Source organism: Ralstonia sp. SA306 (genome assembly GCF_054792405.1).
This window is the reverse complement of record NZ_CP096451.1, coordinates 2963298-3078640: the sequence shown is the minus strand read 5'-3', so window position 1 is coordinate 3078640 and position 115343 is coordinate 2963298. Positions and strand designations below refer to the sequence as shown.

Below are 115343 nucleotides of genomic sequence, written 5' to 3'. Positions count from 1 at the left end.
CAGATTGCGGCGTACCTTGACGCCCTGAAGTTCGAGCGGCAGCTCTCGCCGCACACGCTGGAGAGCTATACCCGCGAGCTGGCCGTGCTGCAGCGCCTGGGTGCGCAGCACGCTGCCAACGTCGATCTCACGCAGCTGCAGTCGCACCATATTCGCCGCATGATGGCGCAGCTGCATGGCGATGGCTTGTCCGGCCGCAGCATTGCGCGGGCGCTGTCGGCGTGGCGCGGCTGGTTCAAGTGGATGGCGTTGCGCGATGCCGCCGTCACCGCCAACCCGGTCGACGGCGTGCGCGCGCCCAAGAGCCCGAAGCGCTTGCCGAAAGCGCTGTCCGTCGAGCAAGCCGTCGCGCTGATGGAGCAACTGCCCGGCGACGATGCCGAGACGGTTCGCGACCGCGCTGTCAACGAGCTGTTCTATTCGTGCGGGCTGCGGCTCTCCGAGCTGGTCAGCCTGGATATGCGGCACGTGAAGGCCGGCGAGTATGAATCTTCGAGCTGGCTCGACCTGGAAGCGCGCGAGGTGCAGGTGCTTGGCAAGGGCAGCAAGCGGCGCACCGTGCCGGTGGGCACCAAGGCGGCGGAGGCCCTGACCGCATGGCTGGCGGTGCGCGAGCAACTGGCCAAGCCGGACGCGGTGCCTGAAGACGCGCACGCGCTGTTTCTCTCGCCGCGCGGCAAGCGGTTGGCGCAGCGGCAGATTCAATTGCGCATGAAGCGCAACGCCATCGCGGCAGGTGTGCCGGCGGATGTGCACCCGCACGTGCTGCGGCATTCGTTTGCCACGCACATGCTGCAGTCGTCGGGCGATTTGCGTGCGGTGCAGGAACTGCTCGGCCACGCCAGCATCGCCAGCACGCAGGTTTATACTTCGCTCGATTTTCAGCACCTGGCCAAGATCTACGATCAGGCGCATCCCCGCGCGAAGAAGAAGTAGCGCTGCCCGCTTTGCCGGGCGAACCATCCCAGTCGTATGCAAACCCTGATTCTCAAGTCCGGCAAGGAGCGCTCGCTGCTGCGCCGGCACCCGTGGATTTTCGCCAACGCCATCGATCGCGTGGAGGGCAAGCCTGTCTCCGGCGCGACCGTCATCGTACGTGCGCATAACGGCCAGTTTCTGGCGCGCGCGGCGTTCAGCCCCGTCTCGCAGATCCGCGCGCGCGTGTGGTCGTTCGACGAAGCCGAGCCCGTCGACCACGCGTTCTTCAAGCGCCGCATTGCCGCCGCCGTGGCGTACCGTCGCGCGTGGGTGCACGACACCGACGCCGTGCGCCTCGTCATGGGCGAAGCCGACGGCCTGCCCGGCTTGATCGTCGACCAGTACGGCACCGGTGAGACTGGCCAGCTCGTCTGCCAGTTCAGCGCCGCTGGCGCCGAGCACTGGAAGCAGGCGATCGTCGCCGCGCTCATCAAAGAGACGGGTTGCCCCAACGTCTACGAACGCTCCGATGTGAGCGTGCGCGAGCGCGAAGGCCTGGAGCAGATGACCGGCGTGCTGGCTGGCGCCGAGCCTGCCGCAGATCTGTCTGCCACCGAGCACGGCGTGCGCTACTACGTGGATGTGCGCGAAGGTCATAAGACCGGGTTCTACGTCGACCAGCGTGACAACCGCGCACTGGTCGGCGCGCTGGCCAAGGATCGCGACGTCCTCAACTGCTTTTGCTACACCGGCGGCTTCTCGCTGGCGGCGCTCAAGGGCGGGGCGCGCTCGGTGGTGTCGATCGACTCGTCGGGCGAGGCATTGGCGGTGGCCGAGCGCAACGTTGCGCTCAACGGCTTCGATCCGGCGCGCGCCGAGTGGTTGGATGCGGACGTCTTCAAGTCACTGCGCAGCTTCCGCGCAGAAGGTCGTCAATTCGACCTGATCGTGCTGGACCCGCCCAAATTTGCGGCGTCGGCGCAGCAAGTCGATCGCGCGGCACGGGCGTACAAAGAGATCAACCTGGTCGGCATGCAGTTGCTGCGCCCGGGCGGTCTGCTGTTTACGTATTCGTGCTCGGGTGCAATCGACGCAGACCTGTTTCAAAAGATCGTCGCGGGCGCGGCCGCCGATGCCAAGGTGACGGCACGCATCCAGCGCCGGCTTGCTGGCGGTGTGGACCACCCGCTGCTGACGAGCTTCCCGGAAGGCGAATACCTGAAGGGGCTGCTGCTCCAGATCGGCTAGCAATTTGTCGCAATTTTTGGCTTGTCCCGGCAAGCCTCCATTGCGAAGATGCGGTCCTTCGTCTTCCGCATCACGTGCATGGCTTCCAATGCTGCCCATCACGCAACGGGCTGGGCGGCAGGTCTGATTGCCGCCACCGCCGTCGCACAGGCTTCCCATACGTCTCTCGAACATCTCGGCAGCATCCTGGCGTTTTGCGCGGCGGTTGCCGGCAGCACTGCGCCTGACTGGATGGAGGTCGCCTGGTGGACGCGTGCACGCCGCCTCTGGATCACACACCGCACCGCCACCCACTGGGGCATTGGCTGGGTGGCCGTGCTTGTTCTGTCGTACCAGGCGCTGGGCCACGGCCATCTGTGGGCACCGCTGCTGTTCGGCTTCGCCTGCGGCGGGCTGATGCACCTGCTGGCGGACTGGCCCAATCCGTTGGGCGTGCCCTGGATCTGGGGGCGCCATTCCCTGAACTTGTGGAAGAGCGGCCGCTGCGATCTGATCGTGGTGATCCTGGCGTGGGCCGCGGCATGCTGGCTAGTGCGGCCGCTATGGGCCGCGACGGCAACCCGGGTGGTTGAATGGCTCGCCCACCAGGCGCGATGAGCCGGTCGACCGGCATTGTCTGATGGAAGCCGGGCCCGCGAACGACTAAGTTGGAACCGCCGGACGCCGTGCGTCCGAACCCAACTTCGTTTGCGCAACGCTTGCGCAAACGCCCTCACCGGGAGTCGTCGATGACACTGGATGTGACGCGCCAAGACCCTCGCTACAACACGCTCAAACATGGCTTCAACCTGCGCTGGCCGGCGACGGATGCGCAGGCCGCCAGCCGCATCGCCCTCATTGAAAAGGCCGACGATGTGGTGCCCGCCGTGCAGCGCATCATCAACGCGGGTCAGCGCCCGACGGTGCGCAGTGGCGGGCATTGCTATGAGGATTTCGTCTCCAACAACCCGGACGGCACGATCGTCGATTTGAGCTTGCTCGCCACGCCCGAGGTGCACGCCGATGGCACGGTGCGCATTCCGGCCGGCACGCAGAACTGGAACGGTTACCTGGAGCTGTACAAGCGCCACAACGTGACGCTGCCTGGTGGCTCGTGCTATTCGGTGGGTGCTGGCGGGCATATCTGCGGCGGCGGCTATGGGTTGCTCTCACGGCTGCAAGGGCTGACGGTGGATTGGCTCTCGGCCGTTGACATCGTCACGGTGGACAAGACCGGCAAGGCGGCTGCCCGCACGGTGGATGCAGCGCACGATCCCGATCTGTTCCGTGCCTGCCGTGGCGCTGGCGGCGGCAACTTCGGCGTCATCACCGGCTACACGTTCGCCAAGCTGCCCGCGGCACCGCAGGAAGTTGCGCTCGCAACCGTGGCCTTCGACTGGGCCACCATGACGCCGCAGCGCTTTGCAGAACTGCTGCGCATCTACGGCGAATACTGGGAGACGCGCGGCAAGGATCCGGACACGTGGGGCATGTTTTCGCTGCTCAAGCTCACGCACAAATCGTCGGGGCAGATCGTCCTGCTCACGCAGTTCTGCAACCCCGACGGCACGTGCCGCGATCTCTCTGTCCTCAATGATTTTCTGAACCGCTTCCAGGCCTGCGCGCCCACGCCGGTCAAAGGGCGGCCGCCCGGCTACGGCCCCGCGCACAAGCAGGGCGTGGGGCAGCTGCTCTGCTCCAAGCCGCACACCATCGTGCAGTACGACTGGCTGACGGCCACGCAGTATCTGAACGGCTCGGGCGCCAATCAGCGCGGCAAGTACAAGTCGGCTTATATGAAACGCGGCTTCACGGCGCGCGAGGCGCAGCGCATCTATACGCACCTCACGCGGACGATGCCGGGCGTCGATCTGAGCCAGTCGCTGCTGCAAGTCGATTCGTACGGGGGCGCCGTCAACAAGGCCGAGCGCATTGGCGATACGGCTGTGCCGCAGCGGGCGTCGATCATGAAGCTGCAGTACCAGACGTATTGGACGTCTGCCGCCGATGACGCCGGTCACCTGCGCTGGATCAGCGATTTCTACCGCGACGTCTACGGCGCGCCCGATGTGCCCGCGCCGCACAGCGGCACGCCGTACCCCGGCGACCGGTACGAGGGCTGCTATATCAACTACCCCGACGTCGACATGCTGGCCTACCCGTTTTGGCCGCAGCTCTACTACGGCAGCGGCGACCTGTACGCGTTTCTGCAGGATGTGAAGCACCGGTATGATCCGAACAACATCTTCCACCACGCGATGTCCGTGCGTGTTTGATGGAGCCATCCCATGACCAATCGTCTTCGTCGAACTTTCATGCAGTGGACTGGTAGCTTGCCTTTGCTGGGCGCTCTTCCCAAAACCGTCATGGCCCAGGCGGGCGAGCAACCGGCTGCGTCAGGTGTGCAGCCTGTGGGCAATGCGCGCCCTCCCCGTTTCGCCTATGTCGGCACCTACACGTTCAACGCACCGGGCGGCACTGCCGGCGGCCCGGCTGCTCGCGGCATCTACGTGCTGGCGCCGCGCGGCGATGCGTGGACGCAGGTGCAGGTGGTCGAAAGTGCCAATCCGTCGTTCCTGGCCGTGCACCCGAATCAGCGGTTCCTGTACGCCATCAATGAACTGGAGGTCTACGAGGGCCGCCCAAACGGCAGCGCCGAGGCCTATGCAATTGACCCGCACGACGGCAAGCTGACGCTGTTGAATCGTCAGCCGCTGTCGCTATCGGGCACCAACCCCGCGCATGTGGTCGTGTCGCCGGACGGGAAGCACCTGTGCGTGTCGATCTACAGCGGTGGCGCGTACAACCTCCTGCCGATCGGCGAGGACGGCAAGCTTGGCACCGTATCGGGCATCTTCAAGGACACCGGCTCCGGCCCCCGCCCCGAACAGGAAGCGCCGCATGCGCACATGATGTTGTTCGACACCACCGGCCAGCACGTGATCGGCACCGACCTGGGCACCGATCGCATCAACGTGTTCGCCATCGAGGGCGGCAAGCTCGCCCCACGGGATCGCGCGCAGCTCAAGCCCGGCAGCGGCCCGCGGCACCTGGCGCTGCATCCGCAAGGCAAGCTGCTCTACGTCATCAACGAACTTGAGGGCTCGGTCGCCTGCCACGGTTACGACCCCGCCACCGGCCACGTGCAGGAAGAGCGCCAACGCATCTCGACCACCCCTGCCGACTACACCGGCCAGAAGAGCGGCGCCGAGCTGCTGATGCATCCGTCGGGGCGTTTCCTCTACGCCAGCAACCGGAAGCTGAAGTCCGACCACCCGCTGGCCGACAGCGTGGCCGCATTCAGCATTGACGCCTCCGGCAAGCTCGCGCCGCTTCAGTACTGGAGCGAAGGTGTGCACTTCCCGCGCGCGATGACGATGGCGCCCGACGGCAGCTACGTCTACGTGCTCAACCAGAAGGGCGACACCATCCTGCGGCTGCGCATCGACGGTCAGACCGGCAAGCTGGACCAGCCCGTGGTGGTGGCGAAGGTGCCGACGCCCGTGTGTCTGATGTTTGCGGCGTAAGCGGCAACGAAGCGCGAAAAGAAACCCTGGGCGGCGCAAGGCCGCCCAATTGCAACTCAATTGCAGCAACCCGCGCCCCGTGGGACAATCCCGCGCATGAACAGCCGGACCCCGCGCGACGATCTCGTCACTCCGCAATCCCATTCGCCTGAAGAGGCTGCCCGCGCACGCCTGCGCGGCCTGGGTAGCCGTGTGACCGAGCCCCGCGTGCGCGTGCTGGCCGTGCTGATGCAGGGCGCCGATCCGCTCTCGCACCAGGCCGTGTGCGACGCGCTGCCGGACGACTCGGGCATCGACCGCGTGACGGTCTACCGCGTGCTCGACTGGCTCGTGGCCGGCGGCATCGTCCACAAGACGGCGGGGGCGGATCGTGTCTTCCGCTTCAGCCTGGCCGAGCACGACGCCGCGCGCGAAGCGGCGCACCGCTCGCACAGCCACTTCCACTGCACGCAATGTGGGCGCGACTTCTGCCTGGAGGGCGCCGAGCCGCCGGCCATGCCGAAGGCTGGCCTGCCCGCCGGCTTCGCGGCCGACCATGCTGAACTCACCATCAAGGGCGCTTGCGCGGATTGCGCGCATCTGGCGGCCCATCACAAGACAGGAAACGCACCATGTCCAAAATGATCCCGGTCACCATCCTGACGGGCTTTCTCGGCAGCGGTAAGACCACGCTGCTCAAGCGCATCCTGACCGAACAGCACGGCATGAAGATCGCCGTGATCGAAAACGAGTTCGGCGAAGAAAACATCGACAACGACATCCTCGTGCAGGAGGGCAACGAGCAGATCGTGCAGATGAGCAACGGCTGCATTTGCTGCACGATCCGTGGTGACCTGGTGAAGGGGTTGTCCGACCTGCTCACGCGCCGCGACAACGGCCAGATCCAGTTTGACCGCGTGGTCATCGAGACCACCGGTGTTGCCAACCCCGGCCCCGTCGCGCAGACGTTCTTCATGGACGATGAGATCGCCAGCCGCTATCTGCTGGACGCGGTCATCACGCTGGTCGACGCCAAGCACGGCAACATGCAGCTCGACAAGCAGGAAGAGGCGCAGCGCCAGGTGGGCTTTGCCGACGCCATCTTCATCACCAAGAGCGATCTGGTATCCGCCGCCGATGTGGACGCACTGCGCCACCGCCTGCTGCACATGAACCCGCGCGCCCCGATCCGCACCGCCAATTTTGGTGAGACGCCGATCGACACCATTTTCGACCTGCGCGGCTTCAACCTGAACGCCAAGCTGGAGATCGATCCCGATTTCCTGCGCGAAGACGATCATGACCACCAGCACGATCATGATCACGACCACGCTTGCTCGGCAGACTGCGATCACGATCATGGCCATCACCATAGCCACGGTCATCACCATCACCACGGCCATGCTCACCACACGGACCGCATCGCCTCGTTCGTCTTCCGCAGCGAACGGCCGTTCAATTACACCAAGCTGGAGGAATTCCTCTCGGGCGTGCTGAATATCTACGGCGAGAAGCTGCTGCGCTACAAGGGCGTGCTGTATATGGAAGGCGTCGACCGCAAGGTCGTGTTTCAGGGCGTGCACCAGCTCATGGGCAGCGACGTGGGGGGGAAATGGGACGGCGAGACCCCTTCCAACCGGATGGTGTTCATCGGCGTAGACCTGCCGCGCGAAACGATTCTGAAAGGATTGGAGAACTGCCTGGCCTGATTCGGGCGCTTTTCGCCTCCATTTGGGTGGCCCCGCCGCGCGCTTTCAGGCAGAATCCGGGCCGGATTTCCTGTCCGTGTTTCTCCGATAGTTCAGTTAATATCGTTCAGCTACAATAGGTCGATTTAGAAGCACGTCGTCCGAAGCACGTCCGGTAGGAGAGCAGGCGATGGTGACTAAGACCAAGGAAGGACACGGCGCCAACGGTGGTGCCGGGCGGTCCGTAATGGAGTCGGCAGCAGCCCAGGCTGCGCCAGCCACCCGTAGAAAAGCGGCAGGGGGCGCCGCTGCGGGAGAGGCAAAAGGAGGCGCGCGGGGCGGCAAGTCCGCCGCCAGCCAGAACAAGTCCGGTGCATCCCCGCGCAAGGACGACGCGATAGCCGAGACGGCGCGCGATTTACCAGGATCATCTGCAGCAACCATGAGCAGCAAGAAACTACTCACCGAAGCCGAAATCCTGAAGATGAGCGACAAGGATTACATGAACGAGGCGCAGCTCGCCTTCTTCAAGGACCGGCTTGTAAAAATGCGCGATGAAATTCTCGCGAACGCCAACCAGACCACCGAGCACCTGCGCGAGACTGTGATCGTGCCGGACCCGGCTGACCGTGCCACCATCGAGGAAGAGCACGCGCTGGAGCTGCGCACGCGCGATCGTGAGCGCAAGCTGCTCAAGAAGGTCGAACAGTCGATTGCGCGCATCGATGCCAACGACTACGGCTACTGCGACGAAACCGGCGAGCCGATCGGCATTCCGCGCTTGCTTGCTCGCCCGACGGCCACCCTGACGCTGGAGGCGCAAGAGCGCCGCGAAAAGCGCCAGAAGCTGATGGGTGACTGACGCGCGCGTCGCATTCGGTTGAATTTGCAGCCCGGTAACTCACCGGGCTGTTTGCTTTGTTGGGCCACAAACTGAGGCCACTGATCATGTCCCGTCCGCTTCCCGTTACCGTGCTGTCTGGCTTCCTGGGCGCCGGCAAGACCACGCTGCTCAATCACGTGCTCGCCAACCGCGAGGGCAAGCGTGTGGCCGTGATCGTCAACGACCTGTCGGACGTCAACATCGACGCGCAGCTCGTGGGCGATGGCACGGCCACCAGTGCGCAGCTCTCTCGCACCGACGAGCGCATGGTGGAGCTGTCCAACGGCTGCATCTGCTGCACGCTGCGCGAAGACCTGCTCGACGAGATCGCGCGCCTGGCCCGTGAAGACCGCTTCGACTACCTGCTGATCGAGTCGACCGGCGTGGCCGAGCCGCTGCCGATTGCCGAGACCTTTACGTTTGAAGACGAGCAAGGCGACGTGCTGTCCGACCTCGCGCGTCTGGACACCATGGTCACCGTGGTCGATGCCCAGCACTTCCTGGCCGATTACGATGCCGCCGATTTCCTGTCAGACCGCGGCCAGGCACGTGACGAAGACGACGACCGCACCGTCGTCGACTTGCTGATCGAACAGGTCGAGTTCTGCGACGTGATCGTGCTCAACAAGATCGACCTCGTGAGCGATGCCGAGCGCGTGCGTCTGGCCGGCATCCTGCACTCGCTGAACCCGCGCGCGCGCATCGTGCCGGCATCGTTCGGCAAGGTGCCGCTGGACGAGATCCTCAACACCCATCGTTTCGATTTCGATGCCGCATCTGCCGCGCCGGCGTGGCTGGCGGAGCTGCGCGGTGAACACGTTCCGGAGACTGAAGCGCTCGGCATCCGCAGCTTCGTTTATCGGCGCCGCGTGCCATTCCACCCGCAGCGCCTGTGGGATCTGATGCATACCGAATGGCTGCGCGAACACGGCCGCGTGCTGCGCTCGAAGGGTTATTTCTGGCTGGCCTCGCGCATGGACACGGCGGGCAGCTGGGGTCAGGCTGGCGGCGTGATGCGTCATGGCGGTGCCGGCGCGTGGTGGGCTGCGGTGGATGAAGCCGAATGGCCCGACGAGGAAGAAGCCCGCGCAGACATTTCCGACAAGATGCACGACAACGGTGCGCCCGCGCGCTGGGGCGACCGTCGCCAGGAACTGGTCTTCATCGGCACGGATCTGGATGAAGCCGCGCTCATTGCGCAGCTCGATGCCTGCCTGCTGACCGATGCGGAGATGGCTGCCGGGCCAGAAGCCTGGGTCGGGCTGGCCGATCCCTTCCCCGCCTGGGCCTACGACGATCACGACGATGCCGGCTGGGACGAGGACCACGATCACCAACACGGTGACGACTGCGACTGCGGGCACCACCACTGAGCACGCAGACCCCCTGCTTCATCGACGTTGACACCGGCGTCGTCCGGTCCCGACAATCCCCGAACGTTTCGTTTTCGTCATGAACCATCGGGGAGTCGTCATGCCGGTCCTGCGTCTGCTGCGCGCCGCGAACCTGGTCGCTGCGCTGTCTTTTGCCACGGCGCTCTCGGCGCTCACACCGATTGCGGCGCATGCCCAGCCGGCCTCCACGCTGGTGATTGGGCTGTCGAGCGACATCACTTCGCTCGATCCGCACTTCCACAACGTCACGCCCAATTCGAACGTTGCCGAGCATATGTTCGAGGCGCTGATCGCCAAGGACGAGAAGATGCGCCTCAAGCCGGGCCTCGCCACGTCGTGGAAGGCCCTGAGCGATACGGTATGGGAGATCAAGCTGCGCCCTGGCGTGCATTTCCATGACGGCAGCGAATTCACCTCGGCCGATGTCGTCTATTCGCTGGCGCGCCCGGCCACCATCAAGAACAGCCCATCGCCGTTCACGATCTACACGCGTGGTTTCAAGGACGTGACGGCGGTCGACAAGCTGACCGTGCGCATCACCACGAACGGCCCGTACCCGCTGGTGCCGAACGACTTGTCGACCATCTACATGGTGTCGAAGAAGGCCGTCGAAAAAGCGGGCGCGGACGACTTCAACAACGGCCGCGCCATGATCGGCACCGGGCCGTACAAGTTCGTCTCCTTCAACCGCGGCGATCGCGTGGAACTCACGCGCTTTGACGGCTACTGGGGCAAGAAGCCGCAATGGCAGCACGTGACGCTGCGCATCCTGACGGCCGACGCGCCGCGCGTGGCGGCGCTGCTGGCGGGCGACGTGCAGGTCATCGAAAACGTGCCGAGCTCAGACATCAAGAAGCTGTCGACCAACCGGGCTGTGACGGTGTTCAAGATGCCGGTGTTCCGCATGATGTATCTGCACATGGATTCGAACCGCGATGTGTCGCCGTTCGTGACCGACAAGGCCGGCAAGCCGCTGCCGAAGAACCCGCTCAAGGATGCACGCGTGCGCGAGGCGATCTCACTGGCGATCTCGCGCCAAGCCATCGTTGATCGCGTGATGGAAGGCGCTGCCGAGCCGACCGGCCAACTCGTCAACAGCGCGCTGTTCGGCCACGTACCAGGCCTGAAGGCACCTGTGGCGGACCCGGCCGCAGCGAAGAAACTGCTCGCCCAGGCCGGCTACCCCGATGGTTTTGCCATCACGCTGCACGCCACCAACAACCGTTACCCGAACGATGACCGCGTCGCACAGGTGATCGCTTCGATGCTTTCGCGGGTGGGCATTGCCACCAAGGTCGAGACGCTGCCATCAGCGTCGTTCTTCACGCGGGCGAACAAGTTGGACTTTTCGTTTCTGCAAGCCGGCTGGGGTGCGGATACCGGCGAAGTCAGTTCGAGCCTGAAGGCGCTGCTTGCGACCTACGACCCAGCGCGCGGCTGGGGGGCGTCCAATCGCGGACGCTATTCGAACCCGGCGCTTGATGCCAAGCTGGCGGAAGCTCTGCAGACATTGGATGACAGCAAGCGCGAGAGGCTGCTGCAGGAAGCCACGGAGATCGGCATACGCGATTACGGTGTGATTCCGCTCTACTTCAACATCAACGTGTGGGCTGCGCGCAAGGGTTACACGGTGGTGCCGCGTCTGGATGAGCGCACCTATGCGTTCGATGTGACCCACTGAAACGGTAAGAAGCCCAGCAAGAAGCGATTTCCGGCGCACAAAAAGTGTGCGCTGTGACGGAAATCAGGCTTGAAATCCTCGGGGCTGGCGTCAAGTATGAAGTTCTTTGGCCGGCCCGCTGGGGGTCGCGCCAAGCCGGACCCCTAGGAACAAGCGCATGGAACAGTATCACGGCACCACCATCGTCAGCGTGCGGCGCGGCAACCACGTCGCGCTCGGCGGCGACGGCCAGGTCACGCTGGGCAATATCGTGATGAAAGGCTCGGCTCGCAAAGTGCGCGCCATCCATGATGGCAAGGTGCTGGTCGGCTTTGCCGGCGCCACCGCCGACGCCTTCTCCCTGCTCGACCGTTTTGAAGCCAAGTTGCAGAAGCACCAGGGCAACCTGCTGCGCTCCGCCGTCGACCTGGCCAAGGACTGGCGCACCGATCGCGCCCTGCGCCACCTTGAAGCCATGCTGATCGTCGCCGACCGCGAAGCCACGCTCGTCATCACCGGCAACGGCGATGTGCTTGACCCGGAAGGCGGTATCGCTGCCATCGGCTCGGGCGGCTCGTATGCACAATCGGCCGCCAAGGCGCTCATGGAGAACACCGACCTCGCTCCGCGCGATGTGGTGGAAAAAGCGCTGCGCATCGCTGGCGAACTCTGCATCTACACCAACACCAATTTCGTGATCGAGACGCTCGAATAATCGAACGCCTTCATCGACAGGATTCCCATGTCTGAAACCATGACGCCGTCAGAAATCGTCTCCGAACTCGACAAGCACATCATCGGCCAGCACAAGGCCAAGAAGGCCGTCGCCGTGGCGCTGCGCAACCGTTGGCGCCGCCAACAGGTGGGAGACCCGCTGCGCCAGGAAATCACGCCCAAGAACATCCTGATGATCGGACCGACCGGCGTGGGCAAGACCGAGATCGCTCGCCGCCTGGCCAAGCTGGCCGACGCACCGTTCATCAAGATCGAGGCGACCAAGTTCACCGAGGTCGGCTACGTCGGCCGCGATGTCGACACCATCGTGCGCGATCTGGCCGAGATGGCCGTCAAGCAGACGCGCGAATCCGAGATGAAGAAGGTGCGCGCCAAGGCCGAAGATGCGGCCGAGGATCGCATTCTCGACGTCCTGATCCCGCCGCCGCGCGACATCGGTTTTGCGCAGCCCGAAGAGAAGGACTCGACCGCGCGCCAGACCTTCCGCAAGAAGCTGCGCGAAGGCCAGCTCGACGACAAGGAAATCGAACTGGAAGTGTCGGCCGGCACGCCGAGCATGGACATCATGGGGCCGCCCGGCATGGAAGACATGACCGAGCAGATCCGCTCGATGTTCGCCGGCCTGGGCCAGGGCAAGAAGAACCGTCGCAAGATGAAGGTGAAGGAAGCCTTCAAGCTGCTGATCGACGAAGAGGCCGCGAAGCTCGTGAACGAGGATGAGCTCAAGCAGAAGGCGGTGGCCAACGTCGAGCAGAACGGCATCGTGTTCCTGGACGAGATCGACAAGATCGCCAGCCGCAGCGAATACGGCGGCGGCGAGGTGTCGCGCCAGGGCGTGCAGCGCGACTTGCTGCCGCTGGTGGAAGGCACGACCGTGAACACCAAGTACGGGATGATCAAGACCGATCACATCCTGTTCATCGCGTCGGGCGCGTTCCATCTGTCCAAGCCGAGCGACCTGATTCCCGAACTGCAGGGCCGATTCCCGATTCGCGTGGAGCTGGATTCGCTGTCGGTGGAGGATTTCCGCGCGATTCTCACGCAGACCGACGCGAGCCTCACCAAGCAATATCAGGCGCTGCTGAAGACCGAAGGTGTCGACCTCGTGTTTGCCGAAGATGGTATTCGCCGCCTGGCCGAGATCGCATGTTCTGTCAACGAGAAGGTCGAGAACATTGGCGCACGCCGTTTGTACACGGTGATGGAGCGACTGCTTGAAGACCTGTCCTTCCACGCACACAAATCGTCGGGCGAGACCGTGACCATCGACGCCGCGTACGTCGACGAGCGTTTGAACGAGCTGTCGGGTAACGAAGACCTGTCCCGCTACGTGCTGTAAGCGTGTAAGCAACGCATTCAATATGCCCTGCGGGCCGCATCGGAGACGATGCGGCCCGTTTTGTTTGGGCGCCCGCCAAGCCAAGCCTGGCAAGGGTTTCATCAGGATCGTGCGTGGTCAGGTCCGTTATCTGCTGAAGAAGGTGGTGCCGCACAGACAATGCGCGCCGCGCACCTGGCGTGCGCGATTCCCACCACGACAAGGAGAGAAGCGTATGAAACCGATCCAACGCCTGGCCCTGTGTTGCGTACTTGCCTGCGCCCCGTTGGGCATCGCCCACGCCCAGCTCACGCCCGCGCCAACCGGCCCCGCCGGCGCCTCGGCACCGAACGATGCCAAGCGCGCCGCTTACGACAGTGCCGTCAAGCAAGCCGATGCCAATTACAAAGCCGCCAAGGACAAGTGCGATGCGATGAAGGGCAATGACCGCGACGTCTGCCGTGCGCAGGCCAAGGGCGATTACAACGTCGCCAAGGCCAATGCGATGGTGGAGCGCGACGGCACTGAAGCCGCCCGCAACCGCGCCGCCAAGGAAAAGGCCGAGGCCGACTACGACGTCGCCAAGACCAAGTGCGATGCCATGAAGGGCAACGATAAAGACACCTGCGTGAAGGATGCCAAGGCCGCCTACACGCGTGCCAAGGGCGGTGACGAGGTGAGCCATGCCAAGGCCACGGGCACTGCCAAGGACGTCAGCGAAGCGCGCCGCGATGCCGTCAAGGACACCAACGACGCCAACTACAAGGCCGCCAAGGAACGCTGCGATGCGATGTCGGGCGACGCCAAGACGAAGTGTCAGAACGACGTGGCCGCCAAGTTCAAGAAGTAAGCCGTACGGAAGTGTGTACACGGGCGGCCTGCGGGTCGCCCCTGCTTTTGTCTCAATCTCAATCGCAACGGAGGACGTATGAACTGGGACCAGATCGAAGGTAAATGGGATCAGGCCAAGGGCAAGGTCAAGGAAAAGTGGGGCCAGCTCACCGACGATGACCTCACCGTGATCCGCGGCAAGCGCGACCAGCTTGCCGGCAAGATCCAGGAACGCTACGGCTATACGAAGGAACGCGCCGAAGACGAGCTCAAGGCGTGGGAGCGCGATACCCGCTGGTGATGCCCCCGGTGATGTAGCGTCACGCGGCCGGCGCTTACTTGGCGACCGGCCGTTTGCCCAGCTTGCGTTGCAGCGTGCGCCGATGCATGTTGAGCGCCCGCGCGGTGGCGGAGATATTGCCGCCGTGCTCGGCCAGCACGCGCTGGATGTGTTCCCACTCCAGTCGCGCGACAGAAAGCGGCGCCGGGTTCTCCATCGTCTGCTCCGCCACGGCTTCAGACACGCCAACCTGCAACGCCAGCAGAATCGAATCGACGTTGGCCGGTTTGGCCAAGTATTCGTCGGCCCCCAGTTTGACCGCCTGCACGGCGGTGGCAATGCTCGCGTAGCCCGTGAGGATCAGCATGCGCGCGTCGGGCAGGGCTTGGCGCAATGGGGCAATCCAGTGCAGACCGGAATCCGTCCCGCCATGGGGCATCAGGCCCTTGTCGCTCGCGGCCAAGTGCAGATCGACAGTGACATACGAAAAGCGTGTCTGGCGTGCCAGTGCCAGCGCTTCGCCGCCGGTGTGCGCGATCTGCGGAGCAAAGCCGCGACGCGTGAGCGCGCGCGCCAGCGTCTGCGCAAAGACGTCGTCGTCATCGAGGATCAAAAAGGGGGCGGGCTGCTGCATGGTGTTCTCCGGGGCCGTACGTGCGCGGGGGCTGTGTCAGGCCGTCTCGTTATGTGAAGAGGGTGGGCGCGCCAATGATGGGGGCGGCCGCGTGTTCCATCGGACCGCCAACCGGCAGTCGGAGTTCGGCAATGGCGCCTTGGGGCGGGTTCGGACGTAGCACCACGGTACCACCCAAGCGACGAGCCGTGGTGGAGGCCAGATACAGCCCGATGCCGTGACCGCCGTGCCGGCTCGGTACCGGCGTACGGCCCAGGGACGTGCGCAAGTCTTCCGGCAAGCCCAACCCCGTATCGACGATGGACAGTACGATCTGCGGCGGCATATCGCGGAGCACATCCGGATTGGCGTCGATCTTGGCCGTCAGCAGCAGCGGCACCAGATCGCGCCCGGCGTGCTGCTGGCTGCGGGCGGCGTTGTCCAGCAGGATGGTGAGGATCTGGCCGACGTTCACTGCATCCAATTCCACTGCTTGCGCTGCGGGCGATGTCTCCGTGTGGAGGCGGATGTCCGGATGCCGCAACTGCCACGTCTGCGTGAAATCGGGCAACCATTGGCCGAGCGGCTCGGGCGCGCCGTCGTTGGGTTTGCGCTGCAGGCGGGCCAGCGCAGCGCGGCACAGTTCGAGTTGCTGCTCGATGGCGCGCAGGTCTTCGCGGTACGGGCCGAGCGGGGAATCGGGCTGCTTCGCGTCGTGCTGCAGCTCGCCGGTGATGACGGCCACGGTAGACAGCGGTGTGCCCATTTCGTGCGCTACGCTCGCGCCTTGCGACATCAGGGCTTCGATGCGTTGCTCGCGCAGCAGTCGCTCGCGCGCTTCGGTCAGTTGCGCATCGCTCTCGCGCAGCGCGGCGGACAGGCGCGCCGTAAAACCGGCGATCATCGCGCTGCTGGCCACGAAATCGATCCACATGCCCGCCAGGTGATACGCCACCGCATCGGCCTGGTTCGCCAGCTTCAGCGGGATGTAGTTGCCCAGCATCATGCTGTAGGCGGCCAGCGCGTAAAGCGTCAGGCCCACCACGTGTGCGATCGGCAGCATGGCCGCCGCAATTGCCAGCGCCGGCAGGTAGAACGAGACGAACGGATTGGTCGCGCCACCTGTGAAATACAGCAGAGCAGACAGCGCGGTCAGGTCCACCAGAAGTTGAACGGTGATCTCAATATGCTGCACGGGCCGGTTGCGCCGCACGCGCCATCCGGTGAGCAGGTTGAACAGCGCATGCAGGCCCATCACGCTCAGCAGCGGCACCACCGGCAGTTGCACGCCAAATACCAGCGGCGCGAGCAGCATCAGGACCAGTTGAGTGGCCAGCAGACTCCATCGCAGCCAGAAGAGGCGGCGTAGACTGGACGCGTCCAGCAGTGGCGCGGCAAGAGACAGGGTGAAAAGCATGGTGGACAAGTGTAAACGTGCGCACCGCGCGGTTATCCGCGCGGCGATGCGTCAATCAGCCGCACAATTGTGCACCCAACCTATCTCCCCACAGACGCTGTGCTTTAATGCGCAGCACGTTTGTCCCCGACAGGAGCCCTTGATGATGACGTCCCGATCGATCCGTTCTTCCGCTTGCCTGGCTGTGCTCACGGCTGGCTTGCTCGCCAGCGCCGCTGCTTTCGCACAGGTCACGGTGCAGGACGCCTGGGTGCGCGGCACCGTGCCGGGTCAGACGTCCAGCGGCGCGTTCATGACGCTGCAATCGGCCGACGGTGCCAAGGTGGTTGGCGTATCGACGCCCGTGGCCGGCACGGCTGAGATCCACGAGATGAAGATGGAAGGCGACGTAATGCGCATGCGCGCGATGCCCTCGCTGGATCTGCCGAAGGGCCAGACCGTGCAGCTCAAGCCGGGCGGCTACCACGTGATGTTGATGAACCTGAAACAGCCGCTGGTGAAGGACACCACCGTGCCGATCACGCTCAAGGTGGAACTGGCCGACAAGCGCGTCGTCGAGCAGAAGGTGGATGCCCGCGTACGCGACCTGACCGCCGGCAACATGCCCGCCATGAACCACGGCGGCGAACACAAACATTGATGGCTTGCGGCGAGTGTCGCTTCAAGCCACGTAAGGGAGCATTCCCATGGCTAACAAGACACTGGGCACTCGCCAGAAACTGACGTTCCGCATCGAACCTTCAACGAAGGCCGGCACTGCGCGCCCGCGCAACGTTCTCGTGCCGCTCGCTCGCGGCCGCAAGGCCGGTGCCCATACCGAAGGCGGCCACGCTGAACGCCAGCGCGGCCGAGCCGCCGTCCGCCGTGCGCTGCGCACGCTGGACGACGACAGCAAAGACAAGGACTGATCGCTCAGTCGGATTCAGACGCTGCCAGCGTTGCCTGCGCAATCGCTTCGCGCAGGCAACGCTGGCAGCGGCAGCCCTGTCCCGGGCGCCGCGCGTTGGCAGGCAGCGTTTTTTCGGACATGCACCAGCATGTCGCGTCGGGCTGCTTGCCGTCGCCGATGGCTCCGCAGTGCAATTCCGCGCCGCAGATCGCACATACGGTGTTGGCGACCGACGAGGTCACGCTTGGCTGCTCCCGTCGTCGTCTTGTCCGAGCTTGTGCATCGCCTGACGCAGAAACCCCATCTGGTGCGAGAACCGCGTACACGCATCGCAGGCAAACAGATGCACGCGCAGCCGTAGCCGCTCGCCTGTGGACAGGTCGCGGTCCATCTTCGACACCAGCATGCGGTGGGCTTCCTTGCAGGTGGGCAGTCCCCAACGGTTCGGCATGGTTGTTCTCTGTGATGCGGCTCAGGTGCGCCTATGGGCGATTCAGGCGGCGGCGGGCTGATTGCCAAACCAGTGCAGGTCAAGGCACTCGCGCAGGCGCATGCGGGCACGGTAGAGCAGTGCCCATGCATTGGTCGCCGTGATCTGCAATTCCTGACAGATTTCCTCGGTTTCCAATTCCAGCCATTCGCGCATCATGAAGACGCGGCCCACGCGCGGCGGCAGGCGATCGACGCACATTTGCAGCACGTCGAAGAACTCGCGCCGTGACAGCGCGGCATCGGGGTCTCCCCAGTCGGACGGCGGGCTGGTGTAGTGGCCGTCGGCGGCGAACAAGCTGTCGAAGACGGCCTCGTCGGAACGCATGCCTGCCTCGTCGGATTCACCACCCGAAAGCAGTGAGACGCGCACTTCGCGCCGCCCCGAGCGGATCGCATCGACGATCTTGTGCTTGAGGATGCCGATCACGTACGTCTTGAGCGAGGCATTGCCGGCAAAGCGCTCGGGGTGTTCGAGCACCGCCAGGATGGTGTCAGCCACCGTGTCTTCAGCCAAGGCCGTGTCACGCAATTGCAGTTGCGCAAAGCGCAGCAGGTGAGGGCGCAGCGCGTCGAGTTGGTCGGGTGCGATGGCCATGTTTCCCCAGGGTGTTCTTTCGTGGCAACGGTATGGCAGGCACGTAAGGTGCGCCATCAGACCGTAGCGCCTTTTCTTGTAAAATCGCGCCTGCCGAAAATGGGCTGCTTCGTTTTTGTAGCACGCGACATTCGGCGTTCCATCATACCCGCCCAACCGGATGTCACCGTCATGACCGCTTCTGCTGCCCCCGACCCTGCTGGCCTCGCGCACGTTGCGCCGGCGTTGAAGGCTGAAATTCTCGCGCAGGCCCTGCCTTACATTCGCAAGTTTCACGGCAAAACCATCGTCGTCAAGTACGGCGGCAACGCCATGACGGAGGAAAAGCTCAAGCACGGCTTCGCGCGCGACGTGATCCTGCTCAAGCTGGTCGGCATGAACCCGGTGGTGGTGCACGGCGGCGGTCCGCAAATCGACGAAGCCCTGAAGAAGGTCGGCAAGCAAGGCACCTTCATCCAGGGCATGCGTGTGACCGATGAAGAGACCATGGAAGTGGTCGAGTGGGTGCTCGGCGGCGAAGTTCAGCAGGACATCGTCATGCTGATCAACCAGTACGGCGGCCAAGCGGTCGGCCTGACCGGCAAGGACGGTGGCCTGATCCGCGCCAAGAAGCTGAAGATGCCGGACCGCGAGCATCCGGGCGAGTTCATCGACATCGGTTTCGTGGGCGACATCGAAGCGATCAACCCGGCGGTGGTCAAGGCGCTGCAGGACGACGCGTTCATTCCTGTCATCTCGCCCATCGGCTTCTCCGATGACGGTCAGGCCTACAACATCAACGCCGACGTCGTGGCCGGCAAGATGGCCGAGATCCTGAAGGCTGAGAAGCTGGTCATGATGACCAACATTCCCGGCGTGATGGACAAGCAGGGCAATCTGCTGACCGACCTGTCGGCGCGCGAGATCGACGAGCTGTTTGCCGACGGCACGATCTCGGGCGGCATGCTGCCGAAGATTTCGTCGGCGCTGGATGCCGCCAAGAGCGGCGTGAACTCGGTGCACATCGTCGATGGCCGTATCGAGCACTCGCTGCTGCTGGAAATCCTGACCGAACAGGCGTTCGGCACGATGATCCGCTCGCACTGATGCGAACCACTCGGGCGGTGCGGGTGCGCCATGCTGCGCGCGCCTTCCCGCGCGAGGTGCCGGCGGGCTCTCCGCCCGCCCGGCAGCCGGTCTGGCTGTTCGACCTCGACAACACACTTCACCACGCATCGCACGCGATCTTTCCGCAGATCAACCGGCTGATGACGGCGTACGTGGCGCGCGTGCTCGGCACGGACGACGCCACCGCCAGCCAGGTGCGCGTGGATTACTGGCGCCGCTATGGCGCCACGATTCTGGGCATGGTCCGCCATCACGGCGTCGACCCCGCTGATTTCCTTGCTGAGGCCCACCGCTTTGAAGACCTGCGCGCCATGGTGCGCGCGGAGCGCGGCCTCGCCCAGTTGCTGCGCGCCCTGCCGGGGCGCAAGATTCTGCTGACCAACGCGCCGGCCGCCTACGCGCGCGAGGTGCTGCGGCTCATTGGCCTGAAGCGCGCGTTCCTACGCGAAATCGCCGTCGAGCACATGTGGGTGCACCGGCGCCTGCGTCCGAAACCTGACCCGCTGATGCTGCGCCGGTTGCTCGCACGCGAACGTATTGCGCCATCGCGCGCCATCCTCGTCGAAGACACGCTTTCTCACCTCAAACGCTATCGGCGCCTGGGGATTCGCACGGTATGGGTGACGGGTTATCTGCGGCGCATGCCGCCCGGCGTGCAGCCGACTTCCGCTGCCGATGCATTGCATCCAATGCAAGCGACGGCAGTTGGCGCGCGTGCAAATTCACCACATCAACCGGCCGCCACACCGATTTTGTTCGCCAACCGGCCCGGCTATGTGAGCGTGAAAGTAAAATCGGTGCTTCAACTAAAACGAAGGCTTGTTCGACGCGGCTAGGCAGTGGTAACTCCGCGCTCGGAACGGGAGAGGGGCCAGGAAGTCATGAGCAACGCGCAAACGGAGTTTCCGACCGCCGAGCCGGTCGCGGACGTCGCCATAGCCGCACCGCCGGTACGCAAACGCCCCCGACCGGGCGAGCGCCGCGTGCAGATTCTGCAGACGCTTGCCGGCATGCTCGAGCATCCGCGCGGTGAAAAGATCACAACCGCAGGCTTGGCTGCACGGTTGGATGTCTCCGAAGCGGCGTTGTACCGCCACTTCGCCAGCAAGGCGCAGATGTTCGAAGGGCTGATCGAATTCATCGAGCAGACCGTCTTCGGCCTCATCAACCAGATCACCTTGCGTGAAGAACACGGCTTGCGCCAGGCGCATGCCATCGCGCACATGCTCCTGTCGTTTGCCGACAAGAATCCGGGCATGACGCGCGTGCTGGTGGGCGACGCGCTGGTCGGCGAAGACGAGCGCCTGCCCGAGCGCATGGCGCAGTGCCTGGATCGCATCGAGGCGTCGCTCAAGCAGAGTCTGCGCATGGCGGTTACGCAGGGTGCCTGGCCGGCGGATGCCGACATCGCTTCGCGCGCCAACTTGGTTGTGTGCGCGGTGCTGGGGCGCTGGCATCGGTACGCCAAGAGCGGCTTCCGGAAGTCTCCGGTGGAAGGTGCGGATGCGCAGTTGCGGGTGCTGTTGGCCTGAGCGTGCTTCGCCCCAAGTAAAAGCCCCGCGATGCGGGGCTTTTTTGTTGCGTGCAGCGTTGGTCAGCCGACGGTGCGCACCGCCTCCGCCAACGTATGAAACCGCGCCCCAATCTGCTCTGTTTCCACATGGCCATAGCCGAGCAGCAGTCCGGGCAAGCGGCGCGCGTCGTCCTGGTAATAACGTGAGAGCGGGCGCGTGACGACGTCATTGGCGAGTGCAAGATCAGCAACGGCCACATCGTTGGTGCCGGCCGGCAAGCCCAGCACGAGATGCAGGCCTGACGCACCGTCATGCACGGGCAGCGCGTCGCCGAACTCGTGGGCGATGGACGCCAGCAGCGTTTCGCGCCGTTCCGCATACACGCCACGCATGCGCCGGATGTGGGAGACGAAATGGCCCTCCGCAATGAAGTCCGCCAGCACGGCCTGCGTGAGAATCTGGCCGCCGCGGAACATCTCCGACAGCCCCGTCGTAAACGCATCGGCCAGCGCGGGCGGCACGACCAGATAGCCAATCCGCAAGCTGGGGAACAGCACTTTCGAGAACGTGCCCATGTAGAGCACGCGCCCGCCATCATCCAGCCCTTGCAAAGAAGGCAGCGGGCGGCTGCCGTAGCGGAATTCGCTGTCGTAGTCGTCTTCGACGATCCATGCATCGGTTGCGTGGGCGGTGGCCAGCAGCGCCCGGCGTCGCGCGAGGCTCATCACCGAACCGAGCGGATATTGGTGCGAGGGCGAGACCACCATGAGCTTCGGCGGCTTGCTGCGCTGACGCCCGCGCGTGGGGATGTCGAAGCGCATGCCTTCATCGTCCACCGGCAGTGGCACGGTGCGCACGCCCGCAGCGGTGAGTACGCTGCGCACGCCCCAGTAGCCGGGGTCTTCGATCCATGCACTGTCGCCGGCGTCGCACAGCAGCTGCGCGATGAGTTGGAGCGACGGGTGGATGCCTGCAGTGACGATGATCTGCTCGGGCTCGCAGCGCACGCCACGCGCGGTGCGCAGGTAATCGGCCAGCGCGGTGCGCAGCGGCAGGTAGCCCGCGCCAACGGGATACGTCAGCAGCGCGGGTGAAGGCTTGCGCAGCAGCCGGTTGTGCAAGCGCGACCAGATGCGCGCCGGAAACATCCGCACCTCCGGTACGCCCGGCATGAAGGCGCCCCATTGGCGCGAACTGGCGCCCGCATCGCGCACCAGCGCACGGCCGCGCGTTGAGAGCATCGGCGCGGACGGCATGGCCGCTTCAGTGATCGGCGCGGGCGCCACTGCGGCAACCGCTGCGGCCGGTGCGGGGGCTGCGTCCAGCCGGTCTGGCGCGGTATCGGCGACGAAGGTGCCGCTGCCCACGCCTGCCGACACGTAGCCTTCCACGCTGAGCTGCTCATAGACGTGGATGACCGTGTTGCGCGCGATGCCCAGTTCGGTGGCCAACTGCCGCGACGACGGCAGGCGCGTGCCTGGCTGCAGCTCGTCGCGCAGGATGCCCTCCTGCAACACGCGGTACAGGCGGCGGTGGTCGGGCTCGCCGCCCGGCTCTGCACGGTCGAAGCGGCGTTGCAGGTAGTCGACCAGCATGCTGGCGCGGTGGGTGGGGGAATGGTCGGCCATGGTGCGCGATGGAACCAAAGTGGTTCCAAAAGAAAAACCTGATTGGGTCTTATTGTACAGAGCCAATGGGGCCACACTGGGCCGCATCGTCTCTTTCTTGACCCAACGCACAAGACCGCCATGAACGCCCGAGACCCGCAACAGAACGCCCAATGGAATGCCCGCCGCCTGGCCGCTACGCCGCGCGGCGTTGGTGTGATGACCGACCGCTACGCCGAGCGCGCCGAGAACGCCCTGTTCTGGGACGTGGAAGGCCGCCGCTACATTGACTTCGCGGCCGGCATTGCCGTGGTCAACACGGGCCATCGCCACCCGCGTCTGGTGCAGGCCGTGCGCGAGCAGCTGGATCACTTCACGCACACCGCTTTCCAGATCGTGCCGTACGGTTCGTACGTCGAGCTGGCCGAGCGCCTGAACGCGATCACGCCAGGCTCGCACGCCAAAAAGACCGCGTTCTTCACCACGGGCGCCGAGGCCGTGGAAAACGCCATCAAGATCGCACGGGCGCACACGGGCCGCCCGGGTGTGATCGCACTCACGGGCGCGTTCCACGGCCGTACGTTCATGGGTATGTCGCTGACGGGCAAGGTGGTGCCGTACAAGACGGGCTTCGGACCGTTCCCGGGCAGCATCTATCACGTGCCGGCGCCCGTGGCGCTGCATGGCGTAAGCACGCAGGATGCGCTTGACGCCATCCAGCGCCTGTTCAAGGCCGATATCGATCCGCGCCAGGTGGCCGCCATCATCTTCGAGCCGGTGCAGGGCGAGGGCGGCTTCTACCAGATGCCCGCCGATTTCGTACGCGCCGTGCGTGCGCTGTGCGATGAACACGGCATCGTGATGATCGCCGACGAAGTCCAAACCGGCTTTGCCCGCACCGGCAAGCTGTTTGCCATGGAGCACACGGGCGTGCTGCCAGACATCACGACGATGGCCAAGGGCCTGGCCGGCGGCCTGCCGTTATCCGCCGTCACGGGCCGCGCAGAAATCATGGACGCGCCGGCTCCGGGCGGGCTCGGCGGCACCTACGCCGGCAACCCGCTGGCGGTGGCGTCGGCACATGCGGTGCTCGACATCATTGCCGACGAGAAACTGTGCGAGCGCTCCGCCGCGCTGGGCGCACGTCTGGTCGACGCGCTGAATGCTGCCAAGGCCAAGCAGTCGCGCATTGCCGAAGTGCGTGGCGTGGGCGCGATGGTTGCTGTCGAATTCAATACGCCGGACGGCAAGCCGGACGCCGATTTCACCAAGCTCGTGCAGCAGCGCGCGCTCGAAGCCGGCCTGCTCCTCCTGTCGTGCGGCGTGTACGGCAACGTGATCCGCTTCCTGTTCCCGCTCACGATTGAAGACGCGGTGTTCGAAGAGGGCCTTGCCATCCTGCAACGCGCACTGGAGAGCTGACACCATGACCCGCACCGATCTGCCGAGCGCGCCGGTTACGCCACCGATCGCACTGAAAGACCCCGGCCTGTGGCGCACGCAAGCGTTCCTCGCCGGCACCTGGGCCGATGCCGATGACGGCGCCACGCGCGACGTGACCGATCCCGCCACCGGCCGCAAGATCGGCACCGTGCCCGGCATGGGCGCCGCCGAAACACGCCGCGCCATCGATGCCGCACAGGTTGCGCAACGCGCCTGGCGCAAGGTGAGCGCACGCGATCGCGCCAGGATCCTGCGCAAGCTGGCGGATTTGATGATGGAGCATCAGCAGGATCTCGCTGCCATCCTCACGGCCGAACAAGGCAAGCCGCTGCCGGAAGCTGCCGGCGAAATCGCCTACGCCGCGTCATTCATCGAATGGTTTGCGGAAGAAGCACGCCGGATTTACGGCGACACGATTCCCTCGCCGCAGGGCGATCGCCGTATCGTCGTGCAGAAGGAGCCGATCGGCGTGAGCGCGGCCATCACGCCATGGAATTTCCCCATCGCGATGATGACGCGCAAGGTCGGCCCGGCGCTGGCGGCCGGTTGCTCGATGGTCGTGAAGCCCGCGCTGGAAACGCCCTACTCTGCGCTCGCATTTGCCGAGCTGGCCGCGCGCGCGGGCGTGCCGGCGGGCCTGCTGTCCATCGTCACGGGCGATTCGCAGGCGATTGGCGGCGAGCTGACGTCCAACCCGATCGTGCGCAAGCTCAGCTTCACGGGCTCCACGGCGGTCGGTCGCTTGCTGATGCGCCAGTGCGCCGACGACATCAAGAAGCTGTCGCTCGAACTGGGCGGCAACGCGCCGTTCATCGTGTTTGACGATGCCGACGTCGATGCGGCGGTGGAAGGCGCGATGATCGCCAAGTACCGCAACGCAGGCCAAACCTGCGTGTGCGCGAATCGCTTTTACGTGCAACGCGGCATCTACGACACGTTTGCGGCCAAGCTCGCCGACGCCGTGCGTGCGCTGCGCGTCGGCAACGGCACGGAGCCCGGCGTGCAGCAGGGCCCGCTGATCCACATGCGCGCGATGGACAAGGTGCAGCAGCATCTGGACGACGCCGTGCGCCAAGGTGCGCGCGTCCTGGTGGGCGGCAAGCCGCATGCGCTGTCCGCGCAGGGCGGTGCGTTCTTCGAGCCGACCGTCGTGGTCGATGCGAAGCCGGGCATGCTGCTCGCGCATGAAGAAACGTTCGGCCCGCTGGCTGCGCTCATTCCCTTCGACACGGAAGACGAGGCCGTGGCCGCCGCCAACGACACCGAGTTCGGGCTGGCCGCGTATTTCTACACCCGCGATCTGGGCCGAGCGTGGCGCGTTTCGGACGCGCTGGAGTCTGGAATGGTTGGCGTCAATACGGGGCTGATCTCGACGGCCGAAGCGCCGTTTGGCGGCGTCAAGCAATCGGGGCTCGGCCGCGAAGGCTCCAAATACGGCATCGACGAGTACCTGGAGATCAAGTACATCAATATGGCAGGCCTTTGACCCGGCATATGGCGGGGAATCGGACGCATCACGATGCGGTGATGCGTCCGCCGCCGCTTGCTCTATAATCACTTTCCTCTGGCGCGCCGATTTGACGACTGGCTTGCGGGCGCGCGGGAGTTCAGGCATCCACGGATGTGGCTCTGGGCTCTCATTACAAATGCGGCTAAAGAGGTTCGGTCAGAGCGGGGGTGGTGAAAGCAAGCGCCCCACGTGCGCCACATGAGAACCCGATTGGTTGCGTGATCAGCGTTGCCGGTCGGGTTTTTTCTTTGGTGCCATGACAGACATCCAGGCTGACACCGCGGTCACCGCAGCCGATGCGGCGCAGGCCGACACATCCTCTCCGAAGGCACATCAGGGCAAGCCGGCCAACGCCATCGGCTTGGTCGTGCCCGAGCGCATGCATTTTGCCGAGCCGCTGCAACTGCGCAACGGCTCGCAGATCAGCGGCTACGACCTGATGGTCGAAACCTACGGCACGCTCAATGCCGACCGCTCCAACGCCGTGCTCATCTGCCACGCACTCAACGCCTCGCACCACGTGGCGGGCGTGCACGCCGAGGGCGAAGTCGGCTGGTGGGACAACATGGTCGGCCCTGGCAAGCCGGTCGACACCAACCGCTTCTTCGTCATCGGGGTGAACAACCTGGGCTCGTGTTTCGGCTCGACCGGCCCCATGAGCCCGCACCCGGAAACCGGCCTGCCCTACGGCGCGCGCTTTCCCGTGGTGACGGTGGAAGACTGGGTGAATGCCCAGGCACGTGTGGCCGATCGCTTCGGCATCCAGCAATTTGCCGCAGTGATGGGCGGCAGCCTCGGCGGCATGCAGGCGCTGGCCTGGAGCCTGATGTATCCGGACCGGTTGCGGCACTGCGTGGTGGTGGCGTCGACGCCCAAGCTGTCGGCGCAGAACATCGCCTTCAACGAAGTGGCGCGCAGCGCGATCCTGTCCGACCCCGATTTCCACGGCGGCGATTACTACGCGCACAACGTCAAGCCCAAGCGCGGTCTGCGTGTGGCCCGGATGATCGGGCACATCACCTATCTGTCGGATGAAGACATGGCCGCGAAATTCGGCCGCGAGCTGAAGGCGGACGACATCCGTTTCTCGTTCGACGTCGAGTTCCAGGTCGAGAGCTATCTGCGCTACCAGGGCGACAAGTTTGCTGAGTACTTCGATGCGAACACGTATCTGCTGATCACGCGCGCGCTCGATTACTTCGACCCCGCACTGGCCTACGGCGGGAGCCTCACCAAGGCCGTCGCGCATACCAAGGCGAGCTACCTCGTCGTCAGCTTCATGACCGATTGGCGATTCGCCCCCGCGCGCAGCCGCGAGCTGGTCAAGGCGCTGCTCGACAACAAGCATCCCGTCACCTACGGCGAGATCGACGCGCCCCACGGTCACGACGCTTTCCTTCTGGAAGACGCGCGCTACCACGCGCTGGTCCGCGCCTATTACGAACGCATCGCGCAGGAGATCGGCGCATGACAACGCAAACGCTGAACCCCGCTGCGCCGTCCGCAGTGCCGAACATCCTGACCGACCGCGCGGACTTTCGCGCCATCGCCCGCTGGATCGAGCCGCACTCCACCGTGCTCGACCTTGGTTGCGGCGACGGCAGCCTGTTGCGCGTGCTGCAGGACGAGCTCGACGTGCTGGCCTACGGCATCGAGATCGACGACGCAGGCGTGCTGGCCTCCGCGAAAAAGGGCGTGCACGTGATCCAGCAGAACATGGAAGGTGGGCTGGCGCTGTTCGAGGACAAGAGCTTCGATACGGTCATCCTTTCGCAAACGCTGCAGACCATCCACAACACGGCGCAGGTGCTGCGCGAGATGCTGCGCGTGGGTCGCGAGTGCATCGTGTCGTTCCCGAATTTCGGCTACTGGCCGCATCGGCTGTCGATCTTCCGCGGGCGCATGCCGGTGTCCAAGTCGCTGCCGTACGAGTGGTACAACACGCCCAACGTGCGCGTGCTGACCATCCGCGACTTTGAAGCGCTGGCGCCCAAGGTGGGACTGGTGATCCTCGACCGCGTTGTGCTGCACGACGGCAGCGTGGTGCGCTGGGGAGCCAACTGGCGTGGCAGCGTAGCGGTGTACCGGGTGCGCGCGGGCTGATTGCCCCGGCAACCGTGTACGCCCCAGGTGTGCTGGTTTGTGCGCACCCGCACGTAGCAGGTGGGCGCGTTACACTGGATCATCTTCCGTTGAGGAGCGCGCGATGAGCAGACAGGTCCGGCGCAGAAGTCCGCGCATGCTACAAGCGCTGTTGGTGCTGGCGATGGGCGTGGCGATGTCGTTGGCAGCCGCTGCAACGTCGCCTGCCGACACACAGGGCGATGCCGCCGCCCTCACCCAGATCGCCATCGCGCATTACGAGAAGAACGATTTCGGCCACGCCTTCGACGAATTTGCCGAGGCTGCACAGCGCGGCAACCGGCTCGCGCAATTCAACTACGCCATGATGCTGATGCGCGGCGAAGGCACCGTCGCCCGCCCTGAAGAGGCGGTCAAATGGCTGCGCCGTGCCGCCGACAACCAGATGACCCACGCGCAGTTTGCCTACGGCGAATTGTTTGAGCGCGGCGAGCTGGTACCGCGCTCCCTGGAAGAAGCGAACAAGTGGTACGAACGCGCTGCGGCGGGCGGGCATGTCGAGGCGCAACGCGCGCTGGCCACCAACTACTTCACCGGGCGCGGTGTGCCGCGCGACTACGGGCGCGCGTTCAGTTGGTACAAGAAGGCGGCCGAAGGGGGCGATGGGCCTTCGCAGTACATCGTCGGCAGCTATTACGAGCGCGGGGAACCCGGCGTGGTGCCGCAGGATATCGAGCTGGCCAAGAAGTGGTACGGCAGGGCGGCTGCGCAAGGGGATGTGGGTGCGCTCGGCAAGCTGCGCGAGCTGGTGGAGAAGACCTATCGTGCCAAGCACGGCGACCCACCCACAACGGCACGTCAGTCGATGTAGCGCACGCAAGCAAAAACCGCCGGGCATGGCAGCATGCACCGGCGGTTTTGCTTTGGAGCGTGTTCAATCCTTCATCAACAGCAACGGCCCACGCGTCCGGCGTAGCGCGCGTCCTGGCGTTCGCGGAAGAAGTCTTCGTACGTCATGACGGCCTGGCCCGGATGGGTCTCCTGCATGTGGCGCACGTAGGTGTCGTAGTCCGGCACGCCAACCATCAGGCGCAGCGTCTGGCCCAGGTATCGGCCGAAGTTTTCGAGTTCTTCGCGCATGCCCGTGCTCATGCGCCCAGCGCTTCGTACGGCGTTTCGTTGGCAGTCGGGCGGCTCGCGGCGCGCGCCTTGAGCACCGTGCGCAGGCCATACCAGGCAATGCTCACCACCACGAGAATGAACAGGCCGCACAGGAATGCATCGATGCGGTCGTTCAGCACCACCTGCTGCATCTGCGCCATCGACTTGGCCGGGGCCAGCAGCTTGCCCTCGGCAATTGCGCTGGCGTACTTGTTGGCGTGCGCCAGGAAGCCGATCTTCGGGTCCGGATCGAACAGCTTCTGCCAGCCGGCGGTGAGCGTGCAGATCAGCAACCAGATGGTCGGCAGAAGCGTCACCCACACGTAGCGGTCGCGCTTCATCTTGACCAGCACGCAGGTGCCCAGCGTCAGCGCAATCGCGGCGAGCATCTGGTTGGAGATGCCGAACAGCGGCCACAGCGTATTGATGCCGCCCAGCGGATCGATCACGCCCTGGTACAGGAAGTAACCCCACAGTGCGACGGTCGCGGCCGTGGCAATGAGGTTGGCGACGAGCGAATCCGTGCGCTTGAGTGCCGGCACAAAAGTGCCCAGCAGATCCTGCAGCATGAAGCGCCCGGCGCGCGTACCTGCATCCACGGCGGTGAGGATGAACAGCGCCTCGAAGAGAATCGCAAAGTGGTACCAGAAGGCCATCATGGCCTGGCCGCCCACCACTTGGTGCAGGATGTGCGCCATGCCAACGGCCAGCGTCGGTGCGCCGCCTGCGCGGGCAAGGATGGTGTTCTCGCCGACGTCCTTGGCGGTCTGGATCAGCACGTCAGGGGTGATGACGAAGCCCCAGGTGGAGAGCGTGTGTGCCACCGTATCCGGCGTCGCACCCACCAGCGCTGCCGGGCTGTTCATCGCGAAGTACACGCCCGGGTCGATGACCGAAGCGGCCACCAGCGCCATGATGGCGACGAACGATTCCATCAGCATCGCGCCATAGCCGATGAAGCGTGCTTGGCGTTCGTTCTCCAGCAACTTGGGTGTGGTGCCCGACGAGATGAGCGAGTGGAAGCCCGACACCGCACCGCACGCAATGGTGATGAACAGGAACGGGAACATGTTGCCCGACCACACCGGACCGCCGCCGCCCGCGAACTGCGTGAGCGAAGGCATCTGCATGTTGGGTGCAACGATCAGGATGCCGATGGCCAGCGCCATGATCGTTCCGATCTTCAGGAACGTCGACAGGTAATCTCGCGGTGCCAGCAGCAGCCACACCGGCAGGACCGAAGCGACAAAGCCGTAGCCGATCAGCATCCACGTCAGCGTCTTGCCGTCGAACGTGAACAGCGGCGCCAGCGTGGCGCTATCGTGCACGGCCTGGCCGCCCACGATGGCCAGCATCAGCAGCACGAAGCCGATGATGGAAATTTCGCCGATGCGGCCCGGACGGATGTAGCGCACATACACGCCCATGAATAGCGCGATGGGAATCGTCGCGGCCACCGTGAAGCTGCCCCATGGCGAGCCGACCAGCGCCTTCACCACGATCAGCGCCAGCACGGCCAGGATGATGATCATGATGAGGAACGCGCCAAACAGCGCGATCACGCCGGGCACCGTGCCCATCTCACTCTTCACCAGGTCGCCCAGCGAGCGGCCGTCGCGGCGCGTGGAGATGAACAGCACGACGAAATCCTGCACCGCCCCGGCAAACACCACGCCGGCCAGAATCCAGAGCATGCCGGGCAGATAGCCCATCTGCGCGGCCAGCACGGGGCCGACCAGCGGGCCAGCGCCAGCAATGGCCGCAAAGTGGTGGCCGAACAGCACGTGCTTGTTGGTGGGAACGTAGTCGAGCCCGTCGTTGTAGCGCCAGGCGGGTGTCTTGCGGGTGCCATCCAGGCCGAGCACCTTGTCGGCAATGAAGCGGCTGTAATAGCGATACGCGATCAGATAGATGCATACGGCGGCCACCACCACCCATAGCGCGCTGACTGCCTCGCCGCGCGCAAGCGCAACGGTGGCAAAGGCAGACGCGCCAAGAATGGCAACGACCAGCCAGATCAGGTGTTGCCTGACGAAGCTCATGTCGGTCTCCTCGAACCTTGGTCGAAGTTATTTGCTGAACGCGGGATGTGGGTTCATCCCTGCAGTAAGTCCTACCCCGTGACAGGGGCGTGTAGTATTTGCCAGCCTTACCCCGCGCCACAAGCGGAGGACTACGCAGCACACGTCCGTAGTTCTACGCAGCCCACACCTGACCGGGGCTGCTCCGTCACCTTGCAATGCCGCAACGCACGCCGCGTTTTGCCATGAAGCTCCGCCAGAAGATCCTGCTCCTCGCCGTCGCACCGCTGACCATCGCCATGCTGGCGATCATGCTGACCGTGCGGCATCAGTCGATTGCGCTGGCGCGACATGAACGGCAGTTGGTGGAATCGGCGTACCTGCAGGCCAAGGAGACCGAGCTGCGGTCTTACGTCAAGCTTGCGCAGAGTGCCATCGCGCCGTTGCTTGCGTCCGGCCAAAGTGGCGACCCAGCCCGGGACGAAGCCACGCGTGACGAAGCCATGCGCACCCTCGCCCGCCTCGACTTCGGCACCGATGGCTACTTTTTCCTCTACGACTTGCGTGGCCGCAACCTGATGCACCCGCGCCAGCCCGAACTTGTCGGGCGCGATCTGTGGGACCTGACGGACTCGGGCGGCCAGCCGACCATCCAGAAACTGGTGGCTGCCGCGCAGGCCGGTGGCGGTTTCGTGCGCTACATGTGGGACAAGCCATCGACGCACCAGAGCGTGCCCAAGCTTGGTTATGTCGAGCCAATTCCACAGTGGGGCTGGATGGTGGGCACTGGTCTGTACCTGGATGACATCGAGCAGACCCTGCGAGAGATTGACCAGCGCGCGCAGGCCAACATCGACCAGACGTTGGCATGGGTGGTCGGAATTGCTGCGATCAGCATCCTGCTGGTGGCGGGCAGCGGTCTGGCGCTGAACGTGAGCGACCACCGCCAGGCCGATGCCAAACTGCGCCAGCTCGCGCAGCAGGTGGTGAAGTCTCAGGAAGACGAGCGCGCGCGTGTCTCGCGTGAACTGCACGATGGCATCAGCCAAGTGTTGGTCTCGACCAAGCTGCTGCTCGAAACCGCGCATGGTCATCTCGAAGCGTCACCAGCATCGCCGCCGTCGATCGAACGGGCGGACAGCATGTTGCGTCGCGCGCTTGATCGGTTGAACAGCGCACTGGGCGAGGTGCGGCGCGTGTCGCACAACCTGCGTCCGGCGCTGCTGGATGATCTCGGTTTGGCGGCTGCGCTGGAGCTGCTTGTGCGCGAAACGCGCGAAGCGCACGAAGACAGCCAGCCGGGGTTTGCGATTGCGCTCGAAGTGGTCGGCCCGCCCGTGCAGCTACCGGACGCGTGCAACACCGCGCTGTTCCGTATCGCGCAGGAGGCTGTCTCGAACATCGAGCGCCATGCCACGCAAGCCACGCGCATCGGCGTATTGCTTGAAAACGATCTCGATGCCGTGCGCTTGTCCGTTCGCGACAATGGCCCCGGCTTTGATGTGGAATCCGTCCAGGTGGACCCGGAACGCGGCATCGGCTTGCGCAACATGCGCGAACGCATGGCCGCGCTGGGCGGCACCTGTACCATCGCCTCGGGCCCGCACGGCACCGAGGTGTGTGCTGCGCTCCCGCATGTCGTCATCGCTCAACTGGCTTCTGTTCCCTCTTCTCCCATCGTATGAATATGCGACCAGCCGCGCCCGTCAAACTGCTCCTCGTCGACGATCACCCGCTCGTGCGCGATGGTGTGCGCATGCGGCTGGAAGCCGTGCCGCATTTCGAGGTGGTGGGTGAAGCCGGTGACGCCGATGCCGCCCTGCGGGCCGCACGCACCTTGTCACCCGATCTGGCGCTGATGGACATCGGCATGCGCGGCATGAACGGCATTGCGCTGACCGAGAAGTTTGCCGAGGAATTTCCCGAGATTGCCGTGCTCGTCCTGTCGATGCACGACAACCTGGAGTACGTGCGGCAGGTGATCCGTGCGGGCGCGCGTGGCTATGTGCTCAAGGACGCGCCCGCCAGCGAGCTGGTCGAGGCCATCGACGCCGTGCTGGCCGGCCGGCCGTTCTACAGCGCGCAACTGGCGATGCGCATGGCCGAGCAGGCTGTCATGCCCACGCCGGTCGAGGCGCTCACGCCGCGTGAGCGCGACATTCTCGACGGCATCGCCAAGGGCTATGCCAACAAACGCATCGCCGACGAGCTGGGCCTGTCCGTGCGTACGGTGGAATCGCACCGCCTGAATCTCAAGCGCAAACTCGGCATCGAGGGCCAGGCGGAACTGGTGAAGTTTGCGGTGGAGTTGGGAAAGGGCCGTTAGGCGCCCTTCATGGCCTCGACGTAATCGCGCACCATCGCCTCGAACGACGTGTCGCGCCCAAAGCCCATCGCATCGGCGCGGGCGGTGTTGAAGCGCGCCGGCCAGCTTTGCACGATGGCCTTGATGCGTGCGTCCGGCTCCCAGCGGATGCGCGATACCGGCGCATCGCCCGCCACCTTGCGCAGCGCTTCCACCATCTCGCCCACCCGCACCGTAATGCCCGGCAGGTTCAATGAGCGGCGATTGCCCCATGCCGACGCCGGCAGCGTGTACGCGTGCAGCAGCGAGGCCACCACCTGGCGCGGCGAGGCGAGCCACAGTTCGGTCTCGGCTTCCACCGGGCAGATGGCGTCTTCGCCGGACAGCGGCTCGCGGATGATGCCGCTGGCAAAGCTCGATGCCGCGCCATTTGGCTTGCCCGGGCGTACCGACACAGTCGGGATGCGCACCGCGCGGCCGTCGACGTAGCCCTTGCGCGAATACTCGCCCACCAGGAATTCGCCCATCAGCTTCTGCACGCCGTACGAGGCCTGCGGCGTGGCCGCCGTGTCGTCGGTGACGATGGCAGGCAGTTGACCGCCGAACACCGCGACCGAACTGGCAAACAGCACGCGCGGCGCACGGCCGGTCTTGGCGTGCTGCGCGCGTAGCGCATCAAGCAATGCGCGCGTGCCGTCCAGGTTCACGCGCATGCCGAGGTCGAAATCAGCCTCGGCGGTACCGCTCACCACGGCGGCCAGATGAAACACGCCGCCCACGTTTTCGTCGATCACCTGGGCGATGAGGGCCGAGTCGGAAGCATCGCCCGTCACATAGCGCACGCGCGCATCGGCAATCTGGCCCGGCACCTGGTCCAGCACGATGAAAGTCGCAACCGGCTGCACCGCGCCGTCCGCGCCGGGCAGACCGGGTTGCTGGAGCAGTGCCGCCAGCACGCGCTGGCCCAGGAAACCGGCGCCGCCGGTGATGACGATGTTCATGGTGTCTCCTTGTTGCCTGACGTATGCGGCCGGGCGTTTTGATCGATGCCTAGGGTAAACAGGGATGAAGCTCTGCGACTCAACTTGTATGATGACACGACGAATTTACCCTTGCCAAGACCTCCCAGCCACCATGTTTGAACGACTCGACGCCGCGCCTTCCCTGTCCGACCGCGTGGCCCAGACCCTGATGGACAAGATCGACGCGGGCGAACTGCGCCGCGGCGAACGCATGCCGTCCGAAACCGTGCTCGGCCAGGAATTCGGTGTGAGCCGCACCGTGATCCGCGAAGCCATCTCGCGTCTGCGCCACGAAGGCGTGGTCGAAGCGCGCCAGGGCAGTGGCGTGTACGTCACGCAGCAGGCTGGCCTCAAGCCGCTGCGTATCGACGCGGCGCAGGCCGGCTCGATCGATGCCGTGCTCCACATCATCGAGCTGCGCCGCGCGCTGGAGGCGGAAGGCGCCGCCCTGGCCGCTCAGCGCCGAACGGATGCCGAGATGATCGAAATCGACGCCGCACTCGACAGCATCGACGCTGCAGTGGCGGCAGGCGGTGACGGCGTGGCCGAAGACCTACGCTTTCACCACGCCATTGCCGCCGCCAGCGGCAATCCGTTTCTGGTGCAGGCACTTGGCTTCTTCAGCCAATACCTGGAAGAAGCGATTGGCGTGACGCGCAGCAACGAAGCACGCCGCGAAGACTTCGCGCGCCAAGTCCGCGACGAACACAGCGCGATGGTCGACGCCATCCGCCACCGCGACACACTTGCCGCACGCAACGCCGCGCAGACCCACATGTTCAATGCCGCACGTCGCCTGGCCGAGGGCCGCGATACGGCGCAAGACTGATTTCAGGAGCCATTCATGACGCAATCGGCGGCTGACCGGAAGGTCGGCGTGATCGGACTCGGCGCCATGGGTTTGGGCATTGCCAAAACCCTGCGCAATCACGGCTACACCGTGCATGCCTGCGACGCGCGCCCGGGTGCCGCAGCGGATTTCGCCAAGGAAGGCGGCGTGGCCCGCGCAACGCCGGCGGAGGTTGCCGCTGGTGTGGATGTGGTGGTCTCGGTGGTGGTCAACGCCGCGCAGACCGAGGCCGTGCTGTTCGGCGAGAGCGGTGCAGCGGGCGCCATGCGGCCGGGCAGCACCTTCGTCATGTGCTCGACGGTGGATCCGAACTGGTCCATCGCACTTGAGGCACGCCTTGCGCAGCAGGGCATCCTGTATGTGGATGGCCCGATCTCGGGCGGCGCTGCCAAGGCCGCGTCGGGCCAGATGACCATGATGACCTCGGCCAAGCCCGAGGCGTATGTGGCGGCGGGCCATGTGCTCGACGCCATGGCCGGCAAGGTCTATCGCCTGGGCGACAAGGCAGGCGCGGGCAGCAAGGTCAAGATCATCAACCAGTTGCTGGCAGGGGTGAACATTGCCGCCGCCGCCGAAGCCATGGCCCTCGGCCTGCGCGAAGGCGTGGCGGCGGATGCGCTTTATGAAGTCATCACCCATAGCGCGGGCAACAGCTGGATGTTCGAAAACCGCATGGCCCATGTGCTGGCGGGCGACTACACGCCGCTGTCGGCAGTCGACATCTTCGTCAAGGATCTGGGGCTCGTGCTCGATACCGCGCGCGCGACCAAGTTCCCGTTGCCGCTGGCGGCCACCGCGCATCAGATGTTCATGCAGGCGTCGACCGCCGGCTATGCCAGGGAAGACGATTCCGCCGTGATCAAGATCTTCCCGGGGATCACGCTGCCGGAGGGCCAGCCAAAATGAGCAACGCGCCCAAGTCCCGCCCGGTCCTCGGTTGCATCGCCGATGACTTCACCGGTGCGACCGACCTCGCCAACATGCTCGTGCGTGCCGGCATGCGCACCGTGCAGACCATCGGTGTGCCGCAGGCAGGCGAGGAAGCCATCGCTGCGGATGCCGATGCCATCGTCGTGGCGCTCAAGTCGCGCACGATTGCGGCGGCCGATGCCGTGGCGCAGTCATTGAGCGCACTGCACTGGCTGCGTGCGCAAGGTTGCTCGCGCTTCTTCTTCAAATACTGTTCGACCTTCGATTCCACCGACGACGGCAACATCGGCCCAGTGGCCGAGGCGTTGATGGTCGAACTGGGCACCGATTTCACGTTGGCCTGCCCTGCATTTCCCGAGAACGGCCGCACGATCTTCCGCGGCCATCTGTTCGTGGGCGACGTGCTGCTCAACGCGTCGGGCATGGAGCACCATCCGCTGACGCCGATGCGCGATCCGAACCTCGTGCCGGTGCTCGCGCGCCAGAGCGCGGGCAAGGTCGGCTTGCTGCGTTACGACGCAATCATGCGCGGCGCCCAGGCCGCTCGCGATCAGGCCCAGCAACTGCGCGCCGACGGCGTGAAGCTGGCGATTGCCGATGCCATTTCCAACGATGACCTGATCGTGCTGGGCGAGGCGTTTGCCGACCTGCCCCTGCTCACGGGCGGCTCGGGCTTGGCGCTTGGCTTGCCGGCGCAATACCGCCGCGCAGGGCTGATCACCGAACATGGCAACGCGGCCCAACTGCCTGTGGTGGCGGACTCGGCGATCGTGCTGTCGGGCAGTTGCTCGCGCGCGACGAACGCACAAGTGGCGCACTGGCGTGCATCGCGCCCCGCCTTCCTGATTGATCCGCTGGCGCTGGCCGAAGGCAAACCGGTGGTGGTCGACGCGCTCGATTTCGTGCACCGCCATGCCGGTCAGACGGTGCTGGTGTACGCCACCAGTGCGCCGGAGCAAGTGGCCCACGTGCAGCAAACGCTGGGTGTGGAACGCGCCGGCAAGCTGGTTGAAGATGCACTGGGCCGCATCGCTCGCACCCTCCATGCTGACGGCGTGCGCCGCTTCGTGGTAGCCGGCGGTGAAACATCGGGCGCGGTGGTGCAGGCGCTCGACGTGTGCGCGCTGCGCATCGGCCCGCAGATCGACCCAGGCGTGCCCTGGACAGCCACCATCGACAACGATCCGGTTGCACTGGCATTGAAGTCCGGCAACTTCGGAACGGTGGATTTCTTCGAGAAGGCGCTTGCGCAACTGGCGCAGGCCACCGCGGAGGCTGCCGTATGAGCGCGTTCACCGAAACAGCGCTGCGTGAAGAGATCGCCCGCGTCGGGCAGAGCCTGTATGCGCGCGGTTACACCGTAGGCACGGCAGGCAACATCAGCGCACGCCTGCCTGACGGCTGGCTTATCACGCCCACCGATGCCTGCCTCGGCACGCTGGACCCGGCGCGTATTGCCAAGGTCCTGGCGACGGGCGAATGGGTCGGCGGCGACAAGCCGTCGAAGACGCTCGCCCTGCATCGCGGCATCTACGACCGCAATGCCGACGCGCATGCCGTGGTGCACACGCATTCGACGCATCTGGTGGCGCTCACGCTGGCCGGCGTCTGGAACGAAGCCGATGTGCTGCCACCCATCACGCCGTACTACGTGATGAAGGTCGGCCACGTACCGCTCATCACGTATCAGCGTCCGGGGCATCCGGATGTGGCCTCGCAGATTGCTGCGCTGGCCAATGAGGTGCGCGCCGTGCTGCTCGATCGACTCGGGCCCGTGGTATGGCACGGCTCGGTGTCGAATGCAGCCTACGCGCTGGAAGAATTGGAAGAAACCGCACGGCTTTGGTTGATGACCGAACCCAAGCCTGCACCGCTGTCCGACGCGCAGATCGACGAACTGCGCCAGACGTTCGGGGCCCGTTGGTAGCAACCGATAGCAAATCGGTAGCGCCCGCTGCACGGCCCACATAAAACCTACACCGGAGACCACATGAACACCTCGACCGCCACCCCGGCGGCGTTGCCTTCGCACGCCGTTTCAAAAGAGGACAGCGTCTATGCGCGCGTGTCGCGCCGCATCGTCCCACTCATCATGCTGTGCTATGTGGTCGCGTACCTCGACCGTGTGAACGTCGGGTTTGCGAAGCTGCAGATGTCGCAGGCGCTGAATTTTTCCGAGACGGTCTACGGGCTGGGTGCCGGCATCTTCTTCATCGGGTACTTTCTCTTCGAGGTGCCGAGCAACCTGCTGATGAACAAGATCGGTGCGCGTATCTGGATCGCGCGGATCATGATCACGTGGGGTTTGATCTCGGGCGCGTTCGCATTCGTGCAGACGCCCACCCAGTTCTACGTGATGCGCTTTCTCCTGGGCTTGGCCGAAGCTGGTTTCTACCCCGGCATCATCCTGTACCTGACGTACTGGTATCCGTCGCATCGCCGCGCACGCATTGTGGCGATGTTCATGGCGGCCATCCCCATCTCGGGCATCTTCGGCAATCCGCTGTCGGGCTGGATCATGAGCGCCTTCCACGGGACGGGCGTAGGCGGCGGCTGGCAGGGCTGGCAGTGGATGTTCGTGATCGAAGCCGTCCCTGCCGTGCTGGTGGGCCTGCTGGTGCTGTGGAAGTTCGATGACAGCATCCGCAAAGCCAAGTGGTTGTCGGAAGACGAGAAGCAGATCCTCGAAACCAACATTGCCGCCGATAACAAAGGCAAGACTGAGCACCCCGGCATCGGCAAGGTGTTCTCCGATCCGCGCGTGTGGATGATGAGTCTGATTTACTTCACCTTCGTCATGGGCCAGTACGGGCTGACGTTCTGGATGCCGACGCTGGTGAAGAACGCCGGTGTGAAAGACACCTTCATGGTGGGCGTGCTCTCCGCCATCCCGTACCTATGTGCGGCGATCACCATGGTGCTGATCGGTCGCAGTGCCGATGCACGCCGCGAGCGTCGCTGGCACCTGGTTGTGCCGGCGCTGATGGGCGCAGTCGGTTTTGCCGTGGTGGCCACGGCTGGGCACAACGTGGCCCTGTCGATCGTGTTCCTGTCGTTGGCCGCTGCGGGTGTGCTGACGTGCGCGCCGCTGTTCTGGTCCCTGCCCACGGCCTTCCTGCAAGGCACGGCTGCCGCTGCCGGCATTGCCGCCATCAACTCGGTCGGCAACTTGGCCGGCTTTGTGAGCCCCTATATGATCGGTGCGCTCAAGGACATGACGGGCAGCACATCCGCCGGCATGTATGCGTTGGCGGGCGTGCTGGTGCTCGGCTGCATTGCCGTGTTGCGCACCCCGCCGAAGTTGGTCAATAAATAAGCAATCGTATTCAAAGGTCTGCCATGCCGCGCTTTGCCGCCAACCTGTCCATGATGTACCAGGAGCACGCGTTCCTCGACCGCTTTGCCGCTGCGGCAAAGGATGGCTTCGAGGGCGTGGAGTTCCTATTTCCCTACGACTTCGACCAGGCGGATATCCGCGCCCGTCTTGACGACGCTGGCCTCACGCAAGCACTGTTCAATGCTCCGCCGGGCGACTGGGCTGGTGGCGAGCGCGGCATCGCCTCGCTGCCCGGTCGCGAAGAGGAATTCAAGCGCGGCATTGCGACAGCGCTGGAGTATGCGCAGGTGCTCGGCAACACGCGCCTGCACGTGATGGCCGGCCTGCTACCCGCGGGTGCGGACCGCGCACGCCATCACGCTACCTACGTGAGCAACGTCGCCTACGCTGCGCGCGAGGCTGCCGGCGCGGCGGTCACCATCGTGCTGGAGCCGATCAACACGCGCGACATGCCGGGCTTTTTCCTCACGCACCAGGCGCAGGCACATGCGGTGTGCAAGGAAGTCGGCGCGACCAACGTCAAGGTGCAGTTCGACCTGTATCACGCGCAGATCATGGAGGGCGATCTGTCGGTCAAGCTCAAGCAGTACGTCGATGGTGTGGGCCACGTGCAGATTGCCGGCGTGCCCGATCGCCACGAACCGGACGAAGGCGAGCTGAACTATCCACACCTCTTCGCGTTGCTGGATGCACTTGGCTATGACGGCTGGGTCGGCTGCGAATATCGGCCGCGTGCCGGTACGAGCGAAGGGCTCGGCTGGCTTAAACGCTGGCGCGAAAGCCAGCGTTGACGCAGCAGCACAAGAAGGAACTGCGCCAATCTGCCTGGGCTGCGAGGTGCATCGCCAGGCGCTGACGCAAAAGAAAACCGCCGCTGCGCGATGCGCAAGCGGCGGTCTGCTCTGGCGGACAGGCTCGTCAGGCGCCCAACTGAGCCGGGCCGAGCGAGCGCGTTGTGGGGACGCGGCCGTATGCCGGCAGTTCAGCCTTGCGGGTTGCTGTTTCCAGTTGCATGCCGATCGCGTCGGCAGCATGCGCGGCCGTTGCGCCGTTGGTGCCCACCACGAGGCGATAGCCGCCGCCGCGCACGGTCTGGATCAGGCCATCGCAGGGCGTGCCGGCCAGCGCCACGCGCAGCTTGCGCACGTGCACATCCACCGTGCGCTCACCTACGAATACATGGTTGCCCCACACGCGGTCCAGCAGTTGCGTGCGCGAGTGCACGCGTTGCGGATGCGCGACGAGAAAGTGCAGCAGGCGGAATTCCAGCGGGCTGAGCGGAATGGCGCGCGGGCCGGTGTCGGTTTGCGCAGTCACGCCCAGCGTGAGCGGATCGAGGCGCAGGCCGTTGACCTGCAGGATGTCGTCGCCGTGCTGATGCGGCGCACGGCGGCGCAGTACGGCGCGAATGCGGGCATGCAGTTCACCCGTGTCGCACGGTTTGACGACGTAGTCGTCGGCGCCGGCGTCGAGCGCGGCAATCTTGGCACGCGCATCGCCATGACGGGACAGCACGATAACCGGCAGGCCGCGCGTCTGCATGTTGGCGCGCAAGGCCAGCAGCATGTCGATCGACTCGCGCTCGGGCCATGTCCACTCCATCAGGAGCAACTCAGGCATGGCCACCAGGATGGCAGACTGCGCCTGGCCCGGATGGCTGACCCGTTGAACGTCGTGTCCACCATCACGCAGGGAAAACGACAGACGCTCCCCCTCTGCCTGGTCTTGTTCGACCAGCAAGATCTGAATACCCACTTTGTGATACCTCCCGTCTAACCAGCCGACACACTCCGGCGAGCAGCCTCGCGGCTGCGCTCTGCTGTCTGCGGTGCGCGTTGTTATGAGTGCCATGCGGGCAATTGCGCGTGTGCTCGCATGTCGTTTCTTGCGGGCGCTGTTGCTCGGCCGTTGGCCTTGCGCGGATCGTCATGCTGCTGTTCCCGTCGACGATCGCCAGCGGAGCCTCCTGGGTGGTGTCCAGGGTGGTCCTGAGAAAGGTCTGCAAACCCCTCGGTGCCTGCCGCAGCGTGCCGAGCTATGCAATCGTTTGCACAGTTTGCGGCATTGCTTGCGCACAATCCGAGCCGGCGCCCCCCCGAGCGCCGGTGAAGTAGGGATCCCCCACCTCCGTTGGCATAAGGCTTGTTAGCCCTTTCCCGTTTCCTCTAGTCATGAACCCCCCTCTGGCTCAGAGAGAAGGGATTCCGTTTTGCCGGATTATAAGAATCCCGTAGGGATTCGTCACGCAGGAATTTTAAAATTTGGAAATTCATTCAATTCGACACGCATTGGGGTGGCGCGGTTGACATGCATTCTTCATAAAGCTACGCCAGGCAACGTTCTTGGCCGATACCATGCGTACAACGATTCAAGTCCGGCATAAATGCATGACGATTATGCTCGCGCCGGCATAATGATTGCGCTTATGTGTGCGCCGGTATTTTTTACAAAGCGATTCGATTTCCTAAAAATCAATTGATCTGTTTTGTTGGCAGGGGTAATTCGCGCGATTTAAAACTTTAGGATTACTGCTCGTTGTTTGGGCAACCTTCTGCGGGCAGGCGAAAAAAAAGCCCGCGCAAGGCGGGCTTTCTGTCCTGATGCCAAAGAGACGGCGGGTGTTAGCCCTCCAGGCGTTCTTCCAGGCGGGTCTTGGCGTCGGGCAGCGCTTGCGGCAGGCCGTGCGCCAGTTTCGTGAACAGCTCGTCGTGCAGCGCCAGTTCCTGCTTCCAGGCGTCCGCGTCCAGCGAGATCACCTTGGCGAACTGCTCGGCCGTGAAGTTCAGGCCGTCCCAGCTCAGTTCTTCGTAGCGCGGCGATACGCCAAAGGCGTGCTCGTCGCCCTGCGCGTGGCCCTCGATGCGATCGATCATCCACTTGAGCACGCGCATGTTTTCGCCAAAACCGGGCCACACGAACTTGCCGTTCTCGTCCTTGCGGAACCAGTTCACGCAGAAGATCTTCGGCAGCGTGGCGCCGCTTTCGGCCAGCTTCTCGCCTACCTTGAGCCAGTGCGCGAAGTAGTCGGCCATGTTGTAACCGCAGAACGGCAGCATGGCGAACGGGTCACGGCGCACCACGCCTTGCTGGCCGGCAGCGGCGGCGGTGGTTTCCGAGCCCATCGTGGCAGCCATGTACACGCCTTCGGTCCAGTCGCGCGCTTCGGTAACGAGCGGCACGGTGGTCGAGCGGCGGCCGCCGAAGATGAACGCATCAATGGGGACGCCTGCCGGGTTGTCCCATTCCGGATCGATCGAGGGACATTGGGCGGCCGGCGCCGTAAAACGCGCGTTCGGATGCGCTGCCTTGCGGCCGGTTTCCTTGGCGGTCGCGGGCGTCCAATCCTGGCCTTGCCAGTCGATCAGGTGGGCGGGCGGCGTGTCGGTCATGCCTTCCCACCACACATCGCCGTCGTCCGTGAGCGCTACGTTGGTGAAGATGACGTTCTCTTTGAGCGTGGCCATCGCGTTGAAGTTGGTCTTCTCGCTGGTGCCCGGGGCCACGCCAAAGTAGCCGGCTTCCGGGTTGATGGCGTACAGGCGGGTCTTGCCGGTTGCGTCCTTGCGGGGCTTGATCCAGGCGATGTCGTCGCCGATGGTCGTCACCTTCCAGCCGTTCAGGCCGGCCGGCGGAATCAGCATCGCAAAGTTGGTCTTGCCGCAGGCCGATGGGAAGGCCGCCGCCACGTGATACGTCTTGCCTTCCGGCGACGTCACGCCCAGGATCAGCATGTGCTCGGCCAGCCAGCCCTGGTCGCGGCCCATGGTGGAGGCGATCCGCAATGCGAAGCACTTCTTGCCCAGCAGCGCGTTGCCGCCGTAGCCCGAGCCGAATGACCAGATTTCGCGCGTTTCCGGGAAATGCACGATGTACTTGGTCGGGTTGCACGGCCACGGCACGTCTTTCTCGCCGGCGGCGAGCGGCTTGCCGACGGTGTGCACGCACGGCACGAAATCGCCGTCAGCGCCGAGCACCTCGTACACCGCGCGACCCATGCGGGTCATGATGCGCATGTTGACGGCCACGTACGGGCTGTCCGACAGCTCCACGCCGATGTGCGCGATTGGCGAGCCCAGCGGGCCCATCGAGAACGGCACGACGTACAGCGTGCGGCCGCGCATGCTGCCGTCAAACAGGCCATTCAGCGTCTGGCGCATCTCGGCCGGGGCCGTCCAGTTGTTGGTGGGGCCGGCATCTTCCTTCTTCTGCGAGCAGATGAAGGTGCGGTCTTCCACGCGCGCCACGTCCGACGGGTCCGACAGCGCCAGGTACGAGTTCTTGCGCTTGGCCGGGTTGAGCTGCTTCATCGTGCCGGCGGCCACCATTTCGGCGCACAGGCGGTCGTATTCCTCTTGCGAACCATCGCACCAGACAATGCGCTCCGGCTTGGTGAGCGCTGCCACCTCGCCCACCCACGCGATCAGGCGCGGGTGTTTCACGTAATCGGGCACGTTCAATGCAGGCACGCCCTGCATCACGGGTTGATTCATGACCAAAACTCCAATGGAAGTGAGAAAGAAATCGGTGGCGGATCAGCACGGTGGCCACGCCCAGCGGCGGGTTGGAAAGCGATCGACGGCGCATCATGAGCAGGCCGGATCAGCGATTTCCAGAGGGGGGAGTAACGCAGGCGGAGGGACGGTAGCCGTGCTGATTTCACATTCAGTTACAAAGCGGAGCGCTGACGGAACGTGGGTTTTTCCGGGCAGCGGGGGCCGCGTGCGCTAAAGTGGCGGGACCGAGGTCAATAGACCCTAGAACAAGGACTCGTCACCAGCGGGGCTGCGCAAATTGCGTGCCCGCGGCGGGCAATTCCAAACGTCGACACAGATTGTCGTGCGACGAGGGATGGGAAGAATACCACCGCGAGGGATCGCTGTTTTTTGCTGCGCACCATTGTTCGAAGTGAGATGTCGATGAAGATTGCCGTACTGGACGACTACCAAGACGCTGTTCGCAAGCTGGATTGCTTCAGCCTGATGCAGGATCACGAAGTCAAAGTGTTCAACAACACCGTCAAAGGTGTGGGGCAATTGGCCGCACGCGTGGCGGACGTTGAAGCCATTGTGCTGATCCGGGAGCGCACGCGCATAACGCGTCAGTTGCTGGATCGCCTGCCCAAACTCAAGATCATCAGCCAGACTGGCCGCGTATCGCGCGATTCGGGCAGCCATATCGACCTGGATGCCTGTACCGACAAGGGGGTGGTGGTGCTGGAGGGCAAGGGCTCGCCGGTGGCGCCGGCTGAGTTGACCTGGGCGCTGGTGATGGCCGCGCAGCGCCGCATTCCGCAATACGTTGCGAGCCTCAAGCACGGCGCGTGGCAGCAGTCGGGGCTGAAGTCCACCACGATGCCGCCCAACTTTGGCATCGGCCGAGTCCTGAAGGGCCAGACGCTGGGCATCTTCGGCTACGGCAAGATCGGCCAGCTCGTAGCTGGCTACGGTCGCGCCTTCGGCATGAATGTGCTGGTGTGGGGCCGCGAGGGCTCACAGGAACGCGCGCGCGCCGACGGCTTTGCCGTAGCGGAATCGAAGGATGCGCTGTTCGAGCAGTCCGACGTGTTGTCGGTCCACCTGCGGCTGAACGACGAAACGCGTGGCATCGTGACGGTGGCCGACCTCACGCGCATGAAGCCGACCGCCCTCTTCGTCAACACGAGTCGCGCTGAACTGGTGGAAGAAAACGGCCTGGTGACGTCGCTCAATCGCGGGCGCCCGGGCATGGCCGCCATCGATGTGTTTGAAACGGAGCCCATCCTGCAGGGCCACACCCTGCTGCGCATGGAGAACTGCATCTGCACGCCGCACATCGGCTACGTCGAACGCGAAGGTTACGAGCTGTACTTCAGCATCGCGTTCCAGAACATCCTTGATGTCCTGCAGGGCAACGTCGATAGCGTGGTCAATCCGACGGCGCTGGCGCCAGCGCTGATCCGCGCATAACGCCAGTCGTTCCGCTCGTGGTTTCGGCCAATCAAGCCGCGGCGCGCAGCTGCGGCTGATTGGCGCCCGCGCCATCGAAGCGGAAGCTGTCCATCGCCAGCGAGCCGTACGTCACCGTATCGACCACGTGCTGAGCCTGCACGCCGCCCGGCGTGGCTTGGCTCGGCTGGCCCATCGCGGCGCCCAGTGCCACGTACAGCGGCATGAGGTGTTCGTCGGTCGGGTGGGCGTGCGCGGCGTTCGGGGCTTGCGCGCGGTAATCGCAGAACTGGGTGAAATCGCCGCTGCGGATGCCATCAGTCATCGTCTCGATCATCCATTCGCGGAACGCCGTCACCCAAGGCTCGACCGGTACGCCATGCTGCGCCATGCCGGGGCCGCGCATCAGCGCGCGCAGGTTGTGCGTGAAGCTGCCGGAACCCACGATCAGCACGCCTTCGTCGCGCAGCGGCGCGAGCGTACGCCCCATCGCCATCTGGCACGCTGGCGACAGGCCTGGCATCAACGACACCTGCACCACCGGAATCTTCGCCTCGGGAAACATCAGCATCAGTGGCACCCAGGCGCCGTGGTCCAGCGGCTGGCGCGGATCCAGCACCGTGGAAGCCTGTTCTTCCAGCCCGGGGACGATGTTGCCGTCGATCAGCGCACGGATGCGCTCAGCCAAGTCCGGCGCGCCGGGCGGGGCGTATTCCAAGGCGTAGAGCTGCGGCGGGAAGCCGCCGAAGTCGTGCCACGCTTCCTGCTGCGCGCGGGCAGTGACGGCCGGCCGACGCGTCATCCAGTGCGGTGAAACCACGACGATGGCACGCGGCTTGAGGGCGGCCATCTCTTGCCCGAGCGCCGCCAGCATTGTGCCGACAGGGCCCGGATCGGCCGCCAGCATGGGCGACCCATGGGACAGATAAAGCACGGGGAGCATGTCAAATTTCCTGAAGAATATAGTTACCATTCTGCGCCGGAACAGCACCAGTAACGTGCATGGATTTGCAGACCGGGGTCAGGAAAATTGAATGAGTGCGCTTACATGCTCAGCAATTCCTCTGCCACCGTCGGGTGCAGGCCCACGGTGGTATGCAGATGCTTGAGCCGGACGCCCATGCGTACGGCCACCGCCAGCGCCTGGATGATCTCTGGCGCGGCGTTGTCGACGATGTGCGCGCCGAGCACCCGTCCGCTGCGCGCATTGCACACCAGCTTGATCAGCGATTCCATGCCGGAGCCCGCAAAACGCTGCTCCAGCGAGACGAAGCGGCGGACCACCACGTCAATCCGGTCTGCCAGGGCGCGTTTGTCGGTGTCCGCTCCGCGTTTGCCCAACTCGGGCCAGCGCGTGCGTGCGTCGGCTTCGGTCAGGCCCACGCTCGCGATCGCCGGGTCGCAGAACACGGCCATCGGCACGGTGTTCATGTCGGGCAGCTTGATGCCTTTGCCGAATAGGCGTTCGGCCACGTAACGACCCTGCGCGGCGGCCACGGGTGTCAATTGCAGCGGGCTGCCGCCGCAGATATCGCCCACGGCATGCACGCCGCGGGCGCGCGTGCGGAAATGGCGGTCGACCGCGATGCGTCCGTGTGCGTCGAGCGTGACTCCGGCCGCGTCCAGGCCAAGACCCGCGATGTTCGGCGCGCGGCCGATGGCGCTCAACACACGCTGGGCGGGCAGCGCGCGGGGAGCGTCGCTGCCTTCGATGCTCGCGTAGACGGTCACGCCGCCGCCATTCACAGCATCGCGTTCGATGCGGACAACATCGGCGTTCAGGATCAGTTCGACGCCGCAGCCGGCCAGCGACTGCGCGGCGGCCTCGGCCACCGTGGCATCCAATTCGGGCAGCACGCGCGCATCGCGCGTCAGCACGGTAACCCGCACGCCAAAGCGCGCCAGCGTGGACGCCATCTCCACCGCGATGACCCCGCCGCCCGCGATGATGAGCGATGCGGGGAGCGTGTCCCAGCTGAACACGTCGTCGGAGGTGCAAGCCAGTTCCGCGCCGGCTATGGGAAGCGGCATGGGGCGGGCGCCGGTTGCCAGCACGATCTGGCGTGCCCGCAGCGTGGTCTTGCCGGTATCGGTTTGCAAGCGGACGATGCCGCGGCCGCGCAGCGAAGCCATGCCGCTCAGCCATTGCACGCCGGCATCGGCCAGGTGGGCGAAATGCGCTTCGTGCAGCCGCGCGACTTCGGCACGCGTGCGGGCGATGGCATCGGCCCAGGCATCGGCGGCGTTGGTGGTGCGCAAGCACCGCGCCATGGTCTGCGACCAGGCGGCGCCGTAGCCAAGCAGTTTCTTGGGCACACATCCGCGATTGACGCAGGTGCCGCCCACTTGCGCGCGGTCGATCAGCAGCGTTCGTGCCCCCAGTTGCGCAGATCGGCGCGCAGCCGCGAGCCCGGCCGAACCAGCGCCAATCACGATCAGGTCAAACGCATGTGCAGGGTTTGCGGGCATGAGGTGTCCGTCGAAGAAGCATCGGCCGGACGACCTTGGTGGCACGCCGGCGGGCGCGCCATGTGCAGCAAGCGGCGCGCCCGCCGCCGGTTTTTGGAGGAGGTGGTTACGCAGCCACCGCCGTGGCAAACCCGCGTGGAAGTTCGCGCAGGAAGGTTTCGCCGTCATGACGGCCGAGCGCATAGGCGTCGCGCATGGCGCCCGGGCGGGTGTAATCCCAGCTTGAAATGGGAACCTTGCGCGAGGGCTGCACGTAAAAGCGGCGCTGCACGCCGTCGGCCACTGGCACATCCATGCGGAAATATGTCGGGCGCGGGTATAGGCGCGTGACGAGCACCAGCGCGTCGCCGGGCGTGGCGTCCAGCGCGTGCACGGGCACGTTGTCGACCATGCCGCCGTCGAGTACCGGCCGCCCCGCGCGCCGCAACACCGGCGTGAACGGCGGCGTGGAGGCCGATTGCAGCAGAAGATCCGCCAGGTCCTCGGGCGTAGCGCAATCCTGCGCACGCACGATTTCCGGCGTGAAGCCGAGGCGTTTGCCCAGTGTCGGGTGCAGCGTCTTGCGGACGTGCTTTTCGATGTTGTAGGCAATCAGCCCTGCCGCCACCGCCGACCGTGCGCCCAGCCAGCGCGGGATATGCGCCACGCCGATGCGGATCTCGGGCGCCTGCGCCAGCCGCCCGAAGCGGCCCTCGCTGAAAACCGTCAGCAGCGCCGTGCGGTACATGCCGTAATGCGGAAACACGCGCTCGCCGCGCAGCAGGTTGCCCCAATGGGCGTTGCGGGTGTTCTGGCGTAGGGCTTCGCCGTAGTAATCCATCAGCTCGGCGGAATTCCATGCATGCAGCATGCACGCCGTCGATGCGCCGGCCGAGATGCCGGCAATCACGCGCGGCGCCAAGCCCAGTTCGGGCTGCACGACGTCCCACCAGCCGGCCTGCCACCAGCAGCGGTTGCCGCCGCCGGCAAAGACCATCTGGTCGAACACGGGCGTGTTCATGCCGAGGCCCCGGTGAGGGCGGCCGTGGCCGCGGCCGCGGTCGGCTCCAGCCGCAGCGACGGCGCGTATTTGAGGGTGTCGATGCATGCATCCAGCAGGCGCTCGCGCTTGGTGGCGAGGCTGGAGGCGTCCGGGTAGAAAAGGTAATCGCCCATGATGCCGTTGAAGGTGGCATGGAAATGCGCCACGGCCAGGGGGATGTCGAGGTCGGCCGGCAACTGCCCGCGCCGCGTTGCCTGCTCGATGATGCTTGTCAGGTGGGTCATGCCTTCCTCAAACGATTCTTGTTGGCGCTTGAGAATGGGGCTCGTGTCTTCCACGAACTCGCACTTGTTGAACATGATCTCGAAGACCTTGCGCCAGTGCGCATCTTCCACGAGTTGCCGCAGCAGGAAGTTGCCCACGGTGCGCAGTTCGCCCAGCGGGTCATCAGCTTCCACCCCAAGCGGGGTGCACATGGTCTCCATGGGCAGCTTAACGCGCTCGCACATGGCGGCAAAAACGTCGGTCTTATTGCGGAAGTGCCAGTAGATGGCGCCGCGCGTCACGCCCGCGGCCTGCGCGATATCCGATAACGATGTGCGTGCCACGCCGCGCGCATAGAACACGTCTTCCGCCGCATCCAGGATGCGGTTACGTGTTTCCAGTGCTTCTTCCTTCGTTCGTCTAACCATGATCTTCCAGAGGAACGCCGTGTCACCTCAGCCGGCGTTCTTTCGATTGGCTTTTGTGCAATGCACAATTTCCGGCAACGCACCATTGCGCTTCGCACAACGCGGCAGCGGGTCCGTTGGCTGACAATGCTTGTCGGAGCGCGGTATCTGTTGCATGTTCGCTTGATCCCCGTCATTGCTACGAACTCCGGAAAGGTGTCAACGGAGTCCCTATTTCTCAATGGCGTGACTTACATACATACGCGAACGTATCTATAATAGCGCGCACTCCTTCACTTGCCCATGGCCGTATGCGCCACATCCATCCCGGGCACGTGGTCTGGGGCCGATTTTGCGTCTGTCGGCGGCCAGGTCGGAGATCGGCTGCCGATCGCTCCCGCGTCTTAGCATTCTGGTCCGAGTTGTTGCGAGTTCGTCGCAAAGGCCATATCGCATGCCGCCAGATGCAGCTAGCATCGGACGTTTTCGTTTTGTGTTTTTTTGGTTTCGCTGACGGTTTGCCGGCGTCGCACTCGTTTGCGCGGCGTGGCGGCACCCGGCATTCCGCTTATCGCCACATGGGGTCATCTATGACGAACACCCGCCGTTATCACCAACTCGCTGCCGCCGCATTCACGGTGGTGGCACTTGCAGCCTGCGGTAACAAGCAGGCACAAGGGCCGGGCGGCGCCGGCATGCCTCCGACCGAAGTCGGCGTTGTGACCGTGCAGCCGCACTCCGTTGGTCTGACCAGCGAGTTGCCGGGCCGCCTGGAGGCCACGCGTGTGGCACAGGTGCGCGCACGGGTCGCGGGCATCGTACTCAAGCGCACCTACGCTGAAGGCAGTGACGTGAAGGCCGGCCAACAGTTGTTCCAGATCGATCCGGCGCAGTATCAGGCGTCGCTCGACAGTGCCAAGGCACAGCTTGCGCGCTCGGAAGCCACGCAAACGCAGGCGCAACTGAAGGCTGAACGCTATAAGCCGCTGGTTGCCACCAACGCCATCAGCAAGCAGGACTACGACGACGCCACCGCCGCCGCCAAGCAAGCCACTGCTGACGTGGCCGCCGCCCGCGCTGCCGTGGAAACCGCCAAGCTGAACGTCGGCTACGCCAGCGTGACTTCGCCCATCTCCGGCCGTGCCGGTCTGGCGCAGGTCACCGAAGGCGCGCTGGTGGGCCAGGGCGAGGCGACGTTGCTGACGACCGTGCAGCAAATCGACCCGATCTACCTGACCTTCACCCAGTCGAGCACCGAAGTGATGCGTCTGCAGCAAGCGCTCAAGGACGGCAAACTGGCCAAGGCCGGTGGTGATGCAGCCAAGGTCACGCTCGTGACGGAAGACGGCCGTGCCTATGCCCAACCGGGCAAGCTGTACTTTTCCGACCTGACGGTGGACCCGGCCACGGGCACGATCACGCTGCGCGCGATTGTTCCGAACGCCGATCGCACGCTGCTGCCGGGCATGTACGTACGTGCCCGCCTGGAGCAGGCCGTGGACGAGCAGGCGATCACGGTGCCGCAACAAGCGGTGACGCGTAGCCCGGACGGCGCCTCGGTCATGGTGGTCGATGAGAAGGGCATGGCAGCCGTGCGCCAGGTTCAGGCCGATCGCTCGACCGGTACGGAATGGATCGTCTCCAGCGGCCTGAAGGCAGGCGACAAGGTGATCGTCGACGGTCTGCAGAAGGTCCATCCGGGCGCACCGGTCAAGGCTGTGCCGTGGCAGCCGATGTCGGCAGGCCAGGGCAAGGGTCCGCAAGGTCAGGGCGGCCAGGGTGGCGGCGCCGCACCCGCACCGGCGGCCAGCGCCCCTGCTGCAAGCACTCCCGCTGCCAGCGCACCGGCAGCCAAGCAGTAAACAAGGAGCCATCGCATGGCAAAGTTTTTTATCGATCGCCCGGTCTTCGCCTGGGTGCTCGCGCTGTTCATCATCCTTGCTGGGGCGATCTCGATCACCCAGCTGCCGATCTCGCAGTACCCGACCATCGCGCCGCCGTCCGTCATCATCACGGCAACGTATCCGGGCGCAAACGCGAAGACGCTGGACGAATCCGTCACCAGCATCATCGAGCAGGAAATGAACGGTGCGGACGGCCTGCTCTATATGGAGTCGGTCAGCCAGGGCGGTAACGGCCAGGCGCAGATTACCGTGACGTTCAAGGCCGGTACCGATCCGGCGCTGGCGCAGGTGGACGTGCAGAACCGCTTGAAGCGCGTGGAAGCGCGGTTGCCGTCTGCGGTGACGCAGCAGGGCGTGCAGGTCGACAAGGCCCGCGCGAACTTCCTGCTGTTCGCCACGCTGGCATCGACCGACGGCAAGATGGATCCGGTGGCGCTGGGCGACTACATCTCGCGCAACGTGCTGAACGAAATCAAGCGCGTGCCGGGCGTGGGTCAGGCGGTTCTGTTCGGTACGGAGCGCGCCATGCGCGTCTGGATCGATCCGGCCAAGCTGGTCGGCTACAAGCTGACACCGACGGACGTCTACAACGCCATTCGTGCACAAAACTCGCTGGTCTCGGCCGGTACGATCGGCGATCTGCCCTCTGTCTCCGACCAGCCGCTCGCGGCGACGGTCGTGGTGGAAGGCCAGCTTACGACTACCGAGCAGTTCGGCAACATCGTGCTGGTGGCCAAGCCGGACGGCTCGCTGGTGCGCGTGAAGGACGTTGCACGCCTGGAATTGGGCGGCCAGTCCTATTCGACGTCGGCGCGGATCAACGGCCAGCCGATCTCGGCCATTGGTGTGCAGCTCTCGCCCACGGGTAACGCCCTGGGCACCGCCAAGGCCGTGAAGGCCAAGCTGGAAGAGCTCTCGAAGTACTTCCCGGCCGGCGTGGAATACAAGGTGCCATACGACACCTCCAAGTTCGTCCAGATCTCGATCGAAGAAGTGGTCAAGACGCTGTTCGAGGCCATGGCGCTGGTGTTCCTGGTGATGCTGCTGTTCCTGCAGAACATCCGCTACACACTGGTGCCGTCGATCGTGGTGCCGATCTCGCTCTTGGGCGCGTTCGCCACCATGAACGCGATGGGCTTCTCGATCAACGTGCTGACGATGTTCGGCCTCGTGCTGGCGATCGGTATTCTCGTTGACGATGCGATCGTGGTGGTTGAAAACGTCGAGCGGATCATGGCAGAAGAAGGCCTGCCCCCGCGCGAAGCCACCCGCAAGGCCATGGGCCAGATCACGGGCGCCATCATCGGTATTACGCTGGTGCTGATGGCCGTGTTCATCCCGATGGCGTTCTTCTCGGGCTCGGTGGGCGCGATCTATCGCCAGTTCTCACTGTCGATGGTGTCGTCGATTTTCTTCTCGGCACTCATGGCGCTGACGCTCACGCCGGCACTGTGTTCCACGCTGCTCAAGCCGATCGAGAAGGGTTCGCACCACGAGAAGAAGGGCTTCTTCGGTTGGTTCAACCGCATGTTCAGCACCACCACGAACCGCTACCAAAGCTTCGTGGAGCGCATGCTCAAGAAGACCTTCCGCTACATGGTCATCTACGTTGCGCTGATCGTTGCGGTGGTGTTCCTGTTCCTGCGCCTGCCGTCTTCGTTCCTGCCGACCGAAGACCAGGGCTACATCGTGACCAACATCCAGTTGCCGCCGGGTGCATCGGCCAACCGCACGCTGGAAGTGATCAAGCAGGTCGAGAACTACTACAAGCATGAAAAGGCGGTCGAGAACATCGTGGCCGTGCAGGGTTTCAGCTTCTCGGGCAACGGGCCGAACGCCGGTATCGTGTTCACCCCGTTCAAGGACTGGAGCGAGCGTAAGGGCAAGGATCAAACCGCCGATGCTGTGGTTGGCCGTGCCTTTGGTGCGCTGTTCGGTGGCATTCGCGATGCAATCGTGTTTCCGCTGAACCCGCCGCCGATTCCGGAGTTGGGCAACGCCACCGGCTTTACCTTCCGTCTGCAGGATCGTGCTGGCCTGGGGCATGACGCGCTGATCGCAGCCCGTAACCAACTGATGGGGATGGCGGCGAAGAGCAAGGTCATTACGGGCATGCGCCCGGAAGGTCTGGAAGATTCGCCGCAGTATCAGGTGGACATCGACCGCGAGAAGGCCAATGCGCTGGGTGTGTCGTTCACCGACATCAACGCCGTGCTGTCGACGGCGCTGGGTTCGGCGTACGCCAACGACTTCCCGAACTACGGTCGTCAGCAGCGTGTGATCGTGCAAGCGGACAAGATCAACCGCATGCAGCCCGAAGACATCATGAACCTGTACGTGCGCAACGGGCAGGGCAACATGGTGCCGATGTCGACGTTCGCCAAGGGCCATTGGATCGTCGGCCCGGTGCAGCTCGTGCGCTACAACGGCTACCCGGCAGTTCGCCTTTCGGGTGCGGCTGCGCCGGGTGCCAGCTCGGGTGACGCCATGGCCGAGATGGAACGTCTGGCCTCCAAGCTGCCGGCTGGCATCGGCTATGAGTGGACGGGCCAGTCGCTGCAGGAAAAGGCCTCGGGCTCGCAGGCGCCGGCGCTGTATGCGCTGTCGCTGCTGGCCGTGTTCCTGGTGCTGGCGGCGCTGTACGAAAGCTGGTCGATCCCGGCTGCTGTGATTCTGGTGGTGCCGCTGGGCGTGCTCGGCGCGCTGCTGGGCGTGACGCTGCGCGCGATGCCCGATGACGTGTACTTCAAGGTCGGCCTGATTGCGGTGGTGGGTCTGTCCGCCAAGAACGCGATTCTGATCATCGAGTTTGCGAAGGACTTGCAGGCGCAAGGCAAGAGCCTGATCGACGCGACGCTGGAAGCCGTGCACCTGCGGTTCCGCCCGATCATCATGACGTCGTTCGCCTTCATCCTGGGCGTGCTGCCGCTGGCGATTGCCACGGGCGCCAGCTCTGCCAGCCAACGCGCCATCGGTACCGGCGTGATGGGCGGGATGATCACCGCGACGGTGCTGGCCGTGGTGCTGGTGCCCGTGTTCTTCGTGGTGGTCCGCCGCATCTTCAAGGGCAGCGAGCGTCAACGCCGCCTGGATGCCGCGCACCGTCCGCTGGACGAGGAAATCTGAACATGCAGAAAACGATGACCTTTCGAACCCCTGCGCTGCTGCCGGCGCTCCTGCTGGCGGCCGGCGTGCTGTCCGGCTGCTCGCTGGCGCCGACGTATGAGCGCCCGGATGCTCCGGTAACGAGCACCTATCCGCAGGCACCGGCCGGCTACGCCGTGCCGGCAGACTCAGCCAAGCCCGGTGAGAACGCCCCGCGCGCGACCGACCTGGGCTGGCGTGAGTTCTTCCCCGATGCGCGCTTGCAAAAGCTGATTGGCCTTGCGCTTGAGAACAACCGCGACCTGCGCGTGGCCATGCTCAACGTCGAGGCGGCGCGTGCGCAGTACCGCCTGCAGATCGCCGACCTGCTGCCGCCGGTCAATGCGTCTGCCACGTACACGCGCAGCCATACGCCGCCGTCGATCTCGACGACCGGCGGCGACATCTACACCAAGCAGTACCAGCTTGGCGTGGGCATCAGCAACTACCAGGTGAACCTGTTCAGCGTGGGCGATGTGACGTCGTCTGCGCGTGCGAGCTATCTGGCGACGGATGAAGGCCGGCGTGCCGCGCAGATCAGCCTGATCTCGCAGGTGGCCAAGGCTTATCTGAATGAGCGCGCCTATGCCGAGCAGCTGGATCTGGCACAGCAAACCCTGAAGGGCCGCGAAGACTACTACAAGCTCGCCAAGCAGCGGTTTGATGTGGGTGCTTCGTCGGCGCTGGACCTGCGCCAGACCGAGACGCTGGTGGAGTCGGCGCGCGTGTCGGTGGCTCAGCTCACGCGCCAGTACGCCCAGGCGACCAACGCCCTGGTGGTGCTGGTCGGCGCTCCCTTGCCGGCCGACCTGCCCACGCCGACCACGGTGTCGTCGGAAAAGATCGTCGCCGACATTCCGCCGGGTGTGCCCTCGGAACTGCTGGAGCAACGCCCGGACATTCGTCAGGCGGAGCAGAAGCTGATTGCCGCCAACGCCAACATTGGCGTGGCGCGTGCGGCGTTTTTCCCGAGCATCGGGCTGACGTCCAACGTGGGGACGGCAAGCGGCGCGCTGCATGATCTCTTCAAGAGCGGAACGGGGCTGTGGTCGTTCGTGCCGAACCTGACGCTGCCGATCTTCAACTGGGGCACCAACATCTTCAACCTGGACTTGACCAAGACCAACCAGAAGATCGCGGTTGCCAACTACGAGAAGACGATCCAGACCGCCTTCCGCGAGGTGTCCGACGCCCTCGTGGCGCGCGGCACGCTGGAAGAGCAGGTGGCAGCGCAGAAGCGCTTCCGCGATGCCACGGCCGATCGCCTGACGCTGTCTGACCAGCGCTATCGCAACGGCGTGTCGAGCTTCCTCGATGTGCTCGACGCGCAGCGCGATCTGTTCAGCGCCGACCAGACGCTGGTGCAGACGCGCCTGGCTCGCCTGACCAACGCCATTGATCTTTACACGGCGCTGGGCGGCGGTCTGCAGGAACACAGCACCACCGTGGCCGCACAGCAGGCTCAGCCGACGGCTGCGCCGGGCGTTGCGCCCGCCACGCCAGACATGACGCCGCAGCAATCGAAGTAAATTCGCGTCTGTTCGCTCGAAAGCCCGCCTTGTTCAGGCGGGCTTTTTTTCGCCTGTGCCCTTTGCGCTGGCAGTGGATTCAAGAAAGCGAAGCAGGGCCACTTCTTCGCGTCGCAGGCCCTTGCGTGCGCGGGTCGGGGGCTGCGCTTCCAGCTCGCCCGCCAGGAACGCGTCCACTACGGCCGGATGCACATAGCACTTGCGGCAGACGGCCGGCGTGTTTCCCAGGCGTTGGGCCACGGCAGCAACGGCTTGCACCACCTGCCGGCGCGCCTCGGTAGCGTTCGCCGACGTGCGTCCGCGCAACAGATCCAGCGCGAGCACGCTGCCGGCCCAGGTGCGATAGTCCTTCGCCGTGAAATCCGTGCCGGTAATCTCTTGTAAGTATGTATTCACATCTGCGGAATCGATTACGCGGCGGTCGCCCGCTTCGTCGATGTACTGGAACAACTCCTGCCCCGGCAGATCGACACAGCGTCGAATGATGCGCGCCAGGCGCGGGTCCGATACCGACACATCATGCTCCACGCCGCTCTTGCCGCGAAACTGAAAACGCACCGTGTTGCCGTGCACCTCCACGTGGCGATTGCGCAGCGTTGTGAGCCCATAGGAGCGGTTGTCGCGCGCATACGCTACGTTACCCACGCGCACCAGCGTCACGTCCAGTAGAAAGACCACCGTCGCCAGCATCTTCTCGCGCGACAGGCCTGGCGCCGCCAGGTGGGCGGTGATCGCTTTACGCACCCGCGGCAGCGCTGCCCCGAAGGCCAGCAGCCGCCCGTATTTGTCGGCATCGCGAAAGGCGCGCCAGTCGGTGTGATAGCGATATTGTTTTCGCCCACGCGCGTCGCGCCCTGTTGCCTGCAAATGGCCGTCCGCATGTGGGCAGATCCATACGTTGGTATAAGCAGGCGGAATCGCCAGTTTGTTGATGCGCGCAATGACCGCTGGGTCGCGGATGCGCTCGCCGCGCGTATCGAAATAGACAAAGCGGCCGCGCAGGCGGCGCCGGGTGTAGCCCGGGCGCGTGTCGTCCACATAGCGCAGCCGTTCGGGCAGCGCTTCGGCAGAGGGCGGCGCGCTTGTGGCAACTAACGCAGGCGCAGACTTGGGAGCGCGTTCCACGATAGAAGTCAGGAGAGATGCTCGCCCTGAGCAAGCGGCGTTCCTCTTCCTCGCTCCTTCGGCAGGCTGGCCGCTCATGGCGTAGCATCAAGGCCACGCATCTGCACAAAATTGCGGCAGGAAATGGCCTTTCCGCCACAATCGGAAGTGCCTTGCATCGGTAAACAGATTCAACTACACTGCACGCCCTCTGGGCGGTATATAATCTGCTGTTTCGCCGTCCACCCGAATATTGAGCAAGGGACCCGATGACCACCATCCGTCTGAAAGAAAACGAGCCGGTCGAAGTTGCGCTGCGCCGCTTCCGCCGTGAAATCGAGCGCACTGGCCTGATCAAGGAACTGCGCGCCCGCACCGCTTACGAAAAGCCGACGACCGAGCGCAAGCGCAAGAAGGCTGCTGCCGTGTCGCGTACGCGTAAACGCCTGCGTTCGCAAATGCTGCCGAAGAAGCTCTACTAAGATCGTGCGATTGTTTCGGTAGCACCAATCGGGTGCTGCCGCTGGCGGTGTGAAGTCAATCGACCTCCGTTCCGCCGAGCTTGGTCTGTAGCGCCTTGCGCGCACCGGAAGCCTTTCCGGATTCAACCAACGCTCCACTCCCCGATACAGAAGCTAGCAAGATGCGGTTGATGGCCTGTGTGCCATTGTCCGCCGCTTCGGTGCGCTCAGCGCGCGCCCTTCTCTGTTGCAAACGACATCCGCCAGCGGTATCGACCGGCTGGCTGTTGGCGTTTGTTGCGCCGATTCTGCGTGGGAGTGCAGTGGCGTGTGTCCTTTGCATGCGCTCTCTCAGACAACGATGCCTACCAATTCCAACGGGTACTGGTTCCCCGCCAAGCGCTACGGTTGGGGATGGGGCTTGCCTTCGCGTTGGCAGGGCTGGGTGGTGCTCGCCATCTATGCCGTACTGCTGGTGGCGGGCATCGTCGGGCTTCCCCCAGGGCGCACACAGTCGAGCTTTGCGTTGTACGTGTTGGGTATGACGGCGTTGCTGGTGCTGGTTTGCTGGTGGAAAGGCGAGCCGCCGCGCTGGCGTTGGGGTAAAGATTGAAGGGTTTGCTTACCAATCAACTGCGCAGATAGCGCTGTGGTGTCGCCGTCCAGTGCCAGCTTCACTGCCTTCTGCACGAGCTGCTCGGCGTGCGGCTGCAGCAACTCCCGCAGCGCCGTGCGTTTGTCCTTGGCGCCCTTGGGTTTGCCTGCCGGATTACCGCTTTGCCCTTTCTGAAATGCCATTGCGTTGCTATTCCTCTGAAAAAATCAGCTGTTACGCGTGGATCGCAGGCGGTTGGGTTGCGATGGCCGAAAAGTCGAAAGCTGGTCGCGCGTGCCAATTCGCCCGTTGGCTGAACTGCAGGCTGCCGGTGTCAAACCAAAGCCGTAACGCACCCTCGTAGCCGGTTGCGCGCTGCTTGTGGCAGTACAGACGGGCGTCTTCCACATCGCCGTCCGCCTCTTCCCCGGCAAGCTCCTTGCGCTTGTTACGCCAGACCGTGAAGACGTTGTCGGCCAGGTCAGTGATGGCGCCAGCACCACGAACATCCAACTTGCCGGGTGCCTTGTCCTCGCTTTCACCCTTGCGGGCGTGGGCCACCAGGTGGACGTGTGCGTTGAACTCGTTCTTGAAGTCGCACAAGCGATCCAGAAACGCCTTCTGCGCCTTGTAGTCGTCTTCTGCGATGCCGCACTTCAGGAGCGAATCCACAACGAAATGGGTGACGCGGTAGCGCTTGGCTGCGTAGCGGAACGCCTCCATCAGGCTGTCTTGGCTGATCGTGCCGACATGTGCGTAGAGCCAGAGAGCGCCGCACATCCAGTCATTTGCGGCACGCACAAACCTCTCGGTCGGCGTTGAGGTAGCGCAAGCCTGAATGGTCAAATGGCGTAGCACCGTGGCAGGCTTCATCTCGCCGGAGAAGATGCAAACCCGCTCGCCTTGTCGAACCAGGTCCACGCATACCTGGCCCAACAGGTCGCTCTTGCCGTGACCGTTGATGCCGGTCCAAACGGACAGTTCTGCCGGGCGCAGTCGCACCTTGTCGGACCATGCCGGCCACGGAAGCGCCGCGCCAACGGTGTTGACGGGACCATCCCGGAACATCGCCAGCACGTCATCTAGATACGCGGCAGGCGTACGGAGGTCGGTCGGCTCAATACGCTCCGCAGCATCCAGCGCTTCGCCGATTTCTTCTGCCGTCACGCCTTGTTGCAATGCCTCGTTGGCATCCTTCAGGCGGAATTTGACGATCCGGCAGCGATCCAGGCCCAATCGTTGCGCCACTTCGCGCGCGCCCTTCTGCCCGACATCGTCGTTGTCGAACCAGAGGAAGATCTCCGGGAAGCGCTCCAGGCGATCAAAATCGCTGTCGATCCATTGGTGGTTCCCGGCGCCCTGATTGACTGACAGAGCCGCGATGCCGTACTCGTAGAGGCTCATGGCATCCAGTTCGCCCTCTACGATCAACACGGCCTTGGCGCTGTCGGGAACCAGATCCCACCCGAACAGGCACGGCTCAGCACCCGCCGATTGCCAAGTGCGCTTCTTGCCCTTGCTGTCGCGCTCGAGTGCGAGATGCTTTAGGTTGATCAGATCGGCATCCCGCAGGTACGGAAAGACAATCGCATCGTCCTCCTTGCTCGCGGCAACCTTGAACGCGCGGATCGTCTCCAGGGACAACTTCCGCTCTTCGGTCAGATACTTGAGCACTCGACCAGCAGGGCTCACCACTGCAGGGCGGCTAGGACGCGAATAGACCCGGCTAGGAGCCACGAAAGACGGGTCGGGTATACCGAGGTAGCGGTGTGCTTCAAAAAACGCTTCCTTGAGCGTTATTCGCTTTGCGGCTGCCCACAGGTCTACGAGGTCGCCCGCATCGCCGGTGGCGAAGTCCTTCCAAACCCCCGCCTTGTTGCCGGTGATGCGCACCTTGAGCGATTCACCAGCTTCGCCCTCAACGCTGCCAGCAACCCATTCGGGGCCTTGACGCTTGCCGTTGGGCAGCAGCATCCCCGCAACAGCTTCGGCTTCCTGGGCGAGACGGTTCGAAACTTCGTTCCAGTTCATGCCGTCTCCTCAGTTTGCAAAGTTGGCTTCAGTTCCGCCGTGGCGACCCTGCTGCCTGCGGCTCAGGCCGGCCCAGTCAGCGCGCACGGCCGTCTTGAACGCCGCATCCCAATCGACGTAACGGCTGCCCTTCGCGCGGATGGTGTCAAGGAAATACTCAAGGTGGGCCTCCAGGTTCTTGTGCCCGTTTTCAATCGCCCACTTCCGCACGCCTGCCGAGATGGCGAAACCTTCCGGCAATGGAATTTTTCCGTTCGCAGATTTCGCACGATTTTTCGACGTGTGCGTTCTCTTGACGGTTATTGACGGTTCAATGACGGTTTGGCTCTCGCCAGTGATAGGGGTCTCCGATCGCCCATGAGAGTCGTCTCGATCTTGCATGGGAGTCCTATCACCAGCGATAGGGGTATCACTGGCGATATCCGTCAAGCGGTCGATCCTGAACAGATACCGGCGGCTGCAACCAGGGGCTCCGCCTGCGGCGTTGCCGATAACTTCCAGATAGCCGTCCTCAATGAGGTCGTGCACGATGCGCCTCGCCTGAACCGCAGACAGGCGGCATTTGGCGGCTACCTTCTTGATTGATGGGTATAGGGAGCGGCCGTCGTCATCGCACCAATCAGCCAAAGCGAGAGCAACGAGCATGTGCGAGCCGCCTCGCGGAAAGCGATCCCACACCTGGGTCATGGCACGTAGCGACATTACGCCTCCCGCAGGTTGAAGAGACGGAAAGCCCAAACCACCGTCCGCGTCCTGATCCAGCTGTGATTCCAGGCGAAGATGACTAGGCGCTTGATGAGCGTACGCATGGTCACACCCCCGCCAAACGCGCAAAGCGCACCATGGCTGCCTCATAGTCGGCAGGAGATGCATCGGGATTGGCAGAGAGCCATGCCGCCTTCAGCGTCTCGTACAAGGCGATACCGCCGTGCGGAATTCGGCGAAGATGGCGGGACGCCATGGGCGCTGTAGCTGGGCGAGTGAGTACGGCGGTCATACGCTCACCTCCGGCGTCAGCACATACCGGGCGACGCGATGAGGGAATCCGGACGCGCCGAAGTCCCAGGTCCACACGGTAGTGATGAGGTGCCCCTCTGCCCGCAGCTCCTGAACGCGGGCGGCCGGATGCAGCGTGTCCAATTCGCTGCGAGCTTGGAGCGTAGTCAGCGGCCCCTTTCGGAGAGCCGTAAGAATGCGATCCCGCTGCGCGGCGGTGGAATTTGGACTAGACTGAGTTTGCTTTTGAGATTTAGCCGCTTCCTCGTTGGGAGCGGCTTTTGTTTTTTCCGACATGGCGCCCCCTTACGCAGCGATTGCTTGCGCTTGGTAGGCGGCCGGATTCTGCATCCAGCGATGTACCTCCGCATTGCTGTAGACGGTGCAGCGCTCGGTCCAGCGTTGGGGCTGAGGTGCCCGCCCGTCCTTAACCAGCTTCCGCCATGTCTCGCGGCTTACGGGGATGAAATACTGGAGCTGACTCCAGCGGGAGAACCCAACCGAGGGAAGGGTTTCCGGGACTTTGTGGATTTCGGTGACTGCACGCATGCTTTGTCGCTCCTAGGCGTCGTTTGCATGCGTTAAGGATGGTCCGCGGAACAATCCAATTCACTGCCGTTAATTACCCAATTTTTGACAGTAGGTATCTCCAATGGTGACCGGCTATCGCGATCAACGTCTGGTCGTCAAATAAGGCCATTGCCGAGAAGTCCCTCCCCTCCAGAGATCTCCATGTGTTTCTACTGGAGTTCCCTAGGATATCCAAGGCAGCGGTCTTTTTTACGCCCTTTGTGCGTTCCGCTAGCAATATGGCAGCCTGAATTGCGACGCCTTCCTCGATATGTCCTGTATCTGGATAGCTAGGCCTTCCTCTGCGTCCACTGGACAAGTTGAGAGCCCTTTTCGGATCATCTCCGTTCACTATCTTCGATAGACACTCAGCCAGATAGAACGCGAGTGGTTGATCTAGCTTGGCTCCGGTGTATAGACATTCAGCGCACTCCCTTATGACATACAAAGCGTCATCCTTTGAGCCTTGTGTCGCGAGGGAGATGGCTTCCGCGATGTGTTCGGATTCTTCGCTATCGTGGTCGATCGGCATCGTGATCCTTCATCGTGGCACCAGTTGCGGATGCCCTTCCATCGCGATAGGTGTCCAGTCGATCAAATACTCGATCGATGTTCATATCATTGGTTTCTGCCTGACGCTGCAACCAATCAACTCGCTTCCCCAGCGAGGCGACTGTCGTTCTTAGTCCATATATCTCGAAGAGCGCCCATGACAGAAAAAGCTCCACCCAATGCTTGGTTGCCTGTTCCCAGAGCCAGGCTATGGCTCCGAACGCGATAGCGAGAAGTCCACCAACCACCTCTACCGCTTGCACGCGACCACCATTGTTCGCTCAGTGGTGCGAGCGCCCAGAAAGCCAGAAGGGCCTCCCCCAATCGCTGCGGCGTCCTCGCCAGTTCGGTCCACTATGTCATAGCCCTGCTCTTTGCAGAGATCGCCAGCCGCAGAAAAGCACTTGTCCCATCCACGTGCCGTTCCGCTACAGTTCAGCGCATAAGCCTTGCGGCCATCAGACGTGTAAGTTTCATGGACAGTTGCGCAGGCCGAAGTAAGTAGACTCGTTGCAACTGCGCTAGCCAATAACAAAGTCGATGCAGTTTTCATTTCCCCTCCTTTCTTCTGACTAGACAAGCACACCAACCCTAAAAGCGTTCGTCGTTGGCCGCCTCTCGATTTGCGAAACGGCGCAGCTGCCAACTACGGATTTGCACGAGCGCCCGAGCCCATTGCGCAGGGGTAAGCATCCGCCAACGGCTCTCAGGTCGAGGCCATAGTCGCTGCACCCGAAAGGCCTCGATGTCACACCAGTTTGGGTTTGTGGGATTGGCGTGCGCAGACGGCGTGTAGAGGGCAACGAAGGCGGGAACATCTGCCATCTCCGCCAGCTTACGGAGCACGCCAGCGGGCTTGTCTTGCCCGATGTCGCGAGCAACCTCCACCAGTGCTAAGGGCAATTTGCTGCCGTTGTCGTACTCGGTGAACAGTACCGAATCCAAGTCCGCCATGGTCAGCGATTCTGCCTGCGCGCCCTTTAGGTAACGACCGATGGAGGGCGCTCGGTGCCATGCACCATAGGATCGGTCTCGCGTTTCGTACTGTTCGAGCCTCATGATGACTCCAGGTCTGACGTTTCGCGATGCGTTCCGTGAAAAGTCCTTTGGGTCTTGTTCGCGGCGTCATGTGCGAGCTGATACAGCCAGGCTTGGCTCTCTCGTCCCAAGTCCTCAAAGTTCTCCCCGCAAACAACGTCAAGTAGGGCAACAAGCTTGCCAAGATCAGAGCTGACGTTGTTGTACCAATCGAATTCACTCATTCCTAAGTTCTGAGCGGCCTTGACGGCGGCGCTGCGGCGCGGCGTTGCCTCGGGTGGGGCGGTAAAATCTGCTTCAGCCATGATACGAACCTCCTATTTAGGTCGTGTTGTGGTCAGGCGGTCTTGGAGTTGCCGCTCCTTGACTGCCGCTGACTGCCTACTGCTCAACTGTCATGCAGCTGCGCGACGCGCTTTAGGCGTATCGAACATCGCTAGCGCGGAGCCCAGCCTTCGACGCATGCTCTCGGATAGAGTCAAGGTCGTTTGCCTGCAAGTCAGCCTGAAGTGCGCCATGCTCACAGAGTGCCTTGATGTCCTTGTCGTCTGTCATGCGCCCAATGGCACGGAAGATGGCGCCCATTGCATTGGCTTGTTCCTCCGTGATATTTGCCGTGCACTCGATGTCGTTTACCGACACCGGCTCAAAGCCGTCGATGATCACGCGTTCGCTAGAATGGATGTCAGCCATGATCAAGCTCCTTATTAGCTTGGTTGTGGTCAGGCAGGTTCGATGCGCCAACATCGTTCCTGCTGCTTGCCTGATTCCGTCAGGCGCGGTCATGCAAACCCTAGGCAGCGTTGCCGAAGCGGCCAATCACCACCTTCTTTTCTTCCGAGATCTGCGCGTCTACAAAATCAGCCCAAAGCTGCAGGATGCGACGCCGCTCCTCTGCGTACTCGGCGCGGTTGTAGACGCCTTTGATTCCCTTGATGTTGTGAGCAAGCGCCTTCTCGATGGCGTCTGACGACTGGCCCATTTCGTGAAGGTGCGTGGACGCGGTCCGGCGGAAGTCATGCAGCACGAAGTGCTGAACCTCCATATCGAGCGCGCGCACAGCAGTGTTGAGCGTGCTCTTGGCAATCGGAACGTCCTTGCCACCGCGACTGGTCGGGAACAGAAACGCGCTGCCTTCGGTGAGGGAGAAGATCTCACGCAGCATGGCGACAGCCTGGGCTGGCAGGTACACCCAGTGCTCTTTGTCCTTCTTCATGCGCTCGGCTGGGATGCGCCAGATCGCGGCATCCAGATCGAATTCTGATTTGCGGGCCTCGATCAGTTCCGACTTGCGCACCATCGTCAGGATGAGCAGGTGCAGCGCCAGCTTATGCAGGCGTCGAATGTCAGAGGCGTAGATGCTCCGCAGAACGTTGCCGATCTCGTCCGGGGTCAGAACGCGGGTGCGGCTCTCTTGCGTGGCGATGAAGCGGGCGACAAGAGCTTGAGCAGGGTTTGTCGTGGCGACGTGGCGCGCAACAGCGTACTCATACATGCGCTTGAGTACGTTGCGCGTGAAGAGGGCCATCTTGGGCGCACCGCGAGCCTTGATCTTGTCGCAGACCTCCAGCACCTCGCCTGGCGTGACTTCCGTGAGCGGCTTCGAGCCGATGACCGGAAGGATGTCCTTGTCCAGGGCGCGTCGCACACCTCGGCGGTATTCCTCTGACTTGTCGGCAATCGTCGCCTCAAACCACTGTGCCGAGAACTCGCGGACGGTGGTCGGTGCGGTATCGGCGCCGCGATCCTTCTTGGATTGGGCAATGGGGGAAGCGCCTGCAGCAACGATCTCGGAATACCTGCGGGCTCGCTCACGCGCTGCGGTGAGGCTGACGGCCGGATAGTCACCGATCGTCACAAGGGGCTGCTGCTTGCCGTGCAGCGAGTAGCGGTACCGCCAGACCTTCGACCCCGACACCATGATCTCCAGCACCAAGCCGCCGCCATCCGCGACCTGGTAACGGGCGGTCTTCGGCTTGAGGGCCTTGATGCGCGTGTCGGTGAGGGGGGTGACTGTCCGGGGCATCTTCTTTAGTACACAGAAAATAACCAAGCAGGGCTTGTGTACTTAACTGTGTACTATAGATCGCTGGGTGTCAATGGGAATCATTGGGCAACGTGAGCCAATAATTCCTTGTAAAACAATGGTTTGCTAGGGTGCTCTTGGCAACCTTGGGCATCCATGGGCAGCCAGTTATTTTCCAATACAAAACCGACTAAAAATCACCCCCAGCAAGTCATCACTCGAAAACGCCCCCGTAATGCTGTTCAACGCCTCCTGCGCAAGCCGCAGTTCTTCGGCAAACAGGTCCAGCGATTGCGCTTGCTGATCTGCGTGCTCTGCGGCCGTGGCCAGATGTTCGCGGGCCGTGCGGAGCGCGGCGAGATGGCGCTCCCGTGCGAGGTAAAGCCCCTCGCCGCCGCCCTGCCAGCCGGCAATCTCCAGTAACGCCGCGCGCAGCAATTCAACGCCCAGGCCATCGCGCGCCGAGAGCCACACCTCGGGCGTCTCTGAATCCACGCGGCCCGGTACGGCCACGCCCGAGAGGTCGATCTTGTTGACGACGCGCAGGGTTGGCACGCCGGCGGGCACGTGCTCGGCGATGCGAGCGTCGATGGTGGCATCTTCGGGCGAGAGGCCGTCGGCGCGATAGTCCGCTGCGTCCAGCAGATGCAGGACGACATCAGCGCGGGCGATGGCAGCCCAGGTGCGCTCGATACCGATGCGCTCGACTTCGTCTTCCGTATCGCGCAGGCCCGCCGTGTCGACGATGTTCAGCGGGATGCCTTCGATCTGGATGGTCTGCTGCACCTTGTCGCGCGTGGTGCCGGCAATGGGCGTGACGATGGCCAGCTCCGCGCCGGCCAGCGCATTGAGTAGCGACGACTTGCCCACGTTCGGCTGCCCCGCCAGCACCACGTGCAGGCCTTCACGCAGCAGCGCACCCTGGCGCGCCTGCGCCAGCACGCCATCCACGGCCGCGCGAATGCCAGCGAGCTGACCGCGCGCGTCGGAGGCTTCCAGGAAGTCGATTTCCTCCTCAGGAAAATCCAGCGTTGCTTCCACCAGCATGCGCAGATGGATCACGCGCTCGACCAGCGCATGCACCGCCTGCGAGAACGCACCATCGAGCGACCGCGCCGCCGAACGTGCGGCAGCTTCGGTGCTGGCCTCGATCAGGTCGGCGACGGCCTCAGCCTGCGCCAGATCCATCTTGTCGTTGAGAAAGGCGCGGCGCGTGAACTCGCCGGGCTCCGCCACGCGCAGGCCGATCTCGCGACCGGCGGCCAGGCAACGCTGCAGCAGCAGCTGCATCACGACGGGGCCGCCGTGGCCCTGCAGCTCCAGCACGTCTTCGCCCGTGTACGAATGCGGCGCGGGAAACCACAGCGCGATGCCGCGGTCGATGGCGTTACCGTCGGCGTCGAGGAAGGGGAGGTAAGTTGCCTGGCGCGGCGTCAGCAGGCGTCCGCACACGGCTTGCATGACGGCCCGCACGTCGGGCCCCGATACGCGCACCACGCCAATGCCGCCCCGCCCGGGGGCGGTGGCAATCGCCGCGATGGGGATCGTGAGGATGGGGGCGCGCGGTGCGGCGGAAGCGTTCGGCAAGGCGGTGGGATGGTCAGCAGCGGTCATGGGCGGTATTGTGCGGCAGCCGCGCAGTTGCGCGCCAGTTTCCAACCCAGGAGATTCGGATGATCGATCACACCGGCGTCGTCGTCAGCGACTTCGAAGCCAGCAAGCGGTTCTACGAACAGGCGCTCAGCGCCATTGGCTTGACCAAGGTGCTGGAGTTTCCAGCGGCCGTCACCGGCCACACCGATGTGGCCGGTTTTGGCCCACCCGGCAAGGCGGAGTTCTGGATTTCAGCGGCGATGGCTGGGCAGGGACCGAACAAGCCGCCGCTGCACGTGGCCTTCCGCGTCGACACGCGTGCCGAGGTGGAGGCGTTCTACGCTGCGGCAACGGCCGCAGGCGGCACCGACAATGGCGCACCCGGCGTGCGCGCGCACTATCACCCGAACTACTACGGTGCTTTCGTGCGCGACCCGGATGGCCACAACATCGAGGCCGTCTGCCACGCTCCCGTTTGAAAAGCTTGAAGCGTTTCAGGCAGGCGTAAAAAAAGGGCACCCGGAGGTGCCCTTTTTGCCGAAGCGCATTCGCCTTACTTGGCGGGTGCCGCCTTCTTGTTGGTACCCAGCATGCGGTTGATCGACCATTGCTGCGCGATCGACAGGCAGTTGTTCACCACCCAGTACAGCACCAGGCCGGCCGGGAAGAAGAAGAACATCACCGAGAACGCGATCGGCATGAACATCATGACCTTGGCCTGCACCGGGTCCGGTGGGGTCGGGTTCAGCCTGGTCTGCACGAACATCGACACGGCCATCAGCACCGGCAGAATGTAGAACGGATCAGGCGTGGACAGATCGTGCACCCAGCCGATCCAAGGCGCACCGCGCATTTCAACCGACGACAGCAGCGCCCAGTACAACGCCATGAACACCGGAATCTGGATCACGATCGGCAGGCAGCCGCCGAGCGGATTGACCTTCTCGGTGCGATACAGCGTCATCATCTCCTGGTTCATCTTCTGCGGATCGCCCTTGTGGCGCTCGCGGATGGCCGTCATGCGCGGCTGCAGGTCTTTCATCTTCGCCATCGAGCGATAGCTCGTGGCCGACAGCGGGAAGAACACGAGCTTGATGAGCACCGTGAGCGCGACGATCGACCAGCCCCAGTTGCCCAGCAGCGCGTGGATCTTCTCAAGCAGCCAGAACAGCGGCTTGGCCACAATGGTCAGCCAGCCATAGTCCTTCACCAGATCCAGGCCAGGGGTGATGGCCTCGAGCATGCGTGCTTGCTGTGGGCCGGCAAACAAGCGTGCCGTGGCCGACACGCTGGAGCCCGGCGCGACTGTGCCCAGCGGCTCCTGGAGTCCGATGCGGTAGAAGTTGGTGTCGACGCGGTTGACGTAGTACTCGCGCTTGACGTTGTCCGCAGGGATCCACGCCGACGCAAAGTAATGCTGCACCATCGCCACCCAGCCGCTGTCGGTCGGGGCCGGCACGTGCGCCTTGCCCTTGTCGATGTCGGCGAAGGTGATCTTGTGGAACTTGTCGCCGTCGGTGTACACGGCCGGGCCGGTGAACGTGCTGTAGAAGCGCGATTGCTCCACAGCGCCGCCGTCGCGGGCCAGTTCCAGGTACAGCGTCGGGTTGATCGGCGCGGTGCCGTCGTTGGTCACGTCGAAACGCGTGTCGATCACGTAGCTGCCGCGCTTGAAGACGTAGGTCTTGGCCAGCTTGGCGCCGCCCTTGTCGGCCGTCAGCGTGATCGACACGTCGTTGCCGGTGCCCAGGTCACGCGGGCCGGCCGATGCCGTGAACACCGTCGTGTGGTTCGGGAAGTCGCCGCCGATGAGGCCCGAGCGCGCCAGATAGGTACGCTCGACGCTGCGGTCGAACAGCACCATCGGGTTGCCGTCGTGGTCTTTCTGGTTGAGCAGTTCCAGCTTGGTGACGATGGCGCCATCGGTGTCGATGGTGGCGCGCAGCAGGTCGGTCGAGATGACGATCTTTTCCGAGGCCGGTGCCTGCGAAGCGGCGCCCGTGGCCGGGGCGGCTTGCGACCCGGTGGCTACCGTCGTGGAGGCGCTGTTCGGCACGTCACCTGCGGGCGTGCTGCCCGGCGCGGCGGCCGTCGACGTGGCCGTTTGCGGCGTCGGGAAGAACATCGACTGGTGGCCATTCGCGCGTTGCCAGTTGTCGAACAGCAGGACAACCGCCAGCGAGAAGATCACCCAGAGAATGGTGCGTTTGATATCCATGTCGGATTACGGTCTGGGAAGGTGAATCGACGGCCGCGCAGGCTGGGAGTCAGCTGCGGTCGCGTCGGTCGATGCGGGATCGTTGGAGCGGGGCACAGCGTCGCCAGCGGCGGGCGGCACAGGATCATACCCGCCTTGTGCGAACGGATGGCAACGGCATAGACGTTTTGCCGCAAGATAACTGCCGTAACCCGGCCCGTGAGTGAGCACGGCGTCGCGCGCGTAGTCAGAACAGGTCGGGAGGAAACGGCATTGCGCGCCCACAAACGGGCTGAACGCCACTTTGTAGATGCGCAGCAGAAACAGCAGCGCGCGCGTCATGGCGTGCTCCCAGCAGTGGGCTGGGGAGGTGTGGCGGCGGGGGGCGCCGGCAGCGGTCTCGTGGCAACCTCAAAGAGCTGAATCAGCTCTTCGCGGCAGATGCGCTTGAAGGCGGCAACGGTGGGCACGTCCTGGCGCGGAAACTTGGCCTGCAGACGGATCAGCACGTCGCGCCCGCCCAGCAGAGGCTGACGTAGGCGGAACAACTCGCGGCACTGACGCTTGATGAGGTTGCGCTCCACGGCGCGCTTGGCGAATTTCTTGCCGATCACCACGCCCAAGCGCGCCTGGACGTTGCCGTTGGCGCGCACATACAGCACGAAGTGACGACTACGCCGGACCGGCCGCAAAGCAAAAACGGATGAAAACTCATCCGTTTTTGTCAGCCTTGCGGCTTTGGGGTAGGCGTGCAGGCCCATCGCCAGCGTGCCGCAAAGCCATGGGCAACGGCCATGAGCCGCCACCCTCGGCGCGGCCGTCTTTAGATGGCCAGGCGCTTACGGCCCTTGGCGCGGCGTGCGTTCAGCACGGCACGGCCACCACGGGTCTTCATGCGGACACGGAAACCGTGGGTGCGCTTGCGACGGGTAACGGAAGGTTGATAGGTACGCTTCATGATGCACTCTCTTGTTAATGGGTGGTGCGGACATCGCCGCACGCGCCGGGCCTAGGGCTGCCCCCGCGGCCTGGTGTCGATTCAGTCAGAGAAATCGCCCACGCAGACCGCCGTGCGCTGTGTTGTTCAGGTCTAGGGTGTCACCGGAACATCGGGCACCGAGAGCATCGGGCCTAAGCCGGATCAGTCGCGACGAAGTGTTTCTCGCCCCGCATCTGACGCGAACAAGCGTGCGCTCCCCTGCTGCGCATCGCAGAACCCGACATTTAAGCGGCATTTCCCGCATCTGTCAAGCCTAACTGATTGGGGATAACGCGCGCCCGGTCCCTCTAATCCACCTGTCGACGAGTTGTCCCCAACGCCTTGTGCGGCTTGGGGCGCTCTGCGAAAAGCCTTGTCGGGATTGGGTTTGCGGTGAGTCAATAAAATCGGTTGTCCACCGCTACTCACAGCAGGTCCACAGGTTATCCACAGACTTATCCTTTGTGGATAACTTTCCGCAGGGGGTACAATCCCGTTCCAATAACGAAAGCCACCCGGTTTCTGGCCAGCGCCAGGGACCCGGCGGCCGGCCCACCCGGGGACGTCATCAGACGCGTGTGGCGCCGGTCAAACACCTAACGATAACGATGCAGGATTTCTGGCATGCGGCGTCTGCTCAGCTTGAGAGTGAGCTAACGCCGCAACAATTCAAGACGTGGATCAAGCCGCTGACGCCGCTGTCATTCGACGAGCAGGCGTGCACGCTGCGGATTGCCGCGCCCAACCGCTTCAAGCTCGACTGGGTCAAGAGCCAGTTCTCTGGCCGCATCCAGTCGCTTGCGTGCGACTACTGGGAGGCGACGGTCGACGTGCAGTTCGTGCTCGACCCCACCGCCGGCCAGCGCCAGGCGGCCTTGCAGCCGTCGCTCGCGCCGGTGCCGATGCAGCCTCTGGGGGCGCAACAGATTCAACCGCGACAGGCCATGTCGGGCGGCAACGGTGCCGCGCATGATGCGGCCAATCTGCGCCCCGCGCAGGCCGTGTATCGCGAAACCGCGCTCGCAACGGCCAGCCATACCGCTGCCGATATCGATGTGCCCGTGATGGACGCCGCCGAAGTCCGTGCCCAGTCGTACCGCATGCCGCAAGCGCCCGCCGTGGTCACGAGCCTGGCCGCGCCGCCGCAGGCGCCGGTGGATGATTCCGTGCACGAGCGCTCGCGGCTGAACCAGATCCTGACGTTCGACAACTTCGTCACCGGTAAGGCGAACCAGTTGGCGCGGGCTGCCGCCATTCAGGTCGCCAACAACCCCGGCAAGTCGTACAACCCGCTGTACCTTTACGGCGGCGTGGGCTTGGGCAAGACGCACTTGATCCACGCCATCGGCAATTTCATGCTGATGGAGAACCCGCGCGCGCGCATCCGCTACATCCACGCAGAGCAGTACGTGTCCGATGTGGTGAAGGCATACCAGCGCAAGGCGTTTGACGACTTCAAGCGCTACTACCACTCGCTCGATCTGCTGCTGATCGATGATATTCAGTTCTTCTCGGGCAAGAACCGCACGCAGGAAGAGTTCTTCTACGCGTTCGAGGCGCTGATCGCCAACCGCGCGCAGGTCATCATCACCAGCGATACGTATCCGAAGGAGATCACCGGCATCGATGACCGCCTGATCTCGCGCTTCGACTCCGGCCTGACGGTGGCGATCGAGCCGCCCGAGCTGGAGATGCGCGTCGCGATTCTGATGAAGAAGGCGCAGGCCGAGAACGTGACCGTGCCGGAAGAGGTGGCCTTCTTCGTGGCCAAGCACCTGCGCTCGAACGTGCGTGAGCTGGAAGGCGCGCTGCGCAAGATCCTCGCGTACTCCAACTTCCACGGCAAAGAGATCACGATCGAGGTCACGCGCGAGGCGCTCAAAGACCTGCTGACGGTGCAGAACCGCCAGATTTCGGTGGAAAACATCCAGAAGACCTGCGCGGATTTTTACAACATCAAGGTCGCGGATATGTACTCCAAGAAGCGGCCGGCCAACATCGCGCGCCCGCGCCAGATCGCCATGTATCTGGCCAAGGAACTCACGCAGAAGAGCCTGCCCGAGATTGGCGAATTATTCGGCGGACGCGACCACACCACGGTGCTGCACGCCGTGCGAAAGATCGCCGACGAGCGCACCAAGGACGCCCAGCTCAATCACGAGTTGCACGTGCTGGAGCAAACGCTCAAGGGTTGACCGCGCGATGGTCAGCAGAGCGCATGGCAACGCCATTCGCCCTGAATCAAGCCTCGATAGACGCCCGCTCCAATGCGGGCGTCTTTTCATGCACAATAGACATATTTGCCGCGCGCGTGACGCTATCCAGCGCCCCCTTATTTGCGGTATAATTTGTGATTAACCCCTTGATTTACAACAACTTTGGGTTAATCGCGAATGCTCCTGCAGGCACCGGCCCACGTGGGCCCAGGCTGGGGCGCGCGCGGTGTCACCTCTCAAGCCAAGGATCGCCTTCATGCAATTGGTCAAAACCTCGCGAGACAACCTGCTGCGTCCGCTGCAAATCGTGAGCGGCATCGTGGAACGCCGACACACGCTGCCCATCCTGGCCAATCTGCTCATCACCAAGCAAGGTGAACGGGTTTCCTTCCTGTCCACCGACATCGAAATCCAGATCACCACGCACGCCGATTGCGGCGCCGGCACCGGCGATGTGGCCACCACCGTGGCCGCCCGCAAGCTGGTCGACATCCTGCGTGCCATGCCTGAAGGCGAAGTCGCCCTCACGCTCAACGACAAGCGCATGACCGTGCAATCCGGCAAGAGCCGCTTTGCGCTGCAGACGCTGGCCGCCGAAGAATTCCCGACCGTCGCAGAGGCAACCGATTTCGGTGCCCGCATCACGGTGCCGCAGAAGACGCTCAAGCATCTGCTGGCGATGGTGCACTTCGCGATGGCCCAGCAAGATATCCGCTACTACCTCAACGGCATGCTGCTGGTGGTCGATGGCAAGCAAGTCATGGCAGTCGCCACCGATGGCCACCGCCTGGCCTATTGCGGCGTTGAAACCGGCGAGCAACCGGCAGGCGCCGGCGGCCGCCACGAAGTCATCATCCCGCGCAAGACCATCCTCGAACTGCAACGCCTGCTGGAAGACGTGGACGATCCCGTCTCGGTGCAACTGGCGTCGAACCAGGTCAAGTTCACCTTTGGCAATATCGAACTGATCTCCAAGCTGGTCGAAGGCAAGTTCCCGGATTTCCAGCGCGTGATCCCGAAGGGTTACCGCAACAGTTTCACGATCGACCGCACGTTCCTGCAGAGCGCGCTGCAACGCACGGCCATCCTGACGACCGACAAGTTCAAGGGCGTGCGCTGCATGCTCGACACCAACGTCCTGAAGATCAGCTCCACCAACGCTGACCAGGAAGAAGCGCAGGAAGAACTCGAAATCGACTACCAGGGCGACGCGCTGGATATCGGTTTCAACGTCACCTACCTGCTGGACGTGCTGGCCAACCTCAAGGCCGAAAAAGTGCAGGTGAGCCTGGGCGACTCCAACTCGAGCGCGCTCATCACCCTGCCGGACGACGACACCTTCAAGTACGTCGTCATGCCGATGCGCATTTGACGCACCGCTGCACCCAGAGCAAGACGAGGGGCTGGATCGTGACGATCCGCCCCTTCGCCGTTTTTAAGCAACCCCGCTGTGTGCGCAAAACGCCCATGGCTGCGAGCAGAACGACATGACCGAAGAGCAGAAACCGCAATCCACCCCCGCCGAGGCCCACAGCTATGACGCCGCCTCGATCCAGATCCTGGAAGGCCTGGAGGCGGTACGCAAGCGGCCGGGCATGTACATCGGCGACACCTCGGATGGCACCGGCCTGCACCACCTCGTGTTCGAGGTGCTGGACAACTCCATTGACGAGGCGCTGGCCGGGCATTGCACCGAGATCCAGGTCACCATCCACACGGACAACTCCATCTCCGTGATCGACAATGGCCGTGGCATCCCGACCGGCATCAAGTTTGACGACAAGCACGAGCCCAAGCGCAGCGCGACCGAGATCGCCATGACCGAGCTGCACGCCGGTGGCAAGTTCAACCAGAACAGCTACAAGGTGTCGGGCGGCCTGCACGGCGTTGGCGTGTCTTGCGTGAACGGTCTGTCGAAGTGGATGAAGGTGACGGTCCGCCAGGGTGGCAAGGTGCATTACATCGAGTTTGCACAGGGCGTTCCGCAAAACCGCCTGATCGAAACGGTGCAAGCGCCGGACGGCCAGATGGTCGAAGTCTCGCCGCTGCGCGTGTCGGGCACCACCGACAAGCGCGGCACCGAAGTGCACTTCCTGGCCGACGAAGAGATCTTCACCAACGTCGAATACCACTACGAGATCCTTTCCAAGCGCATTCGCGAGCTCTCGTTCCTGAACAACGGCGTGCACATCAGGCTGACCGACCAGCGCACCGGCAAGGAAGAAGACTTTGCCTTCTCGGGCGGCGTGAAGGGCTTTGTTGAGTACATCAACAAGAACAAGACCGTGCTGCACCCCACCATCTTCTTTGCCACCGGCGAGAAAGACGGTGTGGCCGTAGAAGTGTCGATGCAGTGGAACGACGCCTACAACGAGCAGGTGCTCTGCTTCACCAACAACATCCCGCAGCGCGACGGCGGAACCCACCTCACGGGCCTGCGCGCCGCCATGACGCGCGTCATCAACAAATACATCACCGACAACGAGATCGCCAAGAAGGCCAAGGTCGACACCTCGGGTGACGACATGCGCGAAGGCCTGACCTGCGTGCTGTCCGTCAAGGTGCCCGAGCCCAAGTTCAGCTCGCAGACCAAAGACAAGCTCGTCTCGTCTGAAGTGCGCCTGCCCGTGGAAGACGTCGTGGCCAAGGCGCTGAGCGACTTCCTGCTGGAAACGCCCGTTGACGCCAAGATCATCTGCGGCAAGATCGTTGAAGCCGCCCGCGCGCGTGAAGCCGCCCGCAAGGCCCGCGAAATGACCCGCCGCAAGGGCGTGCTCGACGGCATGGGCCTGCCCGGCAAACTGGCCGACTGCCAAGAGAAAGACCCCGCGCTGTCAGAACTCTTCATCGTCGAGGGTGACTCCGCAGGCGGCTCTGCCAAGCAAGGCCGCGACCGCAAGTTCCAGGCAATCCTGCCGCTCAAGGGCAAGATCCTGAACGTGGAGCGCGCACGCTTTGACAAGATGCTCTCCAGCCAGGAAGTGCTCACGCTCATCACCGCCATGGGCACCGGCATTGGCAAAGACGACTACAACCTCGACAAGCTGCGCTACCACCGCATCATCATCATGACCGATGCTGACGTGGACGGCTCGCACATCCGCACGCTGCTGCTCACGTTCTTCTACCGCCAGATGCCCGAGATCATCGAGCGCGGCCACGTGTACATCGCCCAGCCGCCGCTCTACAAGATCAAGCACGGCAAGGAAGAGCGCTACATCAAAGACGACGTTGAGATGGCCGCCTACCTCGTGCGCCAGGCCCTGGACACCGCCGTGCTCGTGCGTGCCGACGGCACCGAGATTGCCGGCGACGCCCTGGCCGAACTCGCACGCCAGTACCAGCTCAGCCGCGGCGTGATCGAGCGCCTGTCTCGCGTGATTGACGCCGACGCCCTGCGCGCCATTGCCGAAGGCGTGTCTCTGGACCTCAGCAGCGAAGCCGCAGCCGAAGCCAGCGCCCGCACGCTCAAGGCCCGCCTGTTGGAAATGCAAGGCAACGCCAGCAACGCCAACGGCGGCGCCACCGCAGACGCCTTCATGCAGTACGACGAGAAGAGCGAGAAGTACCGCGTCATGGTGGTACGCCGCCAGCACGGCAACCAGCGCCTCAGCCATATCGACGCAGACTTCGTGGCCGGCGCAGACTACGCCGCCCTGTCGGGCACCGCCGCCACCTTCCAGGGCCTGATTGGCGACGGCGCCAAGGTGCGCCGCGGCACCGGCGACAAGGTGCGCGAGCAGAATGTTGCCGACTTCCACGCCGCCATGACGTGGCTGCTGAGCGAAGCCGAGCGCGGCGTGAGCCGCCAGCGCTACAAGGGCCTGGGCGAAATGAACCCCGAGCAGCTGTGGGAAACCACCATGGACGTCACCCAGCGCCGCCTGCTGCGCGTGCAGATTGAAGACGCCATTGCCGCGGACCAGATCTTCACCACGCTGATGGGCGACGACGTGGAACCGCGCCGGAACTTCATTGAGAGCAATGCGTTGGTGGCGCGGAATATTGATGTTTGATAGCGGCTGTAGACGTAGGGCGCCAGAGTAAGTGCGACTGGCGCCGTAGTTCTGCGACTATGAGACAGAGTTCGCGCAACTGACCTATGACGGACAGTGTGTTTGGTGCGCCTTAGTTCCTGATTGAGAACATGGGCACCATGGTCTGTTCGAGCGGGCCGCTGCTGATTAGCGAGGGGGCGGACTACTGTCAAAAAAGGGTTGCGAAGCTCTCGTCCGCAACCCTTTTTTCTGCGCACGCCTGCGCGAACTGAATTTTGCTAGCCGAGGTCGGCCAACGGGTCGGGGATCTGGCGTCTCGCCACGAACTGTCCAATCACATCAATCCCTGGGAACGCATCGCGTAACTTGCGAGTTGCCGCAACGAAGTGGGCGCCTGTCGTTAGCACATCGTCAAACAAGAGAATCGCCGCAGGACGTGCTTCGGCGCGGCCGAGGGTAGAGTCGAATGCCAGCTCGGCGTAGAGCTCACTAGGCGAGGGTCTGCTATCACTCTCGTGGCTAGCAGCAAACGCGCCACTGAAGGAAAGGCAGTCCCGAATATCCAGTGGCACCCCGGTTTTATCGCGAATAACGTTCATTACTTGCATGTTTCGCGGATCAAACATCGGGTCATGCCTCGCCTTGGATGGTGGCATGGGGACCAAGGCGACTCCCATTTCATGCAACTTATTCCAGTCCCAAAAACCGGAAAACGCATTTCCGATCCTTTGGATGGCTTCTTCCTTGTACCGCCATTCTGGATACTCGCGCCGATCAAGCTTCTTCTTAAAGTTGGCGACGAGTTGGTTGGTTGCGGAGGCATTCCAGCCCGGCCCTTGAATATGTTTCCGCGACGTGTACTCTCCCCAAAAATAGCAGATTGAGTTCGCAGGCAAATGTGAGTGATCGGGACGCTCCAAGTCGCCCATCACGGTTAACCGGGGTGGCATCGTCATAGCAGTTCGCTCAGAATATCGTCCAAATGAGCGACACGCCGCCCCCCAAGCTTCTCATAGCGGTGAGGCCATGTGATCGCCGGGTTCGAAAAATTGCTTTCAAGAATAAATAGCTTACGTCCTTGCTCCAGGGCTGCCTTCGCCTGAATCAACGTTCCAGACGTCTCCCCCGCTTCGACAATGATCGTCGCCTGCGTAAGAGCTGACATGGTTTTATTTCGCTCAGGAAAAAAAAGTCGATTGCCTCTTGGCCCCTGCGCTCTATAGCGCAGTACTGGAACTTGACTTACCAAAAGGAAATCGCGTGCGATGCGTCTTTGCAGCTCCGCATTTTCCTTCGGATACACTTCGCTGATCGGCGTCCCAATAACAGCAATGGTTTTGCCGCCGCAATCGATAGCAGTTTGATGAGCGATCGTGTCTACACCCTGCGCAAGCCCTGACACGATAGTGAAGTCATGCTCAACTAAGCCACGAACAAGCTTTCGTGTACGAGCTATGCCTTCCGGAGATACTTGACGGGTGCCGACGACCGCCACTCTTCGCGGTGACTCAGCGAGCTCCCAATCGCCCAGAAAATAAAGCAGCTCCACTGGCTCGGTTGCATCGCGCAGTCTATCCGGATAATCGGCTGTGCCGTGAATGCGCACACCGAATCTGGTAATGCCGCGTTTCGCCAGTTGCTCGATTACTTCGGTGGCCGTTGATTTCGCGCTAGAATCGTCAACTAAATCGGAAGGTAACCGTCCGGGATTCGAATCGAACAGCGCTGCTAGCCGCTTTGTCGTGGAACCGGGTTGGCGCCATAAATGCTCGTACGCACCAATCTCGACCCGCGTATTGATGGGCTTGTCTGAGAGAAAAGCTTCCAGAGAATTCATAGGCTGCTAAGGTTGGGCGGTTCTGCTGTACGTATACACAGTATTATGACGGATCGGGGACCGCTGCAAGCCTAACTGGGCCTCCGTATCCAAGAAAGTTGTTTTTTGCTCTGACGATGTAGGCAAGCCACTTCCCTCGTTAGAAGGGGATGGTTCCATATACCACTTAACCGGGCAGAAGCGCTCCGGAAGGGGGGGAAGCATATGCAGAACCGCCGGCACGGGTCCAACGACCCGCGGACCGTCATCTTCACTCGTCGACGATCGAAACACCTCGGGTGCCGATGAGTATGACGACCGCACTTGAATCGTTCGAGCTGCAACTCCGAGCACACTTCAAGCGTCTTGCAGACGCGAGGCAGCAGAGCGCTCAGCCTCTATTCGCTCTAGAGCATTGTCTAAACGATGCGGCGCTGGCGGAGATGCGTGCACATCTCTATGCGAGCATCCCTCGGCACGGCATGGGGGTTAGTTTCAAGCACTGTTGGCTCGTCCACGCTGCTGAACATGGATACAAATTCCAAGGCCTGGAGTTCTGGCAATCCTTCGCCAAGCTGACACCGAAGTGGTCCTACTTCGGAGATCGCCCAACATTGCGAAACTGGTTCGTGCAGTTTGCGATGCGCTACAACGGAGCTCAACCAACAGGGGAGTGGGGGCAACACTACACATACATTGCGTGGCCCATCACGCATGCCTTGCTCCCGAGCGATTTGCAGGTTCTTCTTGCGCAAGCGCTATACAACGTGCGCTATCGCCTGGACGAGCTGATACAGCTCGAGTATGCGTCTGTAGGTGAAGTGCTAGCGAAGTATACGGAGCCTCCCACTGCTCGTTTCAAGCATTTCCTCGAGCAACGCGATTTGGTTGGTCGCGTTGTCCTTGCGCTGCTGGAGAGAGAACCAAAAGAGCCCGTTATTTACCCTCCTACCCTAGCCCGCATCACAGAGGACCTGAACGCGAAGAGTGAGGCTCGTGCATGGCTTAAGGATGTGCGAAGGCACTTTGATCGCTTCCGCGCTCAACTGGCGAAACCCAATCCTAGGTTTGACTTGGTCGCTGCGCCTCCCAACGTTGAGGAGCAGAGGGTCGACAATGAAATGGAGTCCTCCGGCGTTCTGCTGCGCCCGAGGCTTCAACTTCGCCGCATAGCGCGTGATCAGTGGGAGGCCAACATACTGGTCCCATCATTTCAGGCGTTGGTCAACATCAAGCCGCATCTACGCGAACACCTTGCAAGGGTTAGGTATCGCTTACCTTCCCATAGCTCAGCGCTGTACCCAGGGCAATCCCTCCTCTCTGGTCGGCCTGTTCCTAAGAAACTGGCCAAATGGCCTGCAGAAAGAACCCCCCTGCTGGAGTTCACTGCTGCAGAGACACTGTTCGACAGGATCGTTAAAGCGGAGTGTCAACTTCTGCCCGCACAGCTGTGGATTTTTCATCTTGCCGAAGACGGTACTGCACGACACGTGCAAGGTCAGCAAGTGCGTGCAGGTGAGATCTATATCGTTGTTGCGAGGAAAGAGGAGCAGCTGCAAGGACTCGGGCAGCGAGTCCAACTAGAGTGCGATGGTGTCGTCGCCGCAGAGTTACGGCTTCCTGCTATAGCGGATGCCGAGCTTCGGTCAGCGCTTCAACGAGCGTGTATCAGCTTGAACAGCTGTATTTATATTGAGCCGATTGGTCTTCGTCCGCGTCAATGGAGTGATGAGGGAGTGGGCGAGTGGCTATCTACTGAGCTCCCGATGTTTGCACTTACTTGTGACTACGCTTGTGATGCGTACCATGTCGACATTGCAGGGGCCGGAAGCCAAGTGATTCAGAGAAGCCCTGGAAATGGGGCAACGCTGGTGGCACTCCAGGAGCTATCCGTTGGGCATCATCGTGTCTCGTTCAGTGCCCTGGTCAGAGAAAGCACTCTTTTTGACGAGCAACATAAGGCAGTGGCGAGTGCCACGATCGACGTTTACGTGCGGCACCCAACAAGCTGGTCTCCTGACGCACAACTTTCCGCGGCGATGGTGGTGGATGCCAATCCACCGGTCCCTACGCTCGATGATCTTCTTGAGCAGCGGTTGGAGATTCGGATTGACGGTGACGTGGCTCGATCCGCCACGTGTAGTGTTGTTTTGCTGACCTCGTCAAGTGAACAAGAGACGTCTCTCTCTGTCCTCAAGCATCAGCTCCCGATAACTGAAGCAATTTGGGCTAACAATCTAAAGACCTTTATTAAAAAAGCGGACGAGACACAAATCCTCAATTCGTCGCGCGTCTACGTTTCAATACAGGCGGAAGACCTCGGCGAAATTCGAATTCCATTGCACTTCGAGCCGGACCCCCTACGCTGGGCTGTCAGGAAGGACAAAACAGGGCCAGTTCTAGTCCTGGTGAATGAAGGGGTCACGGAGTCTCTGTCAGCGTTCCTCTACACGTTCGAGCACCCCTTACACCCAGAGGAGTTGGATGCCGGAGAGGCAGCGAGAGGCTTTCCTCTTGATAGTTGTGGAGGCCTTTACGTAGCCTCGGGCGGTACCGAACATGCAGCGGTTGTTGCCTGCGCACAGGACAAGACGTTCGCGCTTGACTCTCTCCGCACGAGAGTCGATCGCACCGAACTGGCAGCTGAAACGGCAATCGATCAGTTACTCGATCGGCTACGGCTTTGGGAGTCGGCGCGCGCTGGCACATACATGGCGGGCTTGAAGAGATACTCCGTGTCCAAAGCGATCAGGGAGCGGCTGTATTGGATGCTTTGTGGAAGTAAGTGGGTAAGTCTTGAAAGCAAGCTGCAGTCTGAGCCGACTGACATACAAATATGGGAGCAGCTGGAGAACGAAGTAATCCGTCACCAGCCATCCTTCGCCATCAGCCTTAGCCGAGCATGGTGCAACCATCACTTAAAGTCTGGTTTCGACCTCGAAAAATGCTTTCGTGACACCGTGCGTAGCTTCCACGTAGCCACCGGCGATGCGTTGGTGCGGACGGCCTGGGTGATGGCACGCAAGCCGTGCGCAGCCGACAACACGCAGGCCGTACAAGCTGCGACGAGCAAAGAGTTCGCTTCTCTAGTCAGAGGAGCGAGGCTCCTGCACCTTTGCGATGAACTGCAGCGGGCAACAATCGGATGAACGGACGAGTTCTCGCTTATTCCGCAGAAGATGCCTATGCCGAATTGCGCTCCTTCCTTGAACTGGGAGAGACGGCTTCTTGTTCCACGGTCATCGCTGCCGTTCTGCGTCGCCTATGTAGCTTCATGTGCCCTTGTCCTTCCAGCGCCGTTGTTCGCATGGCTTGTCGGTCCCTGGATGCGTTGGGTCTCGCAGTCGACGATCTAGCTCAAGCTGTCAGATTTGTACTGGAGGATATGATCGTGTGCGGGGACATCCTTGAGCTCGCGCACGTGGCAACTCCAGGCGCGGAGGCCCACCCGAACTGGTTGTACTGTGCTCCACCAAGCTATGTTGTCCGCACGGGTGGGAACATTCACGTTTTCGGTATAGCTGTGGACAATGCCGCGTTCTTGCCGCGTGAGATGCGAGTGCAGCTCCAACGCGACGGTGCGGTCCGCTATCTGCGTGCCTCGCATGACGGAACGCTTGCGTTGCAGCTCTCCAGACTGGGCTTGCGTGAGGTCAAGCAAGACGCGTGGATGATCGCGGTGACTCGTGAACCCGCACAAACATTCATCGACCGATACAGGAAGCGACTTGCAAACTTGGGTGTCCCTGGCGACTTGCCCGAACTAAGACTTCTGCTCCCTCGAGTCGAGACCTCCATTCCCTATTCCGCGCGATGGAAACTGGCGACATCTGAGACGGGTCTATTCATCGGGCGATCTCCTCAACCCTATGGCGCACCGTTGTGGTACCTCTGTGAGCTTGACAACGGAGCGGTCCAGAGGTCGTTGCTCCTGCCGCTCGCAGAATCGACTGAACGAGCCAGTGATGCTGCATGGCGACTTCAGTTGGCGCTGGATGCTTCGGCGAGTCGCCCCGCTACGTTCATCGCGCGCAAATGCGCTGGTGAGTACAAGTTGTTCTTCGACTTTCCGTTGCCGGTGGCTGCACGCCGCAGGCTTCTTCACCTCGGAGCATCAAGCACCGAGGCACATTCGCCCCCGTTCAAGTTCACCCTCCCAATCGCAGAGTTTGAAGCGGAGCGAACATTCTTGCGGGATCACTATTGGTTTGATTGCAAAACGGAGGATGCACAATGAGCGCGACAATGAGTGAGGTTGCTCAAAGCCTACGTGACTCGTTGATCGAGTATATCGAAGCGACCTATCACATCTCCGATCCGGCAATCCTTCGTCAGCGACGCGAGTTGCTGGAGCAACTGGGGGTCTTGCATCAGGCCCCCTATTTGGAATCTACGCCGCGGTACCAAACTGGTCAGACCTTCGCCGAGATCAAAGGGTTGGATGCAGCCGCGCGACGAGTGTTGGAGTGCCTCTCTACGCCAGCGGCGAATGGCAGACGACTGTTGTTCGACCCTCCCTACACACACCAAAGTAAAGCCGTCTTCGAATCACTGGTCAATGACATGAATCTTCTGATCATGACCGGTACCGGCTCGGGGAAGACGGAATCGTTTTTGATGCCGGTGCTGGGTAAGTTGGCACGTGAGGCAGCCAAGCCAGGTTCGTCATTTGGGCACATGCGGGGTGTTCGAGCTTTGATCCTGTACCCAATGAACGCGCTGGTCAACGACCAACTTGGACGACTGCGTGCCATTTTTGGGGACCCTCGACTAGTGCAGCTGTTCAAGGAGTGGTGCGACAGACCTCCAACCTTCGCGCGATACACGAGTAGGACTCCTTACGCTGGCGTCCGAACTAAGTCAAAGGACCAACGGCGCCTCAAATCCTTCGCGGATTTTTATGTCCGGCTGCTCCGGGAGGCGAAGGATGCCGGGGAGTCTGGCGACGCCGCGCGACGGCTCATTCAAGATTTGTCTGTACGCGGCAAATGGCCCGCCAAGCCAGATTTGGAAAATTGGTACCTAGGCTCATCTCGTCGCCATTGGCAGGATGCTGAAAAGAATTTTCTGCGCGCGGTGACTCTTCCCGACGACTCTGAGTTAATTACCCGACACGAGGCTCAGGAAGCCGCCCCCGATTTGCTGGTGACCAACTACTCCATGTTGGAGTACATGTTGATGCGGCCAATCGAGCGGCCGATCTTCGATCAAACGAAGGCTTGGCTGGAGGCGTCTCCCGACGAAAATTTCTTGCTTATCCTGGACGAAGCCCACTTGTACAGGGGCGCGGGTGGAACGGAAGTCAGCCTGTTGCTTCGGCGACTGCGCGATCGGCTCGGAATCCCCGTAGATCGCTTCCGAGTAATCTGCGCGAGCGCTAGCTTCGAGAGTCGAGAGGAGGCGCCAAAGTTCGCTGCTCAGCTCACTGGCACAGATTCATCTGGTTTCGCCGTGATAAGTGGTGACCTGATGCTTCGCCCTGATCCAGCACCGGGTGGGGTCGAAGACGCAAATTTACTGGCGTCGTTGCCGGTGGATACAGATTTTCGCTGCACTGATGAAGATGTGCGTGCCGCAGCCGTGCGCCCCCTACTGGAAAAAAGAGGTATCGCACTCGCCGCAGGCCAGCGGCTGGAGGCAGCACTGCACTCGGCATTGAGTGGCTATCCACCACTTGCACTTCTTATCAACTTGACGATGGGGAAGGCTCAGCCGGTCTCAAGTCTTGGTAGCCAGCTCTTTCCCGGCGTTGATAAAACTGTTGCCGATCAAGCTGCAACCAACTTAGCGGCGATTGCTTCAACTGCTCGCGAGCGCGACGAGGACCCTAGCCTTTTGCCTTGCCGGGTACACACGTTCTTTCGCGGACTGCGAGGTCTATGGGCCTGTGTGGACCCAAACTGCACGGCAGTGCCGCCGAGCATGCGTAACAGCGCAGTTGGCAAGCTGTATACCCAGCCGCGCGATATCTGCGAGTGTCGCGCACGCGTCCTGGAGTTTTACACGTGTCGCGCTTGCGGAACGGCCTACGCGCGCGGCTATTGCGATGATCCAAAGCACCCCTCTGCGGTTTGGCTCGATCAGGGAGCGGAACTTCAGTCCGGTGACGACGCAGTGCCTCAGCTTTATCCCATCGATCTATTGCTGGTGGAGCCGGGCAGACTCGAGCTTGCAGAGGCTGCATCCTTGGACCTTATCAGCGGTCGCCTCAACTCCGATCAGCCTGGACAGAGGGAGCGGTTGGTATACCTTTCACCAGATCGCACACAGCGAATGGTGACAGATGTAGACGAGGACGAAGGACCATATCTCGCAAGCGCGGGTGCGTTCAATGAGTGTGCGATTTGTGAGCGTCGCGCCTTTCAATCGCGCTCGCCGGTGCAAGATCACGAGACAAAGGGAGACCAGCCATTTCAGGTTCTCGTCAACCGGCAGCTGCAGGTACAGCCGCCGTCCACTGCGCCGGCTACAAAATTTGCTCCGTTACGTGGACGCAAAGTTCTTGCATTCTCGGACTCGCGTCAAGTCGCGGCACGCCTCGCCCCATACTTGCAGATGTACTCCGCGCGAGATGCTCTGCGGCCACTAATGGTTCGAGGGTGGGCGCGCCTTGCCAGAATCCCTAATCTTCAACTCCGTATCGACGACATCTATACAGCTGTACTGCTAGCGGCAAACGAACTCGATGTTCGCCTGCGTCCAGAGATGTTGATGCAAGAAACCTTCAGTGATTACACACTAGTGGGCGAGAGGGTTAACGAAGGGATATTGGATTCTGACGACGACTTGCGTAACCTGTGTCAAGAAATCGCGCGTGGTGACGGGCCGCCTGAGGCGCTGCTAGCCGACATCATGTCTACCCTTCGGGATCGATCCCTGGGTCTGGAAGCTCTTGCGGTTGCGTCAATCGTTGAGCGGGCGGACAAGACCAAGAATTTGGTGGCGCTGCCAAATATCCCCGGGGTGACCGAGACAGACCAGGACCGCATTGATCTAGCTAGAGCATGGCTTCGTGAGTGGAGCCGTGCTGGCTTCTGGCTACCAATGATGACCGCCCGTTGGTACCTCGCGCATCCGGACAGTAAGGTTCGGGTGAGCCACTTGTCCGGAAAGTTTCAAAAATTTGAACGTCGGCTTCCGTCAGCCGCCGCAAGGACAACTTTCAAGCAAAAGTGGCTACCGTCGCTTCTCCACCTGTTTGCCGAGCAGATAGGCGCGAATTATCGCTTGCAGGGCCAATTTCTCTCGCTTCGCATGGGCGGTGAATGGGTTCGCTGTTCTGACTGTAAGTCAGTTCACAGGCCTGTGCGCCTGCTTCCAATCTGCCTGGACTGTGGTCATCGCGCGATCCTCCCACTTGATCCCGAGAACGACGAGGCCTTCTCCAAGCGCAAGGGCTTCTATCGCCGCGGAATTGCTGAAGTCCTCTCACCGAACCCCATCGCACCACTTTCACTCATCGCAGCCGAGCACACCGCTCAGCTGAACTCGGCGGAACAGGATGAGGTTTTCTCAAAAGCTGAAGAGAACGAACTATTTTTCCAAGACGTTGAGATTCCGCTTGAAGGCCAGAAGATTCAGCCTTCTGCGATAGATGTGCTATCCAGCACAACCACCATGGAAGTCGGCATCGACATTGGGCAACTACCTGCTGTTGCCTTGCGCAATATGCCGCCGAGCCGTGCGAACTACCAACAGCGAGCGGGTCGCGCTGGCCGGCGAGGCAGCTCCATAGCGAGCGTTGTGGCTTTTGGGGGTTCGGACACACACGATGAGCATTTCTTCTCAAGACCCGCGGAAATGATTTCCGGTGCGGTAATTGACCCTACGTTGTGTCTAGATAACCCGGAGATCACGAGGCGACACATCCGGGCCTTTCTTCTGCAGTGCTATCACCAAGCAAAGATTCAGGGCGTAGAGTCAGGTTTAAGCGGTGACCTTTTCTCTGTTCTGGGAAAAGTGGGCGAGTTTTTCGTTGACGCCAATGTTCTCAGTCGCAGTGATTTCGAGCTCTGGCTACGCTCAAACGAGGAGGTGCTAGCCACGCGGGTTGCAGCATGGATACCGAGTGACCTAGCGCCAACGGACCGTGAACGACTCTTGCAAGACATGATTCACGACTGTCTGCGTGCTATAGACATAGCGTTGAGCAACGTGAACCAACCCGAGGTCGTCCATGCTGAACTTGATGAGGACGACGAGGCTCGATACTTGGAGTTGCCCGCACAACAAGACGACGAGCGACCGGCAAATCGGTTCAGCGAAAAATCATTGCTTGACACTCTCTTATACAAGGGAGTGTTGCCGCGCTACGCGTTTCCAACGGACGTCGCCACCTTTCATGTCTTCGATGTGGAGAACTCGACGCGCTATCGGCCGAAGCTTGGCTTTGCCCCTTCACAGGGCCTAGCGATCGCGTTGTCACAGTACGCTCCAGATCGGCAGGTTTGGATCGCGGGTAAGTGCTACACCTCAGGCGCTATCTACTCGCCCATCTCTTCAGAGAGATATCAGCAATGGCGAGACCGTAAGCTGCATCTCGAATGCAGTAGATGCGGGTTCGCTTTCACTCGTGAGCTCAATCAAGGCTTGGATGTGCGCCAACGTATCAATTGCGACGCATGCGAGGGGCAAGACACCGTCGGGCCAGCAAAGTACTGGATGCGTCCCACGGGCTTCGCGCATCCCGCAGGCGTGGCCCCGGTTACCTCACCAGATGAACTGCCTGAAGTCAGCTACGCTACTCGAGCCAAGTTGATGCTTCGTCCCACAGACGATCGACAGTGGCAAGAATCCACGCCCCAAGTGCACTACATCACGACACGCACTCATCTCCTCGTCTCGAACACAGGGCCAGGAAATGAAGGCTATTCGTACTGCACCAAGTGCGGAAAGATCGAGGCTAGCAAGGGGCACACGCATGAACTTAAGGGGCCGCATCGGAAGCCATATCCAGATCCAGACAAGCCTGACTGCTCCGGTGGCTTCACCGCTCTTAATGTGGTGTTGGGGACGGACTTTCCCACCGATGTTGCCCTATTCAAGCTAAGACTTGCTGATCCACTTCGATTGAGACCAGCTGATTCAATCACAAAGATCGCGCTTCGCACTCTCAGTGAGGCGCTGGCGCGAGCGGCTACGGACCTTCTTGATATTGAGCCAGGCGAGGTTTTGGCAGAATTTCGTCCGGCAATCTCCCCTTTGGGCGTCGAGGGCTTGGAGACGGAAATCTTCCTTTACGACACCTTGCCGGGAGGTGCTGGTTTTGCGCGTGAAGCGGCACGCAAAGGCCGCAGATTGTTCGAGAGAGCCCTCGAAAGAATGCAGGAGTGCGAAGAGGGGTGCCCGATGTCTTGCTATCGATGCTTGCGGAGCTTTCGCAATCGCATAGATCATGGTCTTCTGGATCGGTTCATCGGAATCTCTCTCGCCAAATTTCTGCTTGACGGTCAGCTTGTACCATTCGATGCCGAACGCATCGAAGTCGCCACTGATCTACTGCTAAGCGACTTGCGCCGTTACGAGGTTGCGGCCCACGCCGAGCGTGTGGATTTCGTCATCGATGAAGAGGGGCGTCGTTACGAATCAGCTGTGGCAGTGCGGGATCGGAGCGGCTCGCTCTTGCTGGTGTCAGTTTTGGATCCCTTGGAGGAGGTCGGGCTACCTCAGAATGCAGTCGGTCCGACGGGAGAGTCCGCACAGCTCATCAGGATTAGTGAGCTCCTAGTTCGAAAGAACCTAGCTGCCGCAACTCGCCAAATCGTGGAGCTGCTGCGGGACTAGCCTCTAGGCAGGTTCGGCCGCAGTTCCCCGATTCGCTACGGGAATGTGCGCGAGCGTTTGCTGAATAAGTTCGCGCGCGTCTCCGTCGCGCCATTGAGGCATGCGAGCCGCTCGCGGCAACGCCCACCTTTCGAGCCAATAGTCGGAATAGGACTTCGTTGATAGCGACTGTGAATTTCCGAAGAGGCCGCCCGCCATGCCCGTCCCGAGATCGTCGACCAGGCGGTATAGAAAAACTTCGCGCTGGACACCGTGGCGTAACAGGCTTCTTCCATTGAGCCCTAGCTTCTGCATGGCAATCGCCAAGTTTTGCCAACGCGCTTTGGGGCCAGAACCGAATCCACCGTTGTTGTACTCGCCGGTCATCTCCAAGTACGACCGAATGTTTCCATACAGGTGTTCCAGATGTAGTGTCCCATATCCAAGCGTGTAGCCAATTGGTTCAGCCAATAGCCGATCTTTGTACTTCAACCGGTTGTACATCGAGCTTCTGCCGAAGGCGCTTGTCGTCGTAATGGCCGCAAGCGGCTGCTGAATACTCGCACCCTGCATCTCTGTTTTCTTGCCGGCGTACTGTCGCCAATACGCCTGGCACACTGAGTCGGAAGCAACGAGGCCCGCGCAGAGCTTCCCACCCAGCAAGAAGGAATAAGGTGGGATCGCGCCAACTGAGTAGGCGTCCATAGTGCAATTTACCAGCTCGAGTTTCCGGTCCTCTGGATAGGTGAACAAACTATCTCTGCAGCCGAGGTCAGCCGGCGGAGACTGCAGGCCGATGATTCCGATCACCGCTTCATGATGTTCATCAAATACGACGAACCTCAACCGACGGCCGTACCCTTTGTTGTACGGCATCGACCAAAGCGCGCGAATGAGAACAAAAAGGTCACCCCATTTAGAATTCTGTGGAGCCAAGTGCATTACTGGTCGGATCTTGGCGGGGTCGATATCTTTCCCTTGCCGGAAAAGATGTCCGTACTTTGCATATAGCGCACGGACCTTCGTTCCATCGACGCCGGGCTCCTCTGCTTTGGCACGGTTATGCAAAGCGCGGAGATAATCTTTGTTTCCGCTAGCCACTGAGCGCTCAAAGTCCGCGCAAGCTTCTAGGATCGAGGCGCGCAGTTGCTCCTCCACTCGGGCGATCTCGCGAGGGTGGTAAACGACTCGCGCAGTACCGACCGTGGAGGCGCTCTTGGCGGGTGAACCTTTGGACATGATCAATTCGGTTTATGCCTAGCCCGTATTTGGCCACAGGTTGGCCAACGCGTCAACCTTCGTGCGGCACGCAGCATTGCCGCCGCCGTGCAGGCAATGTTGCCACGGCTCCAGAGATAAGCATGGTGGTATGAGAGACGTCTTAACCCGGATAGGCTCGCGCGAGCGCGAGCAACACTACTATCTTCGACCGGAGCACCGATGCTACTACTGGGGGGAGTACACCCCTTGGGCATACACGCGAGGCCAAAACGCAGGCTACTCCGACGCCAACCAGCTCGTAGCGGACCTCAAGATCTCTCGGGAGTGCTGGGGGCTTGCCCAGGAATGGGAGCGCAAGTGTGCAGCTATTGAGCGCGTCAGTGGATTCTTTGCTCGAGCGTGGCGATGGTCCGAACTAGCAAGCAACACTTTGCTAGTTCCGGTCCCCGCATCCAGGCGAAGAGACGATCCATTATATGACGATCGCATGGAGCGAGTCCTGACTCGTATTCAGCAGCTTATCGGATTGCCATTGCAGTGCGCACCCATTCTTTCGTCCGACGGCTCTCTAGAGTCCAGTCATAGTGCTGCATTGCGACCCACCCTGCGTAGCCTGCTCCCGACAATTCAGGTGGATGAGTCGGCGGCCCCGCAAGAGCCACCCAAAAGGGTGTTCCTTTTTGATGACGTACTCACTACGGGAGCTCACTTCATTGCGAGTGCCACTCATATCCAGAATCTATATCCTCAAGCCCGCATTGTCGGGAACTTCGTTGCGCGTAGTAGGCGCCCCGAGCCGGACGAGTAAGTGCCCAGTTCATCGCCCGAGTAGACGTGCAAGTCCGTGCCGAGAATGAACCGGGCGCGATAGGGAGATACCGTGCACCACCCCTTACAGCCCGCAATCGACCATCACATCGGTCAGTAAAGTGCGGTGTCCGATCCCTTAGTGTAGGAACGAAGCTTCTGTCGAACGGGGCAACGGGTCCGGGCGGGATTTCAGGCGCACAGCTAGTCCGCGCGGCAACGACGTAAGCTCAGGCGCTGCCGGGGCGCTCTTGACTACTGTGCCAGAAACGGTTCCGATCGTAATCGGAGAGGCCTGAATGCCGATCCAGATTTTTTCCTCAGTCTGGCCAGTGTGATTGTAGGTAGCGCCATTCAGCCCGAAAGCGGTCGCCGTGACCTGCGCAGTGCTGGTGACGTGCTTGTAGTGCTGCAGGGTGACGTCGACGATGTTTGCCGCCGAAATCCAATAGACAACTCCGTACGTGCCAGGTCCCTCATTGTGCAAGATGCAGGCTTTCAGCCCCTCGATACCGGGATAGCCGTTGTTCGGACTAGTCGATGAGAACTGCGCTGTCCCCGCAACCGTTGCTTTGATTTCGTCGTAGTACTCAGCAGATGCCGTTGCATTGACAAAAGGAACGTTCGCCGTTGCGGAATACTTGTTGTTAACCAAAGCAGCGTAGGAAGGCGATGGATTCGTCTTTGGCGTGACCTCCACCGTCGCCCCACTGATAACGCATTGTGCAGGAGAGAGCTTGGCTGGGTCGCACTTGCCATCAGCGCCCGCGAAACAGTACGAACCTGGCACGGTATTGATGCCCGCTGACAACAAGCCATTGTTTGACGGGATAAGCGTCGGATCGAGACTCGGGACGGCATTGATTTGGATGCCGTCATCGCGTGCCGGCAATTGCGTCCCGCACGCCGAAAGCAGCAAGGCGCCCGCCGCAAGCGATATGGCGGACTTGACTCGCACCGTGGCGCGACTTGACTGCCCATCGATTCTCGACCACTTTTCATTTTTCATTGTTTCCCCCCTGCCGGCGACAATCCGGCTTTCGTCTGCTGTCCAATTTGTCTTCACCCTCGTCTTGCCTTCTGCTTGCCACTGTTACCGCCATGAACGGCTCACACGTCTGCGAACGATTTCCCCAAGCGTGATAACCATCCTGACAAGCCCAACCTTTACTGACGCAGTGAGACGATATTCTCGCGGCACGAAGCCACTGCACTACTGCTTATGAAGCGCCCGCAACTTGGCGACGATGTCGGGTTCCGTCACCACGACGGCATCAAAGGTTTTGGATTCATCGCTAGAAATAAAATCTGGGAAGCAGTTCGTGGGGCTGTTTCCGCAAAACACATCGACGTGCTTACCTTTGATCGCACCACCTGTATCGCCCGCGAAAAAGTATCCGTCGTGCTTAATCGTGTCTCCCGACGGCAGGTGAATCTCCGCACCTTTTGCCTGACGAACAAACAGTACGGTCCCAAACGGAATCGTGTTCTTGTCGACGGCAATCGTACGATACGGAACCAGCCTGTAGTCCTGTACACCATCGCCATATGCCCCTTTCGCCGAAGCAAAGTAGGACCGGCCAACACCGAGAATCCAGGGCTTCTTAATCGGATCGATCTTGAGTACCGAGGCGCAGTTGATTTGCGAGCTGTGGCCGATGCCGCTGTAGTTCAGCGTTCGCAGCCCATCTTTAGCAGGCACTTGAATCGTTCCCTCAATCGCGCCCAAGCACCAGTCGCGAGGCGATACATTCTCCGACAGCGATTTGCCGCTGCGATCTCTAAACGGCAATCCGCTAGGTGCACTGGCCGCCGAGTGCACGAAGTAGTGCGTCGCCCACAACTGCAACGACTGCCCAGCATTCCGCGATTGACTGGGCAGGTCAAAATCAGCTTGCTCAGACGCAGCGGATGCCGCCAGAGGAAGAACAGCGCAGGCGACTGCGACAAAACGAAGAAAACTCATGGAATCCCCCGGTAGAGGGCAGTACCCAGAATGGATTAGCCCGTAGTAGGTACGCGTCGATGCGCGCGTCCTACGAACAACCCTAGTGGATTTCCCACCGATTTTCGATACCCAAGACTGGGGAATATTTTGGACTTAGATCGTTTGATGGAATGCGGTCGGCATCGCACCATCGTGCCGTTGCGGCGATGACGGCGGCAAGGCGTAGGGGCGAACTCCAGAACTGATCTGGCACTCATCGCCCTCTTGCCTTTGCCAGGTTGCCCCCGGTCACCTCAAACGGAACATGCAGCCAGCATTTCTCTTGTATTGCCATGAGTGTCAGCCGGCGAACAGCCAAAGGCCACGTGGCAAGGGGCCCATTACCGGGGGCGTGGGTTGAACAAGAAATGGACCACTTCGCCCACATCATAGACTCGGCCGACCTGTGCAGCCAGCCAGAACCAAAGGGTCAGAGGCTTCAGTCGGGCTAGGCTCGCATTGGCGATTCAGTCGTCGCTAACGTTCGACAGGGGCTCCGCGTTCTTTCGAAGTGCTCCTATCCCTCGGCCCAAGTTGTCAGGCTGGCCGGGCGACAGCGCGATGATTCATCTGCTTGGAGCGGACGTGAATCACAAGCACGTGCTTTCGAGTGTTTTGCACACTGATTCTTTGGCCATAGTCGGCGTCGCAGACTTAAAATATATATTTATTTGGATCAAAAAACGATTTCACAAAAATTCGATTTGATATCGAAAGTGATAAGGAAAAATATAAGAGTCTTTTTTTTGAACAGCCTGTCGAATCCAGCTACTCTTATCGAATTCATCGTCAACAACTGAGAGATGCGCTCTATGAGTACGCTCGGCGATTTCATTCGAACTCGGCGGAAAAATTTGGGGCTCACACAGACCGCGCTGGCGGTACGTATCGGCGTCGACGACACCTATGTGAGCGCGGTCGAGACCGGCAAACGGACGCCGGACGGTGAACAATTTCTGGAGATGATGTCGGTCGCGCTCGAGCTCAACGATGAGCTTGCGCGTGAACTTTCGGCCGCTGCACGTAGGTCCCAGCGCATCTTTCGACTGCCTACCGAAATATCGACCCTGAAACACGAGGTGCTTCAGGCTCTAGCGTTGGATTCGTGTCTATCAGATGAGGACATGAGGCTTCTTGCGGCAATGCACGCTGGCCTCGCTCGCGGCCGGCACGTGCAAGGAGCGGATCACTCTCCTTCGATTCAAGGAGGCCACATGTAAAGAAAAAGCGCCACACAACCCAGAGGGCCTGCAGCGCTTTTTGGATCAGAACCAGTAAAGATTCTTCCTCCGACAAGGCCGAGTCTCTACCCATCTGACCTCAGCGTCAAGCCCCTCTTTTCTCCGCGATTTGTGCTCCCTCGGAATTCGACCATTGTTGATCGAATTCCCGGCATCGATCGTCCCTTATTCGGGCCTATTCCGACATGTTTCTGTCGGAAGGAAGGGGTATTTCCCACACGTAAGCGCCTCCTCAAGGCGCGACGGAGAGGACTCGTGCTCAAAATTTCCCAAGCCTTCGTAATCAATCCTTCATCTCGTCAGCCGCGTCGCATCGTGACCGTTTCGGGCCGTGGCGTACGAGGCATCTTCCCTAGCCGAAAGTCGGCCAAGCCTGCGCAGTTTGAGAGTCTTGTCGAAGAAATGGCTCTGCGAGTCTTGGAGGTGGCTCCTTCCGTCAAATCGCTCGCAACCCAACCTCTGGTGTTTGAGTACTCGGATGGTACGGGGCGACGACGCTATACCCCAGACTTGGAAATCGCGACCTTCGATGGTGTGTCCTTTCTTGAAGTCAAGGACGACGGGACGTTCATCGTCGGCTCGAAAGCAGTTGCTCGGGTCAGCGCTGCTGTAAGGCATCTCCGGCAACGCGGTGATCGCTTGAACATCATCTTGCGATCCGACCTCGTCGCCAACGATCTCCAACGCCAACTCGAGTTGCTTCTCAGGATGCGTCCGCTCAGAACTAGATATCGGGCTCACATCGACGCAAGCCAATGGGATCCGGAACACGGCTCGGTTCCTCCACTGGGCGTCCAGCGGCAATGGGAAGACGCGAAACGTCAATGTGACGAACTGCTGCATCGGATCATGAAACGCGATCCAGATGATCTGCTGCCCGCGTCGACTCGTTAAAAGGAGTTCAATCATGGCCAACTTCACTAAGGACCAGGTGGTCTTTCGCGGCGAGGGAACGTTTCGACTTGTTCGCGTGCAAGACGACGTCGCTCAGCTTGAAAACACTGTGACGGGCGAGTTTTCGAGCCATCATGAATCTGAACTGCTTGATGAGTACGTTCGCGGATATCTTCGAACGGCGAGTACTTCGGGGTACCAGCGTCCCCCGAGGGGCGACGCCTTCAAGGATGCACTGGAAGCAACCACGTCGTCAGCCAAGTTAGGCGATTTCGAAACGCGCCGACGAGTGAACTATCTTGTAAAACTTGATCGCGTCGGCGCATTCAACGGTCCCCGCTCTGTCCTGCATCGCGCGATCCAAAAGGTAGCGGTTGAGTTGGATGATCCAAGGCCGCCCCATGAGACGACCGTATATCGTTGGCGACGAAAATACCTTGTCACGCAATGTGACGTTCGCGCGTTGCTTGATCGCACCGATCATCGAGGCGGAAAGGGGCAGTCCCGACTCGATCCCCTCGTCGAGGGTGTCATACAGGACAAGATCGATGCCGCATATCTCAATAGCAAACGGGGCACACCTGAGGATGTCTATAACGCGGTGTTCCTTGAAGTCCAGCGGCTGAACACAACCCGTATCGAGTCGGAGTGGTTAAAGGTCCCAGGACTTCGGACCATTCAGCGGCGGATCCACGACATTCCTGCGTTTGATCGCGCGGTCGCTCGGTACGGCGAGCGTGAGGCAAAGCGCAGGTTCGCCGATCAGTTTCGCTCGCGGATTGTGTCTCGAATTCTCGAGATCGTTGAGATCGACCATAGTCCAATGGACATCATGTACGCGGACATCGATGGCAAGGCGATCGATCGCCCGTATATCACCGTTGTGTTGGACAGGTTCTCCCGCTGCATCCTTGGATTCTGCATTAGCTCAGCCGGACATGGCGTCCACGCTGTCTTCGAAGCGCTGCGGCATTCGCTGATGCCGAAGACCTACCTGAAGGAGCGATTTCCTGAGTTGCTTTTGGACTGGCCGTGCCACGGTTGGCCGGAACGTTTGCTCATGGATAACGGACGAGAATTCCATGCCCATTCAGTGGTCGACGCCATGACGAATCTCGGCGTGATCTGCGAGTATGCCGCGTCTCGCGATCCGAACGATAAATCGTTCGTCGAACGGTTTCTTCGAACGTTCAACTATTCGTTTGTCCACAAGCTTCCAGGAACAACCCTCGCAAAAATTCATCAGCGCATTGGGTTTAAATCGGAGGAAGAGGCTTGCCTCACGTTCGAGCAACTTAACGAGATGGTCCACGTCTGGATCACATCTGTGTACCACCTCCGGCCGCACAGGGGGCTATCTGGGCGCGCGCCTCTTGATGTGTGGAAAGAGAGCGCAGCGAACCATCCGCCAATTCTGAAATGCAATGCTGAAAATCTGAGCATTGAGCTCGGTCAATTTTCCGAGTCAGTGGTACAGCACTACGGCATCGACTTCAATACGTTCACGTATGCATCACAAGAACTACTTGCCTTGAGGCGGATGTTGCCGGCGAAGCAACGCGTGCAAATCAAAGCTCCCCCCGAAAACGCCGGCTTGATTTGGGTATGGGATCCGATCAATAGCAAATACATCCGCGCGGACAACAAAGACGAGCGTTACAACAACTTGACAGTAGCCCAGGCCAAGGATATCGCCCGCCAGTACGCCAACTCCGATGCACATCAACGCACCAGGGCGAGCGCGCAGGAGATGATCCGTGAGAGTGCCAATGAGGCGATGCGTTCGAAGAAGTTAAAGGACCGAAAGCGGGGAGCACGCAAGGCGCACATCACCTCGAAGTCCACGAATCGTACGGAACCGGACGTTTCGCAGCCGTCCATCAACCTTCCGTCAAGTCCGCTCACTTCTGATTCGGACCAACTTTCCGATTTTGAATTCGAGTCCATCAACGTCGAGGTAGGCCATGAGCAATAAAAATCTCTGCTCCGAGATCGTTAAGGACATGAGGTCGAATTTCATCAATTTCCCTCACGTGAAGCGAGTATTGGCTGCCTTGGAGCGGATCCACAGTTATCACTGTGCGCGTGAAGAGGCCGAGCACGTAATGTTGTTGGGGGAATCGGGAGTCGGCAAGTCGACCCTGCTCTCCAGGTTCGTGGCGAAGCACGCCCCTATCGAGCACGACGAATTCACCGAAGTGCCGGTGCTCTATGTGGCTCTCGGTCCGTCACCAACTCCAAAGATCTTGGCCTGTACGTTGTTGAAGGCGCTTGGGGACCCGAAATGGCAGACCGGGAGGGAGATCGAGTTGACAGCCCGGCTCGTCTATCTCATCAAGCAGTGTCGCGTTAGGCTCGTGATCATCGATGAGGCTAATCACCTAATTGATCGAGGAGGTGAGAAGACACTGCATACCTCGGCCGATTGGTTGAAGCGCTTGGTGGACGCGACTCGTGTGTCGTTCGTGCTGGCTGGCATACCGAGGACCAGACGCCTACTGGAGACCAACGATCAATTGCGCGAGCGATTCAGGGAGGTCATCCAGATCGATCGATTTTCGGTTGGGAATGAGTCGGCAAAACACGAGTTCCGTAGCGCCCTCAAAGTTTTCAAGGGCTATTTACGCGATCTGCCGACCATAGACATCTCCGGCGCAGACATTGCACGACTGTTTGCTTTTGCGACGGATGGTCGCCTGCGCGATATCCGCAGGCTCTTGGTTCGCGCTGTCGAACTTGCAAGCGAGATGCCTGAACCTAAGTTGACAAGCGCAGTTTTGGCCGATTCGTTCCGGACTGTCATCTACCCAGGTTCGCCAGATATGCGGAATCCCTTCCATCAGGCATTCAATGAGATGCCTCTCGTGACGGCCGATGAACCCTTTGCACCCGTAGCGCGCTGACATGACGACTTCTAGCATTTCTCGCCCGCCTTGCCGTCCAAAGATTCTTCCAGACGAATGGGTCGAAACCTATCTTCTCCGACTTGCAAGAGCAAATGGAATTCTCCGCCCGTGGAAAGCCGATATCGAGCGTTTCCGCCCGACGATGCCAATTACCGCAGTCAGCAAGTCGAACGGGCATCCGAGTTGGGGGAACATCACGCTGCCGAGTTGGAGCGTCGTCGGCCGTGCCGGCAGGATCCGCTATTGTCCCGCCTGCATGGTGGAGTCAAAGCATATTCGTGCACGCTGGCGTCTAGCCTCGTTCGAAGTTTGCACTATCCACAATATTCGACTCAAAGACGATCTAGTCGACCCCGCGCTTACAGCCGGTTACGGGCAAGGCAACAGACCCTTCCTCTCTGAGGTTACAGACGACCAACTATGGGTCGGCGCCGTGTGCCCGATGCCTGTCGAGCGAGATTACGTTAGCCAAATGTGGTCTGGCTTTGAGCGGTCAATTCTCGAGCAGGATGTGGAGCGCGCCGTCGCCATCCTCCCCTATACGATTCTTCTCGAAAGAATGCTCGACGCGTTGGTGGCCGCAAGGCGCGGACGCGCTCAACCTAGCACTGACGCTCAACGAGCACTGCATCGCGCCGCGTTTGCCGCGAGATACAAATTTCCGATTACGGGGACCTTGGAGGGGGTATGTAATTTCCTAGACCAAATCAAGGAACCTCTACATCGTCGAACAGCGCTTGGGTGCTTACGTGAAGTGCTTTGCGATGAGGAGAACCGCCCCACCTGTTTATCCGCTGTGCCCACCGCCGCTTTGCGTGACAGGCTTGCGCCGATAGTGTCTGAGAATGGTGTGGCCGTGGCCGGTAAGCGGCCATCAATTGGCTCTCATCGCGTTAGGTATGTGAGTCTCAAGAGCGCCGTTTTTCTCATAGGCTGTCGACGTGCGTTGCTGCAGCATCTGGTAAATCGCGAGTACCTCCAAGATATCAAGGTAGTAGTGCGCGGATTGAAACGCCTTACGTTCCTCCCGCAACATGAAGTCGAGGCGTGTCGCCGGTGGTACCACTCGATCAAGAAGCCCGCGGCTGCAATGCAAGAATTGCACATCGACAAGCGAAGCTATCAAGTGCTGCTAGGCGCTGATCTGCTGAGGTCAATGAAGATCAATGCAGGCGTTTGGCATAGACGCTCGGATCTGGCCGATCTTTGTCGACGTCTAGAGGATGTGTCCCAACCATACTCGGCTAAACAAACAGCGCTGTACCCACTATTCGGCGAATGGATGTTTGAAAAGAATACTCCAGGATCGATGTCACAAAAGATACTGATGGAGATCCTTCAAGGAAGATTCCAACTTTTCCGTCAACTGGAGGGCACCGGAGTTTCCGCTTATTACGTCGACCAAGCGGCGGTCGATCGATTGCAGCTTCTAAGGCGCAATTACAGGGCAGAGCGGAAGCATGGCGAAGCGTTATCTGGCCAACTACCGTTGGTGTTCGAGTGAACAGCGAACTGGGCCATAGCGTTGCTTGGCGTACCAGGGGAATCGCGCTGTTCGCAGGACGGTATCCGGTACGCCCCCGCACGCTTCCCAATGAGAGTTACCTCGGCTATCGCCTTCGAGTTGCGTTCGCCAATGGACTGTCCAACCCGGGTTGGCTGGATTGCACCGAAGCCCACCTCCCTAAGGCGCACGGGATTGCCCGCTGGTGTCCACGCTGCCTTGCTGAAAGTGATTGCTATTGGCATGAGAATTGGTACACGGGGCCTGCCGCATGCTTCAAGCATCGATGCTGGTTGTCGTCGATATGCTGCGGTTGTCGACGCATGTTGCGCTGGAACCGAACTCGCTTTGCAGCTTGTGCATGTGGCGCTCTACTACGGGACGCGCCCATAGTTCCATTCTCTGCTGAACTTCAAGATCTGGTCGATGAGCAACACGATACGAGTACGGGGAGATTGGCGCTTGAGGAGAAATGGCATGTCGCTCGATTTCTTGGTGCGTTGTACAGCTTCGGACTTGGCGGAAAGCCGCTAAAGAAGGCCTCGCGACAACGCGAGAACGTCGAGCAGAGGTTTGTCACCGTTGGTGCATCGCTTGTAGCTGATCGATTAGCTTGCTTCGAATTGTTTGATCGCCTTCGTGTGTCTCAAACAGGTGAGAGAAACGTGCCATTGCTTTCGGAGGCCTTTCCGCAACTCCTCACAATGCTTCGCAAGCAATTGAGTGAGGTAGAAGGTCAATGGGTGCGGGACGCATTGAGCGACTACGTCACACATTCGGCGCACAACGGATCGCCAGTGATTTGGGAGCGTCAAGGAGTCGGCAAGCGGAATTCGTGCAAACCATATGACGTGCAGAGAGCACGAAATCCGGCCGTCACTATCATGCTCAAGCGAACGGGCACCACAGTGCCGGTCAGGCGAACTCGTACCGGGCGGCGGAAGTTCGTAATCAGCTCCGCAGAGCTGCAGGGTATCCGGGACGTGCAACGATCTCGGGTCCACCTGAAAGCCGCTGCTCGCCATGCGGGAATGTCAGTTGGGCGTATGCGGGCGCTGGTAAACGCCGAGCTCATCACTTCAAGTCAGGGGCGAATCGACTTGAGATCCGTGGATCGCCTACTTGGCAACATTGCGACGAATGGCGCTGGCGATATCGCGGCTTTTGATGATCCGATTTGCCTTACCGAGGCCCTGCGTCTGTATGTGCCTGTTAGTGGGTCAGCTGAATTCTTTAGAGCCCTCGTGGAGAAGGGGATCGAGCTCGCCTCGGAACCTGGCAAGACGCCAGCATTGCGCAACATCTTCATCGATCGCCGCAAAGCGAGTTGCATCGTACGAGGGCTGGCCGAAACCGGCTCTCCAATATCGGTTGTCGAGGCAGCTCGCCTGCTTGGTGTAAAGCAGGAGGTGATGTACCACCTCGTCAACAAAGGTCTGCTCAAGACACGCGCGGGAAAGCTGGGGCGCCGGACCGCACGGGTCGTCGACTTTGGTGACCTGCGGAATTTCACCGAGCAGTTCCTACCGTTAATTGCTGCGGCGAATGGGGCAGGGATTTGTGCTCGCGACGCGCCTAATTGGGCGAGGCGACAGGGCATCGAGATCGTGACAGGTCCCTTGGTCGACGGTGGTCGGCAATATTGGATTCGCAGGCCGGACTGCGTCGGACCATCTCAGGGCCCGAGATAGGAGGCGAGTTACTCGAACGGCTTATGTTGTTGTGGACGAACAAATTTTCGGGAGGTGGGGCCTGAGTGACAAGCTCGCCAATCATTTCGCTTTGGATGGACTATCCTGAATACGTAGCAACCCACGTTATCAAGTATCCGTCATGGCTGCCTTGAGTACCTGCGTCAGGCACAACCGGACCTCACTAGTCCGGCTCGGCAGCGTTGCGTTCGCCCAGCCAAGGCGAAGCTCCACGCGAATAGTTGGCTGACCCAACAAAGGTCTACCGAGCACAACCAGATTGTGCAGTTGCGGCCCCAAGCCGCCTATCGTATGGAGAAACATGATGTCTGCTCCTGGACAGCCCTCAGAACATCCCGCGGGGTTCGCGCCGTTGGGTGATCTCGCGTTGCATCGTTGCCTCAACACGTGGCGCTTGCTGATTCCATCGGACGCCCACTCCGCACTTGCCGCGGAGCGGCAGATTAAGCAGGAGTTCGATGACCCTCCGGAAAGCGCAGCCGAGTCGTCCCGGGAGCAACCAACGACTGTTTCAACAGAAGAAGTAGCGCCGGCACTTCGGCGCGCCAGGCCAAGACATGTTCGCGTGTTCAAGCCGGAGGCGTTGGAGCAGGCCATCAACAACTTACAGGCCGCTGGACGCGAACAGGCGAAGTATGCGCGGCCTCTGTTAGAGCGAGCCAGTGGTAATGAAGGCTACCGTGCCTTACCTCGTGTTCGTCCAGCGCAGAAGAAGTTGGAACTGGCGCAGCGACTCTTTGCAAATCTGCGTGAGCCCATTCAAAAACTACGGATCGACTTAACCCTGGCCAGTGCGATGCGTACTGATGATTTCCGAATCCGGCCCGTGCTGCTGACAGGGGTTCCCGGCGTTGGCAAAACGCATTTCGCACTCAGGTTGGCAGATGCATTAGGTGTTTCAATGCAGAAGTGGGCTGCCGGGAGCGCGCAGGCAAGCTTCCAACTCGTGGGCGGCGACAGCGGTTGGCGTCACGCCCGACCTGGGATGGTGGTGGAGTTACTCGCCAAGAGTAACTCTGCGACGCCTGTCCTCGTGCTTGATGAGGTGGACAAAATCGGCGGTGATGGCAACTACCCGGTCCTCCCGGTGCTGCTGGATCTGCTTGAGGGCGAAACGGCGCGCAAGTTCGAAGACGCATTCTTTCGAATGGAATTCGACGCTAGCCGCATCATTGTTGTGCTGACGGCCAACGATCTTCGTGCGGTGCCGACTCCGCTGCTGAGTCGAGTCGAGGTGTTCGATATTCCCGCGCCGGAGCCTGAGCAGCGACTGCAGATCATTCAAACGGAAGTCGAGCGTTTGCGGCGTACGACGCGCAAGCGTATCGAGTTGGATTCTCGTGCTGCGCAAGTGTTGGCGGAACGTACCGACATTGACCTGCGCCAGACTCACCGTCTGTTGGCTGACGCTTTTGCCACAGCGCTGGCGGCACGGAAATTCATTGCCACGCCGACGGTGCCGGCGCGCCTTGGGCGGCAATCGATCGGTTTCGTAACCAAGGGGTAGATTTTTGGTGGCGGTGGTTGCGACGGCGGGAAACCAGCGCTGATCTCGCCAGCCAATGGTTGTCTAGCGGCAGGTCTGATTGAGGGACCGTGTATGCGAGGGAGACACAAGACGTCACGTGCAATTCGCCGGCCCACTACCAGGCTTCTGGATCCGGAGGATGGCAGCGGGGATCGCATTTTGGAGATTCCCGATGCGGTGATGATTGCTATGGGATGGAGCCTGGGCGACACCCCCGTGGTGACCCGAAAGGGCGTCGAAATTCGCCTGCGGAAAGCACGCAGATCTCGCTCGCAAAAGAAGTCCCATCGATGATTCTGTTCCTCGGCTATGACAGCGTGCTGCACCCGGGTGAGGTGTTGTACTACGAGTGCGCAAAGCCCATGTCAACGCTCGCACACCAACGTTGCTGCAACGGTCGCACGATATAGAAATTGGAGGGCACCGCAATGAAGCCAACATACAGGGAGCGACAGCAACTCAGAGAGGAGTTTCCCGGTGATGTCGACAGGATGCTGCTATGCCTGAAAGACGCCGGTTTCACGACAACGGACGACGAGGTGGTCGGAGCCTGGGCGGAGTATTCGGATGACAACTTTGCGGGCTGGTTGGAGCTTCCGGAGTCCGATGCGACCTTACGAGAGATTCTGCTGAAGTATCTGCCGAGTGCGAGATCACGCGCTGCTTGGCGCATCACAGGAGTTGACGCAGCCGACGGAAGCGGCGACCTGATCATCCCGCTTCCTTCCGATCTTTTTGAACAGATGGGGTGGAAGGTCGGTGATGAGTTGTCGATCGAAAGAGTGGATTCCGACACCTTGCTACTGCGGCACATCTAGTTCGCGCTCTGCTCTTTGGCAAGCTCCTCATTGGGTTCAACAAAGAAGCCATTCGTACGATCTGCATGGATCGCCATGCAGATCCTGATGTACCCATCGGAAACCCTGCAGACCGAACACGAGTGAGTCGAGAACCTACTGGCTGCCGTTCTTTTTGATGCGGAAAGCGATATGGTCCAGTGGGAAGCGGGACAGCTCGTTACCGCCCCGAAGGTACCGAGGCGTGTTGGGAGACAAACGATCGGCTTCGTAGCGAACAGTAAATCCGACGAAAGGAGCGAGGAGCGACCGGTAATGAATCTCCTGATCCTCAGTGACCTCCATCTCGAATTCTCTTCGCTCGACATAGACACTACCGACGTAGACGTCGTCGTGCTCGCCGGTGACATTCACCTGGGCACCCGGGGTGTGCCGTGGATTGAAGCCCAAAGTCATGGCCTTCCTGTCATTTACGTGCCTGGTAACCACGAGTTCTACAAAGGCGAGCACAGTCGAGTGCTTCGAGATCTGCGCGCGGCGTGCGCGTCGACGTCGAACATTCACCTGCTCGACATGGACAAGATCGCGATCGGAGATGTGGAGTTCTTGGGCGCCACGCTGTGGACCGACTTCGCTCTGTACCGCGGCACGGAATTTGCCATGCGTGCCGCTGAGAGCTATGCAGCGGAAGGTATGAGTGACTTTACTGGTGCCATTCGCTTCGAAACACGGGGAGTGTTCAGAAAGCTCCGGCCGGGGGATACGGTGCGGATGCACGTCGCTGCGCGCCGATGGGTGGCCAATGAGCTGATTCTTCCGACGCAGCGCAAACGGGTGGTTGTCACTCACCATGCGCCTTCGAGGCGAAGTGTATCCCCACAGTATCAAGGCGATCCGCTCACGCCGGCATATGCTAGCCACATGGACGATGTGGTCGAGTTGGCCGATCTATGGATCCATGGTCATATGCATGAAAGCTCTGACTACCCTATGGGGGCATGCCGAGTTGTCTGCAACCCGAGGGGCTATGCCTCGAAGGGAAGGAATGCTGAGAACGAATCCTTCGATTCCAGATTCATTGTGCAACTATGAACTCGTTGACTTCGACTCTGCCTATTTCGTCCATGCTCGGTTCGCCCAACTGCATGAACAGGCGCGTTCCCAAGCCCCGACGCTACCTGTGCTTCGTAAAACCAGGAGGCAAGTCATGGCGACAATTGGCGTGCACCTGCACACGAGCGTCATATAGTCCGCCGTCAGCTGGAACCCATTGAGACAGCAGACCGACTGGCCCTTCGCCTGGCGGCATTGAGTAGCCCAAGAAATAAATGCGCTGATAACGAGATGTAAAAAACTCTCAATGCTTGGCGTCGCAATATTAACGTCCCTCGCGACCGAGAAGCGGGCACTTCTTCTAGCATGTTGGACTACGGTCGGTTTCCGCTGCGAAGCCGACCAACTCTCCGAAAATGACGGAGTCCCATGCAAAACGCCGCTTTCCGACAAGAGGTGTTGCAACACCTGACCGCCCTGCGGGCCCGATGGCCCGATGGCAACCTCCACCTGCTTTACGTGCCGGGCACCGAAGACCCTCTTCAGTTGCTGACCGGACATGCGCGCGTGCAGGCAATCGCCCGTGACTTGCTGCAAGTTGACGCCGACGAGGCGTTCCTGCCTCACGTCATCACTCTCGATTGCCGTAAGGTCGCCGCCTACCTGCTGGAAACAGATCCAGCCTTAGATGATCCGTTGTTGGAGGCCAGCATTGCACTGGCGGCCGAGGGCATCATCGGCAACGATGGCCGCGCTCACGCTGTGTGTGGTTGGCTTGCCAGTCCCGACGACGCCAGCACTATCGCCCGACGCCTGGGGCAGGCTGCGCATCGATTCGATTCAGGCGCTCGCCGAACGGTGCGGGTGCGCTGGCACGACCCGCGTGTGCTGTCACACCTTTGGCCTGAGCTTCCCGCCCTTCAACGCACTGCGCTGTTGGGCGCGCAGTTGGCATGGGTAGCGGTCGGCGCCATGAGCCGGGTGACGGTGTTCGATGCCGAAGCGTCGGAAACCGTAGCCACCGCCAGGATGGCCACCCCATCAGATACAACGCAATGGACGCGACTACGCCACGTTGGCCTGGTCAACCGCTTGCTTGAACTCTGGCGCGAGCGGTTGCATGAGGCCGGCCAGACGCCGCCGGAAGATGCCATCGATGTTCTGCACAGACATGCCGCGCAGGCCTCGGCCCAAGGCCTGGACGGGCGTGACGCGCAAACCTACGTACTGCTGGCCGTCGAATTGAAGGCGGGTTTTGAACAAGACCCGCATTGGCGTGACGCCATTCACGCAGCCACTGACGCGCCCGGCACGTTAGAGGACCACGCCAACGCGCTGCCAGCTACGTTCTGGGAACGTTATACCGCCGCGCGAGTTTGGACTGGTGTAGCGATCAAGGTTTAAAGGAAAGAGACATGGCAGGGAATTCAGCAACCTCATCCCCAGGGGGCAAGCCGGCTCACATGCACGGGGCGGACTGCCAGCAATGCGGACGCATCTATTTTCCGCTGCTGCTCGTGCGGCCCACTGTTGTGGACATGCGTTATCAGGGCATCCTGAAGGAGTCCGACTACGTCTATGCCTCCAGCTTGGACTCGGAGTTCGGTGAGCTCAAGCGCGAAGGGACGGTGCCTGCGGTGCGCTTGCTGGCAGAGGGCTTTGTGCTTGTGTTCTACAAAGACCGGGGCAAGTGGGATCTCTGGCGTAGCTACAACGACGGCACGCTCAAGAAGTTGTTGGAGCAAGTCACGCCTGACGAGTACGCCAAGATGTCTGACGGGCTCAAGGATGACGCCAAGGGCTCCGTATGCGCCAGGGGAGCTTCGAACCTGCCGGCCGGGCTGATTACACTCGTTGGGCCCAACACGCAATCGGAAATCTGGTTCGCTTACACGCCCCACCTATGGGCACCGCAGGTGCTGCGCGACTACACCTCAGACAGCCACGGTAAGCGGGCTGAGCGCATGACGGAATTCAAGGCGAAAGCATGGCTCGACGACGGCACCCTGCCTAGCAAAGGCGCGATGCTCTTGAACACTGATGCCTTACTGCACAACGTGATCGAGTTCAATGGCGCCATACCAAAGACGGGCGCCGACCATGCTTCCATCCTGACGGCATTCGAGAACGCGCTTGTTCCTCTCACGACAGCCCGCCTCGGCAAGGCTCAGGCGATGACTCAAGCCGTTCGGGACATCGAAAAGACCGCCGGGCCTAAGTCGAAAGACAAGGCATTGATCCTCATGCTGCGGGACCCGATTGGGGTGGTCGCGGAGCACAACCAAATTCGGCTGATGGCATTGGAAGCCAAAAAGGCTTGGTCGGTAGGCGCGCCTGACTACAAGGGAATAGATGCCGACCCGCAACGTGCATGGAAGCTGCGTTCTAGCTTGCATGCCCAAACCATCGAAGGGTGGGCTATTGCGCAGGCGCGTGAAGAGGTGCGTCGCAACATCACGCGGGAAATGAACCGCAATATTCCGCCGATAACGGAAGAGGACTTCAAGAAGGGGGTAGCGAGCGGAGGGTTGCCGAAGGGCGCAACGTTCGAGCCCATTCCGTACCGAGATGTTGACTACAGCCGTATCCTGAAAGGCGAGCTACCGACAAGCACAGTCCGCTTGGATGATGAGGGGCGCCCCGTCCCGCAAACCGTGGGTTCTCATGACCATCCCGGGCAGCAGACCATACTTGGATATCGGCGAGTGCCTTCAGCCGAGGTCAAAGCTCTAGCGGACCGCCGCTATGGTGGCCAGACTGCCACAGGCCGACGAGACCGATATCGGGAAAAGCTGCGCTTCCGCGAGTTGTCGGACTGGCGCACCACCTATCAAAAAGCGAGCGACCGCTGGGATAAGGAATTTATCGCGAAGCGCGACTTCGACTATGTGGCCTGGCTGAAGAGCTCTTCGCTTGAGCTTGTGATGGGCCATGACTTTGACTGGAGCATCAATCTCAAGAACATTCAGTCATCGCTTGGCACGATTGCCCAACAGGTTGCAGACGTTGTTGCGCGCATTGTTGCTGTCGACAAGGCGTGCGGTGGCGGAGCACTGGGCGACGTTTCCGCCAAGGTGTTCGTGGCCATGCTGGATAAGCCGGTTGATGACCCGAAGAATTGGGCGGATCGTGCGCTGGTCGTCCCCTTCGATGCCGTCCAGGCCATCATGAGCGACCCCGGCAAGCGCAAGGACAACATCGAAAAGATTGCTGGTGTGCTGGAAGTCTCCCAGCTAGTTCGGGAACAACTGAAGGCGCATCAGGAGGAACTGGCACGTGCTGCCGAGAGCATCGCCGCTACAAAAGAGCAGGCATTGCATCTGGCTACGGCAGCGCTGGACGAAGCGAAGGCGAAGGTCGCAGGCATTCCAAAAACCGATCCTGCCAAGCTGGAGACCTACTATCGGTTCCATATCCGCACCCGTGTGCTGATGGCACAAGTAACGCACCCGGATGTCGCGCAGCCCTACGTAACCGTTCGGTTCAAGATCGCGCAGGGTGATGCCCTTGATGCAGTTGCGGAGGCTTTCAGCAAGGGCCAACTTGAAGCCACCATGACGAACAAGGCTGCCACTACGCGTGCCGAGCGGCGCGAGACCGGTCGCTCCTTGCGCAAGTTGGCGGGCCGTCCGGGCTTGGACGTGCCCGAGAGTTATCCGGTGATGATGACGCAGGAAACCCTCGCCCGAATACAAAAGCAAGCCGCACGTGCTGGCGAGGAGCTTGTAGAGGTCGTGCCTGACGATGTTCTCGGTGGGCTCAAGCAGCCGTTCAAGTTGCCCAAATCTTTGGCGACCAAATTGATTGGCGAACAGGCAACTGCCGGCCGTGCGACGTTGCAAGCTTTGATGGGCGAGAAGAGCCATGTCCTACGCATGCTGGCAGTGTTCCAGATCTGGGCACTACTTGTCTCGGTGAAGTCCTTGAAGAATGCGCAGGGCTACGAATACGTGGACGCGCTGATGAGCGTCTTCAGCTGCGTCGCAGGCCTGACCCAGGGTAGCTTGGCGGTATCCATGACGGCCATTGAAGTGCGGACAGTGGGTGCGGGGCTGAAGTTGGTCCCTCGTGCGGCTGCGAACCTGAACGCGTTGCGGCTCGCTAGTGGCTTGGCAGGCGCTGCAGGTTCGGTATTTGACGCGGTTGGGTCATTCGCGAAATATGCTGCGCGGAAAGACAGTGGAGATGCTCAGGCGGCAAACGAGTATTTCAAAGCGGGGTTGATGTTTGCGGGGTCGGCGGCCTCAATGGCACTAGGAGCGGGCGCTCTCTTCTTGGCGGGGATGGAGGGAAAGGCTGCGACTGGTCTGGCCCAAACAATCACGAGCCGGATCATTTCGGCCGCTGCGCTCGAAACTCTCGGCGCAGCACTCACCGGCATTGGCATCATTGTGGGCATTGTCGGCTTCGCTTGGTCGCTTTACGCGCTCTACATGGAAGACGACCTCAATGATGCGTTCCTCAAACGGAGTTACTGGGGCATCGGCGACCAACCCATCTCGTCATTCGGCGACCCGAAGGTAACGTCCAATGCTTCGCAGATTAGTGCGTGGGTCCGCAGAGGGCTGGACGAAGAAATGCAAGCGTTCTCCGGCCTTACGCTGGGTATCAAAGTCACCCTGGAATGGGCACGGGAAGAAATGGGGAAGCCGTCAGTCGCTGACGTCGTAAGCCCCATCTTCGTCGGAGGGTACAAGTATCTGACTCGCGGCCATGTGCTCAAGGCAAAATTGGAGAGCGCATCGCACGGTGATAATCGTCTTGTGTCTTGGACGATGACTGTGAAGGATGGCGCTGGCAAATCGTTGACGGGCTTGGCCGACAAGGACGTGTCGCTGCGTACCGACAAGGACAGTGGCCGTGATGTCCTCGAAATAGTTCTCCCGCTGGATGGCGATGCATATGAGCACGCCGCGCAGGCAGAGTTCAGCTACAAGCTGTACGAGCAGAATGAGAGAGCGAGCCTGAGTGGCGACACCATCAAGGTGAAGAAGGACTAGGCTGGAGGAAGCGTCGATGAGGGGCGTGTTTTCGACCACCTGCGGAGTTAGCGAACCCTCCGATGCCCGTTGCGGATAACGAACTATGAAGATGAACGAATTAGGCCCCGCGTTGACCTATACCTGGACCTCGCGAGATTCCACGTACAACATCAAATTCACTCTGGAGACCGATGGGATCGCAGTGGAAGCGCCGAATGGCGAGAGTTTCGAACCCTACACCGCCATCCGCGGTGTCCAGTTGACGCCAGCCATGACGAACTTCGGTCCAGTCACAGCTATCTGGCTGAACCGTAAACAACTCGGTCTGGCCGTCACGATCGCCGTTCGCGGGCCTTATCCTCCCGCTGATGCAGGCCAAGCGGCGGCCTATAACAACTGGGTCGAGGCGCTTCACACTACCTTGATCGATCGTCAACTGGCGCCACAAATCACGTTCCGCTGCGGAACGCACGTCAATCGATGGGCGTGGATTGCTTCCGCCTATCCTGCTCTCCGGGTGGGCGCCCTAGTCCTCGTTCCCATTGGAATTGTTGCTGCCATCGTGACGAGTTCATGGGCGTTTGCAATTACGTGTGTTGGAGGGGGCGCTGCCATGCTAATGATGCCGAAGATTGCTAAGCCGGACGTACCCGACGATCTTCGCCGGGTTCGTCCGTACTCACCGGACGCAGTACCGGAGGGATGCCTTGCAAAGGCGTTTGTCCGTCCTGAAAGCGTGTAGGAACCCCGAGCTAGATTTGTCTGCTGCGCATGCGCTGGCTGAACGTACCGACGTTAATCTGCGCGCGATCTATTGCTTGGTGGCAGAGACTCTTCCCCTCTGCGCCAGCGGAGGGCTACTCAGGCTTAGGCTTTTTCGCGTTTTGCCAAGAGGCATCCAGGGAGCTCCACGCGGGCACGTAACGGGCCTTGCCGGTATGCGCTGCCTTTTCCAGTTGGCGCAGCCAGAAGTCCTGCTCCTGTACGGTCATCTTGCTGAAGATCGCCTGCTCCTCGAGAGTCAGCAATTGGGTGAGCTGCTCAGAGCGGTCAAGCTCGCTATCCGACAAAGCTACTGTGGGTTCGGCTGTGGTGGAGAGCACCACTCGACCATCGATCCGGATCTCGGGGACTTCTGCCAAGTCGATGAAGCGGCCACGAAGCCAAATATGGCTGGGCGGGAAGAAAGAGATTTGATGGATCTGTTCGTAAGCTTCCTCTAGGGAGCGCGGCACATGATTCCCAAGGCGCCGAAAGAAGCGATAGTTCTGCAGGTCGTCCATGGCCGTCATGGTCAGATCTTCGGAGGACTCAGCTTCCATCGGCGTGGTGCCTGTAACGTCACCGCGGTCGCGAAGAAGGGCTTGCCAGAGATCTTCTGCTGCAAGGTGCCAACCATCCTCGCACTCCACATAGTCGCTTGTCAGCGAGAGTTGCTCCGCGTCTTTGACATCCATTGCGAAGACGAGCCCTCGTGCAAAGGCTTGCTGCGCTTCATGCGAGGCGGGATGGCTAACCCTGACCTCATCCAAAATACTCTTCAGCGAAGGCGGTAGGGATTTTCGTTGGCGGAGGTGGGTCGTTTGCTCAACGCATACCGTAACGTGTTTCCAATGCGCGTAGCCGTGTTCTTGCGAAACAACATCCAGCGCGACTGCAAGCGAGGTGCCGGTAGTCTTACGGCGCGTTTTTGCGAGGCGTTTGAGTTTGTCGGCGAGAGTTGCCGTAGTGGAGATGAACTCCATGATGCGCTCCTTCATGCTGCCGCGGATATACCCGGTGCTCACTGCCGTGCTCCGCGAAACATGGGAAGCTCAGAAGAAGGTGTTGACGTCGTCCCGGCGAACCGAGTGGGCCATGGTGAGCAGCTGGCGTCGACAAACGCGCGCCGCAATTATACCGCGTTGTCGCGTTTTTGAACTTCTGTGGATAGCGACTCAGAACTGAACGCTGCCCATTTGAAATACCTGATGGTGGACGATTCACCGCATCCGTCCGCCTCCTTTTCCAGAGCTCATCTACCGCGTGATAGTGCTAGATCTCGGCAAATCGTGTCCGCACTCCTATGTCAGTAACGTGCTAGGAGATAAAGGGAACGCAATGTACGTAAACGCCAACGTGGTCAATGTGCTGTTGGTACATGCTGATGCCCGCCGCCGATGACACCAAGTAGATGGGAGAGGGCGGGGCTGCTGGCACTGTGCTGAGAAGCCAGGGCACAGCTGACCGCTGGTGTTCTCTTCTTAGGTAGGCTGTCTCTCGCCGAAGGCCCAGCGCCTCACGAACGCTTTCCTTCTGTGGCTTGAAGTGTTTGCAGCTGAAGCCCGCAAGCAGATCGGTGTGAGACGGGTAATTGCGGACATTTGGACGGAAGATCGCAACGTCAATTTCGTGCTTGCCAGATGGAGGGATGGCCTTGGCACCAGACAGCGACCAACTGACAGTTGTCACCTGTACAGATATCCAAGCCTCCTGTACGACAGTCCCTCGAGGAGCGTCCAAGAGTTCGAAGTAGCTAAAGGTATTTCTGTCGGCCTTGGCCGGACCACCAGCAAGGGTCAGTGTGTTAGCGACTACGTTTTGAACGCGAATACGTCCTGGTCCATAGTGGGCAGTGTAGCGATCCAATACATCCGCGAGCACGACCAGTTCGAACAGCTTGGATGCAGATTTAGCTTTGCTCAGGGTCTGTTTCGGGGCGCCCGCTGCAAGCTCCAGCAACTTGGTAACTTTGTCATTAAGACTTGCGCTGGCAATCTTAACTTTGCTGCCTACTGTTTTGCCTTTGGACTTAGTAGTGCCAGCCATGTCAGTAATCCTCGCCTCGGTTGGGTGCGCTCTGCTCTGGCCACTTAGGAAGTCCGATCAAATGTGATTCGAATTCCTCCAATAGTGCGGTGTTAGCCTTCGATAGTCTTCTAGGCCGTTCTGGAAGATGTTGTGAGAGTGTTGGGTGGCTGTCCGCGTCGCGATTGGCAACATCGAATACGCGTACATCTTCTATTGACTCACCGGCGAGCTCTGATAGGCGACCCAGTGTACGGTTAAGTGTCTGGCGGTTTGGAGGCTTAGCTAGTGATAAAAGTGTGGTGATAGCATCCCAATACTGAACCTCGATAGCGGCCTCGCGCTGCCCTATCGGAATCTCCTGCGCTGGCGCTTCGAGGCTGAGCCGTTGACCAAGAGCAACCAAAATCTCCTCGTTCTTGCCATGGTATTCAACGCAGAAACGTCTGATCGTTTCAATCGCAGCCCGCATTTCTTCTGGGTTGGGAGGTTCTTTCTCGTTCACGGCCACCACCAGTCGGATAATGATTTTGTATTGTGACTTGATGCCTTTGATTGCGCAATTGGGGTGGGCTTAGATTTCGCTTGTCAGGATGTTTTCATCATCCGCCATACTGGTTTGTCGCCAGACGGATGTTGATGAGCGACCTGGGTCGATCTTGTGAAAATGTCAAATTTTGGTCGGTTTTCACAATCGCTCCCTAGATGTAGGCTGGCATGCTGTGATATTTGAAATTAAATCCATAAATCCTGAGAGAAAAAATGGCAAGCGAAGCTGAAGCGCTCCGGAGGTTAATCCAAATTCTTGATACACCAGTTTCTGCATAACTTCGCGTGGCAGCAATAGAGGGGCTCGGCATAGCAGGTGGTGATGTGGTGCGTGAAAACCTCATCCGAGTGCTTGATCGACCGGCTTCGGTCGAAGTGCACGCGGCCGCTGCTCGAGCGTTTGGGTCGAGCGACGCATCGTTGAACTGATCATGGATATCGCTCGAGTGCGGTGGTCAGTGTGCTATTGCTCGAGAGAGACAACATCACGTATCAACTCAAACTCGCGCACAACGTCTGGCTGATGCTGCTTTAGGTATGCAAGAGCTGGTTCGCATTCCAGGAGCTTTACAAGGTATCCCTTGGTCAGAACAAGATTCAGTACATCTTGGCCGTAGGTTTGCTCGACGAGCTTGTACTGTTCCTGGAGGTTGCTCATCTCCCGCTCCATCTTCGCCATCTGTTCCTGCGTTACACCTGTTAGCTTGGCTGGTTTTCTACCGTTCACGAGGCGAGAGGCTGGGGTCGCGACGAGTAGAGCCTCTGCGTAAGCTACGGTAACGTTGTTCGCGGCGATCATCAACTCCACGCATTCGACCTGTCGCGTCGGCCTCATCTTTCGGATCGCTCGTGCCACCTCCGGTGAAAATTGCCTGTCTCGCAGCAACTCGACAGCCTCAGGGCAAATGCCTTCGAGCAGATTCATTTTCTTGACGATCTGGGTGATATCAACGGACAAAGCTTTCGCAAGGCGCTCCAGCGAGACGCCGCGCTCAATTGCGCGCCGGATCATGAAGTGTTCCTGAATGGTCGAGAGCCTGTTGATGCGATTGTTGTAGGTGTATGCCTCGTCATCAGTGGCGACCAGACAGGAGGCGTTGTCGTGGCCTAAGTCACGTAGCGCAAGAAGTCGAATATGCCCGTCCAACAAAATGTGGTTGCCCGACTGCTGATCGACCGCTGTCACGGTTAGCGGCTCTATCAAGCCGACTTCACCGATGGACGAAAGAATCTGCTTGAACTTTCGAGTGGTCGTTAGACCCGCCGGAGTCCTACGGGAGGGAAGGATGCGCGGCAATGGAACGGCAAGCGGCTCAGGCACAAAGCCCAGAGTCACGCTTGTCATGGTGAGCTCCCCGTGGGCCAGACGCGTTCGGCAAGGTACTTGGGTAGTGTGGTCAGCGACTCCGCTCGCAGCAGATTCACGAAGTTCTCGTCAGCGAACAGTTGTCGAAGTGCCCCGACTACAAAGAGGAGTCGCTGCTGGGCGAATTCAGCCTTGCGAACCATCGCTTTCTGTCGCTCCACCTCGCTCTCGTAGGTTCGCACGAGACTCGAACTTGTCACGTCGTCTCGTCTGCCGCTCATGTAGCGTGACGCCGATCTCCCTAGCGTGTGGCGCCGCTCAATAACCCGCCTAGCGTTAATCAGTTGCTTCCCACGTAGCTTTCCTGATTCGTAGGCTTCCTGCAGCGCTGCTTGGATTGCGCTATCGTCATCGCCGGCTCCAACAATGGCGAGGGCTGCCGTGAGTGGAATCGTTCCTTTCTCCACCGCAATCAGCAAGCGCTCCTCCCCATGCTGGAGCAACGTTAGGACTCCCTGCACATAAGCCGTCGTCAAGCCCGTCTTTTCTGCGATCTTCTTGGGTGTGTAGCCGCTGTCTCGCAACTGCCGGATACCGGCTAGCAGTTCGAGCGGGCGACATTGTCGTCTGGCGATATTCTCCGCCAAGCTCATGATGAAGGCGTCCTCGTCGCTGACGTGGACCACCATTGCGGGAATAGTCGCTTCCCCCAGTGAACGAAATGCCTTGAGGCGTCCTTCACCGCAGACAAGAAGAAATTTTTCGCTACCATCCGCGGCGGCTCTCGGTGTGACGGTGATCGGTTTTTTCAGGCCGATAGCCTTGATGTTCCCTACGATCTCGTCGAAGACCTTGCTGTTCCGTTCGCGAGGGTTGATCACGTCAATGCGGTCGATCGGAATCATCCTGATCTCGCCGGGCTGGCTCAGCATGCTCACGCTGCTCTCCTGAGTTTTGCGCGCTCGGCCATGTAATACAGATAGTCCAGAGTATCGAAGCGGTAGCTCTCATACTCGATGGCGTTGCGCTCTGCCAAGCGGATGCCGGGGCGGGCAAAGTCTAGGCGTGGTAACAGGTAGTAGTCCAACGGCGTGTCATTCGCTATGTTCAAGCGAACGGCCACCGTGATGTCCGGCAGCAAGCTTGTGTCGAAACGCACCTTCCAGTGGTACCCACCATTGGTCCTTGTCTGGCAGCGCGACAGAACGATAGATGCGGTGAACTCCCTGTTGATGTCCAAAAGATCGGTCGCCGGATCTCGTGCAACTGCGCCACCCAGGTCGGCAATGGTTTGCTCCGTTTGAGTGACGATCTTCGGGTGTAGTCGTCGCAGGAATCGGTTGATCTCCAAATACCGATAGTCCCGATCTGGTGTGAATCCCACCGCTTGATAGGCCCGTATCAGACTGCCGAAGTGATACGCGTAGACTGCAGAAGATGGCATGCCCTCTGTCTCGTCGATGACGAGACCGGAAAGAAAGCCGCGGTTTCGATAGAGGTTGCGCAGTCGCTCAATCAATTCCTCGCTGCTATATCGTCGGGCGCGCGCCCGCATGATGCCCTGAGCGGTGTAGAACACGTCCGGTGCCACGATGGGCTCAAAAGCGCTGTCCTTACGGATCCACATGTCAGGGGCATTTACGACGCGAGCGCGTTTGAGCTTGCATGACACACGGTTGTAGACGTTGTTGCCGATGTATTTCTCGTTGGTCAGCACCTCCCTGACAGTTGCACGAGTCCAGTCGCGGTCCGAATCCGTGCGCACATGCATGCTGTTCAATCGCGCGGCGATGTCGAACTCGTTCATGGACTCATCGATGAACCAGTTGTAAATCAGATTGACGATGCGCACCTCGCTTTCCGGACCAGGTACCAAGACGACTCGATCAGTCTGCAGACTCTTACGTTGACCGCGGCAGAGTTCCGCCTTCACAAGACCGTGCTCATCGACTAGTACGCGACGCAGACCAAAACCGGCGGGGCCACCTTGCCTGAAGCCCAGTTCGATCAGGCGACACTGTCCGGCAAAAACCTTTGCTGAGAGCTCGCGGCTGTACTCGCCCGCCATTGCACGTTTGACGCCTTTGACGATCGTCGAGACAGGTGAGCCATCGTTATCGAACTGTTCTGCGCAATAGATGACCTGGATGCCAGCGCGTCGGCAGATGTACTCGTAG

The 115343-nt window shown here is 61.4% G+C and carries 99 protein-coding genes and 1 pseudogene (2 of these 100 cut by a window edge); 57 read left to right on the top strand and 43 right to left on the bottom strand.

Annotation, left to right across the window (positions count from 1 at the left end; translation table 11 throughout):
• The 14 genes from xerC to M1D44_RS14510 all read left to right on the top strand — a co-directional run.
• Positions 1 to 936 carry the 3' portion of a tyrosine recombinase XerC gene (gene xerC / locus M1D44_RS14575; RefSeq protein ID WP_024977051.1) on the top strand. The gene continues 51 nt to the left of window position 1, outside the view, so only the last 936 of its 987 coding nucleotides appear in the window; the start codon falls outside the window, past its left edge; its stop codon occupies positions 934 to 936.
• A 36-nt stretch (positions 937 to 972) separates the two neighbouring features.
• Positions 973 to 2166: a class I SAM-dependent rRNA methyltransferase gene (locus M1D44_RS14570; RefSeq protein WP_316852918.1), complete on the top strand. Its 1194-nt coding sequence runs from the start codon at positions 973 to 975 to the stop codon at positions 2164 to 2166.
• Between the two features lie 78 nt (positions 2167 to 2244).
• Positions 2245 to 2763 carry a metal-dependent hydrolase gene (locus tag M1D44_RS14565; protein ID WP_024977049.1) on the top strand — a complete coding sequence of 173 codons (519 nt, stop codon included), beginning with the start codon at positions 2245 to 2247 and terminating at the stop codon, positions 2761 to 2763.
• A gap of 131 nt (positions 2764 to 2894) precedes the next feature.
• The gene (locus M1D44_RS14560) at positions 2895 to 4421 is read left to right on the top strand and encodes an FAD-dependent oxidoreductase (protein WP_024977048.1); all 1527 of its coding nucleotides are present in this window, start codon (positions 2895 to 2897) and stop codon (positions 4419 to 4421) included.
• 12 nt (positions 4422 to 4433) lie between these two features.
• Positions 4434 to 5672, top strand: a complete 1239-nt coding sequence (locus M1D44_RS14555; RefSeq protein ID WP_316852917.1) for a lactonase family protein — start codon at positions 4434 to 4436, stop codon at positions 5670 to 5672.
• Between the two features lie 96 nt (positions 5673 to 5768).
• On the top strand, positions 5769 to 6296 hold the full coding sequence (locus M1D44_RS14550; RefSeq protein ID WP_112186311.1) for a Fur family transcriptional regulator: 528 nt from the start codon (positions 5769 to 5771) through the stop codon (positions 6294 to 6296).
• Complete coding sequence (locus M1D44_RS14545; RefSeq protein ID WP_316852916.1) at positions 6284 to 7360, top strand: CobW family GTP-binding protein; 1077 nt, start codon at positions 6284 to 6286, stop codon at positions 7358 to 7360. Before M1D44_RS14550 ends, M1D44_RS14545 begins: the two co-directional genes overlap by 13 nt.
• Positions 7361 to 7781: 421 nt before the next feature.
• A complete protein-coding gene (dksA, locus tag M1D44_RS14540) occupies positions 7782 to 8201 on the top strand; it encodes an RNA polymerase-binding protein DksA (protein WP_024977044.1) in 420 nt (139 codons plus the stop codon).
• 86 nt (positions 8202 to 8287) lie between these two features.
• Complete coding sequence (gene zigA / locus M1D44_RS14535; protein ID WP_316683960.1) at positions 8288 to 9595, top strand: zinc metallochaperone GTPase ZigA; 1308 nt, start codon at positions 8288 to 8290, stop codon at positions 9593 to 9595.
• Positions 9596 to 9695: 100 nt separating this feature from the next.
• Positions 9696 to 11297 (top strand): ABC transporter substrate-binding protein, encoded by a 1602-nt coding sequence (locus M1D44_RS14530; RefSeq protein ID WP_316852915.1) that lies wholly within the window; start codon positions 9696 to 9698, stop codon positions 11295 to 11297.
• A 157-nt stretch (positions 11298 to 11454) separates the two neighbouring features.
• Positions 11455 to 11991 (top strand): ATP-dependent protease subunit HslV, encoded by a 537-nt coding sequence (gene hslV / locus M1D44_RS14525; RefSeq protein WP_316852914.1) that lies wholly within the window; start codon positions 11455 to 11457, stop codon positions 11989 to 11991.
• Between the two features lie 27 nt (positions 11992 to 12018).
• A complete protein-coding gene (gene hslU, locus M1D44_RS14520; protein ID WP_024977040.1) occupies positions 12019 to 13350 on the top strand; it encodes an ATP-dependent protease ATPase subunit HslU in 1332 nt (443 codons plus the stop codon).
• Between the two features lie 214 nt (positions 13351 to 13564).
• Entirely contained in the window at positions 13565 to 14179 is a 615-nt protein-coding gene (locus tag M1D44_RS14515; protein WP_024977039.1) for a hypothetical protein, read from the top strand.
• Positions 14180 to 14257: 78 nt separating this feature from the next.
• On the top strand, positions 14258 to 14461 hold the full coding sequence (locus M1D44_RS14510) for a CsbD family protein (protein ID WP_024977038.1): 204 nt from the start codon (positions 14258 to 14260) through the stop codon (positions 14459 to 14461).
• Between the two features lie 34 nt (positions 14462 to 14495).
• Here the strand turns inward: M1D44_RS14510 and M1D44_RS14505 are convergent, their stop codons facing one another.
• Complete coding sequence (locus M1D44_RS14505; protein ID WP_024977037.1) at positions 14496 to 15074, bottom strand: response regulator transcription factor; 579 nt, start codon at positions 15072 to 15074, stop codon at positions 14496 to 14498.
• Positions 15075 to 15123: 49 nt separating this feature from the next.
• Positions 15124 to 16470 (bottom strand): ATP-binding protein, encoded by a 1347-nt coding sequence (locus M1D44_RS14500; protein WP_024977036.1) that lies wholly within the window; start codon positions 16468 to 16470, stop codon positions 15124 to 15126.
• Positions 16471 to 16615: 145 nt separating this feature from the next.
• On the opposite strand from M1D44_RS14500, the gene M1D44_RS14495 reads away from it, so the two are divergent.
• Entirely contained in the window at positions 16616 to 17110 is a 495-nt protein-coding gene (locus M1D44_RS14495; RefSeq protein WP_080693683.1) for a copper chaperone PCu(A)C, read from the top strand.
• 46 nt (positions 17111 to 17156) lie between these two features.
• On the top strand, positions 17157 to 17378 hold the full coding sequence (locus M1D44_RS14490; protein WP_316852913.1) for a hypothetical protein: 222 nt from the start codon (positions 17157 to 17159) through the stop codon (positions 17376 to 17378).
• A gap of 4 nt (positions 17379 to 17382) precedes the next feature.
• On the opposite strand, the gene M1D44_RS14485 is transcribed toward M1D44_RS14490, so the two are convergent.
• From M1D44_RS14485 to M1D44_RS14475, 3 genes are read right to left on the bottom strand one after another with little or no spacing between them, the layout of a single operon-like run.
• Complete coding sequence (locus M1D44_RS14485; protein ID WP_316852912.1) at positions 17383 to 17601, bottom strand: cysteine-rich CWC family protein; 219 nt, start codon at positions 17599 to 17601, stop codon at positions 17383 to 17385.
• The gene (locus M1D44_RS14480) at positions 17598 to 17810 is read right to left on the bottom strand and encodes a zf-HC2 domain-containing protein (protein ID WP_024977032.1); all 213 of its coding nucleotides are present in this window, start codon (positions 17808 to 17810) and stop codon (positions 17598 to 17600) included. The genes M1D44_RS14485 and M1D44_RS14480 overlap by 4 nt, the downstream gene beginning before the upstream one ends.
• 42 nt (positions 17811 to 17852) lie before the next feature.
• The gene (locus tag M1D44_RS14475) at positions 17853 to 18446 is read right to left on the bottom strand and encodes a sigma-70 family RNA polymerase sigma factor (RefSeq protein WP_112186301.1); all 594 of its coding nucleotides are present in this window, start codon (positions 18444 to 18446) and stop codon (positions 17853 to 17855) included.
• Between the two features lie 171 nt (positions 18447 to 18617).
• On the opposite strand from M1D44_RS14475, the gene argB reads away from it, so the two are divergent.
• The 3 genes from argB to slmA are packed head-to-tail and all read left to right on the top strand — an operon-like array spanning position 18618 to position 21085.
• Positions 18618 to 19532 carry an acetylglutamate kinase gene (gene argB, locus M1D44_RS14470; protein WP_112186299.1) on the top strand — a complete coding sequence of 305 codons (915 nt, stop codon included), beginning with the start codon at positions 18618 to 18620 and terminating at the stop codon, positions 19530 to 19532.
• Positions 19532 to 20389: a pyrimidine 5'-nucleotidase gene (locus M1D44_RS14465; RefSeq protein ID WP_316852911.1), complete on the top strand. Its 858-nt coding sequence runs from the start codon at positions 19532 to 19534 to the stop codon at positions 20387 to 20389. The genes argB and M1D44_RS14465 overlap by 1 nt, the downstream gene beginning before the upstream one ends.
• A 45-nt stretch (positions 20390 to 20434) precedes the next feature.
• A complete protein-coding gene (gene slmA, locus M1D44_RS14460) occupies positions 20435 to 21085 on the top strand; it encodes a nucleoid occlusion factor SlmA (protein ID WP_024977028.1) in 651 nt (216 codons plus the stop codon).
• Between the two features lie 62 nt (positions 21086 to 21147).
• On the opposite strand, the gene pdxR is transcribed toward slmA, so the two are convergent.
• Complete coding sequence (pdxR, locus tag M1D44_RS14455) at positions 21148 to 22662, bottom strand: MocR-like pyridoxine biosynthesis transcription factor PdxR (RefSeq protein ID WP_316853026.1); 1515 nt, start codon at positions 22660 to 22662, stop codon at positions 21148 to 21150.
• Between the two features lie 153 nt (positions 22663 to 22815).
• Between pdxR and gabT the strand changes: the two genes are divergently transcribed.
• From gabT to M1D44_RS14430, 5 genes are all read left to right on the top strand, one after another.
• Positions 22816 to 24096 (top strand): 4-aminobutyrate--2-oxoglutarate transaminase, encoded by a 1281-nt coding sequence (gabT, locus tag M1D44_RS14450; protein WP_024977026.1) that lies wholly within the window; start codon positions 22816 to 22818, stop codon positions 24094 to 24096.
• A 4-nt stretch (positions 24097 to 24100) separates the two neighbouring features.
• Entirely contained in the window at positions 24101 to 25603 is a 1503-nt protein-coding gene (locus M1D44_RS14445; RefSeq protein WP_316852910.1) for an NAD-dependent succinate-semialdehyde dehydrogenase, read from the top strand.
• 280 nt (positions 25604 to 25883) lie between these two features.
• Entirely contained in the window at positions 25884 to 27098 is a 1215-nt protein-coding gene (gene metX, locus M1D44_RS14440) for a homoserine O-succinyltransferase MetX (RefSeq protein ID WP_024977024.1), read from the top strand.
• Positions 27095 to 27730, top strand: coding sequence for a methionine biosynthesis protein MetW (gene metW / locus M1D44_RS14435; protein ID WP_024977023.1), 636 nt, complete (start codon positions 27095 to 27097; stop codon positions 27728 to 27730). The genes metX and metW overlap by 4 nt, the downstream gene beginning before the upstream one ends.
• 136 nt (positions 27731 to 27866) lie before the next feature.
• Complete coding sequence (locus M1D44_RS14430) at positions 27867 to 28580, top strand: tetratricopeptide repeat protein (protein WP_419177603.1); 714 nt, start codon at positions 27867 to 27869, stop codon at positions 28578 to 28580.
• 74 nt (positions 28581 to 28654) lie between these two features.
• Here the strand turns inward: M1D44_RS14430 and M1D44_RS14425 are convergent, their stop codons facing one another.
• Both M1D44_RS14425 and M1D44_RS14420 read right to left on the bottom strand, forming a co-directional pair.
• Positions 28655 to 28849, bottom strand: coding sequence for a YbdD/YjiX family protein (locus M1D44_RS14425; protein WP_004628224.1), 195 nt, complete (start codon positions 28847 to 28849; stop codon positions 28655 to 28657).
• Positions 28850 to 28857: 8 nt separating this feature from the next.
• Positions 28858 to 30912: a carbon starvation CstA family protein gene (locus M1D44_RS14420; protein WP_112186293.1), complete on the bottom strand. Its 2055-nt coding sequence runs from the start codon at positions 30910 to 30912 to the stop codon at positions 28858 to 28860.
• Positions 30913 to 31136: 224 nt separating this feature from the next.
• On the opposite strand from M1D44_RS14420, the gene M1D44_RS14415 reads away from it, so the two are divergent.
• Both M1D44_RS14415 and M1D44_RS14410 read left to right on the top strand, forming a co-directional pair.
• The gene (locus tag M1D44_RS14415; RefSeq protein WP_024977020.1) at positions 31137 to 32576 is read left to right on the top strand and encodes a cache domain-containing protein; all 1440 of its coding nucleotides are present in this window, start codon (positions 31137 to 31139) and stop codon (positions 32574 to 32576) included.
• Positions 32573 to 33217, top strand: a complete 645-nt coding sequence (locus M1D44_RS14410) for a response regulator (RefSeq protein WP_024977019.1) — start codon at positions 32573 to 32575, stop codon at positions 33215 to 33217. Before M1D44_RS14415 ends, M1D44_RS14410 begins: the two co-directional genes overlap by 4 nt.
• Here M1D44_RS14410 and denD read toward each other — a convergent pair.
• On the bottom strand, positions 33214 to 34197 hold the full coding sequence (gene denD, locus M1D44_RS14405; RefSeq protein WP_316852909.1) for a D-erythronate dehydrogenase: 984 nt from the start codon (positions 34195 to 34197) through the stop codon (positions 33214 to 33216). The genes M1D44_RS14410 and denD overlap by 4 nt on opposite strands.
• A gap of 133 nt (positions 34198 to 34330) precedes the next feature.
• Here denD and M1D44_RS14400 point away from each other — a divergent pair, with 133 nt between their 5' ends.
• From M1D44_RS14400 to otnI, 6 genes are all read left to right on the top strand, one after another.
• Positions 34331 to 35047 (top strand): FadR/GntR family transcriptional regulator, encoded by a 717-nt coding sequence (locus tag M1D44_RS14400; RefSeq protein ID WP_316852908.1) that lies wholly within the window; start codon positions 34331 to 34333, stop codon positions 35045 to 35047.
• 15 nt (positions 35048 to 35062) lie between these two features.
• Positions 35063 to 35974: an L-threonate dehydrogenase gene (gene ltnD / locus M1D44_RS14395; RefSeq protein ID WP_316852907.1), complete on the top strand. Its 912-nt coding sequence runs from the start codon at positions 35063 to 35065 to the stop codon at positions 35972 to 35974.
• On the top strand, positions 35971 to 37284 hold the full coding sequence (otnK, locus tag M1D44_RS14390) for a 3-oxo-tetronate kinase (protein ID WP_316852906.1): 1314 nt from the start codon (positions 35971 to 35973) through the stop codon (positions 37282 to 37284). Before ltnD ends, otnK begins: the two co-directional genes overlap by 4 nt.
• A complete protein-coding gene (gene otnC, locus M1D44_RS14385) occupies positions 37281 to 37925 on the top strand; it encodes a 3-oxo-tetronate 4-phosphate decarboxylase (RefSeq protein WP_316852905.1) in 645 nt (214 codons plus the stop codon). The genes otnK and otnC overlap by 4 nt, the downstream gene beginning before the upstream one ends.
• A 63-nt stretch (positions 37926 to 37988) precedes the next feature.
• A complete protein-coding gene (locus tag M1D44_RS14380) occupies positions 37989 to 39314 on the top strand; it encodes an MFS transporter (RefSeq protein ID WP_112186284.1) in 1326 nt (441 codons plus the stop codon).
• A 23-nt stretch (positions 39315 to 39337) separates the two neighbouring features.
• A complete protein-coding gene (gene otnI, locus M1D44_RS14375; RefSeq protein ID WP_316852904.1) occupies positions 39338 to 40126 on the top strand; it encodes a 2-oxo-tetronate isomerase in 789 nt (262 codons plus the stop codon).
• A gap of 127 nt (positions 40127 to 40253) precedes the next feature.
• Here the strand turns inward: otnI and M1D44_RS14370 are convergent, their stop codons facing one another.
• Positions 40254 to 41090 (bottom strand): winged helix-turn-helix domain-containing protein, encoded by an 837-nt coding sequence (locus M1D44_RS14370; protein WP_024977011.1) that lies wholly within the window; start codon positions 41088 to 41090, stop codon positions 40254 to 40256.
• An 866-nt stretch (positions 41091 to 41956) separates the two neighbouring features.
• Positions 41957 to 43825: a phosphoenolpyruvate carboxykinase (GTP) gene (locus M1D44_RS14365; RefSeq protein WP_316852903.1), complete on the bottom strand. Its 1869-nt coding sequence runs from the start codon at positions 43823 to 43825 to the stop codon at positions 41957 to 41959.
• 426 nt (positions 43826 to 44251) lie between these two features.
• On the opposite strand from M1D44_RS14365, the gene M1D44_RS14360 reads away from it, so the two are divergent.
• Positions 44252 to 45280, top strand: coding sequence for a D-2-hydroxyacid dehydrogenase family protein (locus M1D44_RS14360; RefSeq protein ID WP_024977009.1), 1029 nt, complete (start codon positions 44252 to 44254; stop codon positions 45278 to 45280).
• Between the two features lie 31 nt (positions 45281 to 45311).
• Here the strand turns inward: M1D44_RS14360 and M1D44_RS14355 are convergent, their stop codons facing one another.
• From M1D44_RS14355 to M1D44_RS14340, 4 genes are all read right to left on the bottom strand, one after another.
• The gene (locus M1D44_RS14355) at positions 45312 to 46202 is read right to left on the bottom strand and encodes a DODA-type extradiol aromatic ring-opening family dioxygenase (RefSeq protein ID WP_024977008.1); all 891 of its coding nucleotides are present in this window, start codon (positions 46200 to 46202) and stop codon (positions 45312 to 45314) included.
• A 101-nt stretch (positions 46203 to 46303) separates the two neighbouring features.
• Positions 46304 to 47728, bottom strand: coding sequence for a dihydrolipoyl dehydrogenase family protein (locus M1D44_RS14350; RefSeq protein ID WP_316852902.1), 1425 nt, complete (start codon positions 47726 to 47728; stop codon positions 46304 to 46306).
• Between the two features lie 106 nt (positions 47729 to 47834).
• Positions 47835 to 48728 carry a patatin-like phospholipase family protein gene (locus M1D44_RS14345; RefSeq protein WP_024977006.1) on the bottom strand — a complete coding sequence of 298 codons (894 nt, stop codon included), beginning with the start codon at positions 48726 to 48728 and terminating at the stop codon, positions 47835 to 47837.
• Entirely contained in the window at positions 48725 to 49402 is a 678-nt protein-coding gene (locus tag M1D44_RS14340) for a TetR family transcriptional regulator (protein WP_024977005.1), read from the bottom strand. Before M1D44_RS14340 ends, M1D44_RS14345 begins: the two co-directional genes overlap by 4 nt.
• 569 nt (positions 49403 to 49971) lie before the next feature.
• Here M1D44_RS14340 and M1D44_RS14335 point away from each other — a divergent pair.
• From M1D44_RS14335 to M1D44_RS14325, 3 genes are read left to right on the top strand one after another with little or no spacing between them, the layout of a single operon-like run.
• Complete coding sequence (locus M1D44_RS14335; protein WP_024977004.1) at positions 49972 to 51243, top strand: efflux RND transporter periplasmic adaptor subunit; 1272 nt, start codon at positions 49972 to 49974, stop codon at positions 51241 to 51243.
• 15 nt (positions 51244 to 51258) lie between these two features.
• Complete coding sequence (locus M1D44_RS14330; RefSeq protein WP_024977003.1) at positions 51259 to 54411, top strand: efflux RND transporter permease subunit; 3153 nt, start codon at positions 51259 to 51261, stop codon at positions 54409 to 54411.
• 2 nt (positions 54412 to 54413) lie between these two features.
• The gene (locus M1D44_RS14325) at positions 54414 to 55958 is read left to right on the top strand and encodes an efflux transporter outer membrane subunit (protein ID WP_024977002.1); all 1545 of its coding nucleotides are present in this window, start codon (positions 54414 to 54416) and stop codon (positions 55956 to 55958) included.
• 33 nt (positions 55959 to 55991) lie between these two features.
• Here the strand turns inward: M1D44_RS14325 and M1D44_RS14320 are convergent, their stop codons facing one another.
• The gene (locus M1D44_RS14320; protein WP_316852901.1) at positions 55992 to 57083 is read right to left on the bottom strand and encodes a DNA topoisomerase IB; all 1092 of its coding nucleotides are present in this window, start codon (positions 57081 to 57083) and stop codon (positions 55992 to 55994) included.
• Between the two features lie 248 nt (positions 57084 to 57331).
• Between M1D44_RS14320 and rpsU the strand changes: the two genes are divergently transcribed.
• Both rpsU and M1D44_RS14310 read left to right on the top strand, forming a co-directional pair.
• Complete coding sequence (gene rpsU / locus M1D44_RS14315) at positions 57332 to 57544, top strand: 30S ribosomal protein S21 (RefSeq protein ID WP_003262970.1); 213 nt, start codon at positions 57332 to 57334, stop codon at positions 57542 to 57544.
• A 340-nt stretch (positions 57545 to 57884) separates the two neighbouring features.
• Complete coding sequence (locus tag M1D44_RS14310; protein WP_316852900.1) at positions 57885 to 58136, top strand: hypothetical protein; 252 nt, start codon at positions 57885 to 57887, stop codon at positions 58134 to 58136.
• Between the two features lie 35 nt (positions 58137 to 58171).
• Here M1D44_RS14310 and M1D44_RS14305 read toward each other — a convergent pair.
• From M1D44_RS14305 to mnmE, 12 genes and pseudogenes are all read right to left on the bottom strand, one after another.
• Positions 58172 to 58321 (bottom strand): annotated as a pseudogene (locus M1D44_RS14305) (DUF5681 domain-containing protein); the annotation flags it as partial.
• 31 nt (positions 58322 to 58352) lie between these two features.
• On the bottom strand, positions 58353 to 60011 hold the full coding sequence (locus M1D44_RS14300) for an AAA family ATPase (RefSeq protein ID WP_316852899.1): 1659 nt from the start codon (positions 60009 to 60011) through the stop codon (positions 58353 to 58355).
• Between the two features lie 147 nt (positions 60012 to 60158).
• Positions 60159 to 60851 (bottom strand): helix-turn-helix domain-containing protein, encoded by a 693-nt coding sequence (locus tag M1D44_RS14295; protein WP_316852898.1) that lies wholly within the window; start codon positions 60849 to 60851, stop codon positions 60159 to 60161.
• Positions 60852 to 60960: 109 nt separating this feature from the next.
• Positions 60961 to 61146 (bottom strand): hypothetical protein, encoded by a 186-nt coding sequence (locus tag M1D44_RS14290; protein WP_316852897.1) that lies wholly within the window; start codon positions 61144 to 61146, stop codon positions 60961 to 60963.
• Positions 61143 to 61442, bottom strand: a complete 300-nt coding sequence (locus M1D44_RS14285; RefSeq protein WP_316852896.1) for a helix-turn-helix domain-containing protein — start codon at positions 61440 to 61442, stop codon at positions 61143 to 61145. Before M1D44_RS14285 ends, M1D44_RS14290 begins: the two co-directional genes overlap by 4 nt.
• Before the next feature lie 9 nt (positions 61443 to 61451).
• On the bottom strand, positions 61452 to 61694 hold the full coding sequence (locus M1D44_RS14280; protein ID WP_316852895.1) for a helix-turn-helix transcriptional regulator: 243 nt from the start codon (positions 61692 to 61694) through the stop codon (positions 61452 to 61454).
• A gap of 73 nt (positions 61695 to 61767) precedes the next feature.
• Complete coding sequence (locus M1D44_RS14275; protein WP_316852894.1) at positions 61768 to 62247, bottom strand: hypothetical protein; 480 nt, start codon at positions 62245 to 62247, stop codon at positions 61768 to 61770.
• A gap of 611 nt (positions 62248 to 62858) precedes the next feature.
• Positions 62859 to 63326 (bottom strand): hypothetical protein, encoded by a 468-nt coding sequence (locus M1D44_RS14270; RefSeq protein WP_316852893.1) that lies wholly within the window; start codon positions 63324 to 63326, stop codon positions 62859 to 62861.
• Positions 63323 to 63610: a hypothetical protein gene (locus M1D44_RS14265; RefSeq protein ID WP_316852892.1), complete on the bottom strand. Its 288-nt coding sequence runs from the start codon at positions 63608 to 63610 to the stop codon at positions 63323 to 63325. The genes M1D44_RS14270 and M1D44_RS14265 overlap by 4 nt, the downstream gene beginning before the upstream one ends.
• A 112-nt stretch (positions 63611 to 63722) precedes the next feature.
• Positions 63723 to 63998, bottom strand: coding sequence for a hypothetical protein (locus tag M1D44_RS14260; RefSeq protein ID WP_316852891.1), 276 nt, complete (start codon positions 63996 to 63998; stop codon positions 63723 to 63725).
• Between the two features lie 100 nt (positions 63999 to 64098).
• Positions 64099 to 65331: a tyrosine-type recombinase/integrase gene (locus tag M1D44_RS14255; RefSeq protein ID WP_316852890.1), complete on the bottom strand. Its 1233-nt coding sequence runs from the start codon at positions 65329 to 65331 to the stop codon at positions 64099 to 64101.
• Positions 65332 to 65499: 168 nt separating this feature from the next.
• The gene (gene mnmE / locus M1D44_RS14250) at positions 65500 to 66945 is read right to left on the bottom strand and encodes a tRNA uridine-5-carboxymethylaminomethyl(34) synthesis GTPase MnmE (protein WP_316852889.1); all 1446 of its coding nucleotides are present in this window, start codon (positions 66943 to 66945) and stop codon (positions 65500 to 65502) included.
• A gap of 59 nt (positions 66946 to 67004) precedes the next feature.
• On the opposite strand from mnmE, the gene M1D44_RS14245 reads away from it, so the two are divergent.
• Positions 67005 to 67403 carry a VOC family protein gene (locus M1D44_RS14245; RefSeq protein WP_316852888.1) on the top strand — a complete coding sequence of 133 codons (399 nt, stop codon included), beginning with the start codon at positions 67005 to 67007 and terminating at the stop codon, positions 67401 to 67403.
• A 74-nt stretch (positions 67404 to 67477) separates the two neighbouring features.
• Here the strand turns inward: M1D44_RS14245 and yidC are convergent, their stop codons facing one another.
• From yidC to rpmH, 4 genes are all read right to left on the bottom strand, one after another.
• On the bottom strand, positions 67478 to 69142 hold the full coding sequence (gene yidC, locus M1D44_RS14240; RefSeq protein ID WP_316683929.1) for a membrane protein insertase YidC: 1665 nt from the start codon (positions 69140 to 69142) through the stop codon (positions 67478 to 67480).
• 6 nt (positions 69143 to 69148) lie between these two features.
• On the bottom strand, positions 69149 to 69463 hold the full coding sequence (gene yidD, locus M1D44_RS14235) for a membrane protein insertion efficiency factor YidD (protein ID WP_045205094.1): 315 nt from the start codon (positions 69461 to 69463) through the stop codon (positions 69149 to 69151).
• Positions 69460 to 69882, bottom strand: a complete 423-nt coding sequence (gene rnpA, locus M1D44_RS14230; RefSeq protein ID WP_316852887.1) for a ribonuclease P protein component — start codon at positions 69880 to 69882, stop codon at positions 69460 to 69462. Before rnpA ends, yidD begins: the two co-directional genes overlap by 4 nt.
• Before the next feature lie 62 nt (positions 69883 to 69944).
• On the bottom strand, positions 69945 to 70079 hold the full coding sequence (rpmH, locus tag M1D44_RS14225; RefSeq protein WP_003262958.1) for a 50S ribosomal protein L34: 135 nt from the start codon (positions 70077 to 70079) through the stop codon (positions 69945 to 69947).
• Positions 70080 to 70708: 629 nt separating this feature from the next.
• Between rpmH and dnaA the strand changes: the two genes are divergently transcribed.
• The 3 genes from dnaA (at position 70709) to gyrB (ending at position 76332) form a co-directional block, all read left to right on the top strand.
• Complete coding sequence (gene dnaA, locus M1D44_RS14220) at positions 70709 to 72295, top strand: chromosomal replication initiator protein DnaA (protein WP_024976992.1); 1587 nt, start codon at positions 70709 to 70711, stop codon at positions 72293 to 72295.
• 277 nt (positions 72296 to 72572) lie between these two features.
• A complete protein-coding gene (dnaN, locus tag M1D44_RS14215; protein WP_024976991.1) occupies positions 72573 to 73688 on the top strand; it encodes a DNA polymerase III subunit beta in 1116 nt (371 codons plus the stop codon).
• 115 nt (positions 73689 to 73803) lie between these two features.
• A complete protein-coding gene (gyrB, locus tag M1D44_RS14210) occupies positions 73804 to 76332 on the top strand; it encodes a DNA topoisomerase (ATP-hydrolyzing) subunit B (RefSeq protein ID WP_316852886.1) in 2529 nt (842 codons plus the stop codon).
• Between the two features lie 260 nt (positions 76333 to 76592).
• Here gyrB and M1D44_RS14205 read toward each other — a convergent pair whose 3' ends face one another.
• Both M1D44_RS14205 and M1D44_RS14200 read right to left on the bottom strand, forming a co-directional pair.
• A complete protein-coding gene (locus M1D44_RS14205; RefSeq protein ID WP_439004605.1) occupies positions 76593 to 77270 on the bottom strand; it encodes a hypothetical protein in 678 nt (225 codons plus the stop codon).
• Positions 77267 to 78151, bottom strand: coding sequence for a DNA-processing protein DprA (locus tag M1D44_RS14200; RefSeq protein WP_439004604.1), 885 nt, complete (start codon positions 78149 to 78151; stop codon positions 77267 to 77269). The genes M1D44_RS14205 and M1D44_RS14200 overlap by 4 nt, the downstream gene beginning before the upstream one ends.
• Positions 78152 to 78441: 290 nt before the next feature.
• Between M1D44_RS14200 and M1D44_RS14195 the strand changes: the two genes are divergently transcribed.
• The 3 genes from M1D44_RS14195 to M1D44_RS14185 are packed head-to-tail and all read left to right on the top strand — an operon-like array spanning position 78442 to position 87913.
• The gene (locus tag M1D44_RS14195) at positions 78442 to 81279 is read left to right on the top strand and encodes a hypothetical protein (RefSeq protein WP_439004603.1); all 2838 of its coding nucleotides are present in this window, start codon (positions 78442 to 78444) and stop codon (positions 81277 to 81279) included.
• Positions 81276 to 82367: a hypothetical protein gene (locus M1D44_RS14190; protein WP_439004602.1), complete on the top strand. Its 1092-nt coding sequence runs from the start codon at positions 81276 to 81278 to the stop codon at positions 82365 to 82367. The genes M1D44_RS14195 and M1D44_RS14190 overlap by 4 nt, the downstream gene beginning before the upstream one ends.
• An 8-nt stretch (positions 82368 to 82375) precedes the next feature.
• On the top strand, positions 82376 to 87913 hold the full coding sequence (locus M1D44_RS14185; RefSeq protein ID WP_461241608.1) for a DEAD/DEAH box helicase: 5538 nt from the start codon (positions 82376 to 82378) through the stop codon (positions 87911 to 87913).
• Between the two features lie 3 nt (positions 87914 to 87916).
• On the opposite strand, the gene M1D44_RS14180 is transcribed toward M1D44_RS14185, so the two are convergent.
• From M1D44_RS14180 to M1D44_RS14170, 3 genes are all read right to left on the bottom strand, one after another.
• Complete coding sequence (locus M1D44_RS14180) at positions 87917 to 89131, bottom strand: Druantia anti-phage system protein DruA (RefSeq protein ID WP_439004600.1); 1215 nt, start codon at positions 89129 to 89131, stop codon at positions 87917 to 87919.
• Positions 89132 to 90059: 928 nt separating this feature from the next.
• Positions 90060 to 90929 carry a hypothetical protein gene (locus M1D44_RS14175; RefSeq protein ID WP_439004599.1) on the bottom strand — a complete coding sequence of 290 codons (870 nt, stop codon included), beginning with the start codon at positions 90927 to 90929 and terminating at the stop codon, positions 90060 to 90062.
• Between the two features lie 204 nt (positions 90930 to 91133).
• On the bottom strand, positions 91134 to 91886 hold the full coding sequence (locus M1D44_RS14170) for a 3D domain-containing protein (protein ID WP_439004598.1): 753 nt from the start codon (positions 91884 to 91886) through the stop codon (positions 91134 to 91136).
• A gap of 833 nt (positions 91887 to 92719) precedes the next feature.
• On the opposite strand from M1D44_RS14170, the gene M1D44_RS14165 reads away from it, so the two are divergent.
• The 12 genes from M1D44_RS14165 to M1D44_RS14110 all read left to right on the top strand — a co-directional run bounded on the left by M1D44_RS14165 (position 92720) and on the right by M1D44_RS14110 (position 109266).
• Positions 92720 to 93127, top strand: coding sequence for a helix-turn-helix domain-containing protein (locus M1D44_RS14165; protein WP_439004597.1), 408 nt, complete (start codon positions 92720 to 92722; stop codon positions 93125 to 93127).
• Between the two features lie 276 nt (positions 93128 to 93403).
• Positions 93404 to 94042, top strand: a complete 639-nt coding sequence (locus M1D44_RS14160) for a hypothetical protein (protein ID WP_439004596.1) — start codon at positions 93404 to 93406, stop codon at positions 94040 to 94042.
• Between the two features lie 13 nt (positions 94043 to 94055).
• A complete protein-coding gene (locus M1D44_RS14155) occupies positions 94056 to 96017 on the top strand; it encodes a Mu transposase C-terminal domain-containing protein (protein WP_439004595.1) in 1962 nt (653 codons plus the stop codon).
• Positions 96007 to 96945, top strand: a complete 939-nt coding sequence (locus M1D44_RS14150; protein WP_439004594.1) for a TniB family NTP-binding protein — start codon at positions 96007 to 96009, stop codon at positions 96943 to 96945. The genes M1D44_RS14155 and M1D44_RS14150 overlap by 11 nt, the downstream gene beginning before the upstream one ends.
• 1 nt (position 96946) lies before the next feature.
• Complete coding sequence (locus M1D44_RS14145) at positions 96947 to 98452, top strand: TniQ family protein (RefSeq protein WP_439004593.1); 1506 nt, start codon at positions 96947 to 96949, stop codon at positions 98450 to 98452.
• A gap of 455 nt (positions 98453 to 98907) precedes the next feature.
• On the top strand, positions 98908 to 100143 hold the full coding sequence (locus M1D44_RS14140) for a hypothetical protein (RefSeq protein ID WP_439004592.1): 1236 nt from the start codon (positions 98908 to 98910) through the stop codon (positions 100141 to 100143).
• A gap of 325 nt (positions 100144 to 100468) precedes the next feature.
• Positions 100469 to 101671, top strand: coding sequence for an AAA family ATPase (locus M1D44_RS14135; RefSeq protein WP_439004611.1), 1203 nt, complete (start codon positions 100469 to 100471; stop codon positions 101669 to 101671).
• 449 nt (positions 101672 to 102120) lie between these two features.
• Entirely contained in the window at positions 102121 to 102510 is a 390-nt protein-coding gene (locus M1D44_RS14130) for a hypothetical protein (RefSeq protein WP_439004591.1), read from the top strand.
• Positions 102511 to 102804: 294 nt separating this feature from the next.
• Entirely contained in the window at positions 102805 to 103581 is a 777-nt protein-coding gene (locus tag M1D44_RS14125) for a metallophosphoesterase (RefSeq protein ID WP_439004590.1), read from the top strand.
• 390 nt (positions 103582 to 103971) lie between these two features.
• Entirely contained in the window at positions 103972 to 104946 is a 975-nt protein-coding gene (locus M1D44_RS14120; protein WP_439004589.1) for a DUF4123 domain-containing protein, read from the top strand.
• A gap of 11 nt (positions 104947 to 104957) precedes the next feature.
• The gene (locus tag M1D44_RS14115) at positions 104958 to 108542 is read left to right on the top strand and encodes a T6SS effector BTH_I2691 family protein (RefSeq protein WP_439004588.1); all 3585 of its coding nucleotides are present in this window, start codon (positions 104958 to 104960) and stop codon (positions 108540 to 108542) included.
• Between the two features lie 85 nt (positions 108543 to 108627).
• The gene (locus M1D44_RS14110; protein WP_439004587.1) at positions 108628 to 109266 is read left to right on the top strand and encodes a hypothetical protein; all 639 of its coding nucleotides are present in this window, start codon (positions 108628 to 108630) and stop codon (positions 109264 to 109266) included.
• A 115-nt stretch (positions 109267 to 109381) separates the two neighbouring features.
• Here M1D44_RS14110 and M1D44_RS14105 read toward each other — a convergent pair whose 3' ends face one another.
• The 6 genes from M1D44_RS14105 to M1D44_RS14080 form a co-directional block, all read right to left on the bottom strand.
• The gene (locus tag M1D44_RS14105) at positions 109382 to 110269 is read right to left on the bottom strand and encodes a hypothetical protein (RefSeq protein WP_439004586.1); all 888 of its coding nucleotides are present in this window, start codon (positions 110267 to 110269) and stop codon (positions 109382 to 109384) included.
• A 334-nt stretch (positions 110270 to 110603) separates the two neighbouring features.
• A complete protein-coding gene (locus M1D44_RS14100) occupies positions 110604 to 111332 on the bottom strand; it encodes a hypothetical protein (protein WP_439004585.1) in 729 nt (242 codons plus the stop codon).
• A gap of 1 nt (position 111333) precedes the next feature.
• Positions 111334 to 111816 carry a hypothetical protein gene (locus tag M1D44_RS14095; protein WP_439004584.1) on the bottom strand — a complete coding sequence of 161 codons (483 nt, stop codon included), beginning with the start codon at positions 111814 to 111816 and terminating at the stop codon, positions 111334 to 111336.
• Between the two features lie 507 nt (positions 111817 to 112323).
• Positions 112324 to 113205 (bottom strand): plasmid partitioning protein RepB C-terminal domain-containing protein, encoded by an 882-nt coding sequence (locus tag M1D44_RS14090; RefSeq protein ID WP_439004583.1) that lies wholly within the window; start codon positions 113203 to 113205, stop codon positions 112324 to 112326.
• Positions 113202 to 114098 carry a plasmid partitioning protein RepB C-terminal domain-containing protein gene (locus tag M1D44_RS14085; protein ID WP_439004610.1) on the bottom strand — a complete coding sequence of 299 codons (897 nt, stop codon included), beginning with the start codon at positions 114096 to 114098 and terminating at the stop codon, positions 113202 to 113204. The genes M1D44_RS14090 and M1D44_RS14085 overlap by 4 nt, the downstream gene beginning before the upstream one ends.
• Positions 114099 to 114100: 2 nt before the next feature.
• Positions 114101 to 115343, bottom strand: the 3' portion of a protein-coding gene (locus tag M1D44_RS14080; RefSeq protein WP_439004582.1) for a recombinase family protein. Its footprint extends 323 nt past the window's final position; the window shows 1243 of its 1566 coding nt (coding positions 324-1566); the start codon falls outside the window, past its right edge; the stop codon is at positions 114101 to 114103.

Bases quoted from the DNA above. Each gene is read 5' to 3' on its own strand.
- M1D44_RS14570 (WP_316852918.1), top strand. From the start codon at position 973: ATGCAAACCCTGATTCTCAAGTCCGGCAAGGAGCGCTCGCTGCTGCGC.
- M1D44_RS14565 (WP_024977049.1), top strand. From the start codon at position 2,245: ATGGCTTCCAATGCTGCCCATCACGCAACGGGCTGGGCGGCAGGTCTG.
- M1D44_RS14560 (WP_024977048.1), top strand. From the start codon at position 2,895: ATGACACTGGATGTGACGCGCCAAGACCCTCGCTACAACACGCTCAAA.
- M1D44_RS14555 (WP_316852917.1), top strand. From the start codon at position 4,434: ATGACCAATCGTCTTCGTCGAACTTTCATGCAGTGGACTGGTAGCTTG.
- M1D44_RS14550 (WP_112186311.1), top strand. From the start codon at position 5,769: ATGAACAGCCGGACCCCGCGCGACGATCTCGTCACTCCGCAATCCCAT.
- M1D44_RS14545 (WP_316852916.1), top strand. From the start codon at position 6,284: ATGTCCAAAATGATCCCGGTCACCATCCTGACGGGCTTTCTCGGCAGC.
- dksA (WP_024977044.1), top strand. From the start codon at position 7,782: ATGAGCAGCAAGAAACTACTCACCGAAGCCGAAATCCTGAAGATGAGC.
- zigA (WP_316683960.1), top strand. From the start codon at position 8,288: ATGTCCCGTCCGCTTCCCGTTACCGTGCTGTCTGGCTTCCTGGGCGCC.
- M1D44_RS14530 (WP_316852915.1), top strand. From the start codon at position 9,696: ATGCCGGTCCTGCGTCTGCTGCGCGCCGCGAACCTGGTCGCTGCGCTG.
- hslV (WP_316852914.1), top strand. From the start codon at position 11,455: ATGGAACAGTATCACGGCACCACCATCGTCAGCGTGCGGCGCGGCAAC.
- hslU (WP_024977040.1), top strand. From the start codon at position 12,019: ATGTCTGAAACCATGACGCCGTCAGAAATCGTCTCCGAACTCGACAAG.
- M1D44_RS14515 (WP_024977039.1), top strand. From the start codon at position 13,565: ATGAAACCGATCCAACGCCTGGCCCTGTGTTGCGTACTTGCCTGCGCC.
- M1D44_RS14510 (WP_024977038.1), top strand. From the start codon at position 14,258: ATGAACTGGGACCAGATCGAAGGTAAATGGGATCAGGCCAAGGGCAAG.
- M1D44_RS14505 (WP_024977037.1), bottom strand. From the start codon at position 15,074: ATGCAGCAGCCCGCCCCCTTTTTGATCCTCGATGACGACGACGTCTTT.
- M1D44_RS14500 (WP_024977036.1), bottom strand. From the start codon at position 16,470: ATGCTTTTCACCCTGTCTCTTGCCGCGCCACTGCTGGACGCGTCCAGT.
- M1D44_RS14495 (WP_080693683.1), top strand. From the start codon at position 16,616: ATGACGTCCCGATCGATCCGTTCTTCCGCTTGCCTGGCTGTGCTCACG.
- M1D44_RS14490 (WP_316852913.1), top strand. From the start codon at position 17,157: ATGGCTAACAAGACACTGGGCACTCGCCAGAAACTGACGTTCCGCATC.
- M1D44_RS14480 (WP_024977032.1), bottom strand. From the start codon at position 17,810: ATGCCGAACCGTTGGGGACTGCCCACCTGCAAGGAAGCCCACCGCATG.
- M1D44_RS14475 (WP_112186301.1), bottom strand. From the start codon at position 18,446: ATGGCCATCGCACCCGACCAACTCGACGCGCTGCGCCCTCACCTGCTG.
- argB (WP_112186299.1), top strand. From the start codon at position 18,618: ATGACCGCTTCTGCTGCCCCCGACCCTGCTGGCCTCGCGCACGTTGCG.
- M1D44_RS14465 (WP_316852911.1), top strand. From the start codon at position 19,532: ATGCGAACCACTCGGGCGGTGCGGGTGCGCCATGCTGCGCGCGCCTTC.
- slmA (WP_024977028.1), top strand. From the start codon at position 20,435: ATGAGCAACGCGCAAACGGAGTTTCCGACCGCCGAGCCGGTCGCGGAC.
- pdxR (WP_316853026.1), bottom strand. From the start codon at position 22,662: ATGCTGGTCGACTACCTGCAACGCCGCTTCGACCGTGCAGAGCCGGGC.
- gabT (WP_024977026.1), top strand. From the start codon at position 22,816: ATGAACGCCCGAGACCCGCAACAGAACGCCCAATGGAATGCCCGCCGC.
- M1D44_RS14445 (WP_316852910.1), top strand. From the start codon at position 24,101: ATGACCCGCACCGATCTGCCGAGCGCGCCGGTTACGCCACCGATCGCA.
- metX (WP_024977024.1), top strand. From the start codon at position 25,884: ATGACAGACATCCAGGCTGACACCGCGGTCACCGCAGCCGATGCGGCG.
- metW (WP_024977023.1), top strand. From the start codon at position 27,095: ATGACAACGCAAACGCTGAACCCCGCTGCGCCGTCCGCAGTGCCGAAC.
- M1D44_RS14430 (WP_419177603.1), top strand. From the start codon at position 27,867: ATGCTACAAGCGCTGTTGGTGCTGGCGATGGGCGTGGCGATGTCGTTG.
- M1D44_RS14425 (WP_004628224.1), bottom strand. From the start codon at position 28,849: ATGCGCGAAGAACTCGAAAACTTCGGCCGATACCTGGGCCAGACGCTG.
- M1D44_RS14420 (WP_112186293.1), bottom strand. From the start codon at position 30,912: ATGAGCTTCGTCAGGCAACACCTGATCTGGCTGGTCGTTGCCATTCTT.
- M1D44_RS14415 (WP_024977020.1), top strand. From the start codon at position 31,137: ATGAAGCTCCGCCAGAAGATCCTGCTCCTCGCCGTCGCACCGCTGACC.
- M1D44_RS14410 (WP_024977019.1), top strand. From the start codon at position 32,573: ATGAATATGCGACCAGCCGCGCCCGTCAAACTGCTCCTCGTCGACGAT.
- denD (WP_316852909.1), bottom strand. From the start codon at position 34,197: ATGAACATCGTCATCACCGGCGGCGCCGGTTTCCTGGGCCAGCGCGTG.
- M1D44_RS14400 (WP_316852908.1), top strand. From the start codon at position 34,331: ATGTTTGAACGACTCGACGCCGCGCCTTCCCTGTCCGACCGCGTGGCC.
- ltnD (WP_316852907.1), top strand. From the start codon at position 35,063: ATGACGCAATCGGCGGCTGACCGGAAGGTCGGCGTGATCGGACTCGGC.
- otnK (WP_316852906.1), top strand. From the start codon at position 35,971: ATGAGCAACGCGCCCAAGTCCCGCCCGGTCCTCGGTTGCATCGCCGAT.
- otnC (WP_316852905.1), top strand. From the start codon at position 37,281: ATGAGCGCGTTCACCGAAACAGCGCTGCGTGAAGAGATCGCCCGCGTC.
- M1D44_RS14380 (WP_112186284.1), top strand. From the start codon at position 37,989: ATGAACACCTCGACCGCCACCCCGGCGGCGTTGCCTTCGCACGCCGTT.
- otnI (WP_316852904.1), top strand. From the start codon at position 39,338: ATGCCGCGCTTTGCCGCCAACCTGTCCATGATGTACCAGGAGCACGCG.
- M1D44_RS14365 (WP_316852903.1), bottom strand. From the start codon at position 43,825: ATGAATCAACCCGTGATGCAGGGCGTGCCTGCATTGAACGTGCCCGAT.
- M1D44_RS14360 (WP_024977009.1), top strand. From the start codon at position 44,252: ATGAAGATTGCCGTACTGGACGACTACCAAGACGCTGTTCGCAAGCTG.
- M1D44_RS14355 (WP_024977008.1), bottom strand. From the start codon at position 46,202: ATGCTCCCCGTGCTTTATCTGTCCCATGGGTCGCCCATGCTGGCGGCC.
- M1D44_RS14350 (WP_316852902.1), bottom strand. From the start codon at position 47,728: ATGCCCGCAAACCCTGCACATGCGTTTGACCTGATCGTGATTGGCGCT.
- M1D44_RS14345 (WP_024977006.1), bottom strand. From the start codon at position 48,728: ATGAACACGCCCGTGTTCGACCAGATGGTCTTTGCCGGCGGCGGCAAC.
- M1D44_RS14340 (WP_024977005.1), bottom strand. From the start codon at position 49,402: ATGGTTAGACGAACGAAGGAAGAAGCACTGGAAACACGTAACCGCATC.
- M1D44_RS14335 (WP_024977004.1), top strand. From the start codon at position 49,972: ATGACGAACACCCGCCGTTATCACCAACTCGCTGCCGCCGCATTCACG.
- M1D44_RS14330 (WP_024977003.1), top strand. From the start codon at position 51,259: ATGGCAAAGTTTTTTATCGATCGCCCGGTCTTCGCCTGGGTGCTCGCG.
- M1D44_RS14325 (WP_024977002.1), top strand. From the start codon at position 54,414: ATGCAGAAAACGATGACCTTTCGAACCCCTGCGCTGCTGCCGGCGCTC.
- rpsU (WP_003262970.1), top strand. From the start codon at position 57,332: ATGACCACCATCCGTCTGAAAGAAAACGAGCCGGTCGAAGTTGCGCTG.
- M1D44_RS14310 (WP_316852900.1), top strand. From the start codon at position 57,885: ATGCCTACCAATTCCAACGGGTACTGGTTCCCCGCCAAGCGCTACGGT.
- M1D44_RS14295 (WP_316852898.1), bottom strand. From the start codon at position 60,851: ATGTCGCTACGTGCCATGACCCAGGTGTGGGATCGCTTTCCGCGAGGC.
- M1D44_RS14290 (WP_316852897.1), bottom strand. From the start codon at position 61,146: ATGACCGCCGTACTCACTCGCCCAGCTACAGCGCCCATGGCGTCCCGC.
- M1D44_RS14285 (WP_316852896.1), bottom strand. From the start codon at position 61,442: ATGTCGGAAAAAACAAAAGCCGCTCCCAACGAGGAAGCGGCTAAATCT.
- M1D44_RS14280 (WP_316852895.1), bottom strand. From the start codon at position 61,694: ATGCGTGCAGTCACCGAAATCCACAAAGTCCCGGAAACCCTTCCCTCG.
- M1D44_RS14275 (WP_316852894.1), bottom strand. From the start codon at position 62,247: ATGCCGATCGACCACGATAGCGAAGAATCCGAACACATCGCGGAAGCC.
- M1D44_RS14270 (WP_316852893.1), bottom strand. From the start codon at position 63,326: ATGAGGCTCGAACAGTACGAAACGCGAGACCGATCCTATGGTGCATGG.
- M1D44_RS14265 (WP_316852892.1), bottom strand. From the start codon at position 63,610: ATGGCTGAAGCAGATTTTACCGCCCCACCCGAGGCAACGCCGCGCCGC.
- M1D44_RS14260 (WP_316852891.1), bottom strand. From the start codon at position 63,998: ATGGCTGACATCCATTCTAGCGAACGCGTGATCATCGACGGCTTTGAG.
- M1D44_RS14255 (WP_316852890.1), bottom strand. From the start codon at position 65,331: ATGCCCCGGACAGTCACCCCCCTCACCGACACGCGCATCAAGGCCCTC.
- mnmE (WP_316852889.1), bottom strand. From the start codon at position 66,945: ATGACCGCTGCTGACCATCCCACCGCCTTGCCGAACGCTTCCGCCGCA.
- M1D44_RS14245 (WP_316852888.1), top strand. From the start codon at position 67,005: ATGATCGATCACACCGGCGTCGTCGTCAGCGACTTCGAAGCCAGCAAG.
- yidC (WP_316683929.1), bottom strand. From the start codon at position 69,142: ATGGATATCAAACGCACCATTCTCTGGGTGATCTTCTCGCTGGCGGTT.
- yidD (WP_045205094.1), bottom strand. From the start codon at position 69,463: ATGACGCGCGCGCTGCTGTTTCTGCTGCGCATCTACAAAGTGGCGTTC.
- rnpA (WP_316852887.1), bottom strand. From the start codon at position 69,882: ATGGGCCTGCACGCCTACCCCAAAGCCGCAAGGCTGACAAAAACGGAT.
- rpmH (WP_003262958.1), bottom strand. From the start codon at position 70,079: ATGAAGCGTACCTATCAACCTTCCGTTACCCGTCGCAAGCGCACCCAC.
- dnaA (WP_024976992.1), top strand. From the start codon at position 70,709: ATGCAGGATTTCTGGCATGCGGCGTCTGCTCAGCTTGAGAGTGAGCTA.
- dnaN (WP_024976991.1), top strand. From the start codon at position 72,573: ATGCAATTGGTCAAAACCTCGCGAGACAACCTGCTGCGTCCGCTGCAA.
- gyrB (WP_316852886.1), top strand. From the start codon at position 73,804: ATGACCGAAGAGCAGAAACCGCAATCCACCCCCGCCGAGGCCCACAGC.
- M1D44_RS14205 (WP_439004605.1), bottom strand. From the start codon at position 77,270: ATGACGATGCCACCCCGGTTAACCGTGATGGGCGACTTGGAGCGTCCC.
- M1D44_RS14200 (WP_439004604.1), bottom strand. From the start codon at position 78,151: ATGAATTCTCTGGAAGCTTTTCTCTCAGACAAGCCCATCAATACGCGG.
- M1D44_RS14195 (WP_439004603.1), top strand. From the start codon at position 78,442: ATGACGACCGCACTTGAATCGTTCGAGCTGCAACTCCGAGCACACTTC.
- M1D44_RS14190 (WP_439004602.1), top strand. From the start codon at position 81,276: ATGAACGGACGAGTTCTCGCTTATTCCGCAGAAGATGCCTATGCCGAA.
- M1D44_RS14185 (WP_461241608.1), top strand. From the start codon at position 82,376: ATGAGTGAGGTTGCTCAAAGCCTACGTGACTCGTTGATCGAGTATATC.
- M1D44_RS14180 (WP_439004600.1), bottom strand. From the start codon at position 89,131: ATGTCCAAAGGTTCACCCGCCAAGAGCGCCTCCACGGTCGGTACTGCG.
- M1D44_RS14175 (WP_439004599.1), bottom strand. From the start codon at position 90,929: ATGAAAAATGAAAAGTGGTCGAGAATCGATGGGCAGTCAAGTCGCGCC.
- M1D44_RS14170 (WP_439004598.1), bottom strand. From the start codon at position 91,886: ATGAGTTTTCTTCGTTTTGTCGCAGTCGCCTGCGCTGTTCTTCCTCTG.
- M1D44_RS14165 (WP_439004597.1), top strand. From the start codon at position 92,720: ATGAGTACGCTCGGCGATTTCATTCGAACTCGGCGGAAAAATTTGGGG.
- M1D44_RS14155 (WP_439004595.1), top strand. From the start codon at position 94,056: ATGGCCAACTTCACTAAGGACCAGGTGGTCTTTCGCGGCGAGGGAACG.
- M1D44_RS14150 (WP_439004594.1), top strand. From the start codon at position 96,007: ATGAGCAATAAAAATCTCTGCTCCGAGATCGTTAAGGACATGAGGTCG.
- M1D44_RS14145 (WP_439004593.1), top strand. From the start codon at position 96,947: ATGACGACTTCTAGCATTTCTCGCCCGCCTTGCCGTCCAAAGATTCTT.
- M1D44_RS14135 (WP_439004611.1), top strand. From the start codon at position 100,469: ATGTCTGCTCCTGGACAGCCCTCAGAACATCCCGCGGGGTTCGCGCCG.
- M1D44_RS14130 (WP_439004591.1), top strand. From the start codon at position 102,121: ATGAAGCCAACATACAGGGAGCGACAGCAACTCAGAGAGGAGTTTCCC.
- M1D44_RS14125 (WP_439004590.1), top strand. From the start codon at position 102,805: ATGAATCTCCTGATCCTCAGTGACCTCCATCTCGAATTCTCTTCGCTC.
- M1D44_RS14120 (WP_439004589.1), top strand. From the start codon at position 103,972: ATGCAAAACGCCGCTTTCCGACAAGAGGTGTTGCAACACCTGACCGCC.
- M1D44_RS14115 (WP_439004588.1), top strand. From the start codon at position 104,958: ATGGCAGGGAATTCAGCAACCTCATCCCCAGGGGGCAAGCCGGCTCAC.
- M1D44_RS14110 (WP_439004587.1), top strand. From the start codon at position 108,628: ATGAAGATGAACGAATTAGGCCCCGCGTTGACCTATACCTGGACCTCG.
- M1D44_RS14105 (WP_439004586.1), bottom strand. From the start codon at position 110,269: ATGGAGTTCATCTCCACTACGGCAACTCTCGCCGACAAACTCAAACGC.
- M1D44_RS14100 (WP_439004585.1), bottom strand. From the start codon at position 111,332: ATGGCTGGCACTACTAAGTCCAAAGGCAAAACAGTAGGCAGCAAAGTT.
- M1D44_RS14090 (WP_439004583.1), bottom strand. From the start codon at position 113,205: ATGACAAGCGTGACTCTGGGCTTTGTGCCTGAGCCGCTTGCCGTTCCA.
- M1D44_RS14085 (WP_439004610.1), bottom strand. From the start codon at position 114,098: ATGCTGAGCCAGCCCGGCGAGATCAGGATGATTCCGATCGACCGCATT.